The 115,102-nt window shown below is 59.1% G+C and carries 108 protein-coding genes and 2 tRNA genes (2 of these 110 cut by a window edge); 74 read left to right on the top strand and 36 right to left on the bottom strand.

Features of this window, described 5'->3' with window-relative positions; translation table 11 throughout:
• Positions 1-499: the final stretch of a YifB family Mg chelatase-like AAA ATPase gene (locus tag FS804_RS08260; protein WP_144576104.1), read on the top strand. 1,034 nt of this gene lie to the left of the window's left edge; the window shows 499 of its 1,533 coding nt (coding positions 1,035-1,533); its start codon lies beyond the left edge, outside the window; the stop codon is at positions 497-499.
• Positions 500-806: 307 nt separating this feature from the next.
• Here FS804_RS08260 and cysK read toward each other — a convergent pair whose 3' ends face one another.
• From cysK to dut, 3 genes are all read right to left on the bottom strand, one after another.
• The gene (cysK, locus tag FS804_RS08255; protein WP_144576102.1) at positions 807-1,775 is read right to left on the bottom strand and encodes a cysteine synthase A; all 969 of its coding nucleotides are present in this window, start codon (positions 1,773-1,775) and stop codon (positions 807-809) included.
• A gap of 155 nt (positions 1,776-1,930) precedes the next feature.
• Positions 1,931-2,548, bottom strand: coding sequence for a LysE family translocator (locus FS804_RS08250; protein WP_144576100.1), 618 nt, complete (start codon positions 2,546-2,548; stop codon positions 1,931-1,933).
• A 178-nt stretch (positions 2,549-2,726) separates the two neighbouring features.
• Positions 2,727-3,197 (bottom strand): dUTP diphosphatase, encoded by a 471-nt coding sequence (dut, locus tag FS804_RS08245; RefSeq protein WP_144576098.1) that lies wholly within the window; start codon positions 3,195-3,197, stop codon positions 2,727-2,729.
• Positions 3,198-3,287: 90 nt separating this feature from the next.
• Here dut and FS804_RS08240 point away from each other — a divergent pair, with 90 nt between their 5' ends.
• The 3 genes from FS804_RS08240 (at position 3,288) to FS804_RS08230 (ending at position 6,514) form a co-directional block, all read left to right on the top strand.
• Positions 3,288-4,871, top strand: coding sequence for a peptide chain release factor 3 (locus FS804_RS08240; protein ID WP_063949514.1), 1,584 nt, complete (start codon positions 3,288-3,290; stop codon positions 4,869-4,871).
• Between the two features lie 69 nt (positions 4,872-4,940).
• Positions 4,941-6,146 (top strand): bifunctional phosphopantothenoylcysteine decarboxylase/phosphopantothenate--cysteine ligase CoaBC, encoded by a 1,206-nt coding sequence (coaBC, locus tag FS804_RS08235; RefSeq protein ID WP_144576096.1) that lies wholly within the window; start codon positions 4,941-4,943, stop codon positions 6,144-6,146.
• Positions 6,143-6,514, top strand: a complete 372-nt coding sequence (locus FS804_RS08230; RefSeq protein WP_063949516.1) for an MmcQ/YjbR family DNA-binding protein — start codon at positions 6,143-6,145, stop codon at positions 6,512-6,514. The genes coaBC and FS804_RS08230 overlap by 4 nt, the downstream gene beginning before the upstream one ends.
• Before the next feature lie 5 nt (positions 6,515-6,519).
• On the opposite strand, the gene FS804_RS08225 is transcribed toward FS804_RS08230, so the two are convergent.
• The 3 genes from FS804_RS08225 to ubiE form a co-directional block, all read right to left on the bottom strand.
• Positions 6,520-7,434 (bottom strand): sterol desaturase family protein, encoded by a 915-nt coding sequence (locus FS804_RS08225; RefSeq protein ID WP_063949517.1) that lies wholly within the window; start codon positions 7,432-7,434, stop codon positions 6,520-6,522.
• Between the two features lie 163 nt (positions 7,435-7,597).
• Entirely contained in the window at positions 7,598-9,172 is a 1,575-nt protein-coding gene (gene ubiB / locus FS804_RS08220) for a 2-polyprenylphenol 6-hydroxylase (protein ID WP_144576094.1), read from the bottom strand.
• Between the two features lie 36 nt (positions 9,173-9,208).
• Positions 9,209-9,985, bottom strand: coding sequence for a bifunctional demethylmenaquinone methyltransferase/2-methoxy-6-polyprenyl-1,4-benzoquinol methylase UbiE (gene ubiE, locus FS804_RS08215; protein ID WP_144576092.1), 777 nt, complete (start codon positions 9,983-9,985; stop codon positions 9,209-9,211).
• Positions 9,986-10,128: 143 nt separating this feature from the next.
• On the opposite strand from ubiE, the gene mutM reads away from it, so the two are divergent.
• From mutM to dnaA, 4 genes are all read left to right on the top strand, one after another.
• The gene (gene mutM / locus FS804_RS08210) at positions 10,129-11,025 is read left to right on the top strand and encodes a bifunctional DNA-formamidopyrimidine glycosylase/DNA-(apurinic or apyrimidinic site) lyase (RefSeq protein ID WP_063949520.1); all 897 of its coding nucleotides are present in this window, start codon (positions 10,129-10,131) and stop codon (positions 11,023-11,025) included.
• Between the two features lie 32 nt (positions 11,026-11,057).
• On the top strand, positions 11,058-11,831 hold the full coding sequence (locus FS804_RS08205) for an enoyl-CoA hydratase (protein ID WP_063949805.1): 774 nt from the start codon (positions 11,058-11,060) through the stop codon (positions 11,829-11,831).
• A 195-nt stretch (positions 11,832-12,026) separates the two neighbouring features.
• The gene (gene rpsT / locus FS804_RS08200; RefSeq protein ID WP_006310170.1) at positions 12,027-12,293 is read left to right on the top strand and encodes a 30S ribosomal protein S20; all 267 of its coding nucleotides are present in this window, start codon (positions 12,027-12,029) and stop codon (positions 12,291-12,293) included.
• A 743-nt stretch (positions 12,294-13,036) separates the two neighbouring features.
• On the top strand, positions 13,037-14,626 hold the full coding sequence (gene dnaA, locus FS804_RS08195) for a chromosomal replication initiator protein DnaA (RefSeq protein ID WP_371417828.1): 1,590 nt from the start codon (positions 13,037-13,039) through the stop codon (positions 14,624-14,626).
• A gap of 68 nt (positions 14,627-14,694) precedes the next feature.
• On the opposite strand, the gene hemW is transcribed toward dnaA, so the two are convergent.
• Genes hemW through rph form a run of 3 tightly spaced genes read right to left on the bottom strand, consistent with a single transcriptional unit; the run spans position 14,695 to position 17,278 of the window.
• Positions 14,695-15,894: a radical SAM family heme chaperone HemW gene (gene hemW, locus FS804_RS08190; RefSeq protein ID WP_144576372.1), complete on the bottom strand. Its 1,200-nt coding sequence runs from the start codon at positions 15,892-15,894 to the stop codon at positions 14,695-14,697.
• A 5-nt stretch (positions 15,895-15,899) separates the two neighbouring features.
• Positions 15,900-16,544, bottom strand: a complete 645-nt coding sequence (gene rdgB, locus FS804_RS08185) for an RdgB/HAM1 family non-canonical purine NTP pyrophosphatase (RefSeq protein ID WP_144576088.1) — start codon at positions 16,542-16,544, stop codon at positions 15,900-15,902.
• 17 nt (positions 16,545-16,561) lie between these two features.
• The gene (rph, locus tag FS804_RS08180) at positions 16,562-17,278 is read right to left on the bottom strand and encodes a ribonuclease PH (protein ID WP_063949523.1); all 717 of its coding nucleotides are present in this window, start codon (positions 17,276-17,278) and stop codon (positions 16,562-16,564) included.
• Positions 17,279-17,414: 136 nt separating this feature from the next.
• On the opposite strand from rph, the gene hrcA reads away from it, so the two are divergent.
• Together hrcA and grpE are read left to right on the top strand one after the other, a co-directional pair.
• Positions 17,415-18,506 carry a heat-inducible transcriptional repressor HrcA gene (gene hrcA / locus FS804_RS08175; protein ID WP_063949524.1) on the top strand — a complete coding sequence of 364 codons (1,092 nt, stop codon included), beginning with the start codon at positions 17,415-17,417 and terminating at the stop codon, positions 18,504-18,506.
• Between the two features lie 116 nt (positions 18,507-18,622).
• A complete protein-coding gene (grpE, locus tag FS804_RS08170) occupies positions 18,623-19,258 on the top strand; it encodes a nucleotide exchange factor GrpE (RefSeq protein WP_063949525.1) in 636 nt (211 codons plus the stop codon).
• Positions 19,259-19,339: 81 nt separating this feature from the next.
• Here grpE and ptsN read toward each other — a convergent pair whose 3' ends face one another.
• The 6 genes from ptsN to lptC form a co-directional block, all read right to left on the bottom strand.
• On the bottom strand, positions 19,340-19,801 hold the full coding sequence (gene ptsN / locus FS804_RS08165) for a PTS IIA-like nitrogen regulatory protein PtsN (RefSeq protein WP_004439537.1): 462 nt from the start codon (positions 19,799-19,801) through the stop codon (positions 19,340-19,342).
• Between the two features lie 81 nt (positions 19,802-19,882).
• Positions 19,883-20,455 (bottom strand): ribosome hibernation-promoting factor, HPF/YfiA family, encoded by a 573-nt coding sequence (gene hpf / locus FS804_RS08160; RefSeq protein ID WP_003520085.1) that lies wholly within the window; start codon positions 20,453-20,455, stop codon positions 19,883-19,885.
• Between the two features lie 234 nt (positions 20,456-20,689).
• On the bottom strand, positions 20,690-22,240 hold the full coding sequence (gene rpoN, locus FS804_RS08155; protein ID WP_144576086.1) for an RNA polymerase factor sigma-54: 1,551 nt from the start codon (positions 22,238-22,240) through the stop codon (positions 20,690-20,692).
• 153 nt (positions 22,241-22,393) lie between these two features.
• Complete coding sequence (lptB, locus tag FS804_RS08150; RefSeq protein ID WP_144576084.1) at positions 22,394-23,203, bottom strand: LPS export ABC transporter ATP-binding protein; 810 nt, start codon at positions 23,201-23,203, stop codon at positions 22,394-22,396.
• 6 nt (positions 23,204-23,209) lie between these two features.
• Positions 23,210-23,770 carry an LptA/OstA family protein gene (locus FS804_RS08145; protein WP_371417845.1) on the bottom strand — a complete coding sequence of 187 codons (561 nt, stop codon included), beginning with the start codon at positions 23,768-23,770 and terminating at the stop codon, positions 23,210-23,212.
• Between the two features lie 16 nt (positions 23,771-23,786).
• Positions 23,787-24,452 (bottom strand): LPS export ABC transporter periplasmic protein LptC, encoded by a 666-nt coding sequence (lptC, locus tag FS804_RS08140; RefSeq protein ID WP_144576371.1) that lies wholly within the window; start codon positions 24,450-24,452, stop codon positions 23,787-23,789.
• A 232-nt stretch (positions 24,453-24,684) separates the two neighbouring features.
• Here lptC and sppA point away from each other — a divergent pair, with 232 nt between their 5' ends.
• The 27 genes from sppA to trmB all read left to right on the top strand — a co-directional run bounded on the left by sppA (position 24,685) and on the right by trmB (position 53,920).
• Entirely contained in the window at positions 24,685-25,638 is a 954-nt protein-coding gene (sppA, locus tag FS804_RS08135) for a signal peptide peptidase SppA (protein WP_144576080.1), read from the top strand.
• Positions 25,639-25,640: 2 nt separating this feature from the next.
• On the top strand, positions 25,641-25,967 hold the full coding sequence (locus FS804_RS08130) for an integration host factor subunit beta (protein WP_219256707.1): 327 nt from the start codon (positions 25,641-25,643) through the stop codon (positions 25,965-25,967).
• A 66-nt stretch (positions 25,968-26,033) separates the two neighbouring features.
• The gene (locus FS804_RS08125; RefSeq protein WP_186376702.1) at positions 26,034-26,375 is read left to right on the top strand and encodes a LapA family protein; all 342 of its coding nucleotides are present in this window, start codon (positions 26,034-26,036) and stop codon (positions 26,373-26,375) included.
• Between the two features lie 91 nt (positions 26,376-26,466).
• Positions 26,467-27,600 (top strand): class I SAM-dependent methyltransferase, encoded by a 1,134-nt coding sequence (locus FS804_RS08120; RefSeq protein WP_144576078.1) that lies wholly within the window; start codon positions 26,467-26,469, stop codon positions 27,598-27,600.
• Entirely contained in the window at positions 27,597-28,457 is an 861-nt protein-coding gene (locus FS804_RS08115) for an RNA methyltransferase (protein ID WP_144576076.1), read from the top strand. Before FS804_RS08120 ends, FS804_RS08115 begins: the two co-directional genes overlap by 4 nt.
• Positions 28,457-28,945 carry a signal peptidase II gene (gene lspA, locus FS804_RS08110; RefSeq protein WP_063949533.1) on the top strand — a complete coding sequence of 163 codons (489 nt, stop codon included), beginning with the start codon at positions 28,457-28,459 and terminating at the stop codon, positions 28,943-28,945. The genes FS804_RS08115 and lspA overlap by 1 nt, the downstream gene beginning before the upstream one ends.
• A 55-nt stretch (positions 28,946-29,000) precedes the next feature.
• Complete coding sequence (locus FS804_RS08105) at positions 29,001-31,250, top strand: hybrid sensor histidine kinase/response regulator (protein ID WP_144576074.1); 2,250 nt, start codon at positions 29,001-29,003, stop codon at positions 31,248-31,250.
• A gap of 94 nt (positions 31,251-31,344) precedes the next feature.
• Entirely contained in the window at positions 31,345-32,226 is an 882-nt protein-coding gene (locus FS804_RS08100; protein ID WP_063949535.1) for a GNAT family N-acetyltransferase, read from the top strand.
• 127 nt (positions 32,227-32,353) lie between these two features.
• Positions 32,354-35,068, top strand: coding sequence for a DNA mismatch repair protein MutS (mutS, locus tag FS804_RS08095; RefSeq protein WP_186376701.1), 2,715 nt, complete (start codon positions 32,354-32,356; stop codon positions 35,066-35,068).
• A 96-nt stretch (positions 35,069-35,164) separates the two neighbouring features.
• Entirely contained in the window at positions 35,165-37,993 is a 2,829-nt protein-coding gene (locus tag FS804_RS08090; RefSeq protein ID WP_144576072.1) for a [protein-PII] uridylyltransferase, read from the top strand.
• 7 nt (positions 37,994-38,000) lie between these two features.
• On the top strand, positions 38,001-39,590 hold the full coding sequence (gene murJ / locus FS804_RS08085; protein ID WP_144576070.1) for a murein biosynthesis integral membrane protein MurJ: 1,590 nt from the start codon (positions 38,001-38,003) through the stop codon (positions 39,588-39,590).
• Positions 39,590-39,997 (top strand): VOC family protein, encoded by a 408-nt coding sequence (locus tag FS804_RS08080; RefSeq protein ID WP_144576068.1) that lies wholly within the window; start codon positions 39,590-39,592, stop codon positions 39,995-39,997. The genes murJ and FS804_RS08080 overlap by 1 nt, the downstream gene beginning before the upstream one ends.
• 100 nt (positions 39,998-40,097) lie before the next feature.
• Positions 40,098-41,162 carry a tryptophan--tRNA ligase gene (gene trpS / locus FS804_RS08075; protein WP_063949540.1) on the top strand — a complete coding sequence of 355 codons (1,065 nt, stop codon included), beginning with the start codon at positions 40,098-40,100 and terminating at the stop codon, positions 41,160-41,162.
• A 114-nt stretch (positions 41,163-41,276) separates the two neighbouring features.
• Positions 41,277-41,768, top strand: coding sequence for a universal stress protein (locus tag FS804_RS08070; protein WP_063949541.1), 492 nt, complete (start codon positions 41,277-41,279; stop codon positions 41,766-41,768).
• A gap of 142 nt (positions 41,769-41,910) precedes the next feature.
• On the top strand, positions 41,911-42,474 hold the full coding sequence (locus FS804_RS08065) for a NifU family protein (RefSeq protein ID WP_063949542.1): 564 nt from the start codon (positions 41,911-41,913) through the stop codon (positions 42,472-42,474).
• A gap of 21 nt (positions 42,475-42,495) precedes the next feature.
• Positions 42,496-43,164 carry a tRNA (adenosine(37)-N6)-threonylcarbamoyltransferase complex dimerization subunit type 1 TsaB gene (gene tsaB, locus FS804_RS08060; RefSeq protein ID WP_144576066.1) on the top strand — a complete coding sequence of 223 codons (669 nt, stop codon included), beginning with the start codon at positions 42,496-42,498 and terminating at the stop codon, positions 43,162-43,164.
• 43 nt (positions 43,165-43,207) lie between these two features.
• Positions 43,208-43,702: a GNAT family N-acetyltransferase gene (locus FS804_RS08055; RefSeq protein ID WP_144576064.1), complete on the top strand. Its 495-nt coding sequence runs from the start codon at positions 43,208-43,210 to the stop codon at positions 43,700-43,702.
• 64 nt (positions 43,703-43,766) lie between these two features.
• Complete coding sequence (locus tag FS804_RS08050; RefSeq protein ID WP_063949545.1) at positions 43,767-44,195, top strand: Fur family transcriptional regulator; 429 nt, start codon at positions 43,767-43,769, stop codon at positions 44,193-44,195.
• A 30-nt stretch (positions 44,196-44,225) separates the two neighbouring features.
• Complete coding sequence (locus FS804_RS08045) at positions 44,226-45,020, top strand: 1-acyl-sn-glycerol-3-phosphate acyltransferase (protein ID WP_144576062.1); 795 nt, start codon at positions 44,226-44,228, stop codon at positions 45,018-45,020.
• A gap of 66 nt (positions 45,021-45,086) precedes the next feature.
• Positions 45,087-46,490, top strand: a complete 1,404-nt coding sequence (miaB, locus tag FS804_RS08040) for a tRNA (N6-isopentenyl adenosine(37)-C2)-methylthiotransferase MiaB (RefSeq protein ID WP_186376700.1) — start codon at positions 45,087-45,089, stop codon at positions 46,488-46,490.
• A gap of 40 nt (positions 46,491-46,530) precedes the next feature.
• Positions 46,531-47,586, top strand: a complete 1,056-nt coding sequence (locus FS804_RS08035) for a PhoH family protein (protein WP_063949548.1) — start codon at positions 46,531-46,533, stop codon at positions 47,584-47,586.
• Positions 47,587-47,596: 10 nt separating this feature from the next.
• Positions 47,597-48,103: an rRNA maturation RNase YbeY gene (ybeY, locus tag FS804_RS08030; protein WP_144576060.1), complete on the top strand. Its 507-nt coding sequence runs from the start codon at positions 47,597-47,599 to the stop codon at positions 48,101-48,103.
• A gap of 15 nt (positions 48,104-48,118) precedes the next feature.
• Positions 48,119-49,258, top strand: a complete 1,140-nt coding sequence (locus FS804_RS08025; RefSeq protein ID WP_144576058.1) for a hemolysin family protein — start codon at positions 48,119-48,121, stop codon at positions 49,256-49,258.
• A 201-nt stretch (positions 49,259-49,459) separates the two neighbouring features.
• Positions 49,460-51,049, top strand: coding sequence for an apolipoprotein N-acyltransferase (gene lnt, locus FS804_RS08020; RefSeq protein WP_144576056.1), 1,590 nt, complete (start codon positions 49,460-49,462; stop codon positions 51,047-51,049).
• Between the two features lie 134 nt (positions 51,050-51,183).
• Positions 51,184-51,603: a helix-turn-helix domain-containing protein gene (locus FS804_RS08015; RefSeq protein WP_063949808.1), complete on the top strand. Its 420-nt coding sequence runs from the start codon at positions 51,184-51,186 to the stop codon at positions 51,601-51,603.
• Positions 51,604-51,789: 186 nt separating this feature from the next.
• Positions 51,790-53,052, top strand: a complete 1,263-nt coding sequence (gene metK / locus FS804_RS08010; protein WP_063949552.1) for a methionine adenosyltransferase — start codon at positions 51,790-51,792, stop codon at positions 53,050-53,052.
• Positions 53,053-53,221: 169 nt separating this feature from the next.
• On the top strand, positions 53,222-53,920 hold the full coding sequence (gene trmB / locus FS804_RS08005; protein ID WP_144576054.1) for a tRNA (guanosine(46)-N7)-methyltransferase TrmB: 699 nt from the start codon (positions 53,222-53,224) through the stop codon (positions 53,918-53,920).
• 61 nt (positions 53,921-53,981) lie between these two features.
• Here trmB and FS804_RS08000 read toward each other — a convergent pair whose 3' ends face one another.
• Both FS804_RS08000 and FS804_RS07995 read right to left on the bottom strand, forming a co-directional pair.
• Positions 53,982-54,881: a ribokinase gene (locus tag FS804_RS08000; RefSeq protein ID WP_144576052.1), complete on the bottom strand. Its 900-nt coding sequence runs from the start codon at positions 54,879-54,881 to the stop codon at positions 53,982-53,984.
• A gap of 54 nt (positions 54,882-54,935) precedes the next feature.
• Complete coding sequence (locus tag FS804_RS07995) at positions 54,936-56,129, bottom strand: DNA recombination protein RmuC (protein ID WP_063949555.1); 1,194 nt, start codon at positions 56,127-56,129, stop codon at positions 54,936-54,938.
• Positions 56,130-56,278: 149 nt separating this feature from the next.
• Between FS804_RS07995 and def the strand changes: the two genes are divergently transcribed.
• From def to truA, 3 genes are read left to right on the top strand one after another with little or no spacing between them, the layout of a single operon-like run.
• Positions 56,279-56,791 (top strand): peptide deformylase, encoded by a 513-nt coding sequence (gene def, locus FS804_RS07990; RefSeq protein ID WP_144576050.1) that lies wholly within the window; start codon positions 56,279-56,281, stop codon positions 56,789-56,791.
• A 45-nt stretch (positions 56,792-56,836) separates the two neighbouring features.
• Positions 56,837-57,772, top strand: a complete 936-nt coding sequence (fmt, locus tag FS804_RS07985) for a methionyl-tRNA formyltransferase (RefSeq protein ID WP_144576048.1) — start codon at positions 56,837-56,839, stop codon at positions 57,770-57,772.
• Entirely contained in the window at positions 57,772-58,572 is an 801-nt protein-coding gene (gene truA, locus FS804_RS07980; RefSeq protein ID WP_144576046.1) for a tRNA pseudouridine(38-40) synthase TruA, read from the top strand. The genes fmt and truA overlap by 1 nt, the downstream gene beginning before the upstream one ends.
• A 17-nt stretch (positions 58,573-58,589) precedes the next feature.
• Here the strand turns inward: truA and FS804_RS07975 are convergent, their stop codons facing one another.
• The 3 genes from FS804_RS07975 to dapD are packed head-to-tail and all read right to left on the bottom strand — an operon-like array spanning position 58,590 to position 61,235.
• Entirely contained in the window at positions 58,590-59,186 is a 597-nt protein-coding gene (locus FS804_RS07975; protein WP_063949559.1) for a hypothetical protein, read from the bottom strand.
• On the bottom strand, positions 59,170-60,366 hold the full coding sequence (dapE, locus tag FS804_RS07970) for a succinyl-diaminopimelate desuccinylase (RefSeq protein ID WP_144576044.1): 1,197 nt from the start codon (positions 60,364-60,366) through the stop codon (positions 59,170-59,172). Before dapE ends, FS804_RS07975 begins: the two co-directional genes overlap by 17 nt.
• Before the next feature lie 14 nt (positions 60,367-60,380).
• On the bottom strand, positions 60,381-61,235 hold the full coding sequence (gene dapD / locus FS804_RS07965; protein ID WP_063949809.1) for a 2,3,4,5-tetrahydropyridine-2,6-dicarboxylate N-succinyltransferase: 855 nt from the start codon (positions 61,233-61,235) through the stop codon (positions 60,381-60,383).
• 142 nt (positions 61,236-61,377) lie between these two features.
• On the opposite strand from dapD, the gene FS804_RS07960 reads away from it, so the two are divergent.
• Entirely contained in the window at positions 61,378-62,238 is an 861-nt protein-coding gene (locus tag FS804_RS07960; RefSeq protein ID WP_063949810.1) for an LOG family protein, read from the top strand.
• Between the two features lie 167 nt (positions 62,239-62,405).
• Positions 62,406-64,736, top strand: a complete 2,331-nt coding sequence (locus FS804_RS07955; protein WP_144576042.1) for a methyl-accepting chemotaxis protein — start codon at positions 62,406-62,408, stop codon at positions 64,734-64,736.
• Between the two features lie 63 nt (positions 64,737-64,799).
• On the opposite strand, the gene FS804_RS07950 is transcribed toward FS804_RS07955, so the two are convergent.
• On the bottom strand, positions 64,800-65,744 hold the full coding sequence (locus FS804_RS07950) for a nucleoside hydrolase (RefSeq protein ID WP_144576040.1): 945 nt from the start codon (positions 65,742-65,744) through the stop codon (positions 64,800-64,802).
• Positions 65,745-65,949: 205 nt separating this feature from the next.
• Between FS804_RS07950 and FS804_RS07945 the strand changes: the two genes are divergently transcribed.
• Together FS804_RS07945 and FS804_RS07940 are read left to right on the top strand one after the other, a co-directional pair.
• On the top strand, positions 65,950-66,375 hold the full coding sequence (locus FS804_RS07945) for an Hsp20 family protein (protein WP_063949562.1): 426 nt from the start codon (positions 65,950-65,952) through the stop codon (positions 66,373-66,375).
• Positions 66,376-66,431: 56 nt separating this feature from the next.
• The gene (locus FS804_RS07940) at positions 66,432-66,689 is read left to right on the top strand and encodes a DUF1150 family protein (protein ID WP_003503706.1); all 258 of its coding nucleotides are present in this window, start codon (positions 66,432-66,434) and stop codon (positions 66,687-66,689) included.
• 41 nt (positions 66,690-66,730) lie between these two features.
• Here FS804_RS07940 and FS804_RS07935 read toward each other — a convergent pair whose 3' ends face one another.
• Positions 66,731-67,327, bottom strand: coding sequence for an EF-hand domain-containing protein (locus FS804_RS07935; protein WP_144576038.1), 597 nt, complete (start codon positions 67,325-67,327; stop codon positions 66,731-66,733).
• A 100-nt stretch (positions 67,328-67,427) separates the two neighbouring features.
• Complete coding sequence (locus FS804_RS07930; RefSeq protein ID WP_144576036.1) at positions 67,428-68,141, bottom strand: pyrimidine 5'-nucleotidase; 714 nt, start codon at positions 68,139-68,141, stop codon at positions 67,428-67,430.
• Between the two features lie 107 nt (positions 68,142-68,248).
• Here FS804_RS07930 and FS804_RS07925 point away from each other — a divergent pair, with 107 nt between their 5' ends.
• Positions 68,249-69,166, top strand: coding sequence for a DMT family transporter (locus tag FS804_RS07925; RefSeq protein WP_144576034.1), 918 nt, complete (start codon positions 68,249-68,251; stop codon positions 69,164-69,166).
• Between the two features lie 45 nt (positions 69,167-69,211).
• Here FS804_RS07925 and argB read toward each other — a convergent pair whose 3' ends face one another.
• Positions 69,212-70,096 carry an acetylglutamate kinase gene (gene argB, locus FS804_RS07920; RefSeq protein ID WP_004439672.1) on the bottom strand — a complete coding sequence of 295 codons (885 nt, stop codon included), beginning with the start codon at positions 70,094-70,096 and terminating at the stop codon, positions 69,212-69,214.
• Between the two features lie 250 nt (positions 70,097-70,346).
• Here argB and FS804_RS07915 point away from each other — a divergent pair, with 250 nt between their 5' ends.
• On the top strand, positions 70,347-70,724 hold the full coding sequence (locus FS804_RS07915) for a hypothetical protein (RefSeq protein WP_144576032.1): 378 nt from the start codon (positions 70,347-70,349) through the stop codon (positions 70,722-70,724).
• 12 nt (positions 70,725-70,736) lie between these two features.
• On the opposite strand, the gene yihA is transcribed toward FS804_RS07915, so the two are convergent.
• The 4 genes from yihA to rpmH are packed head-to-tail and all read right to left on the bottom strand — an operon-like array spanning position 70,737 to position 73,751.
• Entirely contained in the window at positions 70,737-71,390 is a 654-nt protein-coding gene (gene yihA / locus FS804_RS07910) for a ribosome biogenesis GTP-binding protein YihA/YsxC (RefSeq protein ID WP_063949566.1), read from the bottom strand.
• Positions 71,387-73,195 (bottom strand): membrane protein insertase YidC, encoded by a 1,809-nt coding sequence (yidC, locus tag FS804_RS07905; protein WP_144576030.1) that lies wholly within the window; start codon positions 73,193-73,195, stop codon positions 71,387-71,389. The genes yihA and yidC overlap by 4 nt, the downstream gene beginning before the upstream one ends.
• The gene (gene rnpA / locus FS804_RS07900; protein WP_063949568.1) at positions 73,195-73,578 is read right to left on the bottom strand and encodes a ribonuclease P protein component; all 384 of its coding nucleotides are present in this window, start codon (positions 73,576-73,578) and stop codon (positions 73,195-73,197) included. The genes yidC and rnpA overlap by 1 nt, the downstream gene beginning before the upstream one ends.
• Positions 73,579-73,613: 35 nt before the next feature.
• The gene (gene rpmH / locus FS804_RS07895; protein ID WP_003493611.1) at positions 73,614-73,751 is read right to left on the bottom strand and encodes a 50S ribosomal protein L34; all 138 of its coding nucleotides are present in this window, start codon (positions 73,749-73,751) and stop codon (positions 73,614-73,616) included.
• Positions 73,752-74,100: 349 nt separating this feature from the next.
• Between rpmH and FS804_RS07885 the strand changes: the two genes are divergently transcribed.
• The 16 genes from FS804_RS07885 (at position 74,101) to FS804_RS07805 (ending at position 93,018) form a co-directional block, all read left to right on the top strand.
• Entirely contained in the window at positions 74,101-76,140 is a 2,040-nt protein-coding gene (locus FS804_RS07885; protein ID WP_144576028.1) for a methyl-accepting chemotaxis protein, read from the top strand.
• A 235-nt stretch (positions 76,141-76,375) separates the two neighbouring features.
• On the top strand, positions 76,376-77,794 hold the full coding sequence (locus FS804_RS07880) for an ATP-binding protein (RefSeq protein WP_063949569.1): 1,419 nt from the start codon (positions 76,376-76,378) through the stop codon (positions 77,792-77,794).
• Between the two features lie 217 nt (positions 77,795-78,011).
• Positions 78,012-78,088, top strand: a tRNA-Arg gene (locus tag FS804_RS07870).
• Positions 78,089-78,622: 534 nt separating this feature from the next.
• On the top strand, positions 78,623-79,768 hold the full coding sequence (locus tag FS804_RS07865) for an ABC transporter ATP-binding protein (protein ID WP_186376699.1): 1,146 nt from the start codon (positions 78,623-78,625) through the stop codon (positions 79,766-79,768).
• On the top strand, positions 79,765-80,691 hold the full coding sequence (locus FS804_RS07860) for a carbohydrate ABC transporter permease (RefSeq protein ID WP_144576026.1): 927 nt from the start codon (positions 79,765-79,767) through the stop codon (positions 80,689-80,691). The genes FS804_RS07865 and FS804_RS07860 overlap by 4 nt, the downstream gene beginning before the upstream one ends.
• Positions 80,691-81,512, top strand: a complete 822-nt coding sequence (locus FS804_RS07855; protein ID WP_144576024.1) for a carbohydrate ABC transporter permease — start codon at positions 80,691-80,693, stop codon at positions 81,510-81,512. Before FS804_RS07860 ends, FS804_RS07855 begins: the two co-directional genes overlap by 1 nt.
• A 42-nt stretch (positions 81,513-81,554) precedes the next feature.
• A complete protein-coding gene (locus FS804_RS07850) occupies positions 81,555-82,847 on the top strand; it encodes an ABC transporter substrate-binding protein (RefSeq protein WP_144576022.1) in 1,293 nt (430 codons plus the stop codon).
• 67 nt (positions 82,848-82,914) lie between these two features.
• Positions 82,915-83,715 (top strand): phosphodiesterase, encoded by an 801-nt coding sequence (locus tag FS804_RS07845; protein WP_144576020.1) that lies wholly within the window; start codon positions 82,915-82,917, stop codon positions 83,713-83,715.
• A 297-nt stretch (positions 83,716-84,012) separates the two neighbouring features.
• On the top strand, positions 84,013-85,509 hold the full coding sequence (locus FS804_RS07840) for an acetyl-CoA hydrolase/transferase family protein (protein WP_144576018.1): 1,497 nt from the start codon (positions 84,013-84,015) through the stop codon (positions 85,507-85,509).
• 183 nt (positions 85,510-85,692) lie between these two features.
• Positions 85,693-87,015 (top strand): alpha/beta hydrolase, encoded by a 1,323-nt coding sequence (locus FS804_RS07835; protein WP_144576016.1) that lies wholly within the window; start codon positions 85,693-85,695, stop codon positions 87,013-87,015.
• A 129-nt stretch (positions 87,016-87,144) separates the two neighbouring features.
• Positions 87,145-88,182, top strand: a complete 1,038-nt coding sequence (locus FS804_RS07830; protein ID WP_003520015.1) for a 4-hydroxyproline epimerase — start codon at positions 87,145-87,147, stop codon at positions 88,180-88,182.
• A gap of 112 nt (positions 88,183-88,294) precedes the next feature.
• Complete coding sequence (gene pyrC, locus FS804_RS07825) at positions 88,295-89,332, top strand: dihydroorotase (RefSeq protein ID WP_144576014.1); 1,038 nt, start codon at positions 88,295-88,297, stop codon at positions 89,330-89,332.
• A gap of 147 nt (positions 89,333-89,479) precedes the next feature.
• Positions 89,480-90,178: an orotate phosphoribosyltransferase gene (locus FS804_RS07820; protein WP_144576012.1), complete on the top strand. Its 699-nt coding sequence runs from the start codon at positions 89,480-89,482 to the stop codon at positions 90,176-90,178.
• 98 nt (positions 90,179-90,276) lie between these two features.
• Positions 90,277-91,203: a carbohydrate kinase gene (locus FS804_RS07815; RefSeq protein ID WP_144576010.1), complete on the top strand. Its 927-nt coding sequence runs from the start codon at positions 90,277-90,279 to the stop codon at positions 91,201-91,203.
• A 124-nt stretch (positions 91,204-91,327) separates the two neighbouring features.
• Positions 91,328-92,293 (top strand): acetylxylan esterase, encoded by a 966-nt coding sequence (locus tag FS804_RS07810; protein ID WP_144576008.1) that lies wholly within the window; start codon positions 91,328-91,330, stop codon positions 92,291-92,293.
• Positions 92,290-93,018, top strand: a complete 729-nt coding sequence (locus FS804_RS07805) for an esterase family protein (protein WP_144576006.1) — start codon at positions 92,290-92,292, stop codon at positions 93,016-93,018. Before FS804_RS07810 ends, FS804_RS07805 begins: the two co-directional genes overlap by 4 nt.
• 61 nt (positions 93,019-93,079) lie before the next feature.
• On the opposite strand, the gene pgi is transcribed toward FS804_RS07805, so the two are convergent.
• On the bottom strand, positions 93,080-94,705 hold the full coding sequence (gene pgi, locus FS804_RS07800) for a glucose-6-phosphate isomerase (RefSeq protein WP_144576004.1): 1,626 nt from the start codon (positions 94,703-94,705) through the stop codon (positions 93,080-93,082).
• Positions 94,706-94,832: 127 nt separating this feature from the next.
• Positions 94,833-96,545 carry a long-chain fatty acid--CoA ligase gene (locus FS804_RS07795; RefSeq protein ID WP_144576002.1) on the bottom strand — a complete coding sequence of 571 codons (1,713 nt, stop codon included), beginning with the start codon at positions 96,543-96,545 and terminating at the stop codon, positions 94,833-94,835.
• A 349-nt stretch (positions 96,546-96,894) separates the two neighbouring features.
• Here FS804_RS07795 and FS804_RS07790 point away from each other — a divergent pair, with 349 nt between their 5' ends.
• From FS804_RS07790 to FS804_RS07765, 6 genes are all read left to right on the top strand, one after another.
• Positions 96,895-97,944 (top strand): ABC transporter ATP-binding protein, encoded by a 1,050-nt coding sequence (locus FS804_RS07790; RefSeq protein ID WP_144576000.1) that lies wholly within the window; start codon positions 96,895-96,897, stop codon positions 97,942-97,944.
• A gap of 153 nt (positions 97,945-98,097) precedes the next feature.
• Complete coding sequence (locus FS804_RS07785) at positions 98,098-99,114, top strand: extracellular solute-binding protein (RefSeq protein ID WP_063949586.1); 1,017 nt, start codon at positions 98,098-98,100, stop codon at positions 99,112-99,114.
• Between the two features lie 71 nt (positions 99,115-99,185).
• Positions 99,186-100,862 (top strand): iron ABC transporter permease, encoded by a 1,677-nt coding sequence (locus tag FS804_RS07780; RefSeq protein WP_144575998.1) that lies wholly within the window; start codon positions 99,186-99,188, stop codon positions 100,860-100,862.
• A gap of 178 nt (positions 100,863-101,040) precedes the next feature.
• A complete protein-coding gene (locus FS804_RS07775; RefSeq protein ID WP_144575996.1) occupies positions 101,041-103,230 on the top strand; it encodes a TonB-dependent siderophore receptor in 2,190 nt (729 codons plus the stop codon).
• A gap of 109 nt (positions 103,231-103,339) precedes the next feature.
• On the top strand, positions 103,340-104,221 hold the full coding sequence (locus FS804_RS07770; protein ID WP_063949589.1) for an AraC family transcriptional regulator: 882 nt from the start codon (positions 103,340-103,342) through the stop codon (positions 104,219-104,221).
• A gap of 125 nt (positions 104,222-104,346) precedes the next feature.
• Positions 104,347-104,739: a PRC-barrel domain-containing protein gene (locus FS804_RS07765; protein WP_186376698.1), complete on the top strand. Its 393-nt coding sequence runs from the start codon at positions 104,347-104,349 to the stop codon at positions 104,737-104,739.
• 83 nt (positions 104,740-104,822) lie between these two features.
• On the opposite strand, the gene FS804_RS07760 is transcribed toward FS804_RS07765, so the two are convergent.
• The 3 genes from FS804_RS07760 to FS804_RS07755 all read right to left on the bottom strand — a co-directional run bounded on the left by FS804_RS07760 (position 104,823) and on the right by FS804_RS07755 (position 105,535).
• Positions 104,823-105,065: a DUF982 domain-containing protein gene (locus FS804_RS07760; protein WP_144575992.1), complete on the bottom strand. Its 243-nt coding sequence runs from the start codon at positions 105,063-105,065 to the stop codon at positions 104,823-104,825.
• A 119-nt stretch (positions 105,066-105,184) separates the two neighbouring features.
• Positions 105,185-105,337, bottom strand: a complete 153-nt coding sequence (locus FS804_RS24920; RefSeq protein WP_186376747.1) for a hypothetical protein — start codon at positions 105,335-105,337, stop codon at positions 105,185-105,187.
• 39 nt (positions 105,338-105,376) lie between these two features.
• Complete coding sequence (locus FS804_RS07755) at positions 105,377-105,535, bottom strand: YqaE/Pmp3 family membrane protein (protein ID WP_077224834.1); 159 nt, start codon at positions 105,533-105,535, stop codon at positions 105,377-105,379.
• A 266-nt stretch (positions 105,536-105,801) separates the two neighbouring features.
• On the opposite strand from FS804_RS07755, the gene FS804_RS07750 reads away from it, so the two are divergent.
• Positions 105,802-106,068 carry a hypothetical protein gene (locus tag FS804_RS07750; protein WP_144575990.1) on the top strand — a complete coding sequence of 89 codons (267 nt, stop codon included), beginning with the start codon at positions 105,802-105,804 and terminating at the stop codon, positions 106,066-106,068.
• Between the two features lie 120 nt (positions 106,069-106,188).
• Here the strand turns inward: FS804_RS07750 and FS804_RS07745 are convergent.
• Positions 106,189-106,264: transfer RNA gene (locus FS804_RS07745), tRNA-Thr, on the bottom strand.
• Between the two features lie 136 nt (positions 106,265-106,400).
• A complete protein-coding gene (locus FS804_RS07740) occupies positions 106,401-107,363 on the bottom strand; it encodes a nitronate monooxygenase family protein (RefSeq protein ID WP_144575989.1) in 963 nt (320 codons plus the stop codon).
• Positions 107,364-107,616: 253 nt separating this feature from the next.
• Here FS804_RS07740 and FS804_RS07735 point away from each other — a divergent pair, with 253 nt between their 5' ends.
• Positions 107,617-108,777 carry a hypothetical protein gene (locus tag FS804_RS07735; RefSeq protein ID WP_144575987.1) on the top strand — a complete coding sequence of 387 codons (1,161 nt, stop codon included), beginning with the start codon at positions 107,617-107,619 and terminating at the stop codon, positions 108,775-108,777.
• Between the two features lie 45 nt (positions 108,778-108,822).
• Here FS804_RS07735 and ppk2 read toward each other — a convergent pair whose 3' ends face one another.
• Entirely contained in the window at positions 108,823-109,704 is an 882-nt protein-coding gene (gene ppk2 / locus FS804_RS07730) for a polyphosphate kinase 2 (protein WP_063949629.1), read from the bottom strand.
• Positions 109,705-109,931: 227 nt separating this feature from the next.
• Here ppk2 and phoR point away from each other — a divergent pair, with 227 nt between their 5' ends.
• From phoR to pstA, 4 genes are all read left to right on the top strand, one after another.
• A complete protein-coding gene (gene phoR / locus FS804_RS07725; protein ID WP_144575985.1) occupies positions 109,932-111,200 on the top strand; it encodes a phosphate regulon sensor histidine kinase PhoR in 1,269 nt (422 codons plus the stop codon).
• 194 nt (positions 111,201-111,394) lie between these two features.
• Complete coding sequence (locus FS804_RS07720; RefSeq protein WP_144575983.1) at positions 111,395-112,429, top strand: substrate-binding domain-containing protein; 1,035 nt, start codon at positions 111,395-111,397, stop codon at positions 112,427-112,429.
• 261 nt (positions 112,430-112,690) lie between these two features.
• Entirely contained in the window at positions 112,691-114,175 is a 1,485-nt protein-coding gene (gene pstC / locus FS804_RS07715) for a phosphate ABC transporter permease subunit PstC (RefSeq protein ID WP_144575981.1), read from the top strand.
• Positions 114,172-115,102: the 5' portion of a phosphate ABC transporter permease PstA gene (gene pstA / locus FS804_RS07710; RefSeq protein ID WP_144575979.1), read on the top strand. 392 nt of this gene lie beyond the right edge of the window; only the first 931 of its 1,323 coding nucleotides appear in the window; it begins with the start codon at positions 114,172-114,174; the stop codon falls past the right edge of the window. Before pstC ends, pstA begins: the two co-directional genes overlap by 4 nt.

The following is a 115,102-nucleotide window of genomic DNA, read 5'->3' as shown; positions in this document are numbered from 1 at the left end:
TCCGTGCCGGTGCGGCATGGCGGGCGAGCCAGGCTTTACCTGTGCCCGGGGTCCGCGTTGCGTCACTGATTATCAGGCCCGCATCTCAGGCCCGCTGCTCGATCGCATCGATATTCGCATCGACGTCCCTGCCGTTTCCGCTGCGGATCTCATCCGTCCGGTGGCGTCGGAATCGAGCTCGACAGTTGCCGCGCGCGTCGCGAGGGCGCGCCTTGCGCAGCAGGAGCGATATGCGACCGCTGGCTTTCCGGCCATTCGCACCAATGCGAGGTGCACGACAACGCTCATCGAAAAATATGCGGAGCCCGATGCGTCTGGCCTGCAATTGCTGCGCGATGCCGCTGAACGCCTCAAGTTTTCCGCACGTGGGTATCACCGTGTTCTAAAGGTCGCGCGGACGCTCGCCGATCTGGATGAAAAGCCGACGGTTGGCCGCATCCACGTCGCGGAAGCCGTTTCATACCGCATCGCTGGAGAAAGGTTGACGGTGGCGGCTTAAACACCTTCGGCAAAAGGGCAGGAGGCTCAGCGTCGAGCATTTCCGGCAAGGCTGTGCAGCGGCTTTACGTCCGGATAACATGACAAACCAATGCGACAGGGACGTCAGCCGCTTCCGCTTTAACCGGCGTGATCCATATACCGGCATCGCGGACAGACAGGCGCCTAAAAGGCCACGGCCCGAACCGAACTCGTCCCGGCCTCAGAACGGTGTTGGAACCGCAAAACAGATGTGCCGCCAGGGCGTAAGCGGCACATTGGATTTATCGGATCACTGGGAGCCATCAAAGCCCAATCGAAAGCGAAGTTTAAAGCCCCAGGCCCTCGAAAAGTGCGGTAGAAAGGTAGCGTTCCGCAAAAGAAGGAACGATGACGACGATATTCTTGCCGGCATTTTCTTCCCGCGTGCCGACCTTGATGGCCGCCGCTAGTGCCGCACCTGATGAAATGCCGACGGGAACACCTTCAATCCGCGCGACAAGGCGTGCAATTTCGAAAGCATCGTCATTGGTCACGGTGACGATCTCGTCGTAAATGCCGGTGTCGAGAATGGCGGGCGCAAAACCGGCCCCGATGCCCTGAATCTTGTGCGGGCCGGGATTGCCGCCCGAGAGAACCGGGCTGTCGGCAGGCTCGACTGCTATAACCTTGAGCTCGGGCTTGCGGGCTTTCAGCACCTGGCCGGTGCCGGTAATGGTGCCGCCGGTACCGATGCCGGAAACGAAAATATCAACCGTGCCGTCAGTGTCGTTCCATATCTCTTCTGCTGTCGTCTTGCGGTGAATCTCGGGGTTGGCAGGGTTTTCGAATTGCTGAGGAATGATGGCGTCGGGCAGCGTTTCCGCCAGTTCCTGCGCCTTGGCGATTGCGCCCTTCATGCCCTTCGGGCCTTCGGTCAGAACCAGTTCTGCGCCCAGCAGCGCCAGCATCTTCCGGCGCTCAACCGACATGGTCTCCGGCATGGTCAGGATCAGCTTGTACCCCTTCGCCGCTGCGGCAAAGGCTAGCGCAATCCCCGTATTGCCTGAGGTCGGCTCGACCAGCGTTGTTTTGCCGGGTGTGATCTTGCCCTGTGCTTCCAGGGTTTCGATCATCGCCACGCCAATGCGGTCCTTGACGGAAGCAATCGGATTGAAAAATTCGAGCTTGGCCAGAAGGTTGGCCTTCACGCCCTTCTCCTTGGCCAGCTTATCGAGCCGCACGATCGGCGTATCGCCGATTGTTTCCGTAATCGAGGAATAGACGCGTCCGCGTCCGGGCTTTCTGGCTTCGGTCATGATGCTCTCCTGTATGAAGGCCACGCGGCGGTGACCGCAAGGTTCGAGCGGCAGAATAGGAGCAATCGCTCTTTCAGGCTAGCGAACGTTCATCCTTATGTAGCCGGCGTGCCGGAAAAATTTCGTGATAAATAGTGCAATTGCACGAAATTATTTTACGTGCTGCGGATTGCGATCATGGTCGCGGTTCCCGCCAGAATGCCCGCCGCCGTGCGGTTGAGGATCGTCAGGGCGCTCGGCTTTTTCAGAAGGTTACGCGCCTTGGCCGCAAGCAGGATGTACGGCAGGAGGACAGCCATCAAGACAACGAAGGTGATGGCGAGGAGCGAAGCATATTCGGAAGGCCCGATCATGCGGATATCGATCAGCGTCGGCACCAGCGCCACGTAAAACAGCATGGTTTTCGGGTTGCCGAGGGTGATCAGCAGGCCGGACAGAAAGGACATCGGCATGCTCGTGCTTTTCTTGGCCTTCAGGTCCTGTGGCAGGAGGCCCGCCGTCCAGAGTTTCCAGGCGATGTAGAGGAGGTAGGCCGCGCCCGCGAATTTCAGGATCATGAAAGCTTCCTGAAAGGTTTGCGCGACAAAAGCTAGGCCCAGGATCACAGCGGTCAGGTAGATCATGTCGCCGAGTATGAGCCCAAGGCCCATGAAGAAAGTCTCGCGGAAACCGGAGCCCAGCGCCCGGGCCACGATCGCCGTCATGCCGGGGCCGGGGATGGCAGCCGCAATGAAAAGGGCGGTGGCATAAGCAAGAATGGTCGTTAACGTCATGATCGTTCCTCGAAACTCCGCCAGATCAATAGCGAAAATTCGACGCCAAGACAATTGGATCGCATGTGCCTACGGAGTGGAGCATTTCCAGCCGAAGCGGCTTCGCTTCGGCGTCGGACAATGCGGTAAAACAGAAGGATAGAGCATTTGCGGTGGTCCCGTGATTACCGCAAATATTCTAGACCCCTGTCGAGCCGAAACCACCTGAACCCCGCGCCGTTTCAGAGGTTTCTCTCACCTCAAGCACGGTAACCTGCGTCACCGGCGCGATCACCATCTGCGCGATGCGCATGCCCCGTTCTATGACGAAAGCGTCCTGACCGAGATTGGCGAGGATGACCTTTACTTCGCCGCGATAATCGCTGTCCACCGTGCCGGGGGAATTGAGGCAGGTGATGCCGTTCTTGATAGCGAGGCCGGAGCGGGGGCGGATCTGTGCCTCGTAACCCTGCGGAACCTCGAAGATAAATCCCGTCGGCACCAGCGTCCGCTCGCCTGGCTGCAGGGTCAGCGTTTCGCCGGATGGCACGGCCGCGCGCAGGTCCATGCCTGCGGCGCCGCGGGTTTCATAGGATGGCAATTCGAGATCCGCGCCATGGGCGAGGCGCACAAGGCGCAGAGGGGGGAGATTGTCGTTTTGAACGGTCATGCGGCATTAGTTTGCTGAGATCGCGGCAAGGTCAATTGCAAATGCGGCCCTGAAACGCTAGATACCCCGCAATTCCACAGGATTTGTCAGATGGCCGAAACACTTGCCGAGGCGGTCTCCCGCCGCCGCACCTTTGCTATTATCGCGCACCCGGACGCGGGTAAGACGACGCTTACCGAAAAGCTGCTGCTGTTCGGCGGAGCGATCCAGCTCGCGGGTGAAGTGAAGGCTAAGAAGGATCGCATCCAGACCCGTTCGGACTGGATGAAGATCGAGCGCGAGCGCGGCATTTCGGTCGTCACCTCGGTCATGACCTTCGAATATAACGATCGCGTCTTCAACATTCTCGATACGCCCGGCCACGAAGACTTCGCTGACGACACCTATCGCACGCTGACGGCCGTGGATGCGGCGATCATGGTTATCGACGCCGCCAAGGGTATCGAGCCGCGCACGCTGAAGCTGTTCGAAGTCTGCCGCATGCGCGACATTCCGATTATCACCTTCATCAACAAGATGGACCGCGAAAGCCGCGACCCCTTCGAGATTCTGGATGAGGTGGAAGAGAAGCTTGCGCTCGATACGGCGCCCATCACCTGGCCGGTGGGGCGTGCCAAAACCTTCTGCGGCGCCTATAATCTTGCGGACAGCACGTTCCGCGGTGTCGACACGCAGGTTGAGGCCATGAAGGTCAACGGGCCGCAGGCCGTGGCAGATCGACTTCCGGAAAATGAGCGCGATGCCTTCATCGAAGAAACGGAACTGGCGATGGAAGCCTGCCGTCCCTTTGACCGTCAAGCCTTTCTTGAAGGCCACATGACGCCGGTCTTCTTCGGTTCGGCGTTGCGCAATTTTGGTGTGCGTGATCTCATCAACGCGCTCGGAGAATTCGCGCCGCCGCCGCGCGATCAGGTGGCGGATACCCGCACCGTGCATGCGGCCGAAGAAAAGATGACGGCTTTTGTTTTCAAGATTCAGGCCAATATGGACCCGAACCATCGTGACCGCATCGCCTTCGCCCGCATCTGCTCCGGCAAGCTGGAGCGCGGCATGAAGGCTCGACTTGCTCGCACAGGCAAACAGATGGGCCTCACCGCGCCGCAATTCTTCTTTGCGTCGCAGCGCCAGCTGGCTGACACCGCTTTTGCGGGTGATGTGGTCGGCATTCCCAATCATGGCACGCTCCGCATCGGCGATACGCTGACCGAGGGTGAAAACCTTGTATTCCAAGGTGTGCCAAACTTCTCGCCGGAAATCCTGCGCCGCGTGCGTCTCGAAGATGCGATGAAGGCGAAGAAGCTGAAGGAAGCCCTGCAGCAGATGGCGGAAGAGGGTGTCGTACAGCTCTTTTCGCCGGAAGACGGCTCGCCAGCCATCGTCGGCGTCGTCGGTGCGCTGCAGCTGGACGTGTTGAAGGAACGGCTGATGGGCGAATATGGCCTGCCGGTTTCCTTTGAAATGTCGCGCTTCTCGGTCTGCCGCTGGATTTCGTCCGATCAGCCGGCAGAAATGGACAAGTTCCTCAACGTCAAGCGTGGCGATATCGCCCGCGATCTGGATGGCGATCCGGTATTTCTGGCGCAGGATGCCTTTTCGCTGCGTTATGAATCCGAGCGTTTTCCCGCGATCAAGATGGTCGCGATCAAGGAATATCACGTCGCCAAGGCGGCGTGATATCAGCCGGATTGCACTTTGTATGCCAAGGGCTTAGTTTCCCCGTAAACGGGAAACTGGTCCGGCATCATGACGCTTTCAGGCAAACATATTCTTCTCATTATCTCCGGCGGCATCGCGGCCTATAAGAGCCTTGATCTCATCCGCCGCTTGAAAGAGCGCGGCGCCAGGGTCACGCCGGTCATGACGAAGGGCGCGCAGGAATTTGTCATGCCGCTCGCCGTTGGTGCATTGTCTGCGACCCATGTTTTCACAGAGCTTTTTTCACGGCAGGACGAGCAGGATGTCGGCCATATCAGGCTGGCGCGCGATTGCGATCTCGTGCTGGTGGCGCCCGCCACCGCCGATGTGATGGCGAAGATGGCACATGGTTTGGCTGACGATCTGGCCTCGGCGGTTCTTCTCGCGACCGACCGCAAGGTGCTGGTTGCGCCAGCGATGAACCCCAAAATGTGGTCGGCAAAACCGACAACGCGCAATGTCGATACGCTGAAGAAAGACGGCGTGTTTTTCATCGGGCCGATGGCCGGCGAGATGGCGGAGAAGGGTGAGGCCGGTCTTGGCCGGATGGCGGAGCCTTTGCAGATTGTCGAAGCAGTCGCCGCATTGCTGGATGGAGGGCCAAAGCCCCTGAAGGGTAAAACGGCAATCGTAACCTCCGGCCCGACCCATGAGCCGATCGATCCGGTGCGCTATATCGCCAACCGTTCATCGGGCAAGCAGGGCCATGGGATTGCAGCGGCTCTTGCAGAGCTCGGAGCGGAAGTGACGCTTGTTTCCGGTCCGGTCACCATTGCTGATCCCGCTGGCGTGACGGTAATCCGTGTCGAGCGCGCGGAGGAAATGCGGGACGCGGTGATCTCAAGGCTGCCGGCGGATATTGCCGTCATGGTGGCCGCCGTCGCCGACTGGCGGGTGGCGGGCTCATCAGAACAAAAGATCAAGAAACAGCCGGGTGATGCGCCGCCGGCGCTCCAGCTGACGGAAAACCCCGATATTCTCAGAACCGTTGGCCATCACGTAAACCGCCCGAAGCTTGTGGTGGGCTTCGCTGCCGAGACACAGGACGTTGAAAAAAATGGCCGCGCCAAGCTGGAACGCAAGGGCGCGGATTACATCGTCGCCAATGACGTCTCGGCGCAAACCGGCATCATGGGTGGAGACCGCAACAGCGTGAAGATTATTTCGGCCGAGGGTGTCGAGGCGTGGCCGGACCTCGACAAAGCGGAAGTCGCAAAACGTCTTGCGGCCCTGATCGCCGAGAAATTGGCATGAGCCTGTTCAATCGCAAGACATTTGACAGGCTGCTCGGCGAATGGCCGGGCGTGCGTTTCGTCGACCAATGGGATTCCCATGTTGCAAAAGTCGGCGACAAGGTTTTTGCCGTGCTGGGCGAGCGCGAGGATTGGCGGCTGGTCGTCAAATGCTCCGAGGAGAGTTTCGAGATCCTGACCTCGCTCGAGGGCATAGCGCAGGCACCGTATTTCGCCAAACGCAAATGGGTGTCGATCGGCGATCATTCGCCGCTCGAGGAGGAAGAGTTGCAGCACTATGTGCGCCGCTCCTATGAACTCGTCGCTGCCGGTTTGACGAAAAGACTGCGAGCCGAATTCGGTATCGTGATCGATACCCCCTCCCGCTAAGGGGATCAATTTATCTTTGTATCTTTACCGATGATCTGGCGCACACCATCCTTTGTAAACGGCTGCACAAGCTGCGGCACAAAACCCTTCGCGATCTCACCCTTGATGCCGATATCGGTGGATGAGGGCCGGTCGGGATTATGGTAGGAGCCGAAGATGATGTCGAAGATGACGAGGTTCTCGCCGTAATTGGTATTCCCTTCCGGAAGTTGTTTGGAGTGATGCCAGCGGTGCAGGCGCGGCGTGCTGAAGACGTAATCGAGCAGCCCTGTTTTCATATCGACGTTGCAATGGGTCAAAATACCGATGAAGGCGGTCACGGCACCCAGCCACCAGAAAACCTGAAGCGGTGCGCCCATGAAATAAAGCGGTATCTGGCTGAGCGCGATCTTGAACAGGGAATCGGCCACATGGAACCGCCCCGTATTGACGACCCAGAGACGCACGACGCTGTGGTGCAGGGCATGGAACCGCCAGAAAAAAACAGTTTCATGGGCGATGCGATGGGCCCAGTAGAGGCCGAATTCGGCAACCGTCACCGCAAGCGCGACCTGCACCACCATTGGCAGATGCGCCGGCCACAGGTCAAAGCGCATGGCCGCGAGCGGCTGCAGCACGTTTGCCGCCAGCATCGGGAAAATGGCAGATGCGGCTGCGGCAAGTTGCACGATCCCCTTGGTCAGAAGCGTATGGCCGATGCTGGTCATCGTCTCGCCATCCCCTTCGAGCCATTCGACCTCGTAGGGAATGTAACGCTCGAGAAGAAAGAGAGCGATGACCGCACATGCATAAACACTGAGAAACGCTGCGATCGGATGGCTGCTCGTGAAGGCGAAGTAAGACCCTACGAGGCCGCCACCAAAAACGAGTGGCCAGGACGAATAGGACAGGGTCTGTTTCAGTATCTGCGCTTTTGCCATCACAATAAAATCCCGTACGGCATCATCCGTCTCTCACACCCGCGCACTATCGCGGCTCCAAAGCAGCCCTTTACCCCGCACAACCTGCCCGACCGAATGACAGGCCAGGTCTTTATCACCTCGAGACGTTACACAAACATGGCACGGGAAGGTGCCGAGATGTTCAGCTCACTTTGATGGCAATATAAAGAAGCGTCAGCGCAATAACCCACAGCGCTATCCGCCCCCACCTGGTATGGCGCGCTTCCGCCCTGCCGATGGCTTCTGCGGTCTGGGCATCGAAACGCAAACCGTTCTCGCTCATATACATCAGTTCGGAATGCAGCTTTTCCGTTTTGGCGGCTATCTCCGGCGCTGCCTCGGCGAGCTTGAGGGCAGCCTTCACGCCATCCTTCAGATCCGTGACGATGCGTTTCGGGCCGAGATTGTCCCTGATCCAGCCACTGACAACAGGATCAGCCGCCTTCCACATGTTGAAGCGTGGATTGAGCATGCGCGAGACGCCTTCCACCACCACCATGGTTTTTTGCAGCATCACGAGTTCCGGCCGCGTTTCCATGTCGAAAAGCTCCGTGACTTCAAAGAGAAGGGTCAGGAGCTTACCCATGGAGATCGTCTCGGCCGGTTGGCCGTGAATAGGCTCGCCGATGGCGCGGATCGCCTGTGCGAAACTCGCTATGTCGTGATGGCCCGGCACGTAACCGGCCTCGAAATGCACTTCCGCCACCCGCATGTAATCGCGCGTGATGAAGCCGTAGAGGATTTCGGCGAGAAAACGCCGTTCCTTTTTGCCGAGCCGTCCGGCAATCCCCATATCGACGGCGACTATCATGCCCTGCGGATCGACGAAAAGATTGCCGGGATGCATGTCGGCATGGAAAAAACCGTCGCGCAGGGTGTGGCGCAGGAAGGACTGGATCAGTGTGTCGGCAAGCTTGTTCAGGTCGTGACCGGCGGCCTTCAGGCCCTCGATATCCGACATCTTGACGCCGTCGATCCACTCCATGGTGACGACGTCACGACCGGTGCGTTCCCAGTCGACTTCGGGAACACGAAAGCCGGGGTCTTGCCTGGTGTTTTCCGCAAGCTCGGAAAGGGCGGCGGCCTCAAGCCGCAGATCCATCTCGATCTTGGTCGTCTGCTCCAGCGTGCGCGTCACTTCGACCGGTCGCAGACGACGGGCCGAACGGACAAAGCGCTGTTGCAGGTCGGCGATCAGATACATCGCCTCAAGATCGTTCTGGAAGCGTTGCCGCACGCCGGGGCGGATGACCTTGACGGCCACCTTGCGCGGTCCCTTCGGTGTATCCACAATTGCCGGATGAACCTGGGCAATGGAGGCGGCGGCGATAGGATCGCCAAATTCCCTGTAGAGTTCAGAAACGGGCCGGCCGAGCGAACCTTCAATATTGGCTTTCGCCGCCGCAGGCGGGAAAAAGGCCATGCGGTCCTGAAGGCTTGCCAGATCGTCGGCAAATTCTGCCCCGACCACATCCGGCCGGGTGGCGAGAAACTGGCCCATTTTCACATAGGAAGGCCCCAGCCGCTCGACCGCCACAGCCAATCTGTCGCTGCGTTGCCTCTGTTTTGCCTTGCTGCGGGCAAAGGGCTTCAGCAACGCCTTCAATACCTGCGCGGGCGCAGGCAGATCGTCGGACGGCAGGGCGAGCACGACGCCTTCGCGCACGAGAACCCAACCAACCCTTGCGAGGCGGAAATATGCGCCCAAAGTGCTCATGCTTATGCTTGTCTCCTGCCTTTGCCGGCCATGGTCTTAGAGCTTCCAGCCGGAATGCAGGGCGGCGATGCCGCCGGTGTAATTGGTATAGGTCACACGGGAGAAACCGGCGGTGCGGATCATCGTCGCAAAATCCTCCTGATTGGGAAATTTGCGGATCGATTCGACCAGATACTGATACGGTTCAGCGTCGCCGGTGATCATCTTGCCGAATTGCGGAATGGCGTTGAACGACCAGGCGTCGTAAACGCGGTCAAGCAACGGCATCTCGACTTCGGAAAATTCCAGCACCAGCAGCCGCCCGCCGCGCTTCAGCACACGATGCGCTTCCTTCAGCGCCACGTCGATGCGCGGCACATTGCGAATGCCAAAGGCAATCGTATAGGCGTCGAAGCTGTTCGCCTCAAAGGGTAGCTCCTCGGCATTGGCCTCCACGAAGGTCAGATTGTCCGAAAGCTTCTTTTTAGCCGCGCGCTCTTCGCCAACGGCAAGCATCGAGCCGTTGATATCGAGAACGGTGGCATGCGCCAGACGGTTGGAAGCTTCGATGATCCGGAAGGCGATATCACCTGTACCACCAGCCACGTCCAGAACCTTGTAGGAGGGATCCTTGCGCGGCGAAAGCGAGGAGACCATAGCGTCCTTCCACAGCCGGTGCAGGCCGGCCGACATGACGTCGTTCATGATATCGTAGCGCTTGGCCACCTTGTTGAAGACCTCGTTGACCATCCCCTGCTTCTGGCCTTCGTCCACCTTGTGGAAGCCATAGGACGTTTCCATGCCGCCTTGGGCAGTGGTACGGGCGTCGGTCATCGTCTGTCTCCATATTTATTGCGTGGCGGACCATAGCGGAAACGCCATGGCGACGCTATCTGTTGCCGCATCGCCTGGGCGCGACATTTCGCGTGCACTTTATAGACCACATGGTCCTAACGAAAAACTGCCGGATAAGCCAGATGCCAGAATTGCCAGAAGTCGAAACCGTCAGACGCGGCCTTGCTCCTGCCATGGAGGGGGCAAGGGTTCGCAAGCTCCGCCTCGGCCGCCCCGACCTGCGGTTTCCGTTTCCAGAGGATTTCGCGGAGCTTATCGAGGGGAAGACAATCGTCTCGCTCGGAAGACGGGCGAAATATCTTCTGATCGAGCTGGAGGACGGGCTGACGATCGTGTCCCATCTCGGCATGTCCGGCTCTTTCCGTGTGGAAGCGGAGGCCGATGCAGAAGGCAGCGTACCCGGCGTATTCCACCATCCCCGCTCGAAGGACGGCAAGCATGACCACGTCGTCTTTCATCTCGACAGGGGAGTTGAGCGTGTCTCCGTCATCTATAATGATCCGCGTCGCTTCGGCTTCATGCATCTGGTGGAGCGCAACAAGCTCGATCTTTATCCCGCATTTGCGGAACTTGGCCCGGAGCCAACAGGCAATACGCTGAGCGCCGATTATCTCGCAAGCCGGTTCGACGGTAAAAGCCAACCGCTGAAAAGCACGCTGCTGGATCAGAAGGTCATTGCCGGCCTTGGCAATATCTATGTGTGCGAGGCGCTTTGGCGTGCGCATCTGTCGCCACTGCGGGCGGCAGGAACGCTGGTGACGAAAGCGGGCAAGCCCAAAGCACAACTCGTCGACCTGACGGAGAAAATTCGCGATGTCATCGCCGATGCCATCGCCGCCGGGGGCTCATCATTGCGCGACCACATACAGACGGACGGCACGCTCGGCTATTTCCAGCATTCCTTTTCGGTCTACGATCAGGAAGGTCAGCCTTGCCGGACACCCGGATGCGGGGGTACGGTCGAAAGGATCGTCCAGGCCGGCCGTTCGACATTCTATTGTGCCGCCTGCCAGAAGTGACATTGTTGGAGTACGGAAAAGGGGAGATTGCCGTGGATTATGAAACGATATTGGTTGAGAAACGCGACGAGGTGGGTGTCATCACCCTCAATCGTCCGAAGGCCCTCAACGCCCTCAATTCAGCGCTTCTGAAAGAACTGCGGCACATTCTGTCTTCATTTTCGAACGATGATTCCATCGGAGCGATCATTATTACCGGCTCCGAAAAGGCCTTTGCCGCTGGCGCTGATATCAAGGAAATGCAGGGGCTGGATTTCGTTGACGCCTATGTCGGCGATTTCCTCGGCGGCTGGGACGAGGTGGCCGCGACCCGCAAGCCCGTGATCGCTGCAGTCTCGGGCTTTGCGCTAGGAGGCGGCTGTGAACTGGCAATGATGTGCGATTTCATCATCGCCTCCGAGACCGCAAAGTTCGGCCAACCGGAGATCACCCTCGGCGTTATCCCGGGCATGGGGGGCTCACAGCGGCTGACGCGGGCGGTCGGCAAGGCAAAGGCCATGGATCTGGTTCTGACCGGACGCATGATGGATGCGGCTGAAGCCGAACGCGCCGGTCTCGTCTCTCGCGTCGTGCCCGCTGCAAGTCTGATGGATGAGGCCACGGAGGCTGCAACGCGCATCGCCTCGCTGTCACGCGCCTCCGTGCTCATGGCCAAGGAAAGCGTCAATCGCTCCTTCGAGGTGCCGCTGTCGGAGGGCCTGAGATTTGAAAGGCGCTCCTTCCAGTCGCTGTTTGCCACGGCGGATCAAAAGGAGGGCATGGCGGCCTTTGTCGAAAAGCGCAAACCCGCTTTTCGGAATCGCTAAGGATTCGGAATATCGGCGCTTTTAAGCGTTTTGCGCGTTGACGGGCGTAAGCTTTAGCGGTATATGCCCGCCCACGGTTAAGGAAAGCCATCCGGCTTGTCCGAAATTACTCCCGCATTCTTGGGTTACCTGAGGTCTTCGAACGACCCGATCCTATGGTTGCGGAATTTGGTTTGAATTCGAAGAGAGGCATACATGGCCAATACAACTTCGGCGAAAAAGGCGACCCGCAAGATCGCTCGCCGTACCGCAGTCAACAAGGCTCGCCGTTCGCGCGTTCGCGGCTTCATTCGCAAGGTCGAGGAAGCAATCGCTACCGGTGATCTCGCTGTCGCTACCGAAGCTCTGAAGGCTGCCCAGCCAGAGATCCAGCGCGCAGCCACCCGCGGCGTCCTGCACGGCAACACCGCATCCCGCAAGGTCTCGCGTCTCGCCCAGCGCGTTAAGGCTCTTTCGGCCTAATCCGGCTAATCACAATTAACTATTCAGAAAGCCTGGTCTTTTGACCGGGCTTTTTGTGATTCTAACTGGCCGTTAACCATTGCCGTCGTAACGTGACAAACGCGTGTCAAACAGACGACAGGAAAATAAAAGTAAAATCAATATGTTATCGGAGGTCTTCTCGAGGATGGCAGGCTTTCTCTACGGAAGTCGCATCGAGATTTGAGTCAAGAAGATTTTTATTTTTTCGGTAAAAACGGCTCTTGGAAATTGCCAAAATTGAATCTCATTGATTCATAAGCGATTCTGCTTAGCACCCCTTCGGTGATGCAAAACGGCCTTTGCGAGTCAATGGCCGTTCTCCGTTTTTGCAGAAAAAACGCCATTGATCTCTACCCACGATCCTGCCTAAATGCATTTCAACAAGGGGTGCGGATCTCAGTCCACAGATTATCTCGATGATCGTCATCGGCGATATTCACCTTCTTGCTGGCGGTTCCTTCGGGGTCCGTTTTTTCAAGTCATGGAGCTTTTTGTGCCGTTTCGGTCTCGGAACGGGATGGGTTCTTTTGTCTTCAAGAATGCGCCTTAAGGTTGTAGCGAAAGGAGCGTTTTTAGCGTGTCGCATGCCTCTCTATGAGGGGGAGGAAAAAGGGATAACCGACTCGCAAACGGGTAAGAGCTCTGGTGTTCTTTCGAGGGGGACACTGGGGGCATAAATAAACGAGGGGGATCCCTGACGATCGATCTTTGATCGTCAGGCTATGATTGGCAATTTGAAAGGCGGCAATATGCAATTGAATTTGGCGATGGGTGCGGTGGCTGATGGGGACCGCGCACCAAAGGCATGTGATGCAGCTTGCTCAGACGCGGCAGGGGACAAATCGGCTGTGACGCACGATGCGCTATTTGAACGTTTCAGCGCGCGGCTCAAGGCACAGGTTGGCCCGGAGGTCTATGCAAGCTGGTTCGCACGGCTCAAACTCCATTCCGTTTCGAAAAGCGTCGTCCGTTTTACAGTTCCGACGACTTTTTTGAAGTCCTGGATCAACAACCGTTATATGGATCTGATCACGAACCTCGTTCAAAGCGAGGACCCGGATGTGCTGAAGGTGGAGATTCTGGTCCGCTCGGCCAGCCGCCTGGTGCGCCCGTCCCAGATCGATGACAAGGCGCAGCCCGCTGCGGATGCCGGTGCAGCGCCACGTAACAAGTCCTTTATTCCGTCGCAGCCAGCCGCGGCCCCCGTGGCGCAGCCTGCCGCAGTGCAGTCTACCATGCGCCAGGGCGGGTCAGGGCCGTTGTTCGGTTCGCCGCTCGACACACGCTTCACCTTCGATACCTTTGTCGAAGGCTCGTCCAACCGCGTCGCACTTGCGGCGGCAAAGACGATCGCCGAAGCCGGTGCGGGTGCCGTGCGCTTCAATCCGCTGTTCATTCACGCGGGCGTTGGCCTCGGCAAGACACATCTTCTGCAGGCGATTGCCAATGCGGCGATAGACAGCCCGCGCAATCCGCGCGTGGTCTATCTGACGGCGGAATACTTCATGTGGCGGTTTGCGACCGCAATCCGCGACAATGATGCGCTGACGCTGAAGGACACGCTGCGTAACATCGACCTGCTCGTCATCGATGACATGCAGTTCCTGCAGGGCAAGATGATCCAGCACGAATTCTGCCATCTGCTCAACATGCTGCTCGACAGCGCCAAGCAGGTCGTGGTCGCAGCTGATCGTGCGCCATGGGAGCTGGAATCGCTCGATCCGCGTGTCCGTTCCCGCCTTCAGGGTGGTATGGCCATCGAAATCGAAGGTCCTGACTACGACATGCGCTACGAGATGCTGAACCGCCGTCTCGGCTCGGCCCGTCAGGACGATCCGTCCTTCGAGATTTCGGACGAAATCCTGACCCATGTGGCGAAAAGCGTGACGGCAAGCGGTCGCGAGCTGGAGGGCGCCTTCAACCAGCTGATGTTCCGTCGCTCTTTCGAGCCGAACCTCTCGGTCGACCGTGTCGATGAGCTGCTGTCGCATCTCGTCGGAACGGGTGAGGCCAAGCGTGTCCGTATCGAGGATATCCAGCGCATCGTCGCCAAGCACTATAATGTGTCACGGCAGGAGCTGGTGTCCAACCGCCGCACCCGCGTCATCGTCAAACCGCGCCAGATCGCCATGTATCTCGCCAAGATGCTGACGCCGCGTTCCTTCCCGGAGATTGGTCGCCGGTTCGGCGGGCGCGATCACACCACGGTTCTGCATGCCGTGCGCAAGATCGAGGAACTGATCTCTGGCGACACAAAACTCGGCCATGAGGTCGAGCTGCTGAAGCGTCTGATCAACGAAAACAACGCATGAAAAAAGCGGCCTCAGGGCCGCTTTTTTATTCTCATCTTGCTCTATGGCTCGTACAAGGCGCGCTGATGTCAGCAGGCGAGATCAGCCACCACGGCATCCAGAATAAGCATGCCTGATGGTGTGCAGCGCAGGCGGGAATTGCCGAGCCTCTCCACGAAACCGTGCTGAAGAAGAAACTCTTCCTTTTCCGGGTCAAGGTCGCGGCCGGAAAGGTCGCTCCAGCGGGCGAGGTCGATGCCCTCGCGCAGGCGAAGTCCCATCAATAGCAATTCGTCGGCCTGCTCGTCGACGCCAAGCAGTTCCTGATCGATCATGCCATGGCCCTCCCGTTCGACGGTTTCGAGCCAAGTCTCGGGGTGGCGTTCGGTGGCCGTTGCGAGCTTGGAAACGCCACGCGTCAGGCGTCCATGCGCGCCGGGCCCAATGCCGGCATAGTCGCCATAACGCCAGTAGGTGAGGTTATGGCGACTTTCGGCGCCGGGCTGGGCATGGTTGGAGACCTCATAGGCCGGCATGCCGTAACGTTCGGTAATTTCCTGCGTCGCCTCATAAAGCACGGCCGAATGTTCGCCGTCAGGCACGATGAGCTTGCCGGCCTTGTGCAGGCCATAAAAGGGCGTGCCTTCTTCGATTGTCAGCTGATAGAGCGACAGATGGTCGACGGCGTAGGAGACGGCTTCCTTTAGCTCGGCGTCCCATTCCGCCACCGTCTGGTCCGGCCGGGCATAGATGAGGTCGAAGGACATGCGCGGAAAAATCTCCCGCGCCAGCCGGATGGCTTTCAATGCGTCGGCGACATCGTGCAGCCGTCCGAGAAATTTCAGGTCGCGGTCATTCAGCGCCTGCACGCCGAGGGAGACACGGTTTACTCCCGCCGCGCGATAACCACGAAACCGCTCTGCCTCAACGCTGGAGGGATTAGCCTCCATGGTGATCTCGATACCATCGGGCACATGCCAGAAACGCGCCACGCCATCCAGCAACGCACCAACCGTCTGCGGGTCCATCAGCGATGGCGTACCGCCGCCCATGAAGATGCTGGTGACGACGCGCGGGCCGCTCAGCGACCGCATATGTTCCATTTCCCGCAGGAAGGCAGCCGTAAACCGCTCCTGATCCACCGGGCGGTGGCGGACATGGCTGTTGAAGTCGCAATAGGGGCACTTGGCCGCGCAGAAGGGCCAGTGCAGATAGATCCCGAAACCGGGATCGCCCGTATCCGGCAGAAGCGATGCGCCGGGGGCAGAAAGTTGATGCTCCCCGACCATCGGGTTCATGCCTCCAGGCAGGTTTCTACGAATTTTTTAAAGGCGCGCGCCCGATGCGACAGCGCAAAGCTGTCGCCGTGCTTCCAGCCGTGTTTCTCTTCCGCCGTCATCTCACCGAATGTGGTGTCGTAACCCTCGGGTTTGAAGATCGGATCATAACCAAACCCACTGGTTCCGCGCGGCGGCCATACGACTGTGCCTTCCACCTCTCCACGGAAGTATTCGACATGGCCGTCGGGCCAGGCGAGGCACAGCACGCTGACGAAACGGGCCGTGCGATCTTCCGGCTTTGAGGCGCCGCGTTCGGAAAGCGCATCCTCGACCTTCTGCATCGCCATGGCGAAGTCGCGCGTGCCGTCAGCCGTCTCCGCCCAGTTGGCGGTATAGACACCGGGCGCACCGTCAAGCGCGTCGATGACAAGCCCGGAATCGTCAGACAGGGCCGGCAGGCCGGACGCCTTGGCGGAGGCAAGCGCCTTGATGGCGGCATTTTCCTCGAAGGTGGTCCCGGTTTCGTCAGGCTCGACAAAATTGAGCTCGGCCGCCGATTTGGCGGAGAAACCGAAAGGCCCGATCAGATCGGCGATTTCGGCGATCTTGCCCTTGTTGTGGCTGGCGACGACGATCGTTCTGGTATCGAGCTTGCGCATGGTACTTTCCTGTCGGCTCAGGCGATCGCCTGTTTCTGAAGGGCGACCAGCTCGCTGCAGCCGGCCTTGGCGAGACCGAGCAGCGTCAGGAATTCTTCTTCGGAAAAGGGCGCGCCTTCAGCCGTTCCCTGAACCTCAACGATACCGCCCGAGCCGGTAATGACGAAATTCGCGTCGGTCTCGGCAGAAGAATCCTCGAGATAGTCGAGATCGATCACCGGCTGGCTGGCGAAGATACCGCAGGAGATCGCGGCAATATGGTCCTTCAGAACCTTCTCGACCTTGATCATGTTGCGGGTTTCCATCCACTTCAGGCAATCATGCAATGCAATCCATGCGCCAGTAATGGAGGCGGTGCGGGTGCCGCCATCGGCCTGGATGACATCGCAGTCGATGCTGATCTGGCGCTCGCCAAGTGCCTGCAGGTCAACGACGGCGCGCAGCGAACGGCCTATGAGACGCTGGATTTCCTGTGTGCGTCCGCCCTGCTTGCCAGAGGCAGCCTCGCGCTTCATACGCTCATGGGTGGATCGCGGCAGCATGCCGTATTCGGCGGTGACCCAGCCCTTGCCGCTGTTGCGCAGCCACGGCGGGGTCTTTTCTTCAAGACTGGCGGTAACTAGCACATGCGTGTCGCCAAACTTCACGAGACAGGAGCCCTCGGCATGCTTCGAGAAATTGCGCTCGAAGGAAACCTTGCGCATCTGGTCGGTTTTTCTGCCTGAAGGCCGCATATGATCCACTCTCCATGTTGGTTCCTGCCTTCTAAGACGCGGGCCGTTCTTTTGCAAAGCCAATTTCCATTTTGCCGGAGCCGCGCGACGCATTATATTAGCCACGACAGGACACAGACGACAAAGAACGGACGAGATGGGTTTTTCTGCACCGCTTTCAAAAGATCAGGCATCCCTGCTGGATGAAAGGTCGCGGGAAATTTTCCGGCGCATCGTCGAAGGCTATCTCGATACGGGCGAACCGCTCGGGTCGCGCAGTCTGTCGCGACTTCTGCCGATGTCGCTTTCGCCTGCTTCCGTTCGCAATGTCATGAGCGACCTTGAAGAGCTGGGCCTCATCTATTCGCCGCATATCAGCGCCGGGCGCTTGCCCACGCAGACGGGATTGCGCTTTTTCGTCGATGCCTTCATGCAAGTGGGCGATCTGCCCGCCGAGGAAAGGGCCAATATCGATCGCCAGATCGGGCCCGTCGCTGGCCACGAGCAATCGCTGGACGGATTGCTGACAGAGGCGAGCCGTATGCTCTCGGGCATGTCGCGCGGTGCGGGGCTCGTGCTGACCGCGAAAAACGACGTTATTCTGAAACATGTGGAATTCATCCGCTTGGAGCCGACCAAGGCACTTGCCGTGCTGGTGGGCGACCATAATCAGGTGGAGAACCGCATCATCGAGTTGCCGGCGGGCATTTCCTCGTCGCAACTGACCGAGGCGGCGAATTTCATCAATGCCCACCTGTCGGGCCAGACGCTGCAGGAACTGCGCAGCCAGTTTCAGACGCAGCGGGCGGAACTTCAGTCGGAGCTCGGCACGCTGGCACAGGACCTCGTCGAGCGCGGCCTTGCCATGTGGGCTGGCGACAGCGAGGACGGCAAGCTTGGCCGCCTCATCGTGCGTGGTCGCTCCAACCTGCTGGAGGGACTTGCCGGTGAAGAAGACATCGACCGGGTCCGGCTGCTGTTCGACGATCTCGAGCGCAAGGAAAACCTCATCGAAATCCTCAATCTTGCTGAAAGCGGGTCAGGCGTGAGGATTTTCATCGGTTCGGAAAACAAGCTGTTTTCGCTGTCCGGCTCCTCGCTGATCGTCGCGCCCTATCGCGATGAGGACAATCGAGTCGTGGGTGCGGTCGGCGTCATCGGCCCGACGCGGCTGAATTATGCCCGTATCGTGCCAATGGTGGATTACACCGCACAGATCATGGCGCGCCTTTCCCGCAAGCAGCGATAGGGCGGCCCCCGGGTCCCCCAAGAGATTGCGGCAAGCTTTTCGCCGCAAGCCTTGATTTTTGCCCGTCAAAGCTCGATATCGGGCGCAACCACTAACTGTCTAATCTGGAGAACGTCATGACCGACGATACAAAAAAGCCCGGACCTGACGCGGACGTCGCGGAAGAGTTTGTCGAACCTGCCCAGGCAGGTGAAGAACAGGCCGAAACGGCAGAGCCCGATCCGGTGGAGGTGCTCAAGGCTGAGAACGCCGATCTGCGCGATAAATTCCTGCGCCTTGCCGCCGAGATGGACAATCTTCGCCGCCGCACCGAGCGTGATGTCAAGGATGCCAAGGCCTATTCGATGGCTGCCTTTGCACGCGATATGCTTGCCGTTTCCGATAATCTTCGCCGCGCGCTGGAAGCCATTCCCGATGAGCTCAAGACCAATGGCGAAGCCGGTCTCAACGGCCTGATTGAGGGCGTGGAGATGACCGAGCGGTCAATGCTGTCGACGCTGGAACGCCACGGCGTGAAGAAGATCGATGCCGAGGGCCAGAAGTTCGACCCGAATTTCCACCAGGCCATGTTTGAAATTCCCAACACGGCCGTTCCCAACAACACCGTATTGCAGGTGATTCAGGCCGGTTTCACCATTGGCGACCGCGTTTTGCGCCCCGCTATGGTCGGTGTCTCCAAGGGCGGCCCGAAGGCGGAAGCTGCTGCCTCGGCCGAACCGGGCACCGCGTCCGTGAACGAAAAAGACGCTTGAGGACATCCGTTTGGATGTAACGAAAAACGCGCCTTCTGGGCGCGTTTTTTATTGCCATTAACTGGGAAAGAAGGCCTGCCGTCAGGCAGCCGTCGCCTGTTCCTGATTAAGGAACGCGTATATTGCGGTGTCGGAATCGGTAGCACGCAGCTTGGCCACCAGTTCAGGGTCGCGCAGGGCCCGCGCAATGCGCGAAAGAGCCTTCAGATGATCGGCGCCGGCGCCCTCCGGTGCGAGCAGAAGAAATACGAGATCGACGGGCTGATCGTCCAGTGCCTCGAAATCAACCGGCGTTTCAAGACGCGCGAAAACCCCGGTGATCTGCTGAATGCTGTTAAGCTTGCCATGCGGAATGGCAATGCCGTGGCCGACACCAGTCGAACCGAGCTTTTCACGCTGGAGGATGACGTCGAAAACTTCCCGTTCCGAGACTCCGGTAATTCTGGCTGCCTTTGCGGCCAGCTCCTGAAGCAACTGCTTTTTGGAATTCACCTTGAGGGCGGGAATAATCGCATCTTGTTGCAGCAGATCTGCCAACGCCATTCTCTTTTTCCTTCATGCCATCGAGAGAGGTGGGGGACAGAGGCGCTTTCGCGCTCTGCCTCCCACGTCTTGTCAGACTGTTCAGCTCTTGATCGTTTCCGCGTCGATCCAGCCAATATTGCCGTCATGACGTCGGTAGACGATGTTGAGATATTCCTTGCCCGGGCTGCGGAACAGCAGAACCGGTTCGTCCGTCATGTCGAGCGCCATCACGGCGCTGGCGACAGACATGGTCTTAATCTGTTTCGAACTTTCGGCCACAATGGTGGGTGCGTAATCCTCAGGGACCTCATGGTCCTCATCGGGAATAGCATCCATGACCGTGTAAGCGATTTCCTGCGATACACCGTTCGCACCATTGTGGTGGTCTTTCAGCTTGCGCTTGTAACGACGCAGGCGCTTCTCGATCCGCTCTGCGGCGGCGTCGAAGCTCGCCTGCGGATCATTTGCCTGACCCGCCGCATGCAATACAACACCGGTATCGAGATGCAGCTTGCAATCGGCCGCAAAACGCGATCCGGACTTCTCCACCGTCACCTGGCCTGAATACCCCCCATCGAAGTATTTGGTAACTGCCAGACCTATATTGTCCTCAATCCGCTGACGGAAAGATTCACCGATCTCCATATGTTTACCAGATACACGCACACTCATGGAAATTTTCCTTTTTGTAGTGATTTGCGAGTACCAGCTTACGTCAAGCCGCGCGCGCATCCAAGCGTTTCGAAGACCTTAAAAAGCCCTCATTCGAATTTTACGCCCATGGACGGTGGAGGTGAATCCGTTACAAATGACCTTGCTTACGTGTGCGGCGGGCTTCTAGCCCCTGCCGTTGAAAGAGTCAATGGTGCGGCAAAAAACCGCTGCGAACGTGATCGGGTACCTCGATTAGAAAGCGGAGAGCTTGGCCATAGCCTTCTTCTCCCGGCGCCTCTGCACCGAAGAGGGAATATTCATCGCTTCGCGATATTTCGCAACGGTGCGGCGAGCGATATCGATGCCACCCTTTTTCAGATTGTCGACGATATCATCGTCGGAAAGCACCGCATCGGCTGCTTCGTGGGCGATCATGGCCTTGATGCGGTGACGAACCGCTTCGGCGGAGTGGCTGTCTCCGCCCTCTACTGCGCTGATCGATACGCTGAAGAAATATTTGAGCTCGAACAGCCCACGTGGCGTGAGCATGTACTTCTTGGACGTCACCCGGCTGACGGTGGATTCATGCATCTTGATGGCGTCGGCCACCGTCTTGAGGTTCAGTGGGCGCAAATGATCGACACCGTTGACGAGGAAGGCATCCTGTTGGCGGACGATTTCCGTCGCCACCTTCATGATTGTGCGGGCGCGCTGATCGAGGCTGCGGGTCAGCCAATGGGCCGTCTGCATGCATTCGGAGAGAAAATCCTGATCTTCGCCGGCACGCGCCTTGTGTTTCGACACCTCGGCGAAGTAGCTCTGGTTGATAAGCACGCGCGGCAGGGTCTCGGGATTGATTTCCACCAGCCAGCCGCCGGCGGAGGAGGGACGAACGATGATATCGGGAACAATGGTTTCTGAAACCATCGAGTCATAACCCGCACCGGGACGGGGATTGAGTGTGCGGATTTCGGCCAGCATATCGAGAAGGTCTTCCTCATCGACACCGCAGATTTTCTTCAGGGTCGCGAAGTCCCGTTTCGCAAGCAGTTCCAGATTGTCGATAAAGGCCCGCATCGCCGGGTCCAGCCGATCCTTTTGCGCCAGCTGGATTGCGAGGCACTCGCTGAGAGAGCGGGAAAAGACGCCCGGTGGGTCAAAGCTCTGGAGTGTCCTCAGCACCTCCTCGACTGATGAAGGACTTGTGCCCAGCCGCTCGGCGACATCCTCGACGGCGTCGGCAGCGATGTATCCCGTCTCGTCAAGCTGGCCGATCAGCGCATCGGCAATCATCCGGTCTTCTGCGGCAGCTATGGCGAGGGGCAATTGTTGATTGAGATGGTCGCTGAGGCTCTGCCTGGCAGCAACGAAGTCGTCGAGGTCATAACTTTCCCCGGATTCCTGCCCGGGCATCGACTTCCATTGGCCCGCCAGTTCAGGAGCATCGGCTTTTCTGGGCTCTGCATCGTCAGGAAAGACATTTTCGAAGCTGGTATCCAGCTGCTCTCCGAGATTGGCGGCTCGATCGCCATACCAGTCGTCGCTGTCGGCAGTGACATCAGGTGATCGCTCCGCACCATCGCCATCCGCGTCGCCGAAACTTTCCGCGTCTAGGGGTGCATCGCTGCCCAAATCACTGTCGTTTGCTGCAATTTCCAGCAGCGGATTGCGCTCCACTTCCTGCGCAATGAACTGCGTCAGCTCGAAATGCGTCATCTGAAGCAGCTGGATCGACTGCATCAGTTGCGGTGTCATCACGAGAGACTGGTTTTGACGCAGCAAAAGGCTGGCAGACAATGCCATGGCGGACGCGAAACTCCCTTTACAGCTTCTCCGTCGCCTGAATTTCCAAAAATTTTACTGAGACGACGGAACTTGGCCCAAAAATTGCTTTTTTATTTTGTTTGGTCAAGCGTCAGCGCGGGGCGCGATGAAGAATCTTTCGCGCCCGCCATCCTAAAGGCTGAAATTGTTACCCAGATAGAGCCGTCTTACGTCCGGATTATTCACGATGTCGTCAGGCCGGCCGTGCGTCAGGACCTCACCAGCGTGGATGATGTAAGCGCGGTCGATGAGGCCCAGTGTCTCACGCACATTGTGGTCCGTCACCAGAACGCCGATGCCGCGGGCTGTGAGGTGCCTCACCAGATTCTGAATGTCGCTCACCGAAATCGGATCGACGCCGGCAAAAGGCTCGTCGAGCAGCATGAATGTCGGATCGGTCGCAAGGGCGCGTGCGATTTCCAGGCGGCGGCGTTCACCACCCGAAAGCGCGACGGCAGGCGATTTGCGCAGCTGCGCGATATGAAACTCTTCCAGCAGCTCATCGAGCTTGCGGTTGCGTTTCGCCGCGTCAGGTTCATGCACTTCGAGCACGGCGCGGATGTTTTCCTCAACGGTAAGGCCGCGGAAAATCGATGCTTCCTGCGGTAGGTAACCAACGCCAAGGCGCGCGCGCCGGTACATCGGCATTGTGGTCACATCATTGCCGTTAATGGCGATCTTGCCGGTATCGACGGGAACCAGACCCGTAATCATGTAGAAACAGGTGGTTTTACCGGCGCCGTTGGGACCAAGCAGCCCGACGGCCTCACCGCGACGCACGACAAGCGAAACGCCGTTGACGACGCGACGGGTATTGTACGTCTTGGTCAGGCCATGCGCGATCAGCGTTCCCTCATACGGGGTTTTATCGGCCGTTGAGGCGGCAGCTGCGGCTCGGCTGCGCCCGCCGCCGAATATCTTTGAGATGGAAGCTATGTTCACGAGAAACTACTGTTTTTTCTGCGACTTCGGATCAAGCATGATCCGAACGCGACCGCCGCAAGCATCGAGCTTTGCCTGCCCCGTCTCCATGAAAACCGTCAATTTGCAGCCGGTAAAGACATTGGTACCCTCGGAGAGGACGACCTGCTTGCCGGTGAGGATGAATGTCTGGCTCGCCATGTCGAATTCGCCGTGATCAGCGGTCGCATTCTGCGTGCCTGAGGTCAGGTAAACGTTGTTGTCGACGAAGATCTTTTCGATCTGGGCGTTGCCACCGGTCAGCGACGCGCCTTGACCGGCATAATTGACCGTCATCTTGCCGGCTTGCAGCGTCGTCGTGCCCTGCACAACCTTCACGTTTCCGGTGAAATAGGCCTTGCGCTCCTGGTCTCGAACTTCCGCCTGATCGCTGTCGATCGTGATCGGCTCGTCGCTTGACAGCTTGACGCCCTGCATATTGCTGGTCGTGCTCTGTGCAACTGCGGCGGTAGCAAGACAGGAAAAAATCAGGCCCGCATAAGCGATGCCTGCATATTTGCCAAAGGTAACGGGACGGGACATTTGCATCATCTGGACCGGGCTCTCACTTGCCTTCATTTTTAATATTGGATGCAGCGATACGTGCCCGTACCTGCCCCGAAAATACGATGGTTTTGCCATTATCGGCGATATCAATCGATTGCGCAACAATCGACCCGTCGTTTGTTTTGATTGAAACAGGGTCCTTGCTGCTCATTTTTCCGGCCTTCAGATCGACATCTGCAGACTGGAACTTCGCTTGTATGCCATTGCTGAGATTGATGTCAAAAGGGGCCGTCATCGTCAGCTTGTTCGTGGCCCTGTCAAAAACGCCTTCCTTCGCGATCACCTGCGCAACGCCGTCGTTGACCGGCACCGCCGCAAGAACCTTCTCCAAGGTCATGAGATTGGGGTTCGCAATGTCCTGCAACGCCCGGTCCGCGTTCATGGAGTAATCAATCCCCTTCTCGTTGCGGCCTGCAACGGCAGGTTTTTCCATCACGATCTTGCCGTCTTCGATCCTCGCGCTTTCCAGCGAGACATTTTCAGGCGCCCAGGTTCGAATAACCGAGACCGCGATGAAGACGAGCGAAATAATCACCGAGCTGACCGGAAGAATGATCTTCAGGCGCTTCACGCGCGCAGAATGGCGCAATGCCAAACCGTAGGCGCGGTTCTGGTCGTTCGGCAACGGAAATGCTGGCGCGGCTTCGCGGAGTCTATCAAGCATAAGTGTGGGTCCGGAATGCTTCTCAGGCCTCGGTGTGGCGTACAATCGAAGCTTGTGTCTCAAGTCAATATATTTGGCACGAGTGCTTTGTCCTGCCAATATGGTTTTTGTCGGGAGAGGTGCAAGAGAAATGCGAATTTAATCGTAATTCTGGTTTCCTATTGTTTCCTTGCGGCTTCGCGCTAGAAGTTCCATATGGCCTAAAACGCAAAAGCGGACGATAGAGGTTTTGATGGACAATATGGCGATAGCGGATCGAAGGCGGTTGCGCCGCAAGTTGACTTTCTGGCGTATTGCCGCCGTTCTGCTGCTTGTCGCGGGCGCTTTTGGCCTCTATCGGGTCTTCTGGGAAGGGCCTCCGCAGAGCGCGAGACCGCATATCGCCCGGGTCGAAATCACCGGCCTGATCACCGACAATACCGAACTTCTTGAACGGCTCGACAAGATCGCCGAGAGCGATAACGTCAAAGGCCTGATCGTCTCCATTTCCTCGCCCGGTGGCACGACTTATGGCGGTGAGCGCATATTCAAGGCCATCAGGGCTGTGGCGGAAAAGAAGCCTGTTGTCTCCGATGTCCGCACGCTTGCAGCGTCGGCAGGATACATGATCGCATCGGCGGGTGACGTCATCGTCGCCGGGGACACCTCCATCACCGGCTCGATCGGGGTGATTTTCCAGTATCCGCAACTCGGTCCGTTGCTGGAAAAGCTCGGCGTCTCGCTCCAGGAAATCAAGTCATCGCCGATGAAAGCCGAGCCTTCGCCGTTCCATGATGCGCCGGAGGAAGCCAAGACGATGATCCGCGCCATGGTGATGGATAGCTATGGCTGGTTTGTCGATCTTGTGGCCGATCGCCGCAAGCTGCCGCGCGAGGACGTGTTGAAACTGGCTAATGGATCGATCTACACCGGCCGTCAGGCGCTTGCCAACAAGCTGGTCGACACGCTGGGCGGCGAAAAGGAGATTCGCGCCTATCTCGAAACCCGTGGTGTGGCGAAGGATCTGCCGATCGTCGAATGGCGTGCGCCGTCGTCGAATTCGCCTTTTGCGCTGTTCAGTGTTGCGCAAATAGCGAAGTTTCTGGGATACGACGATTTAATTCCCTTTGCGGGGGCTGGCCAGCTCGGAGCGGACAAGTTGTTTCTTGACGGTCTTGTTTCCGTTTGGCAGGTTGAGCCGCGTTAAAAATCCAATTCTTTCAGGGGGCAACCGTGATCAAGTCTGAACTGGTGCAGATCGTTGCTGCGCGTAACCCGCACCTTTATCACCGCGATGTGGAAAACATCGTCAATGCGGTGCTGGATGAAATCACCGATGCCCTGGCCGCAGGAAACCGCGTCGAGCTTCGTGGTTTCGGCGCATTCTCCGTCAAAAACCGTCCTTCCCGTTCCGGGCGGAACCCGCGCACGGGTGAGTCGGTTTTCGTCGAGGAAAAATGGGTGCCTTTCTTCAAGACGGGCAAGGAACTGCGCGAACGCCTCAATCCCGGTATGGGTGACGAAGAGGACGATTGACCGCCCTTGGAGCCCGGCGATTAAGAATGTGCCGGTCGCGCGTTTGCAGTGATGGAGTATTGTCGGATGTCGAAAAAAATCATCAACCTCATCATTCTGCTGCCCCTGGCGATCATCCTCGTCATCCTCTGCGTCGCCAATCGACAGTCCGTGACGCTGGCCCTTAATCCCTTCCGGCCGGATGACAGCGTTCTGTCCTTCACGGCGCCCTTCTTTGTTTTCCTCTTCCTGGCGGTCATTTTTGGTGTCCTGCTGGGGTCGGCGGCCACATGGGTCGCTCAGGGAAAACACCGCAAACGCGCCCGTATCGAGGCCAGGGAAGCCATTCGCTGGCATGATGAGGCGAACCGTCAAAAGGCGGCAACGGGCGGCGCCGTACCGAACGCGGGACAGCTCCCGGCAAAGTGATGGTGCCGAGAATTGTTGTGGCTCTGGTAGAGCGGCGTTCGGGATGCTATTTGCTGCGCAATAAGACGCGGGCATAAGCGGAAAGATTCCATTGAAGAAAAAAGACAGCCGACCGGGCACGCGCGCGCGGGCCGGGGCCGATAAGAAGCAGATTAACGCCGTGAAGCCGGCACGCAGACCGGATGCAGCGCCGAAAAGGCGTGAGCCCGACGCCGTGCGCAACGCGCCAAAAGCGCCGGCGAAGGAAAAGGTCAGTATAGCATCAGCCGTAGAACAGGTGCCCGCACGTCCCCTCAAGGAGCGCACCGGGATTTTGCCTGCCGAGCAGGTTCCCGTCATTCTCGAATCGAGCGGGGCCGGTGATTTTCACCTGATTGACAGCGGCAACGGCCTGAAGCTTGAACAATATGGTGATTACCGCGTGGTTCGTCCGGAGGCCCAGGCGCTGTGGAAACCCTCCGTTCCGGACCGCGTGTGGCAGAATGCCGATGCCATCTTCACCGGCGATACGGATGAAGACGGGATGGGTCGCTGGCGTTTCCCGAAAGCGGCGCTCGGCGAGACCTGGCCCCTGTCGTTGCTCGGCGTCAATTTTCTCGGCCGGTTCACCGCATTCCGCCATGTCGGCGTTTTCCCCGAACAGATCGTCCACTGGGAATGGCTGAAACATGCGGTCGAGACGGCCGACCGGCCACTGAAGGTTTTGAACCTCTTCGGCTACACCGGTGTCGCCTCGCTGGTTGCGGCGGCGGCCGGGGCTGAAGTGACCCATGTGGACGCGTCGAAGAAAGCAATTGGCTGGGCGAAGGAAAACCAGTCGCTCGCAGGATTGGAAAATGCGCCAATTCGTTGGATATGCGAAGACGCGATGAAGTTCATCCAGCGGGAAGAACGTCGTGGCAACACCTACGACATCATCCTCACCGATCCGCCAAAATTCGGCCGCGGCACCCATGGCGAAGTCTGGCAGCTGTTCGACCATCTGCCGCTGATGCTCGATATCTGCCGGGAAATCCTCTCGCCCAAGGCGCTAGGCCTGGTGCTGACTGCCTACTCCATCCGGGCCAGCTTCTATTCCATGCATGAACTGATGCGCGAAACGATGCGCGGCGCGGGCGGCACTGTTGCGTCTGGAGAACTGGTCATTCGCGAGGCCGGGCTAGACGGCAAAACGCCGGGCCGCGTTCTTTCCACATCGCTGTTCAGCCGCTGGGAGCCGAAATGATGAAGGACATGCGCGAAAACGCCACGCGACGCGTTGGCCAGGTCAAGGAAGTGACGAGTCTTGCCAATCCCATCATCAAGGATATCAAGGCACTGACCCAGAAAAAGGGCAGGGAAGAGACGGGCACCTTCATGGCTGAAGGCCTGAAACTGGTCATCGACGCCCTTGAGCTTGGCTGGACGATCAAGACCCTGGTTTACGCCAAGGCCGCCAAGGGCAAGCCTCTGGTGGAGCAGGCGGCGGTAAAGACCGTGGCCTCGGGCGGTCTCGTACTCGAAGTCAGCGAAAAGGTCATCGCCTCGATCACCCGCCGCGACAATCCGCAGATGGTGGTCGGCATTTTCGAACAGAAATGGAAGCCGCTGAAGGATATCCGACCGGAAAAGGGCGAGACCTATATCGCGCTCGACCGCGTGCGCGATCCCGGAAATCTCGGCACCATCATTCGCACGGCGGATGCGGCGGGCGCTTCTGGCGTCATTCTGGTCGGCGATTGCACCGATCCGTTTTCGCTGGAGACGGTGCGCGCCACAATGGGCTCGGTTTTTGCCACGCCGGTCGCTCGTGCCTCCGTCGATGAATTTCTGGCCTGGAAAAAATCGGCTGGCGTCAGTGTTGTTGCCACGCATCTTGCCGGTTCGGTCGATTATCGAAAGATCGACTATGCCGGCAAACCGGTCGTGATCTTGATGGGTAACGAGCAATCCGGCCTTCCGCCGGAACTCGCCGGCAAGGCGGACCAACTGGCGCGCATTCCCCAGCAGGGCCGTGCCGATAGTCTCAATCTCGCCATCGCAACCGCCGTCATGCTGTTTGAAGCACGGCGACATCTCCTCGAACTGGCACCGGTGACGTAATGGCCAAAGCGGCATTGTTCTCGAAATTCGGTCCTGCTTTTGCGCTGATCGTCGCGGCACTGGTGCTGGACCAGGTCGTCAAGCAGCTGGTTGAGGCCTATCTGCCGCTGCAACAGATGGTGCCCGTCGCTCCGTTCCTTGCGCTCTACCGGACCTACAATCTCGGTGTTGCCTTTTCGATGCTCGAAGACATGCACGGCTGGTTCATCGTCAGCATGCGGCTTGTGATCGTCGTCTTCGTTCTGTGGCTGTGGCGCAAGACGGCAGCGGACCGCACCTTCGCCCATCTCGGCTTTGCCTTCATTATTGCAGGTGCCGCCGGCAATCTTCTCGACCGTTTTTTTTACGGCCACGTCATCGACTACATTCTGTTTTACACTGAGACTTGGTCCTTCGCCGTTTTCAATCTCGCAGACAGTTTCATAACCATTGGCGCAGCTTGCGTTATCCTTGACGAAGTTTTGCACGCCCGGGCAGCCAAAACGTAAAATTTTAGGGTTGCCGCCAAACATATCAAAACCGCTGCCGTGGTAGCGGTTGAGCATGAGCGAACTGGCAAGACTGCGGCAAAAAGTTTCGGATGGGCTTGGCCTGGCCGCCACGGCGGAGCAGGCGGCAGATCGCATCGATACCGCGCCGCGACGAGCGGACGAGGACCATGCGATCCATGTCAGCACTGTAGCGCTCCACATCGCCGCATCCTTATCCGTTGGAGGCTTTGTCGCGGCTCTGGTTGCACTTGCAGTGCCCTATGCGACGACCGTCGGCCTGGCAGTCTTCTTTGGCTTGCTGCTCGTCAGCCTCCTTGTCTACGCGCTCTTTCGCACGCCTCCTCAGCGGCCGGTTACTCAGGTCGCAGAATCCGATCTCAGGCTCCGGCAGACGCAAAACCGATCGTTGATCGCGGAGATGCAGGAATCCATGGGCGACATTCTCGTGATCCGTGACATGAACCGGCGCATCGTCGAGGCGAACCGGATCTTTCGCGACATGACCGGTTGTGCGGCGCCGGAAGGATTAAGCTGCGAGGAAATCGGTATTGCTTTCCGTCCGGGTGAGAAGGTTCACGCCTATGATGTCGAGATCGCGACGCCGTTCGGTCAGCGCATCTTTTCCTGGCATGATGTCGTGACGCGAGATCTTTCAAGTAGCCGACTTATGATCAGCAGCATCGCGAGAGACGTGACCGAGGAGCGGCTTGCGCTCGCCGAGCGGGAAGACGCCCGGTTACGAGCCGAAAAGGCCGATGCCGTGAAGGCAAGGCTGCTTGCCACGGTCAGCCACGAGATCCGGTTGCCACTTTCCGGCATGCTCGGCATGAACCATCTTCTGTCCCAGACCAAACTCAACGAAGAACAGCGCAATTATCTGGATGGCATGCGGCAGTCCGGCCAGTCGCTGGTGCAACTGGTCGAGGATCTCCTGGATTATTCGACACTGGAGGCGGGTCGCTTCAGGCTCAATCCGCGCGCTGAAAATCTGCGCCGGCTGATCGAGAGCGTCGTTGAGATGCTGGCCCACCGCGCGCATGAGAAGGGCATCGAAATCGCCTCCTTCGTAACGCCTGATGTGCCCGATCATCTCGATTTCGATCCGGCAAGGCTCCGGCAGGTTCTCTTCAATCTCATCGGCAATGCCGTCAAATTCACGCGGGAAGGCGGGGTGGTCGTCAGGGCGCACATGGTTGGCGGGGAATTATGCATCGGCGTTGAAGATACCGGTCCTGGCATGAGCGAGGCGGAGCAGAAACGCATCTTTGGCGAGTTCGAGCAGGCCGGGCCTGTATCGCAGCAAAGCGCCGGCACGGGTCTTGGCCTCGCGATTTCCGCCCGCATCGTGCGCGAATTCGGTGGCAGCCTCACGGTTTCCAGCCGAAAAGGAAAGGGGAGCACCTTTAAGCTGACGTTCCGGCCGGCTGGCGCCCCTGCCGAGATGGTGGATGTCGGAAGGCGCCGGTGTCTGCAGCATACGAATGTCCTCCTTATCGCGCCGGAAGGTGTGGCGGCAGGGGTGACCATGGAGGCGATCAAAGCGCTCGGGGGACGATGCCAGCTCATTCACCAGCCAGATGATCTTGAAAGGCTGCGAAACGACGCAACCGTGCAGGCGGAGGGGCTTACCGATATCATTGTCGATCGGCGTATTTCACCGCTGTTCAGGGATGCACTTAAGGATTGGCCACACCAGGATGTTCGCCGCACGCTGCTGGTCAGCCCGGAAGAGCGCCCCTCGACAATGCATGTATCCTTCGACGCCTGGTTGATCCGGCCGCTGCGCGAAAAATCCCTGATCGACGTTCTGTGCGGCCGTCTGCGCGGGATCGAGCGTCGGGATGCGATCAACGACAACCATCCGGATGTGGGATTTTCCTCGCGCGTCATGAAAGACCCGACAGGCGGCATTGAGATCCTCGTTGCCGAAGACGACGCCGTCAACCAGCGCATCGTCCGCGCTGTCCTGGAAAAAAACGGTTATGTCGTTCGTCTTGTCGAAGACTTCGAGGGGCTCCGGCACTCTTTGGAACCCTGCGCGCGCCGTTTGCCTGATCTCATCATATCCGATCTCAATATGCCGGGCGGTGAGGGGATGGACGTGCTTCCCGAGCTTTTGCGGAGCATGGAGGCTGACAGAAGTATTCCCGTCATTGTACTGAGCGGCGATGCGACGACTGCGCCCGCTGAAAAGCTGCTGGAAGCCGGCGCCGGCGCCGTGCTTGCCAAGCCTGCCGATCCAGGCCGGCTGGTTGAGGAAATTCACCGGCTACTGAAGGCAAAACGTCCGTCGCTAATATGAAACGGCGGACTCGCGCTAGTCGCATTTTGTCACTATTCTGTCGTCAAATAGTGATTTATGACAGGAAAATTCTTTGGTGGCGGAGCGATTCCCCATGGTTGCCGAAATCCTCAATCATGACATTTGCGAGAACAATGTCGTCATTCCTGCTCGTCCGGACATAGCTCAGGACAATGAGGGTCTTTTCGGGCGTATCGGCAAGCTGGAAACACGGCTGGCAAGAAACGAACGAGAGATCGATGCCGCGCAATCCGTGCGTTACCGGGTCTTTGTGGACGAGATGAAGGCGCGCCTTCCCGCAGAAGCGATGCGGCGCCAGCGCGACTTCGACGCCTGGGACAGCGTTTGCGATCATCTGCTTGTTCTCGACAAGTCGATCGAAGGCGACAGCGAGGACCAGATCGTCGGTACCTATCGCCTGCTGCGGCAGGATATCGCGATGGCAAATAACGGCTTTTATTCAGCCAGCGAATTCGACATCGCTGGCCTCGTCGCACGTCATCCCGGCAAGCGCTTCATGGAACTTGGCCGCTCCTGCGTGCTGCCGGAATATCGCACCAAACGCACCGTCGAGCTTCTGTGGCAGGGCAACTGGTCTTATGCGGTCAAACACCGCATGGACGCGATGATCGGCTGCGCCTCATTCCCCGGCGTGCAGCCGGAAGCGCACGCGCTCGCCTTGTCCTTCCTGCACCATAATTGCTTGGCAAAGGGAGAGTGGGAAGCGGTCGCGCTCCCCGAACTCTACCACGAAATGGACCTCGTCCCGGCAGAGGCGCTCAACGCCCGCAAGGCGCTGAATGCCATGCCGCCGCTGATCAAGGGTTACATGCGTCTCGGGGCCATGTTTGGCGCTGGCGCGGTCGTTGATCATGCTTTCAACACGACCGATGTCCTGGTGGTTCTGCCGGTATCATCCATCGCCGGCCGTTACATCAGCTATTATGGCGGCGAGGCCGAACGCATCAACGGTTGATCGGTTTTTGATCTGCGCCATCAGGATGTTCCTGTGGGCAGCGCATCCGCGTCTGTTGTCTTGGGGCGGCCATTCCCGCTAGTGTCGGCGCTCATTTTCCGCAACACGATATGACATCGGCAGGCCATTGACGGACGTTCTGACAACCGCTTCCCTGATCTCGGAAGAAAGCCGCGCGACGGCCACTCCGATGATGGAGCAATATATCGAGATCAAGGCGAACAATCCCGGTTCGCTGCTGTTCTACCGCATGGGCGATTTTTACGAATTGTTCTTCGACGATGCGGTGGACGCCTCCCGCGCTCTCGGTATCACCCTGACGAAACGCGGCCAGCATATGGGTCACGATATTCCCATGTGTGGCGTTCCCGTTCACGCGGCGGATGACTATCTCCAGAAGCTTATCATGCGCGGTTATCGCGTGGCTGTCTGCGAACAGGTCGAGGATCCGGCAGAAGCCAAGAAGCGCGGCTCGAAATCCGTGGTCAAGCGCGATGTGGTGCGGCTCGTCACACCAGGCACGCTGACGGAAGAAAAACTGCTGTCGCCGACGGAATCCAACTATCTGATGGCGCTGGCGCGTATTCGCGGCAGTGTAGAAGCACAGTTTGCGCTCGCCTGGATCGATATTTCCACCGGCGTTTTCCGTCTGGCGGAGACGACGCTTACCCGGCTTCTCGCCGATATCTGGCGCATCGATCCGCGCGAGTTGATCGTCGCCGACACCCTGTTCCACGATGATGAACTTCGGCCGGTTTTCGATATGCTGGGCCGGGTGGCGGTGCCGCAGCCGGCCATTCTCTTCGATAGCGCGACAGCGGAAGGGCGCATCGCGCGTTATTTCAACGTCTCGACGCTCGACGGATTCGGCACGTTTTCACGAGTGGAAATGGCCGCTGCCGCTGCTGCGGTTGCCTATGTCGAAAAGACGCAGATTGCCGAGCGCCCGCCACTTGGCGCGCCTGAGCGGGAAAGTGCCGCCTCCACGCTGTTCATCGATCCCGCCACCCGCGCCAATTTGGAGCTCGTAAAAACGCTGTCGGGTGACAGGGACGGCTCGTTGCTGCATGCGCTGAACCGAACGGTCACCGGCGGCGGCGCGCGGCTTCTCGCCGAGCGGCTGATGTCACCCTTGACCGATCCGGAGAGGATCAATGCCCGTCTCGATGCGGTCGCTTATCTCATCGACGATGTCTCTCTCTGCGACGGTCTGCGCGATGCGCTGAAGCAGGTTGCCGATATGCCGCGTGCGCTCTCCCGTCTTGCGCTGGAGCGCGGCGGCCCACGCGATCTCGGCGCGATTAGACAGGGCTTGGCGTCGGCCGAGAGAATTGCCGTCATACTTGATCAGGGGCTGTTGCCGGAGGAGCTTGCTTCGGCCCTTGCCGATCTGAAAGCCTTGCCGCGCGGACTGGAAGCCATGCTCGGCTCGATGCTGGCCGACGATCTGCCGCTTCTGAAACGCGATGGCGGCTTCCTGCGTGAGGGCGCCAATCCCGAACTCGATGAGGTGCGGGCGCTGCGCGATCAGTCGCGCCGGGTGATCGCGGGGTTGCAGCTGCAATATGCGGAGGAAACCGGGATCAAGTCCCTCAAGATCAAGCACAACAACGTACTTGGTTATTTCATCGAGGTGACGGCGGGCAATGCCGATGTGATGACGGCGACCGATGAGGCGAAGGCCCGCTTCATCCACCGCCAGACCATGGCCGGAGCCATGCGCTTCACCACCACAGAGCTTGCCGATCTCGAAAGCCGCATCGCCAATGCCGCGGCTGAAGCTCTGACCATGGAGCTGGAAGCCTTCGAGCGCATGGTTGAGGCAGTGGTAAAGCAGGCGGAGGCGATCAAGGCGGGTGCGCTGGCACTAGCGGTCATCGATGTCGCCTCAAGCCTCGCTTATCTCGCCACCGAACAGGCCTATTGCCGCCCGATCGTCGATGCCTCCATGACCTTCTCGATCAAGGGTGGGCGGCACCCCGTTGTGGAGCAGGCTTTGAGGCGGCAGTCAGCCGGACCCTTCATTGCCAATAACTGCGACCTGTCTGCCGTCAATGGCGGCAAGAACGGCGCGATCTGGCTGCTCACCGGTCCGAACATGGGCGGTAAATCCACGTTCCTGCGCCAGAATGCTCTGATCGCCATCCTCGCGCAGATCGGCTCCTTCGTTCCGGCGGAGGCCGCCCATATCGGCGTCGTTGACCGGCTGTTTTCGCGTGTCGGCGCGTCTGACGATCTGGCGCGTGGCCGCTCGACCTTCATGGTGGAGATGGTGGAAACTGCCGCCATTCTCAATCAGGCGACGGATCGCTCGCTGGTCATCCTGGACGAGATCGGCCGGGGTACGGCGACCTTCGACGGACTTTCTATCGCTTGGGCGTCGGTGGAGCACCTGCACGAGGTCAACCGCTGCCGCGGCCTTTTTGCCACCCATTTCCATGAGCTCACCGTCCTGTCGGAAAAGCTAGGCCGCCTTTCCAATGCCACGATGCGGGTAAAAGAGTGGGAAGGCGATGTCATCTTCCTGCACGAAGTCGGACCGGGCGCTGCGGATCGTTCCTACGGCATTCAGGTGGCGCGGCTCGCGGGCTTGCCGGCCTCGGTAGTGGAGCGGGCCCGCGAGGTACTGACGAAGCTGGAGGATGCCGACCGCAAGAACCCGGCAAGCCAGCTGATCGATGATCTGCCGCTGTTCCAGATCGCGGTTCGCCGCGAGGAAACGCGCAAGGCAGGAGCATCAAAGGTGGAGGAAGCCCTGAAAAGCTTCAACCCGGACGAAATGACCCCGCGTGAGGCATTGGACGCGCTCTATGCGCTAAAGAAAGAACTTGGCAAGGCTTGAAGGGATAGAGTGCCTGTCCATAGCCTCTGAAACTCTTTATAGGACACTCCCAACGCAAGCGGTGGGATCTCCCACAGGACATGGATACCGGCATAGATGGCCATCAAGGACCTGGATTTTTCCGACATTCTCGATGTATCGGCGCTGAAGCGAGACTGCGACGTCATCTTCAGGGAAGACGGCAAGCGCATCGCCGACATCAGGTCCGATCTGCTGCCGATCTTCCGCAAGGCCAGCACGGAAGGTCGGGAGAAGGTGCGGGAGCTTTTGAAGGCGGATGGCAGTGGCATCGATTGCGCCCGACGCATCTCCTGGCTGCAGGACCGGCTGATCGAAACCCTCTACGATCTTACCTGCCAATATGTCTATCCGAAGGATGCGCCGCAGATCGCGGTCGCCGCGGTTGGCGGTTATGGACGCGGCACACTGGCGCCGGGATCGGATATCGACCTCCTGTTCCTGCTTCCTCCGAAGAACACGCCTGACATGCACAAGGCCGTGGAGTTCGTGCTCTATCTCCTCTGGGATCTCGGCTTCAAGGTCGGCCACGCCACCCGCACCGTGGATGAGTGCATTCGGCTTTCAAAATCCGACATGACGATCCGCACCGCCATTCTGGAAGTCCGGGCGATCTGCGGCAAAAAATCCCTGACCGACGATCTCGAAAAACGTTTTGAGTCGGAGGTCGTCACCGGAACCGGCCCGGAATTCATCGCCGCCAAGCTCGCCGAGCGTGACCAGCGCCACCGCAAGGCCGGCGATACGCGCTATCTGGTGGAGCCGAACGTCAAGGAAGGCAAGGGCGGCTTGCGTGACCTGCACACGCTGTTCTGGATCGCCAAATATTATTACCACGTCCGCGACACGGCCGATCTCGTCAAACTCGGCGTTTTGTCACGGTCAGAACTGAAACTGTTTGAAAAGGCCGATGATTTTCTCTGGGCCGTCCGTTGCCAGATGCATTTCATCACCGGCAAGGCGGAAGAACGCCTTTCCTTCGACATCCAGCGAGAAATTGCCGACGCTTTGAATTATCAGCCGCGCCCCGGCCTCTCCGCCGTAGAGCGCTTCATGAAGCACTATTTCCTCGTCGCAAAAGATGTCGGTGATCTCACCCGCATCGTCTGCGCCGGTCTGGAAGACAGGCAGGCCAAGGACGTGCCGGGCCTTTCCGGCGTGCTCAGCCGCTTCGCCCACCGCGTTCGCAAGATTCCGGGTTCCGTGGAGTTCGTGGAAGACCGGGGCCGCATCGCGCTCGCCAAACCCGATGTGTTCAAGAACGATCCGGTCAATCTCATCCGGCTCTTCCATATCGCGGATATCAACAATCTCGAACTGCACCCCGATGCCTTGCGCGTCGTCACTCGTTCGCTTTCGCTCATCAATGACGAGCTGCGGGAAAACGAGGAGGCAAATCGGCTTTTCCTGTCGATCCTCACCTCGCGGCGCGATCCGGCATTGACGTTGCGGCGCATGAATGAAGCCGGCGTGCTCGGCAAATTCATCCCCGAATTTGGCAAGATCGTCGCGATGATGCAGTTCAACATGTATCACCATTACACGGTGGACGAGCATCTGATCCGCTCCGTCGGCGTGCTGTCGGAAGTGGACAAGGGAACAGCGGTCGATGCCCACCCGCTCGCCAATCAGCTGATGCCCGGCGTCGAGGAACGCGAGGCGCTTTATGTGGCGGTACTGCTGCACGATGTCGCCAAGGGCCGGCAGGAAGATCACTCGATTGCCGGCGCGCGTGTGGCGCGCAAGCTCTGCCAGCGCTTCCGTCTCACCGGCAAGCAGACTGAAACGGTTGTCTGGCTGATCGAGCAGCATCTTTTGATGTCCATGGTCGCCCAGACGCGCGACCTGCACGACCGCAAGACCATCACCGATTTTGCCGACAAGGTGCAATCCATGGAGCGGCTGAAGATGCTGCTTATCCTGACGGTCTGCGATATCCGCGCGGTTGGCCCCGGCGTGTGGAACGGCTGGAAGGGGCAGTTGCTACGTTCGCTGTATTATGAGACCGAACTGCTTCTGTCAGGCGGCTTCTCGGAAGTCTCCCGCAAGGAGCGCGCGCAGATTGCCCGCCAAGCGCTCTACGATGCCCTTGACGACTGGGGCCAGAAGGCGCGGCGCAAATATACAAAACTGCATTACGAGCCCTACCTGCTGACTGTGGCGCTGGAAGACCAGGTGCGCCACACCCGCTTCATCCGCGAGGCCGACAAGCAGGAGAAGGCGCTCTCGACCATGGTGCGCACCCATTCCTTCCACGCCATCACGGAAATCACCGTTTTGGCGCCCGACCACCCGCGCCTGCTTTCGATCATAACCGGCGCATGCGCCGCGGCTGGCGCCAACATTGCCGATGCGCAGATTTTCACCACCTCCGACGGGCGGGCGCTCGATACGATCCTTATCAACCGCGAATTTCCGATCGACGAGGACGAGACGCGGCGCGGCAACAATGTCGGCAAGCTCATCGAAGAAGTTCTCTCCGGCAAGCAGCGCCTGCCGGAAATGATCGCCACCCGCACCAAGAGCCGGAAGAAAAAGAGCGCCTTCACCATTCCGCCTTCGGTGACGATCTCGAATGGTCTGTCCAACAAGTTCACCGTGATCGAGGTCGAGTGCCTCGACCGGCCGGGGCTTCTGGCCGACATGACGGCGGTCATCGCCGACCTGTCACTCGACATTCACTCCGCCCGCATCACCACCTTCGGCGAGAAAGTCATCGACACCTTCTACGTGACCGACCTGTTCGGCCAGAAGGTGACGACGGACAACCGGCAGGCCAGCATCGCGCAACGCCTGAAGGCTGTGATGAGCGAGCAGGAGGACGAATTGCGCGACCGCATGCCGAACGGCATCATCGCCCACCCAGACGTGGCGGCCCTGCCGGCCGCGCGCACGGCAAAGGCTTGATAGTCCCATGAGTCTGATCGGCAAGTTCGCCACCGTCGGCACCGCCACGCTCGGCAGCCGCATTTTCGGCTTTCTGCGCGAAACGCTGATGGCAGCCGCCGTCGGCACCGGACCGGTGGCCGATGCCTTCAACGCCGCTTTTCGCTTCCCAAATACCTTCAGGCGACTTTTCGCCGAGGGTGCATTCAACTCTGCCTTCGTGCCGCTTTTCGCCAAGGAAATCGAAGCGAATGGCATGGAGGGTGCAAGGCGCTTTTCCGAAGAGGTCTTCGGCGTCCTGTTCACGGTGCTCCTGGCCCTGACAATTTTGATGGAATTGTCGATGCCGTTCATCGTCCGCACCGTCATCGCGCCGGGCTTCCTCGAAGATCCGGTGAAGTTCGATAACACTGTCCGCCTTGCGACGATCATGTTTCCCTATCTCGCCTGCATGTCGCTCGCGGCGATGATGGGCGGCATGCTGAACTCGCTGCACCGTTATTTTGCGGCGGCAATCGCACCGGTTTTCCTCAATATCATTCTCATCGGCGTGCTGGCGCTGGCCTGGTGGAAAAATTACGATCCGCTTCAAGTCGGTTATGCGCTCTCATGGGGCGTGATGGCGGCAGGTCTTGTGCAGCTCGCCATCGTCTGGATTGCAGTGCGCAATGCCGGCATGCGCATTGGTTTCCGCAGACCACGGCTCACAAAGAATGTGCAGCGCCTTCTGGTCCTTGCTCTGCCGGCAGCAATCACCGGGGGCATCACCCAGATCAATCTGCTCATCAACACCAACATCGCGTCCGGCGGCGAAGGTGTCATATCCTCCCTTGCCTATGCGGACCGCATCTATCAACTGCCGCTCGGTGTCGTCGGCATCGCTGTTGCCACGGTGCTCCTGCCGGAACTGGCGCGCGCGCTGCGCGGCGGCCATATGGTGGAGGCCGGAAGCCTGCAGAACCGCTCGGTCGAGTTCGTGCTCTTCCTGACCCTGCCCGCTGCCGCGGCACTTCTCGTCATGGCCGAACCCATCGTTCGTTTCCTGTACGAGCGCGGCAATTTTGCGCCGTCCGCAACGATCACCGTTTCACAAATCCTCGGCATCTACGGTTTGGGCCTTCCCGCTTTCGTGTTGATCAAGGCCTTCATCCCCGGTTTCTTCGCGCGCGAGGACACCCGCACGCCAATGATCTTCGCGGCGATTTCGGTTGTCGTGAATGTCTCGCTGGCGCTCACGCTTTTCCCGCGCCTCGGCGGTCCCGGCATCGCTATCGCGGAAATCACCGCTGGCTGGGTCAACGCCGCGCTGCTGTTTGGCATGCTCCTGTGGCGTGGTCACTGGCATCTGGATATTCCGCTGCTCACCCGTATCCCGCGCCTGCTCTTGGCCGCGGCGTTAATGGCCGTATTTGTGCATTATGCGCTGACGTGGCTGACCTTCGAGCTGTCTTCCGCCTCGTCCATCTTCGTGCGTGCCGGCACGATCATGGGCCTCGTCTTTGCCGCCATGCTGGTCTATTTCGTGCTGGCTTTCGTGTCTGGAGGTGCCGACATCGGCATGGTGAAGCGGGCCGTCCGCAAGCGCGGGAAAAAGACGGCCGAGACGGAGGCTGGCTGATGTCCTTTGCTGAAAACCGCCGCATCGCCATCGTTACCGTCGTGGTTGATGACTACGATCGGGCGAAGGCGTTTTATTGCGATGTTCTCGGCTTCGAGTGCCTCTCCGATGAGCCACTGGACGACGGCAAAAGGTGGCTGGTGGTCAAGCCGCAGGGCGCTGACGGTGGCGCCCTTCTGCTTGCCGAGGCGGATGGCGAAGAGCAGCGACGCGCCATCGGCAACCAGACCGGCGGCCGTGTTGGATTTTTCCTGCATACCGACGATTTCGCCCGCGACCATGAAACCATGATTGCACGCGGCGTGTGCTTTCTGGAACAGCCGCGCCATGAGGCTTATGGTTCCGTCGCGGTCTTTGCCGACCCTTACGGAAATCGCTGGGACCTTCTTCAGCCGCGCCGTGGATAGCCCTTGAAACCGCTTGATTGCAAGGGGCTGCGGGTGCATAAGCGCGCGTGCAATTGCAAACACGGGGCGGGGCCCTCCACAAGCCTTTTCGAGGACGACAATGAACGCATTCAAGCCGCTGGTTTTCTCGGGCGTCCAGCCGACCGGCAATCTGCATCTCGGCAATTATCTGGGCGCGATCCGCAAATTCGTGGCGTTGCAGGAAGATAATGACTGCATCTATTGCGTCGTTGATATGCACGCCATCACCGCCCAGCTCGTTCACTCGGACCTGAAGGCGCAGACCCGCTCGATCGCGGCCGCCTTCATCGCTTCGGGCATCGATCCGGTGAAGCACATCGTCTTTAACCAGTCGGCCGTGCCGCAGCATGCGGAACTGGCATGGGTGTTCAACTGCGTGGCGCGCATCGGCTGGATGGAGCGCATGACGCAGTTCAAGGACAAGTCCGGCAAGAATACCGAACAGGTCTCGCTTGGCCTGCTCGCCTATCCGAGCCTGATGGCTGCCGACATTCTCGTCTATCGCGCGACCCATGTTCCTGTCGGCGATGATCAGAAACAGCATCTGGAGCTTGCCCGCGACATTGCCCAGAAATTCAATATCGATTTCGGTGACCATATCCGCAAGACGGGTCTTGGGCTCGACATTACGGTTGGCGATGAGCCGGTGCATGCTTATTTCCCAATGGTGGAACCGCTGATCGGCGGGCCGGCACCGCGCGTCATGTCCTTGAAGGACGGCACCAAAAAGATGTCGAAGTCCGATCCTTCCGATCTGTCGCGCATCAACCTTATGGATGACGTCGACGCGATCTCGAAGAAGATCAAGAAGGCAAAGACCGATCCCGACGCGCTGCCGAGCGAACTGGAAGGTCTGAAAGGCCGTCCGGAGGCCGAAAACCTCGTCGGCATCTATGCAGCCCTGTCAGACAAGACCAAGGCGGATGTCCTTGCCGAGTTCGGTGGCCAGCAGTTCTCAACATTCAAGCCGGCCCTCGTCGAGCTTGCCGTCAACGTGCTTGCGCCCGTCAATAACGAGATGCGTCGTCTTCTCGATGACCCGACCCATATCGATGCCATCCTCAGCCAAGGTGGTGAGCGGGCGCGTGCCATCGCGGAAAAGACGATGAACGAGGTGCGCGATATCATCGGCTTCCTGCGCTGACAGGTCGCTGCCACGCGAGTGCGGCGGGCGGTTTGCGCCTGCCGTGATTTGATATAATCTCCGCTCGAACCGTCGGGCGGTTTTTCGGATCACGGCGGATTTTGGGAGTACAGAATGGTTTCAACACGGCTGTCGCGTCTGGAAGGGCATCGCCGCAAGTTTCTCGCTGTAATCGATGACACACCGGAATGCGAAAGGGCCGTGCATTATGCCGGTCGTCGCGCCAAGAATTCCAATGGCGGTCTGGTACTGCTTTACATGATCCCGGAAGGCGATTTCCAGCAATGGCTGGGTGTCGAGCAGATCATGCGGGCCGAAGCGCGTGAGGAAGCGGAAGCCACGCTCGCCAAGATCGCCCAGAAGGTACGCGAAACGATCGGCATCGAGCCGGAATCCGTCATTCGGGAAGGCAGCGCGACGGAGCAGATTCACGGGTTGATCGAGGAAGATCGCGATATCGCCATTCTGGTATTGGCTGCCGGATCAACGAAAGAAGGGCCGGGACCGCTGGTTTCCTCCATCGCCGGACGTGGTGCGGCCTTCCCGATCCCAGTCACCGTTCTACCCGACACCTTGTCGGATGAGGAAATCGACGCACTTTGCTGACCCTCCAAGGGTTGGATTGAAGAGTTGGCGATTTCTTGAATGTAATTATCATGTCAGGGCTTGAAGTGTAGCGTCGCCGGGCGTATTTTTGGAAGAATTCTAAATTGCGGGGCGTGAACGGCGACCTCGAAGGAGACAGACAATGTTCATTCAGACGGAAGCGACGCCGAACCCCGCTACGCTCAAGTTCCTGCCGGGCAAGGTGGTGCTGGAAAGCGGGACCGCTGAGTTTCTCAACCCCTCGCAGGCGCAGGCCTCGCCGCTCGCTGAAAGGCTCTTCACCATTCCGGGTGTGACCGGCGTCTATTTCGGTTTCGACTTCATCACCGTTACCAAGGATGATGCCGAGTGGCAGCATCTGAAGCCTGCCATTCTCGGCTCTATCATGGAACATTTCATGTCCGGCCGGCCAATCATGGGCACGGCGATTGCGGCCGAAGTTTCGGACGAGGAAGGTGAGTTCTTCGAAGAGGGTGACGAAACCATCGTCGCCACCATCAAGGAACTACTGGAAACGCGCGTGCGCCCTGCCGTGGCGCAGGATGGCGGCGACATCACCTTCCGCGGTTTCCGTGATGGCACGGTGTTCCTGAACATGAAGGGCGCCTGCTCGGGTTGCCCATCCTCCACCGCCACGCTGAAGCACGGCGTTCAGAACCTGCTCCGCCATTTCGTGCCGGAAGTGCTCGAAGTCGAAGCGGTATGACGTTCTAAGCCAGGCCCCGCCATGATTGTTCTCGCACTCGACACGTCAGGTGTTGATTGTTCCGCCTGCGTTTATGACAGTGCCTCTGACAAGGTGCTCGGCGACGTGTGCGAAACGATCGGCAAGGGCCATGCCGAAAGGTTGATGGCCGTCATCGACGGTGCCCTGCAGCAGGCGCAATTGCCGCTGCAGCAAATCGAGCGCATTGCTGTGACCATCGGTCCTGGGTCCTTTACGGGCATCCGGGTCGGTGTCGCGGCAGCGCGAGGTTTTGCTCTGTCGCTTGGCGTCGATGCGGTTGGTGTCACCACGCTCGAGACGATCGCTTTGCATCATCTCCTCGAAAACCCGGGCCACCCCGTGGCGGTAGGGCTCGATGCGAAACGTGGCGAGGCCTATCTCCAGACATTTGCAGCCGATGGATCGCCGCTCCGTGAAGCGGTCCTGCTTTCTCTCGATGATGCAAAGGCGGCTCTTTCGGGTTTCGATGGCGCCGTCATCGGCTCGGCCGCACCGCTCTTTGCAGGGCAGGAAAGCGGCTCGGGCCCGGATCATTTTCCGATTGCCGCTGTCGCTCGAGCCGGTGCCCGCAAACCGGCTGGCCAGCCCAAACCCGCGCCGCTTTACCTGCGTGGACCGGATGCCCGGCCACAGACAGGTTTTGCGCTGGCACGCCGGGACGTTGCCTGATACGGCATGCATCAGTGCATGTTTCTGATTCCCGATATTGGCGATGTTTGACGATTACCTGAGCTGGAAACCCTATTTCGAGATCGTGCCGATGCAGCACGAGGATTGCGCTGCCGTGGCGGACTTGCATGCCCTGCGCTTCCCGCGTCCCTGGAATGATGGAGAGTTCTCAGGCCTGCTGACTCAGGGCTCGGTTTTCGGCGCTGTCGCCCGCCAGACTAACGCTTTTTTCAGCAAGCCGCTGGGTGGTTTCGTATTGGCGCGTGAAGTGGCCGGCGAGGCGGAAATCCTCACCGTTGCGGTGTCGGAAAAATTCGCGCGCGCCGGTCTCGGCTGGCGGCTGATGCAGTCGGCCATCCGCGAGGCGATGATGCGTGGCGCCGAAACCATGTTCCTCGAGGTGGATAATAACAACGCCTCTGCCGTCGGACTTTACAGGAAGCTGGGTTTCAAGACGGTTGCGGAACGGAAGGCCTATTATACGGCCAAGGATGGATCGAAGTCGACGGCGCTTGTCATGCGCCGCGATCTTCGCTAGTTCCCTGCGACAGGCATTTTTTCGGCGAAAGCCGCAAACCGGAATTCTCAAAAGGCCAGAAGACGTGACAGACCTTTCGAAAACGCTGGAGGAGCTCTGCGCCGAGCGCGGCATGCGCATGACGGACCAGCGCCGCGTCATCGCCCGTGTTCTTCAGGAATCGGCGGATCATCCCGATGTCGAGGAGCTCTATCGCCGTTCCTCCGCCGTCGATCCGCGCATCTCGATTTCCACGGTCTATCGAACGGTCAAGCTGTTCGAAGATGCGGGGATTATCGAGCGGCACGATTTTCGCGACGGTCGCTCGCGTTACGAGACGGTTCCAGAAGAACATCATGATCATCTGATCGACCTCAAGAACAGCGTCGTGATCGAATTTCACTCGCCCGAAATCGAGGCGCTTCAGGAAAAGATCGCCCGCGAGCATGGCTTCAAGCTGGTGGATCACCGTCTGGAACTTTACGGCGTGCCTCTGAAACCCGAAGAACGCTGAGGCCCATGTGAGCAGGCGGGCGTTCTCATTATGATGTGGTTGCGCACGGCCTATATCGCGGTCGTTCTCCTGGTCGTCACGCTGGTCCTGCTGCCGCTGCAACTCCTGGGGCTTGCGTTCAACTGGCATCTGCGCCGCCGTATCCCACGCATCTGGCACCGCATCGCCTGCCACGTTCTCGGCATTCGTGTCCATGTCCATGGCGATCTCGAGCGCGCAAAGCCGCTCATGCTGGCAGCGAACCACGCCTCGTGGAAAGATATCCTCGTTCTGGGCAGCATCGCCGATGTGGTGTTCATTGCCAAAACCGAGGTGCGGGACTGGCCGGTCTTCGGCTGGCTCGCTCGGTTGCAGAAAAGCATTTTCGTTCAGCGGGAGCAGAAGCGCAGCACCGGCGCCCAGGTCAGCGAGATTGCCAGCCGCATGGCGGACGGGGAAATCGTCGTCCTGTTTCCGGAAGGCACGACGTCGGACGGAAACCGCGTGCTCCCCGTCAAATCGTCGCTGTTCGGCGCAGCTTCCACCGCAGCCGATCAGGTTCCCGGAAAGCTGGTATACGTCCAGCCCGTGGCGATTGCCTATACCCGGGTGCAGGGCATGTCCATGGGACGCTACCACCGCGTCATTGCCGCCTGGCCGGGCAGCATCACGCTCGTGCCGCATCTGCTCGGTATCATCAAGGCGGGCAACATCGATGTCGACGTGACATTCGGCGACAGTATCCCCTTTCACAACACGGATAACCGCAAGCGCCTCACAACCGATATCACGTCTACAATCCGCTCCATGCTGGCATTCAGCCTGCGCGGCGGCTGGCGCGATTAGCAGATGTGTTCGCCTTTCCGGCATTTTTCTGTTTAATCTGGCCGGGAAAAACACTAGATAGCCGCCATGACCCAGGAAACGCTTGGCCTCGAAGCCCCCCCCGTGAACGCCAGTGAAGGCGCAAACAGCCGCAAGGTTTTCATCAAGACCTATGGCTGCCAGATGAACGTCTACGATTCCGTCCGCATGAGCGATGCGTTGGCGAAGGATGGGTACGTTCAGACGGAGGATATGGGCGAGGCGGATCTGGTTCTCTTGAACACCTGTCACATCCGCGAAAAGGCAGCAGAGAAGGTTTACTCCGCGCTCGGCCGTCTGCGAGACATGAAAAAGTCGCGCGAAGAGCAGGGCCGCGAATTCATGATCGGTGTTGCCGGCTGTGTGGCGCAGGCGGAAGGCGAGGAAATTCTGCGCCGTGCCCCCGCCGTCGACGTCGTGATCGGACCGCAGACCTATCACCGCCTGCCGGACGCCTTGAAGCGCGTGCGCGGTGGCGAGCGTGTCATCGAGACGGAATATGCGGTCGAGGATAAGTTCGAGCACCTGCCGGTCGCCGAAAAATCGACATTGCGCACACGCGGCGTCACCGCGTTCCTGACGGTGCAGGAAGGCTGCGACAAATTCTGCACTTTCTGTGTCGTGCCGTACACCCGCGGTTCGGAGGTTTCCCGTCCCGTGCGCCAGATTGTTGATGAGGCGATGAAGCTTGTCGATGCCGGCGTGCGTGAGATCACGCTGCTCGGCCAGAACGTCAACGCCTGGCAGGGCGAAGGCGCGAAGGGCGAAAAATGGGGCCTTGCCGAACTGCTTTACCGTCTGGCGGAGATTCCCGGGCTCGCGCGGCTTCGTTACACCACCAGTCACCCGCGTGACATGGATGATCGCCTGATTGGCGCGCATCGCGATCTGCGCATTCTCATGCCCTATCTGCACCTGCCGGTACAGTCGGGCTCTGACCGCATCCTGAAGGCGATGAACCGCCGTCACACCGGTGAGGAATATATCAGGCTGATCGACAAGATTCGCTCCGCCCGCCCTGATATCGCCATGTCCGGGGATTTTATTGTGGGTTTCCCCGGTGAGACCGCTCGCGATTTCGAAGACACGATGGCGATGGTCGAAACGGTCAAATACGCGCAGGCCTTCTCGTTCAAATATTCGACCCGCCCCGGCACGCCGGGCGCCGATCTGACCGATCAGGTCGATGAGGACGTCAAGGCCGAGCGGTTGGAAAGATTGCAGGCGCTGTTGCTGCGGCAGCAGAAGGAATTTGCGGAGTCGCTCGTCGGAAAAACGATGGATGTGCTGCTGGAAAAGCCCGGTCGCATGCCTGAACAGTTGATAGGTCGCTCTCCGTGGCTGCAATCCGTGAATCTTGATGCAAAGAATTTGAAAATCGGTGACATTGTTAATGTACGAATCACCGCAACGGGTCCAAACAGCTTGTTTGCCGAGGTGGCAGGGAGTTAGAGTGGGGAGCCGACACTGATTGGGACAGGAGCCTGACCGCTTGAACGCACACGAATTGGTATCAAATTCATCGCGCCAGCCACGCCCAGCCGCGACCGACGCCAATCACTTCGTCCTCACGTTCGAGAATAACAGGATAGCGGGAGAGCTATTCGGTCAGTTCGATCAGAACCTGAAGCTCCTGGAGCAGCGCCTCAATATTGACGCCCGCCCCCGCGGCAACTCCGTCGCCATCACCGGCGATGTGGTTTCCACCAACCAGGCCCGTCGCGCGCTTGATTTCCTTTATGAGCGTTTGCTTAAAGGTGGCGCCGTCGAGCTTTCTGACGTGGAGGGGGCAATCCGCATGGCCGTCGCAGCTGACGACCAGCTGACGCTGCCGACCATGGAGCGCAAGGCGAAAATTTCCATGGCGCAGATTTCAACGCGTAAGAAGACCATTTCGGCACGGACGCCCACGCAGGACGTCTATATGCGAGCGTTGGAACAATCAGAACTCGTTTTTGGTGTTGGCCCCGCTGGCACGGGCAAGACCTATCTGGCTGTGGCGCACGCGGCGCAGCTTCTGGAGCGTGGCGCGGTCGATCGCATCATCCTTTCGCGTCCTGCGGTGGAAGCGGGCGAGCGTCTGGGCTTCCTGCCCGGCGACATGAAGGAAAAGGTCGATCCGTATCTCCGCCCGCTTTACGACGCGCTGTATGACATGATGCCGGGTGACAAAGTGGAGCGCGCGATCCAGGCGGGTGTCATCGAAATTGCGCCGCTCGCCTTCATGCGTGGTCGCACACTCGCCAACGCCGCGGTCATTCTGGACGAAGCCCAGAACACGACGACGATGCAGATGAAAATGTTCCTGACACGCCTTGGCGAAAACGGCCGCATGATCGTGACCGGTGACCCGAGCCAGGTGGACTTGCCGCGCGGCGTGAAGTCCGGCCTCGTGGAAGCCCTGCAGATCCTCACGGAGGTGGAAGGCGTGTCCGTCGTGCGGTTCAAGGATGTGGACGTTGTCCGTCACCCGATGGTGGCGCGCATTGTCCGGGCCTATGAATCCCATACGGCCGTGCCGGATGAGAGCCTGCTGAAGGGCGACTGACGAAAAGACAATGACAGCTCTGGATATTCAAATCAGCGTCGAGGCCGAAGGCTGGTCCTCGGAAGAGGACCTGTCTGCCTTTGCGTCAAAGGTGCTGGATGCGGCGGTCGATTTTCTGAAGCGGGAAGAGGATCAACCCTTTCCGAAAATGCCGGTCGAACTCTCGCTGGTCTTCACCGACGATGAAAATATCCGGGAAATCAACGCCGAATGGCGTGACAAGGACAAGGCGACCAACGTCTTGTCTTTCCCTGCTTTTCCGCTGGAACCGGGCGGAATGCCGGGTCCGATGCTGGGCGATATCGTCATCGCACGTGAGACGGTTGAGCGCGAGGCTCTTGAACTTGACAAGAGTTTCGAGGATCATCTGACCCATCTTCTCGTTCATGGGTTCCTGCATTTGTTCGGTTATGACCACATGGACGAGGAAGAGGCGGAAGAAATGGAGTCGCTTGAGACTCGCATTTTGGCGGTGCTTGGCCTATCTGATCCCTACGCGGGTCAAGAACCGCTTTAAATATTGTCTGGAGCCATGAACGAACATTCTGCACGACCTGCCAATGAGGGCAGAGAAAACGGCGAGCAGTCCTCTTCGGAGGAGGGCAGTAGTCACTTACGTCAGGACTACAATGCCAAACCGAGATCGACCATCTGGTCACGCATCGCGCGGTTGCTGAAACCATCCCAGGGCGAACGCCTGCGCGAGGATTTGACTGACGCGCTGATGGACGACACCGAAATCGGTGCGGCCTTCACGCCCGAAGAACGGGCGATGCTGCACAACATCCTCCGTTTCCGGGAAGTCCGCGTTGAAGATATCATGATCCCACGGGTCGATATCGACGGTCTGGACCAGAATATGACGATCGGCGATGCGCTGATCCTCTTCGAGGAAACCGGGCGCTCCCGCATGCCCGTCTATGACGAGACGCTCGATGACCCCAAGGGCATGATCCATATCCGCGACCTCCTGGCCTACGTCGCCAAGCAGGCACGCAACAAGCGTCGGGCCGGATCGCGCAGCGTCACCTACACGGAAGTGAAGTCGCCCCGTTCGCCGCGTCCCAATTTCGATCTGGCGCGGGTTGATCTCGAAAAAACGGTTGCCGATGCGGGTCTCGTGCGCAAGATCCTCTTCGCACCGCCGTCCATGCTTGCCTCTGATCTCCTGAAAACCATGCAGGCGCAGAGAACGCAGCTCGCTCTCGTCATCGATGAGTATGGTGGCACCGACGGTCTCGTCAGCCACGAAGACATCGTTGAGATGGTCATCGGTGACATCGATGACGAGCACGACAAGGATGAGGCGATGTTTTCGCGCCTTTCCGCCGATGTGCTTGTTGCCGATGCCCGCGCGGAGCTTACCGAACTTGCCGATGCCATCGGCCCGGATTTCGACGTGCGGGAACATCTGGAAGAAATCGATACACTGGGCGGGCTCATCTTCTTCGCGCTTGGCCGTATTCCGACCAAGGGTGAGGTCGTCAGGGCCGTCCCGGGCTTCGAGTTCCAGATCCTCGACGCAGACAGCCGGCGCATCAAGGGCGTCCGTATCGTCCGCGATCACGGGTCCGAGGGTGAGGATGATCGAGCTCCGGAAGATGCAAGCGCCGTCATTGCGCTGCCGGCTCCAGATGTGCGTCTGATCACACATCAACAGAACGCGGAATAATGGGGCGACGGGATATCCCGTCACCTTCCGATTGTTCGACATCGGTGGGGTGATGCGCGAAAGGCCTGAGAAAGTGGCTGGCGTCATCCCTTGTGTGGACTGCGAATCTTTTTTCCTTTACGTCGATTCCAGGGGAAATTTTGCGGGCGCAGCAGCCTTGCCGCGAGCGGGCGCTGCCGAATTGGCATTAACGGAGTTGGCATGGAGCGTCTTGCAGGCAGGTTAATGCTGGCCAGCGGCATGAGCCGCGCGTTGATCGCGATCGCTGCCGGCGCGATCGGGGCGCTCGCCCTACCACCATTCGGTTTTTTTGCCGCACTGTTCCTGTCTTTCACACTGCTTGTCTGGCTTATCGATGGTTGCACCGCAAAGCCTGGTGGTGGCCTCTTCAATCGCGCCTTGCCGGCCTTCGGTATAGGCTGGTGTTTCGGCCTTGGTTATTTCGTGGCCGGGCTGTGGTGGCTGGGCAATGCGCTTCTTCTCGAAGCAGATGAATTCGCCTGGGCTCTGCCGCTTGCCATCCTCGGCCTGCCGGCATTTCTGGCGCTGTTTTACGGTTTTGCGGTTGCGGCTGCCAATCTCCTCTGGTCCGATGGCCTGGGACGCATTGCCGCGCTGGCGGCCGCCTTTGGTCTGATGGAATGGTTTCGCAGTTTTCTGGCGACCGGCTTTCCCTGGAACGCCATCGGCTACGGCATCATGCCTATTCCTGTCATGATGCAATCTGTGCACTTGCTGGGGCTTTTCAGCATAACGACGCTTGCCGTCTTCATTTTTGCCTCGCCGGCGTTGATCGCGACGAAAAAAGGCATGGCGCCGGGTCTCGCAATTGCTGGCCTGTTATTGGCGGGTCATGTTGGTTACGGCCTTTACCGCCTACAGACACCGGCCGAGACGCCGGCGGATGCGCTAACCGTCCGCATTGTCCAGCCGTCCATCGATCAATCGCGCAAGATGCTGAATGGTGACCGCGCGGAAATCTTCGCAGAGCACCTGCGACTATCCGCGCTGCCACCGGGAGACGGCAAGAAGCGCCCCGACATCATCGTCTGGCCGGAAACCTCTGTCCCGTTCATCTTGACGCAGAATCCAGACGCGCTGACGGAAATCGCCAAAACGCTTGATGATGGCCAAGTGCTGTTTACCGGCGCCGTCCGAATGGAGGATCAGGGCGCCGGGCGACCGCCGCGCTATTACAATTCGGTCTATGCGATCGATAGTCAGGGGGAGATCATCGGAGCGGCCGACAAGGTACATCTTACCCCCTTTGGTGAATATGTTCCCTTTGAGAATGTGCTGCGCGAATTCGGCATCGATAACGTCATTGCCCTGCCGGGTGGCTTTTCCGCTGCGTCATCCCGCACGTCGCTGACCCTGCCATCTGGCAAGAGGTTCTACCCGCTGATCTGCTACGAGATCATTTTTCCCGGCGAGATGACATCCGAGCTTCAAGGGGCAACAGCGATCCTGAATGTGACCAATGATGGCTGGTTTGGCGATACGCCCGGGCCCTATCAACATTTTCTACAGGCACGCATACGGGCTGTTGAAACGGGCGTCCCGGTGATTCGCGGTGCCAATACGGGCATCTCGGCCGTCATCGACCCCTATGGCCGCATCGTTGCTGGTCTTGACTATGGTCAAGTCGGCACTATTGACGCCACCTTGAGTGGTGGGTCTCGTGATGCTATCGGTTACGACACACATCGGACGTATTTCTGGTTGATTTTTTCTTTGATGATCATTGTTGCGGCGGGCGGTGCGTGGAGTTTTGCGCGCGGCCGGAATTGACCGCGCACCCCCCACAATTGCATAGTGAATAGGTCAGTCGTAAAACAAGTTTGGCCGTTGTCCCAATACCGGCTTATTTCTTAGAATATTAGTGAAGCACTATATCAACCCTTTCCGAGTGTCAGGACCGCATGATGACCGAAAATAAGAAAAAGCCTAACCCCATCGACATTCATGTCGGCAGCCGAATTCGCCTTCGCCGGACCATGCTCGGCATGAGCCAGGAAAAGCTCGGTGAGAGTCTTGGAATTACCTTTCAGCAAATCCAGAAATACGAAAAGGGCACGAACCGTGTTGGCGCCAGCCGCCTGCAGAATATCTCGGCGATCCTGAACGTACCCGTTTCCTTTTTCTTCGAAGATGCACCCGGCGATCAGCCTGGCGGAACGCCCGGAATGGCGGAAGCGTCCAGCTCCAACTACGTGGTAGACTTCCTGTCGTCTGCCGAAGGTCTGCAACTGAACCGGGCTTTCGTGAAGATCGCCGATCCAAAGGTTCGTCGCCGCCTTGTCGATCTTGTCAAGGCGCTCGCCGCCGAGGGTGACGCGGAGTAATCTGCGCTCTCGCCATAATATTTCCGGCACGGGATGCCGGGCACTCAACGGTCCGCAAGGACCGTTTTTTTGTGTCGAATTAGAAAGGAATTCTCACATAAAGATATATTTATGTGGTTGTGTCCTTGTTTTTCGTGGCCGAAATGACTAACAAATCTGGAGACCGTTCTTTGAGGGGAATCCCGCATGCGTGCCAATTACCTGTTCACCAGCGAGTCCGTGGCCGAGGGTCATCCGGACAAGGTTTGTGATCGTATTTCCGATGAAATCGTGGATCTCGTTTATCGTGAAGCGGCCAAGACGGGCGTCGACCCGTGGACCGTGCGCATCGCTTGTGAAACGCTTGCCACGACCAATCGCGTCATTATCGCGGGTGAGGTTCGCGTTCCCGACACGCTGCTGAAGAAGGACAAGGACGGCAAGATCGTCAAGGATGCTTCCGGGCATCCGCTCATCAACCCTTCCAAGTTTAAGTCCGCCGCCCGTAAGGCGATCCGCGACATCGGATATGAACAGGACGGTTTCCACTGGAAGACCGCCAAGATCGACGTTCTCCTGCATCCGCAGTCTGCCGATATCGCACAGGGCGTGGACAACGCTTCCGACAAGCAGGGTGACGAAGGCGCGGGCGACCAGGGCATCATGTTCGGCTACGCCTGCAAGGAAACACCGGATTTGATGCCGGCGCCGATCTATTATTCCCACCGCATCCTGCAACTGCTCGCTACCGCCCGTAAGAGCGGCGAAGGCGAGGCAGCAAAGCTCGGCCCCGATGCCAAGAGCCAGGTAACCGTGCGCTACGTCGACGGCAAGCCTGCCGAAGCGGTGTCCATCGTTCTCTCCACGCAGCATCTCGATGCCAACTGGGATTCGAAGAAGGTTCGTGCCGTCGTCGAGCCCTATATCCGTGAGGCTCTCGGCGACCTGAAGATCGCCGACGATTGCCAGTGGTATATCAACCCGACGGGCAAGTTCGTTATTGGTGGTCCGGACGGTGACGCCGGCCTGACCGGCCGCAAGATCATCGTCGACACCTATGGCGGTGCAGCGCCCCATGGGGGCGGTGCATTCTCCGGCAAGGATACGACCAAGGTCGACCGTTCCGCGGCCTATGCGGCGCGCTACCTCGCAAAGAACGTCGTTGCTGCCGGCTTTGCTGATCGCTGCACGATCCAGATTTCTTACGCCATCGGCATCGCCCAGCCGCTGTCGATCTATGTCGATCTGCACGGAACGGGCAAGGTCAGCGAAGATCAGGTCGAGGCTGCGATCCGCAAGGTCATGGACCTTTCGCCGTCAGGCATTCGCCGCCATCTCGATCTTAACAAGCCAATCTACGCCAAGACGTCTTCCTACGGCCATTTCGGCCGCAAGGCCGGTCGTGATGGCTCCTTCTCCTGGGAGAAGCTCGATCTGGTGAAGCCGCTCAAGGAAGCTTTGAGCGCTTAAGCAGTTCCAGTAAAAGTGCGTAGCGGTTTTACGTTCGGAAAATGCGTCAACTAGATATCGCGCTTGTTATTTGGCGGCGATTGAGAGATACCGTCTGCAACTTTGTAACCCGCACAGTGCCTCATGTGGCGCTGTGCGGGTTAAGTCTATTTGTTCTTGAGAGTATGAGATGACGGAAGAACGGCGTTCGCGCGCAACGGAAGCGTTTTTTGGCAGACGCAAAGGCAAGCCGCTGCGCCATCAGCAGGTCGATACGATTGAGAACCTGCTGCCTTTGCTGAAACTCGATCTGGAAAGCGTGCCCCCGTCAAATCTCCTCACTCTTTTTCCGGCTGACGTCCGATCGGTCCGGCTGGAGATCGGTTTTGGCGGCGGTGAGCATCTCGCCCATCGCGCCGTCGAAAACCCCGAGACGGGTTTTATCGGCGTCGAGCCCTTCGTGAACTCCATGGCCAAGCTGCTTGCCACCGTGCGTGAGCGTGAGCTCATGAACATCAGGCTCTACGACGATGATGCGACGCAATTGCTGGATTGGTTGCCGGAAGGGTCGATCGATCACATCGATCTGCTTTATCCCGATCCCTGGCCGAAGAAGAAGCACTGGAAGCGTCGCTTCGTATCAGACGTCAATCTCGCCCGCTTTCACCGCGTGTTGAAACCCGGCGGCAAGTTCTGCTTTGCCTCTGACATCGACACGTACGTCAACTGGACGCTGCAGCATTGCGCCCGGCATGGCGGCTTTGAATGGACGGCGACAAGCGCTGATGACTGGCGCACGCCCTATGCCAACTGGCCGGGCACGCGTTACGAGAACAAGGCAAAACGAGAAGGCCGCAGCTCGGCCTATCTCACCTTCATCCGTCGCTAAAGCATTTCCAGCAAATGCGCGCCCCGGATTTACCTCCGGAAAATGCGCAAGCGGCAAGACCTCAGAGCGCCGCGTCCACTTCCGCCGCCAGCGGAATGGAAGGCTGGGCGCCGGCGCGTGTGCAGGCGAGTGAGCCTGCGACTGCGGCCCGCTTCAATGCACGTTCGAATTCGATGCCCTGATCAAGGCTGGCGGCAAGGTAACCACAGAAGGTATCACCCGCGCCAACCGTGTCGACCGGCTCGATCTTGAGGCCCGACGCCCTGTAGACCTTGCCGTTACGAATGGCGATCACGCCGTCGGCTCCAAGCGTGACGATCAATGTCTGGCCGGTCGTCTCGTGAAGGGCCTTGAGTTCGGTTTCCCGCCCGTCGCTGGAGAGGCCATTCTTGCCGATCAGCAGCTCGAACTCGGTTTCATTGGCAATGACGATATCGGCAAGAGCGCTAAGGCGCGGTGCGTCTGCGGTCAGCGGCGCGGTGTTGATGATTGTGGTGATGCGTTTCGCCCTGGCAGCCGTCAGCGCCGCCTCGATCGCTGCAGCTGGAATTTCGAACTGCAGCATCAGAATATCGCCCGCAGCCATTTCGGATATGGTTCTTGTAGCATCGGATGCGGAAACCTCGCCATTGGCAGCCGGAATGACCGAGATCATGTTCTCTCCGCCTTCACCGATCAGGATCACCGCCGTACCCGTTGCGCCAGGGGCGGTTTTGACCAATGACAGATCGGTCCCCGCGTCGCGCAGCAAGGTCAGTGCCGGAGCGGCAAAGGTGTCATCGCCCGCAGCGCCCGCCATCTTGACCGTGGCGCCCGCGCGCTGTGCAGCCAGAGCCTGATTGGCTCCCTTGCCGCCGGCGGCCGTGGAGAATGTATCTCCCGTGACTGTTTCACCGGGCTTGGGCAGGCGTTTGGCGGTCGCGACGAGGTCCATGTTGATGGAGCCAAAAACAGTAATCATGGGGCGCTGGGTCCGTATGAAATTTAAGCAAGGCGGCGACTTTGCCCGAGACGATCACTCGTCGTCAACTACCCGCAATTTGGCCGCACCGGCTCGGTTTTCCGCAAAGCGCCGGGCCTGGTCGATTTCTCCATGCGTCGCGTCTTTTTCCGTTGGTGAGAAGTCGAGTCCCTCGATCTTCTGGCCACGGGCCAGTACCTTGTCGGACGAGATGAGCATCATGTCGACGTCCTTCTGCGCCAGGCCGAAATGGGCCTGCAGCTTGCGCGTCCTGTCGTCCAGCCGCCGCACATCGTCCATGAGCAGCGCCACTTCACCCTGAATGAGATGCGCCTGCTCGCGCATGCGCTGGTCTTTCAGAACGGACTGGATGACCTGTACCGAGAGCATCAGCAGCGATGGCGAAACGATGACCACCCGGGCGCGGTGGGCGCGCTGCACCAGATATTCGAAATGCTGGTGAATATCGGCGAAGATCGACTCCGATGGCACGAAGATGAAAGCGGTATCCTGTGTTTCGCCGCGAATAAGATATTTCTCGGCGACATCGCGAATATGCACCTCCATGTCCCGGCGGAACTGCTGCACGGCGGCGCGTTTGGTTTCAGGCGTCTCGTCTGCCTTGATGGCGTTCCAGGCTTCCAGCGGGAACTTCGCGTCGATGACGAGCGGCGGCGCATTGTTCGGCATCTTGATGGTGCAGTCGGGCCGATAACCGTTCGAAAGCGTCGGCTGCAGCTGGAAGGCGCCCGGCGGCAGGGCGTCGGCGATCAGCGTCTCCATCCGTGCCTGTCCGAAGGCTCCGCGTGTCTGCTTGTTGGAAAGGATCGCCTGAAGCCCGACCACGTCCTTGGCCAGATCCTGAATATTGCCCTGCGCGGCATCGATGACCGCGAGGCGCTCCTGCAGGCGGCTTAGATTCTCATGGGTCGACCGGGTCTGCTCCGTCAGCGTTTCGCCAAGACGCTGCGACATGCCATCAAGCCGCTGGTTGAGCGTCTGGCTCATCTCGCTCTGGCGCGTGCCAAGCGTTTCCGCCATAGCCGCGATGCGTCCATGCAATTCGGACTGGGTTTTCAGGAGATCAGAGATTTCACCATCGGCTCCCGCCTTTTTCGATCGGTTTGTGGTCACAAGCCATGTCACCGCGAGGCCGAAAACCACCGCAGCAAGCAGCGCGCCGAAGCTGATATCGACGGAGCCGGCCCGAAGCGCGGGCTCAAGGAGAACGGAGAAGTCTATGCTCATGACTAAATCTAGCAGATTTCCGATGATTCGTAAGATCAAAACAAGAACATTCCTGCGGCGGAAATGAGTCCGGCAGAGCGGATGCCGCCCGCCCTTTTCATCGTCGTGTTTTTTATTTCCTCTGCGCGAGAGATACGTTATGGGAAGCCATGACCATCAAACCGCTTATCATTTTGCCCGATCCCGTGCTGCGCCAGCAATCCAAGCCCATCGAAAAGGTGGATGCCGAGGTGCTGCGTCTTGCCGACGACATGCTTGAAACCATGTATGATGCACCGGGGATCGGGCTTGCTGCTATCCAGATCGGCGTGCCGCGCCGGATGCTGGTGATCGATGTTGCGCGCGAAGGCGAAGAAAAGAACCCGATCGTCTTCATCAATCCGGAAATCCTCAAGGTTTCGGACGATATCTCCACCTATGAGGAAGGCTGTCTCTCGATTCCCGATTATTACGCCGAAGTGGAGCGCCCTGCGTCCCTCACCGTGCAATATGTCGGGCGTGACGGCAAGCAGCAGACGGTCGAGGCGGACGGCCTGCTCGCAACCTGTCTCCAGCACGAGATCGATCACCTGAATGGTGTTCTGTTCATCGACCATATTTCGCGATTGAAGCGTGACATGGTCATCAAGAAATTCACGAAAGCAGCCCGCGCAAAAGTCTGATCCGGCACACAGCTGACGGGGCGGAAGACAGGGCAGGGGGCGATCATGGCTCTTCGCATCATATTCATGGGCACGCCGGAATTTTCCGTTCCGACGTTGCGTGCACTGGTGGAAGCTGGTCATGAGATCACCGCCGTCTACACCCAGCCGCCGCGTCCCGGCGGCCGTCGCGGCCTTGATCTGCAGAAATCGCCGGTGCATCAGGCTGCGGAACTGCTGGGTTTGCCTGTGTTCACACCCGTAAATTTCAAAGCCGATGAGGATCGCGAGCAGTTCCGGGATTTCAACGCCGATGTAGCTGTTGTCGTGGCTTACGGACTGCTGCTACCTGAGGCGATTCTCTCCGGCACGCGTCTTGGCTGCTTCAATGGTCACGCCTCGCTGCTTCCGCGCTGGCGCGGTGCTGCCCCCATCCAGCGGGCGATCATGGCCGGGGACACCGAAACCGGCATGATGGTCATGAAAATGGAAAAGGGGCTCGATACCGGCCCCGTCGCGCTCACCGCAAAGGTGGCGATTGACGAAAATATGACGGCCGGCGAGCTGCATGACAGCCTGATGCTGACAGGCGCTCGGTTGATGCGTCAGGCAATGGACAAGCTGGAAGCAGATGAGCTGCCCCTCGTCGAGCAGGCAGAAGAAGGCGTTCTCTACGCCGCGAAAATCGACAAGGGCGAGACCCGCATCGATTTTTCAAGACCGGCGCAGGATGTGCATAATCATATTCGTGGCCTCTCGCCGTTCCCCGGCGCATGGCTGGAGATGGAGATCGGCGGCAAGCCGGAGCGCGTCAAGGTACTGGCGTCCGAGCTGGCGAGCGGTATGGGCGAGGCAGGCAGCGCATTGGATGACGTACTCACCATTGCCTGCGGCAGCGGCGCCGTGCGGCTCACCCGTTTGCAGAAAGCGGGCGGCAAGCCGATGTCGGCCGCCGATTTCGTGCGCGGCACGCCGGTTCCGGCAACCACGAGGCTCGGCTGATGCCACGCTTCCGCATGACCGTCGAATATGACGGCACGCCCTATTATGGCTGGCAGAGACAGGAAAACGGCCCCTCGGTTCAGGGTGCTCTGGAGGCTGCGGTTCGGTCGCTGACCGGCGAGAGCGTTTCCATTCGCGGCGCTGGCCGCACCGATTCCGGCGTGCATGCCGTTGGCCAGGTCGTTCACGTCGATCTCTCGCGAGACTGGGAGCCCTACAAGCTCCGCAATGCCTTGAACGCGCATCTCGCCATGGCGGGTGAGGCCGTAGCCGTGCTCGATGCTGCCGCTGTGACCGAGGATTTCGACGCCCGTTTCTCCGCCCTTCGTCGGCACTATCTCTACCGCATCATTTGCCGCAAGGCCCGACTGGCGCTGGAGCACAAGCGAGCTTGGTGGGTGTCGAAGGACCTGGACCACGAGCGCATGCATGAGGCCGCGCAGATGCTGGTCGGCCGGCATGATTTCACGACCTTTCGCTCAGTCCATTGTCAGGCGAACAGCCCCGTGCGCACGCTCGACCGGCTGGACGTGACGCGCAACCGCGATCTCATTGAGATTCGTGCCACTGCGCAAAGCTTCCTGCATAACCAGATCCGCTCCTTCGCTGGCACGCTGAAGCTGGCGGGCGAAGGCGGCATGACCCCTGACGACGTGCGTGCTGCACTGGAGGCGCGGGATCGCAAGGCATGCGGCCCGGTGGCGCCGCCTGACGGACTTTATTTCATGCAGGTCGATTATCCCGACGTCATTCCCCCGCGCCGTCGTCTCGACGCTGACGTTGTGGAAGATGAGGGCTGAGGCGAGCGTGTCGCCGCTCAGGCGGGGTAGACGCCTAGAAAACGCTGCAATGCTTCCGAGAGCAGCATGGCGGGCACCAGCAACGTCATGACGATTGCCGAGACGAGCAGCATCTGGTCGCGGATGAAGAATCTGACGATCCGTGAAAAGGCGAAGACCAGCGAGAGAAGCAGCGCCAGCCACAAAATCGCGATCAACCCCTGCAACGGCGGCAGGAAGAACGCAATCAGGATCAGAACGGCGTAAGCGTATGAAAAGGGCAGGGACAACCAGTTCATGGTCGTTACGAGCGGCGCGAATTTCTCGCGTGCACCGAAAACATACAGCAACATGCCCGTCAGAAGCAGCGGCACGATCCAGCAGATCGCTTCGACCATGGCCAGCCGGAAGAAGAAGATGAGGCCAGTTCCGGTTCCCGGCGGGTAGCTCGCGAGAAACGCTGCCCGCAGCCATAGCCAGGAAACCAGCATGGCTGGCAGGCACCAGAGCGCGGAGTAAAAGGATCGCCACATGCCGCGATCGCTGAGGTCGAGATATCGCGCGCCATTGTGGTCGCCGATGAGCAGCAGCCACAGGCCCGTCAGATAAAGCCTGACTTCACTTACCGTCGGCATGGGCGAACCAGCGTTCGATAAAGGTCTGGTAGATGCGCGTCAGCGTTTCGAGATCGGCAACGGCCACGCGCTCATCGACCATATGCATGGTCTGCCCGACGAGACCGAACTCCACGACAGGGCAATAATCCTTGATGAAGCGCGCATCCGAAGTGCCGCCGGTGGTCGAAAGCTTCGGCTCCTTGCCGGTGACGGTTTCAACCGCGCCTGACAGCGATGAGATGAGGGCGTTGTTCCGTGTCAGGAACACATGGCTCGGACGATCTGCCCAGGCGAGTTCGTATTTGACCGGGGCGCGGTCGGGACGGAGCTCGCCTTCCGCTGCGGCGGCATCGAGGCGGCGTATGATTTCCGCCCGAAGGGTCTCTGCGGTCCAGGTGTCGTTAAAACGGATGTTAAAGGCCGCCGTCGCCCGCGCCGGGATGACATTGGTCGCGGCATTGCCGGTGTCAACAGTCGTCACTTCAAGATTGGAAGGCTGGAAATCATCCGTGCCGTGGTCGAAGGGCGGATGCATCAGCGCATGCGTCAACTGCAGAAGACCACGGATGGGGTTGTCGGCAAGATGCGGATAGGCAGCATGGCCCTGCACACCATGGACCGTGATGCGGCCGGAAAGTGAGCCGCGGCGGCCGATCTTGATCATGTCGCCCAACTGGTCGGGGTTGGTTGGTTCGCCCACCACGCAGGCATCCCACGTCTCGCCCCTTGCAGCAGCCCATTCCAGAAGCTTGGACGTGCCGTTGATCGAAGGTCCCTCTTCGTCACCGGTGATCAGGAAGGAAACGGAGCCCCTAGGTTTGCCATGCTTTTCGATATGGCGGGCGATGGCGGCCACGAAACAGGCGATGCCGCCTTTCATGTCTACCGCACCGCGGCCGTACATTTCGCCACTGGCAATTGCCGCCGAGAATGGCGGATGGCTCCATGCGGCCTCGTCGCCCACAGGCACGACATCCGTATGGCCCGCAAACATCAGATGCGGACCTTCAGTGCCGAGCCGGGCATAAAGGTTTTCCACGTCGGGCGTTCCCGCCTCGCTGGCCACCATCCTGTCCACCTTAAAGCCAAGCGGCGAAAGCAAGGAGTCGAGCAAGGAAAGCGCACCGCCTTCCGCAGGCGTCACCGAAGGGCAACGGATAAGGGCGGCGAGATTGGCAACGGGATCGGTCGTGGTCATGGTATCAGCTTTTATCAGTCGCGCAGCAGCTCGTTGATGCCCGTCTTGGAGCGGGTCTTCTCATCGACGCGCTTGACGATCACGGCGCAATAGAGGCTGGGACCCGGCTCGCCATTCGGGAACGGCTTGCCCGGCATGGTGCCGGCAACGACGACGGAATAGGGCGGAACCTCGCCATAGGTGATTTCGCCGGTGGCGCGGTCAACGATCTTGGTGGACTTGCCGATGAAGACGCCCATGCCGAGAACAGCGCCCTCGCGCACGATGCAGCCTTCCACGACTTCCGAACGGGCGCCGATGAAGCAATTGTCCTCGATGATGGTCGGGCCCGCCTGCAGCGGCTCCAGAACGCCGCCGATCCCAACGCCGCCGGAGAGGTGCACATTCTTGCCGATCTGTGCGCAGGAGCCGACCGTTGCCCAGGTATCGACCATGGTGCCTTCATCGACGTAGGCGCCAAGATTGACGAAGGAGGGCATCAGCACGACGTTCTTGGCGACGTAAGCCGAGCGGCGGACGACGGCGTTCGGCACCGCACGGAAGCCGGCGGCGCGGAACTGGTTTTCACCCCAGTTTTCGAACTTCGACGGCACCTTGTCCCACCAGGTGGCTTCGCCCGGCCCACCGGTCACGATTTCCATGTCGTTCAGGCGGAAGGAGAGAAGAACGGCCTTTTTCAGCCACTGGTTCACCTTCCAGCTTCCGTCAGCCTGCTTCTCGGCCACGCGCGCCTCACCGCTGTCGAGAAGTTGAAGAGATGTGTCCACGGCGTCGCGAACCTCGCCCTTCGTCGATACATTCACGCCATCGCGGTTGTCGAAGGCGGTTTCGATGATGGTTTCGAGGGAAGAGAGATCCGTAAGGCTCATGGAAAATTCCTTGAATGTCGCGTGTGGTCTGGTCACGGAAGGCCCGCGCCGCTGGAAGGCTTTGGCCATTTGATCTAAGGGAGTGTTGGAAAGGCGTCAATGTGATTTGGGTGATTTGGCGCTTCAGACGAAAGGCATGGAAATGGCACGACTGAAAAACGGCAAGTTGCGGCGCAAGGACGGGGTCTGGGATCCGTTGAAGCGCAGCGCTGTAGACAAGCAGCAGGCCGAGGTCGTGCCAAAAACACCGCAGTCGGATTCCCCCTCCTATCGCCTCGCTTACGTGGACACGGATTTCCTATGCCGTGAGGAGTTGCGCCCCGTCAGACTGCAGCTTGAGCTTTTGAAGACCGAAATGGCGCTCAGCGAGCGCGGCATCAAATCCACGGTCGTGATGTTCGGCGGCGCGCGCATTCCAGAACCCGGCGGTGCGGCCTGGGCGGCGCGCAACGAAACGCAGAAGCGCAATCTGGAGCAATCCTCGGTCTATTATGATGAGGCGCGCAAATTTGCTCACCTCTGCACGGATTATGCGGCGAAATCCGATCACCTGGAATATGTCGTGGTAACGGGTGGCGGTCCCGGCGTCATGGAGGCGGGCAATCGCGGCGCCATGGATGCAGGTGGCCCCTCCATCGGGCTGAATATCGTTTTGCCGCATGAGCAGGCACCCAACGCCTATGTGACGCCCGAGCTGAGCTTCAACTTCCATTATTTCGCCATCCGGAAAATGCATTTCCTCATGCGGGCAAAGGCCGTTGTGGTGTTCCCCGGCGGGTTCGGCACGCTTGATGAGCTTTTCGAAGCCTTGACGCTGATCCAGACAAAGCGCATGGCGCCCATTCCGCTCATTCTTTTTGGTGAAAAATTCTGGCGTTCCGTCGTCAATTTCGAGTTCCTGGCGGATTTCGGCACCATTGCTCCAGAAGATATGGATCTCCTGCACTTTGCCGAAACAGCGGATGACGCCTGGAAGATCATCGCTGACTACTACGAGCACTGAAGAAAGCGCGGCGCGACGAAGTAATATTAGGTCTTAATTAGCAATCATATTCTAATTTTGCCTCGTCGCGCTGCAGCGCACTGTCCCTTGCGGACGGGCCTCCATGACGGAGATTGTCATCCGTTTACGTCAGCTCTTTCGGGTTGACGATCTCCATTGGGGCCGAAATGTTCAATCTCAAAGTGAAGTCGCTTGCGACCAAACTCATCCTCGTGACCGGCTGTGCCATTACCACGGTTCTCGTTGCATCCAATTCCTTCCTCATCTTCCAGACAAGCGAGCGCGTCCATGCGCTGACCATGGATCAGGCCAATACGGAAGCCCGCGCCATCGCCAATGTCATCGCCGCGGATGTCGGCGAACTCGGCAGCGCGGCGCGCTCCATGGCGGGTGTGATCGGCCGGGCGCATCAGGCAAAATCGATGGATCGCCCGGGCATCGTCAACATCCTCAAGGCCAATGTCGAACAGAACGCCTTCGCCTTCGGTAGCTGGTTCTGCGAGCAGCTCGGCCTTTTCGATGGCCAGTCGACCGAGATTGCGGGCAGGCTGGATCTCGGAACCAATGCGAAAGGCGCGTTTGCCCCTTACTGGTCCAAGACACAGAAGGGCGATATTCAGTACTCGACTTTTGATAATGACTACGCTGCGGAATGGTATGCGCTCGCAGCCAAAACCGGTAAGGGCGCGATCACGCAGCCTTATCTTGCGCAAGGCACGGAAGTCCCGACCACGATGACGTCGCTTGCCTATCCCGTCATGTCTGATGGAAAGATGATCGGCGTGGCAGGTGTCGATATTTCGCTCGCATCGCTTACCCAGAAGCTGCAGGCCCTGCATCCTTTCGAAACCGGTCGGGTGACGCTCGTTTCTCAGGGCGGCCAGTGGCTGGTTCCGCCAACGCCCGAGCAGAATATGAAAGCCTATGATGGAGAAGGCGCAACCACGGTCCAGACCGCGATTGCCTCCGGCAAGCAGGGTCTCATCGAAAATCTCGGGCTCGATACCGACGCGCCTTACAACCGTCTCGTTTACCCATTCGCCGTTCCGGGTCTTAACGCCACCTGGGTCGTTCTTATCGATATTCCCCATCAGGCCTTGAATGCACCGGTCCAGGAGCAGACGTATCTGATGATCATCGGCGCGATCGTCATTCTTGCCGCCGTCATCGCAGCGCTTTATTTTGCCGTCCGCTATTTCGTTCGTAACCCGCTTGCGTCTCTCGTCGCAGACGTCAGGACGCTGAGCGACGGTCGCTACGATGTGCCTGTTTCCGGTCAGGACCGTCAGGATGAAACGGGTTCGGTTGCGACTGCGCTTGAAGGTTTCCGCGCCAAGCTTGCGGGCATTCGTGAGATGGAGGCCGAGGCCGACGCCCAGCGTGGTCACGCCGAGACGGAACGCCAGCGCTCTGAATTCGAGCGCAACGAAAACAGCCGCATGCAGCAGCACATTGTCAGCGTTCTCGGCTCCGGTCTGAATGCTTTGTCGCAGGGCAATCTGACCTACCGCATTCAAGAGGAGTTCCCCGGCGAATATGCAAAGCTGCGGGAGGATTTCAACTCGGCGCTCGCCAGCCTCGAGGAAACGGTTTCCACGGTCAACGCCACCGTCGTCAGCATTGGCAACGGCACGGGCGAAATCACCCGCGCCGCCAGCGATCTTTCTCACCGCACGGAGCAGCAGGCCGCAAGCCTCGAGGAAACCGCCGCCGCACTTAACGAGCTGACCGCACAGGTCAATTCCAGCGCGGAGAATGCCGCAGAGGCAGCCGGCGCCGTCAGCCATGCCTGTGACGATGCGGGCAAGTCTGGGGAGGTCGTGCAGCAGGCCGTGAACTCCATGCAGGGCATTGCCCAATCTTCCGCGGAAATCTCGCGCATTATCGGCGTCATCGACGAGATCGCCTTCCAGACAAACCTTCTCGCGCTGAATGCCGGTGTGGAGGCTGCACGCGCCGGGGATGCCGGCAAAGGCTTTGCGGTCGTGGCGCAGGAAGTGCGTGAACTGGCGCAACGTTCCGCAACTGCCGCCAAGGAGATCAAGGGGCTCATCAACACGTCGGCCACCCAGGTGGGCGAGGGTGTTCAACTGGTCGGCAAGGCCGGTGAGACGATGAAGAGGATCGCCGATCAGGTCCTGCAGATCAACCAGCTGATACGCCAGATCTCCGCCTCCGCCAGCGAGCAGGCTGTCGGTCTGAAGGAGATCAACTCTGCCGTTACCCAGATGGACCAGGTCACACAGCAGAACGCTGCGATGGTGGAAGAAACCACGGCGGCCAGCGTGACGCTGAACAGCGAGGCCGAAACGCTGAAGTCGCTCGTCGCTGGTTTTGTGGTTTCGGGCGGTCAGCCCAGCCAGCAATTGCGCGCCGCCGCTGCAGCGATGCGCGCGCCGACCGCTACCCAGACGTCTGCCCGTCCGGCCGCGCCCCGTGCCCGCCCCAGAACGAGCGGCGCGAATGCACTGGCGCAGGATGACTGGACGGAGTTCTGATCGGCAGTTGCCGCTCAAACTGAAACGGGCCGCTGGTATCGCCAGCGGCCCTTTTTGATTGCGTCAAAGACGGGCGAAACGTTCCGTCAGCAACTCGAAGAAACCGTCTGCATCCACATGGCGCATCACACGGGCATTGGCCGGTCGGTCCGTTACCCGCCACCAGTCCACCACGGTCATCCCCATGGTCAGTTCAGAAAGGACCTCGATCTCGACATTGCACTCGCGGCCCTCAAACAGTTCGGGCTTGAGGAGATAGGCAATGACGCTCGGATCATGCAGCGGGCCGCCATCCGAACCATATTTCTCGATGTCGAAACGCTCGAAAAACTCCAGCATTTCCGCCATGGCGATGGCAGGGCGCGTGCCGATGTCGCGAATGCGGTTGACCCGCGCCTTGGTCGTCAGCAATTGATGTGTGACATCGAGCGGCATCATGACGATGGGCATGCCGGAGCGGAAGACAATATCGGCGGCCTGCGGATCCACATAGATGTTGAATTCCGCCGCGGGCGTGATGTTGCCGCCTTCGAAGAAGCCGCCGCCCATCATCACCAGTTCCTTGACGCGATCAGCGATCTCCGGCGCCTTGAGGAGCGCCAGCGCCACGTTGGTCAAGGCGCCGAGAGTGCAGAGCGTCACGGTGCCCTCGGGCTCCCGCATTACGGTTTCGATGATGAAATCGACCGCATGCTGCTTCTGTGCCTTCATGGTCGGTTCGTCGAGAACCGGCCCATTGAGGCCGGTGCTGCCGTGTACATGTTCGGCGGTGATGGGCTTGCGCACCAGCGGCTTTTCCGCGCCCTCGTAAACGGGAATGTCGGTGCGGCCGCACAATTCGCAGATGATGCGAATGTTACGGCTGGTCAGCTTCAAGGGAACATTGCCGGCAACGGCGCACAATCCGAGAATGTCGATTTCGTCAGGGCTGCCGAAGGCCAGCATGATCGCCGCTGCGTCGTCTTGTCCCGGATCGGTGTCGATGATGATTTTTCTGCGTTCTGCCATGTCTTGCCCGCCGTTGAGATGAGCGCTTTTTTCGAGCGGCGGGTGCTTACTTGTCAAGCCTCATTCCGCCCGCGGGCCGCTGCCGCCCCTTGTGACTTGCGCAACGCGGGGCGGCTTCCCATATTGCTGGAGCCGGTGCGATTGACCGGCGGGCCGCCGGAAGCGGGGCCGCGAAACGTCGCTTGGTTGCAAGGACAGAAGAGATATGAGCCGCATGACGCCATTCACCCACCCGCTTTTGCTGGGTTTTGATGCCATGGAAAAAACGCTGGAGCGCATGGCGAAGGCCAATGACGGTTATCCTCCCTATAACATAGAGCGTCTGCCCGGCAGCGACGATATCCCCGAGCGCCTGCGGATCACCATCGCGGTGGCCGGCTTTTCGCAGGATGATCTTGATGTGACGACGGCGGACAACCAGCTCGTCATCCGGGGTCGTCAGCAGGAACAGGAAAAGCGGGATTTTCTCTATCGCGGCATTGCAGCGCGGCAATTCCAGCGGGTCTTCGTGCTTGCCGACGGCATGCAGGTGCGGGAAGCGCGGCTGCGCAACGGTCTTCTTTCCATCGATCTGGTCCGGCCCGAAATTTCAAACGTGGTAAAGAAAATTAATATTTCCGTCTCAGAGTAGACCATGAACGCCGGAATCGGACACGAATCGCTCGGCGTGAAGAAGGAGGCTGAAATATGCTTTTAAAAGAAGCGCATGCGCGTCTCACGCAGTCCCAGCTCGCTCATATTGGCGAAGGAGAAGTGGGATATATTCGCAAGATCCGTGCAGAAGACGTTAGCCGCTGTTTTCCCGAAGCGCCCGATCTTGATCCGCAACTCGATCTCTGGGCCTTGTTCGGCGCGGATGGGACGCCCATTCTCCTCACAGACAATCGCTCGAGCACCTTTTTCAAGGCGGCGGAAGACGATCTTAAAACAGTCAGTCTGCATTAGGAAAAAGCCCGCCTGTTGAGCGGGCTTTCTGCTCTTTTGGATTAGAGGAAGGGGCGGTCCGGCATGTCATCTATGGAGATGACGCCATCCTTGTTCCGGTCGAGCCGCTCGAACATCTTTTCGCCGGCTGCGGTGAATTCCGCTTTGCTGACCTGACCGTTCTCGTCGGTATCGGCCCAGCGGATCATTCCCAAGCCGCCACCCTTGCCGCCGTGCCGGCCCCAGCCCTGATGACCGGAACGGCCGCCGTGATCGCGCTCGGCGCGTTTGCCCTCGCGGGCGTTGGCCTCATCCGCCTTGGCGTCTTCCCGCTCAGGGCGCGGGTTGGCGGCGCGGAAAGCTTCCATCTTCGCCTTGCGATATTCGCGCATTTCCTTTGGCGTAATCGAGCCATCCTTGTCCTTGTCGATCTCAGCGAAAAGCGCATCCTGGCGGGCGACGAACTCTTCCTTCGTAATCTTGCCGTCCTTATTGGTATCGGCCACCTTCAAGAGGTGCACGAATGCCGCTTCCGGCCGGATCGGCATGCGATCCTTGTGGCCCTTGCCGGGCGCAGCAAAACTGGCCGTTGCGGCAGTGCTCAGCAAAAGGGCTGCGCCAAGAGCAGACAGGGCGATTTTGCGTGTGGTCATCGTCATTACCTTTCTTTGGTGTCCCTGAAGAAAAGATAATGACGTGCGACAGGCCCCACCACTTAAACATCCGTAAGGTGGATGAAGCTTCGGTAATGTTGAAGGTTCAGCGAGCAATCGCCCTCATCAGGAAACCGGTAAGGTCGTCGGTAATGTAGTCGATATGCTCATCCGTCACGGCAGGAATTTCCCAGCGTTCCATGATGACGCCCTCGAGATTGGAGGGTACGAGCAGCACGGTCTTCATGCCGAGCGCCTTAGGAGCCGCCAGATTGCGCGGCAAATCCTCGAACATCGCAGCCTTTTTTGTATCCAGTTTTGTAAGCGCTGCGAATTTCTCATAGGTCGCACTTGCCGGTTTCGGCAGGTAGTCCGCGGCGACGATGTCGAAGATGTCCTCGAAATGGTCGAGAATGCCGAGCGCACCGGCGGCGGCCTGCGCATGTTTGACGCTGCCATTGGTGAGGATGAACTTTCGGCCTGGCAGAGCCTTGATGGCTTCACCCAGTTCCGGATGTGGTTTCAGCGCCGAATAGTCGATGGCATGGGCACGTTCCAGAAACTCGTCGGGGCTGATACCATAATTGATCATCAAGCCCTGCAACGTCGTGCCATGGTCGTGATAATAACGCTTCTGCAGGACGCGGGCTTCTTCGGGGTCGAGCTTCAGGAGCTCGGCCACATAGGCCGTCATGTTGCGGTCGATCTGGGAAAACAGATTGACGTGATGCGGATAGAGCGTGTTGTCGAGATCGAAGACCCATTCGCTGACGTGGGCGAAATCGGCTGCGTCGGGCAGGTTTTTCGGCTTTGTATCCATGCGCTGCTTTATGCCTGTTTCAAATGCCGAAGAAAATCGAAAAAGGCGACGATTGCGCAGATAATCGCACTTGGCTGTGCGCTTCCGCGCATGGTACCGCCAAATCCATGGAACTCTGGATAGGCATTACTTTCGCGAGCGCGTTCCTGCAGAACCTGCGCTCGACATTGCAAAAGCACCTGAAGGCCATGATGGGCACGACGGGCGCGACCTTTGTGCGCTTCGTGTTCGGCATGCCTTTTGCTCTCGCCTATCTAGCATTTCTGCACCTGGGGCTTGGCCGCCCGCTGCCGGCGCCCAACATGTCGTTTGCCCTCTGGGCGACGGTCGGGGCCATGGCGCAGATCGCCGCCACATTCCTGCTGGTGCACCTGTTCTCTTTCCGCAATTTCGCAGTGGGAACGGCTTATTCACGCACGGAGCCGGCACAGGCGGCGCTGTTTGCTCTCATCTTCATCGGCGAAAGCGTCACGGGCGGTACATTGGCGGCGATAGCGATTTCGGTCGCCGGCGTCATGCTGATTTCCGTGGCGCGCACGGAAGTGACGCCAACATCTTTCCTCACCTCGATCTTTAGCCGAACGGCGGGTATTGGTCTTGCCTCGGGTGCCTTCTTCGGCCTGTCATCGGTCGCCTACCGATCGGCATCGCTGGCGCTTGGGCCGAGCCTGCCTGCCCCGGATGCGATGATGCAGGCGGGTTTCACCCTTGTCGTCGTCATCGTCATGCAAACGCTGTCGATGTTTCTCTGGATTCTCTGGCGAGAGCGGGAAGAATTGCGGAGCATCGTTAAGGTGTGGAAACCGTCGCTTGCGGTCGGTTTCGTGGGGGCCACGGCCTCATTCGGCTGGTTCACGGCGATGACCCTGCAGCAGGCTGCCGTGGTGAAGGCCCTGGCGCAGGTGGAGATGCTGTTCGCCTTCGCCTCTACCGTGCTGTTCTTCAAGGAGAAGATCAACCGGCTCGAACTCTCTGGCTGCCTGCTGATCGTGGTCGGGGTGCTTTCGCTTCTGGCATTCGGATGAATGCCTGCGTGGCGGACAGGTCAGCCATCCGCCACCTGAAGCACATCAGGGCACGATGAGCGTGCCGGCACCTTCGGTGAAGATTTCCAGAAGAACGGAGTGGGGCGTCTTGCCGTTCAGGATCACCACACCCTGAACGCCGGCCTTGATGGCGTCGATGCAGGTCTCGACCTTCGGGATCATGCCGCCGGAAATCGTGCCATCCTTGATGAGGGCGCGGGCCTGCGAGACGGTGAGTTCCTTGATGAGTTCCTTGTTCTTGTCGAGAACGCCGGGAACATCCGTGAGAAACAACAGACGCGAGGCGTGAAGCGCACCGGCAATGGCGCCGGCAAATGTATCGGCGTTGATGTTGTAGGTTGCGCCATCGCGGCCGGGCGCGACGGGGGCGATGACCGGAATCATCTCCGATTTTGCAAGCAGATCGAGCAGGGTGCGGTCGACTTCCACAACTTCGCCGACAAAACCGAGGTCGAGCACGCGCTCGATGTTGCTGTCGGGGTCGATAACGGTCTTTTTCGCCTTTTCGGCGAAGACCATGTTGCCATCCTTACCACAGAGACCGATGGCCCATTCGCCGGTCTGGTTGATGAGGGCGACGATTTCCTTGTTGATCGAGCCGGCCAGAACCATTTCAACGATCTCGACCGTCTTGGCGTCGGTAACGCGCAAGCCGCCCTCGAACTTCGATTCAATGCCCATCTTGCTCAGCATCGCACCGATCTGCGGACCGCCGCCATGCACGACGATGGGGTTGATGCCGGATTGCTTCAAAAGGGCGATGTCTTCCGCGAAAGCCTTTCCGAGCGTGGAATCACCCATGGCGTGACCGCCATATTTTACCACGATGGTCTTGTTTTCGTATTTCTGCATGAAAGGCAGAGCCTGTGCGAGCAGCCGCGCCTGAGTTTCGCTTTCGGAAGACGTCATCTAAAAACCTCGGTCTGTGGTTGCGGCCGTTGAAGCCTGTCACCGCTCTAAAGCAAGTTTTCAACGGATGAAATAACCTCCGGGCCTTATTGTGTCGCAGCGATCAAATTTCTTTTTTTAGTCTCCGAAGCATTGTTATGAGATTGACATAAACGGCCAATGGGACCAGCCTTGTAACGGAAGGGGAGGATCAATCAGGCCATGGTGCGTGCTTAACGTGCGGGTCTGAACGCGAGGAGATGTGAGCGACATGCCGGCACCCGATAAAGACAAGCAAAGCGGCTTACAGGACGAGGTTCTTGCCGGGAAATTTGTGTTGGGTGCCCTCCCGCCGGAAAATATGGCGGAACTGACCAAGCGGCTGAAGCGCGACCGGCAGTTCGCGGCAATGGTCAGGCGGTGGCGTGAAAATCTTGCGGAAACCGATCATCGTGAGAAGGCCGCGGTGGCAAGCCTGCTCCAGCGCAACCCGCTGGCCGAAGGTCTTCCCTTCAGGGGGCAGCCGCTGCGCACCGGGTCGCTGTTGGGGGCGATGCTCGTGGAAATCTGGAGTTCCGTTCGCTTCTGGCGACTGCTGGCATTGACGGCGATGGTGTGGACCGCCGCTCTCCTTTTCACCATTGCCTGATCGCGACTGTTTCTAAAGGGAAATCGTTCTGACGATTTCCGCCCGCAGGCTGTCGAGGCCGACGGATTTTTCCGACGATGTGGCCAGAACCTCCGGATAGGCCGCCGGGCGCTTGCGGATTTTCTCCAGTGTCTCGTTGATCAGCCGAGGCACCCCAGCTTCCTTGATCTTGTCCGTCTTCGTCAGCACGATCTGGTAGGATACGGCCGCCTTGTCGAGCAGGGTCAGCACTTCCTCGTCATTTTTTTTCACGCCGTGGCGGGAATCGATCAGCACATAGACGCGCTTCAGTGTCGCCCGCCCGCGCAGATAATCGAAGACGAGCTTGGTCCAGGCATCGACCTGATCCTTGGGAGCCTGCGCGTAACCATAGCCGGGCATGTCGACCAGCGCCATGGGCGGCAGATCACCCGCTTCACCGGAATAACCGTCAGGAACGAAGTAGTTGAGTTCCTGAGTCCGTCCCGGCGTGTTTGAGGTGCGGGCAAGCCCCTTGTGACCCACCAGTGCGTTGATGAGCGAGGACTTGCCGACATTTGAACGACCGGCAAATGCAATCTCCGGCGGCCCCTCGGGCGGCAGGAATTTCATCGCGGGAACGCCGCGAATGAAAATCCAGGGTCGCCCGAACAGGGGCTTTTCGGTTGCTGTGCCGGTATCACTCATTTCGATTGCACCGGCTTTCGCTTGAACAGCCCCTTGAGATTATCGAACAGTTCGATCTTGGCGCCGTGACGCTTCATGATGACGGCCTGCTGGCTGATGGAAAGCGTGTTGTTCCATGCCCAGTAGATGACCAGACCTGCCGGGAAGGAGGCCAGCATGAAGGTGAAGATAAGCGGCATCCAGGTGAAGATCATGGCCTGTGTCGGATCGGGCGGTGTCGGGTTCATGCGCATCTGCAGGAACATCGTGATGCCCATGATCAAAGGCCAGACGCCGATCATCAGGAAGTGCGGCACGTCGTAAGGCAGAAGGCCGAACAGGTTGAACAGCGAGGTCGGATCCGGCGCGGAAAGGTCGTGGATCCAGCCGAAGAACGGTGCATGCCGCATTTCGATGGTGACGTAGATGACCTTGTAAAGCGCAAAGAAGACCGGGATCTGCAGCAGCATTGGCCAGCAGCCGGCAACCGGATTGATCTTCTCTTCCTTGTAGAGCTGCATCATCGCCTGCTGCATGGCCATGCGGTCATCGCCATGCTTGGCCTTCAGCTCTTCCATCTTCGGCTGCACGCGCTTCATGTTGGCCATGGAAGCGTATTGCTTGCTGGCAAGCGGGAAGAACAGCGCCTTGACGACGATGGTGGTGAGCAGGATGGCCACGCCGAAGTTGCCAAAATAACGGAAGAAGAAATCCATCAGTTTGAACATCGGCTTGGTGATGAAGTAGAACCAGCCCCAGTCGATCAGAAGGTCGAACTTCGGAATGGCATAGGCCGTCTCGTAACCGTCAACCAGCGGAACTTCCTTGGCGCCGGCAAAGACGAGGCTTTTCAACTCGATGGACTGGCCCGGTTCAACCGTGAGCGCATCGCTCTTGAAGTCGGCCTGATAGCTCGGCTGATTGCCGGTAATGTGCGAGTAACGCGTCTCGAACGGGGTCGTCTGCGGCGGAACGATGGCTGCGGCCCAGTATTTATCGGTGATGCCGAGCCAGCCGCCGGTGGCCTTCGCAACCGTCACCGGCGCTTCTTCGACGTCCTTGTATTTTTCTTCCGTCAGGCTGCCATCCTTGCCGGCCACGCCAAGGAAACCTTCATGGATGACGAAGACCGGGGGGACGGCAGGTTTGTTGTTGCGTGTCACACGACCGTAGCTGGCAAGCGAGATCGCAGCCTGTCCAGGGTTTTCCACCTTGTCGGCGACCGAGATCATGTAATGCTCGTCGATCGAAACCGTACGGGTGAAGATGACGCCCTTGGAATTGGTGTAGGTAAGCGTGACCGGCGTGGTCTCCGTCAGCTTGTCGCCGCTGGCGAGCGTCCAGACGGTGCTCGGACCGGGAACGCCGCCGACGTCCTGCGCCGCAACGTAACCGAGTTCGGTAAAGTAGCCTTCCTTGCTGTCCGCCGGCGAGAACAGCGTGATGATCGGGCTCGAGTCATCAACGGTCTCGTGGTAATCCTTGAGCCGGATGTCATCGAAACGCGCGCCCGTGAGGTTGATGGAGCCGGCGATGGCATTGGTGTCGATCGCAACACGCTGGGTTCTTGCAATCGCTTCCTCGCGGGTGGCGGTGGCGGCGGCCTGCGGAACGGATGCTGGCGGAGCGCCCTCGACGGTCGCGCCCGGCGCCGGTGCGGCGCCCGAAGCCTGCTGCTGTTGCTGCGTTGTCTGCTGCTGCGCCTGGCGTGCCTCTTCGGCGCGGCGCTGCTGCTCGATACGCGGATTCATGTAAAGGAATTGCCAGGCGAGGACGATGACAACCGAAAGGGCTATCGCGATGAAGTAATTACGGTTTTTTTCCATCATTCTTTCCTGGAGCGGGTCTCCTGGGACCGTTTCGGTTTCGCCGTCCCTTCAATGCGCTCGATGAGGAGAGATTGAAGTCTGGGAAAGGCGGTGTCGAGAACGTCCCGGCGGGCGACAATCACATAGTCATGACCGGGTTTCATTGCGACCCCGGCAGAAAGCCTGACGGCTTCCTTGAGACGGCGGCGCATGCGATTTCGCTCGACCGCGTTGCCTTGTCTTTTTGTTACGGTAAAACCGACACGAGGCTCGGTTTCCGGGGCTTTCCGGTCAAGCACTTCCACAAGAAAGGTGCTTCCCCGCCGTTTTTCCCCCGCCTGAACGGCAAGAAACTCCGACCGGTTTTTAAGCCGGCCGGGGCTTTTTTTAGTCTCGCTCATGTGCCCGCGACTTTCATCGGGCCACAGATCGGCAATTAAGCCGAAAGACGAGCGCGGCCGCGCGCACGGCGGGCAGCGAGAACCTTGCGGCCGCCGGCAGTAGCCATGCGGGCACGGAAACCATGACGACGCTTGCGAACAAGCTTGGACGGTTGGTAAGTACGCTTCGACATTTATTTAATACCGCGGTGTGCGGCCCTTCTTGAATTTGCAATTATTTGCAAGAGCGTTTCGTTTTTTGCACGGCTAACCCCGCCTGGGCGAGCTTTCAATGGCCGAGCGTGCGCGGCTTATAAGGGCATAGGCCGAGCAAAGTCAATTGCCGAAGGGGTTTTCGCCCTTCACCTTTTGCGGAAAAGCGACCGCAATTCCTGTCATCTGCGGCCCACAATGGTTGAATCTGATGGCCAATCGGTAAATTCCGAAATTCTTTCTTAATGCCCCATTGATAAATCTTAGGACGCGAAAGTTATGCCGGCTGCCCATTTCCATAGCGTGGCTGGTTTTGTTGGGGGAACGAAATTGAGAATTCGCGGTCGTATCAATCTTCTCGTCGGACTGATGAGCCTTGTGGCCTGCACCATCGGCGGGCTGTCCATCTATGCGATCAACGAATTCTGGGTTCGGTCGCACCATTTCGAGGAGGCAGCCGAAAGGGCCTACAAGGGCGAAGCCCTGAACCGTCTTGTTACCGCGGTCGTCATGGAGGCGCGCGGCGTCTATGCGGCAGCCGATGTCGCAGCAGCCACCCCCTTTGCCGATGGCATGGTCAAGAACCTCGATGCCATGGAGAAGCTCATTACCAGTTGGGCACCGCTCGTGCCGGCAGAACAACAGGCAAGCTTTGACAAGCTTGTTGGCCGGTCGAAAGAATTCCGGGCCTTCCGTCTCGAGACCGTTCGGCTCGCGAAGGAAAACGGGCCGCAGGCCGCCAGCCAGCAGGGCAATAACGAAGCGAACCGCGCCAACCGTAAAGCTTATCAGGCCGAGATCGACAGTGTCGTGAAAAACGATATTGCCGAACTGGAAGTCGTGAAGGCCGGCGTGGATACGTTCAGCACCTCCATATTCTGGGTGATCGTTGCGGTCACGGTTGCCGGCGTGGGTGCCGGTGCCGCCTTCGGTGTCTACATTGGAACGCGGCAGCTCAGCGCGCCCATCCGTCGGGTTTCGCAGGTGATGAATAAGGTTGCCGACGGAAATCTGGATGTTGACGTTCCCTATCTCGGCCGCAATGACGAAATCGGCGAGATGGCGGCAGCCGTCGAGATCTTCAAGAAGAACGGCCGCGAGGTGCGCCGCATGAATGCGCAGGAGACCGCCATGCGCGCCAAGAGCGACGACCTGCAGGCCGGTATGGCCGTTGTTGTCGACGCCGCCGCTCAGGGCGATTTCAGCCGCCGCATCAATAAGGATTATGGCGATGAAAACCTCAACCGCTTCGCAGCGACCATCAATTCGCTACTCACCGGCGTTCATAATGGCGTGTCCGAAACCAGTCGTGTCATCGAATGTCTGGCGCGCGGCGACCTGACGGAACGCATGGAGGGTGAATTCCGCGGCGTGTTCGGCGAACTTCAGGACAACGTCAACCAGACGATGAACAAGCTGCGCGAGACCATGCGCGAGGTACGTGGCAGCACGGAGGGAATCAGCGGCAATGCCGGCGAATTGCGCTCTGCGGCTGATGATCTGTCGAAGCGCACGGAGCAGCAGGCCGCAGCATTGGAAGAAACCTCTGCCGCACTGGATGAAATCACCGCCGTCGTGCGCAACTCTACCGACCGTGCGCAGGAAGCCAGCGCCATGGTCGCCGAAACCAAACAGAAAACGGAAGAATCTGCCAGCGTCGTGCGCGATGCGGTATCCGCGATGGATCGCATCGAACACGCCTCGCGCGAAATCAGCCAGATCATCAATGTCATTGACGAGATCGCCTTTCAGACCAATCTTCTGGCGTTGAATGCCGGTGTGGAAGCCGCCCGTGCAGGCGAGGCCGGCAAGGGGTTCGCCGTCGTCGCTCAGGAGGTGCGCGAACTGGCGCAACGGTCCGCAACGGCTGCAAAGGATATCAAGGCACTGATCACCAAATCCGGCGAAGAGGTCGGCCGCGGCGTGTCGCTGGTCCAGAGAACCGGTAGCGCCTTGAGTGAGATCGAGACCCGTGTCCTCGCCATCAACGAGCACATCCATTCGATCGCGACAGCCGCCAGAGAACAGTCCACCGGTCTGCACGAAGTCAACACCGCCATCAACCAGATGGATCAGGTGACGCAGCGCAACGCCGCGATGGTGGAGGAAACCTCGGCTGCGACCCATAAGCTGAGCAGCGAGGCGGATCATCTTGTGACGCTTGTGACCCGGTTTAATGTGGGTGCCGAGAATGCGCCACGCAATCAGCGCATGGAGCCGGCTCCAAGGCCGAAGATGGCACCTGCCGGACCGGTCGCAGTTTCCGGGCGGACAGCCGCTGTTGCGTCTCCGGCCCGCAAGCTGATGAACAGCGTCAGCCGCGCGATGAACGCCGCGCCCGCCGCCCAGGGTAACTGGCAGGAGTTCTAAAGACGACTATTTCGTTTGTACTGAAACGCCGCCCCTGCCGGGCGGCGTTTGTTTTTGCGTGTGGGAAACGTTTATTTTGCAGTGCATTGGAAAAAGATGCATTAGGTCCTATTATCATCGCTGCATATAAACCGAGCCGTTTAACGCGAAAGCGGCACGCAGACAGGACCATGGCCCGGTGTTTTCTAAAGGCGTAGACAGCTTGGACCGCACGCAAGACGATCCGGCGCATACGATGCCGGGATTGACCGCCGGTCTTTCCGGACGCCTGCTGCTGCTCACGGTCATTTTCGTGATGATCGCCGAAGTGCTGATCTTTGTGCCTTCCGTCGCCAATATGCGTCTCTCCTGGCTGCGGGACCGGCTGAACACGGCTGCGGCCGCAGGGGCGGTCATTGACGGCCTGCAGGCGGAACTGCCGCGAAGCGTGCAGAACGATACCCTGATGGCAACAGGGGCGAAGCTTATTGCCCTGCGTAAGGACGGCACGTCGCGCCTGCTGGCGGCGGCGGAAACCCCGCCCGCCGTCGATGACCAATACGATCTTTCTGACGTTTCCCAGATCGCAGCCGTACGGGATGCTTTCTCCACGCTGTTGTTCGGCGGCAATCGCGTCATCCGCGTCTTTGACGTGGTGGGCGACAGCGACACCATTATCGAACTCGTGTTGGGCGAAAACAAGCTGCGGGCGGCGATGCTTGCTTACGCCAGGAATGTCTTTCTGATTTCCATCGTCTTGTCGCTCATCACGGCCGGTCTGATCTTCGTCTCCATCAATCGCATCATGATCCGGCCGATACGCCGGTTGACGCTTGGCATGCAGAACTTTTCTGAAGATCCCGGTAATCCCGAGCGGATTTTCGTGCCGGACGAAGGGACTGACGAATTGTCCGTCGCTGGTCGCCATCTCGCCGACATGCAGACCCAGCTGCAAAGGACGCTGCGCCAGCAGAAGAACCTCGCCGATCTTGGTCTTGCCGTATCGAAGATCAACCATGACATGCGCAACATCCTGTCCTCCGCGCAGCTTATGTCTGACCGCCTTGTCGATGCCAAGGACCCCATGGTGAGAAGTTTCGCGCCGAAGCTGTTGCGCACCATTGACCGCGCCGTTGCCTATACCGGTGAGGTTCTGGCTTATGGACAGGCGACCGAGGGCGCGCCGAAACGCAAGATGGTGCAGTTGAGCCTTCTTGTGCGGGACGTGCGCGATATCCTGGCGCTGGACGATGAGAGCGGCATTGAGTTTCATGACAGCGTGCCCGCCGATCTCACGATCGATGCGGACTCCGAACAGCTTTTCCGCGTCATCCACAATCTCTGTCGCAACGCGGTTCAGGCATTGCAATCCGATACGACCAGCACCGCGGCAAGGCATCTCTCCATTTCCGCCCAGCGGGCCGGCGACGTCGTCAGCATCGTCATCGACGACAACGGGCCGGGGATGCCGCGCAAGGCGAGGGAAAACCTGTTTTCCGCTTTCCGGGGTTCGGCCCGATCAGGCGGCACCGGCCTTGGCCTCGTCATTGCCCGCGAGCTGGTGCTTGCCCATGGCGGCACCATTGCGCTCGTTGAAAAGCCGGGTCCAGGCACGCAGTTCCGCATCGAAATCGCCGACCGCACCGCCTCCGTACAGGCTGCCAGAACGGCCTGAAAAACCGGCGCTAAATCAGGTTCGAAAACCCATTATCGCCAACGGAATCCAGGCTCCGTCAGGTTCGCAAAAAATGGTCCGTATGGAATTCTTAACGAAATCAATGTGATACGCGAATTGCTGCGGAAAAATGACAATTTCCAAACGAAATCGCTTGCATTCGCCATGAGGACGTTTTAGAGGATCGCCACGCCACCGGAAACGACCGGAACGGCACGCACCCGTAGCTCAGCTGGATAGAGCACCAGACTACGAATCTGGGGGTCAGGAGTTCGAATCTCTTCGGGTGCGCCATTTCTTTTTCCTTAAAATAAGCTTCCGAGACGACGCCACTGGTTGTCGTGCGCCGACGTGTATCTTCAAATGGTGTTCCGCCCGTATTCGCGGCGAAGCTTCGCAACGCTGAATGAATTTCGAACATAGCGAATATATGTTGAAGTCCTACGCCCATCAGATGGCGCAACGTGAAAGCCATCTTGGCAACGGGCAAGATGTCTAAATGCTCGATTGCTGAAAGCTACGACTGCCTCCGGCCGCTGATCTTGTGTGGCATGGCGAAGGCGAGAGAGCTTGCCAAGGCTTGAGTTCGTGTGACTCTCCCCGCCGGAGAGTTTTAGTTCCGCCGACCCGGTTTTCAGCCGGTGAAAGCGTGCTGAAAAGACATCCGAATACCCCCCTCAATATTAGTGGTTTTAGGCGGAGGTCTATACCGTAACGTTTTCCTATGGCCCGGGATTATCGGGCTTTCGAGTGTCATCGAACTTTCCGCAAACCTTCGTCATCCTGTCACACAACAACAGCATATGCGCTCCAGAATAGGAGCGCAGAATGACGCCACAATCACTTGAGCTTTCGGGAATCGGCAAGGGCTTTGGCGCTGACGATGTTCTGAAAGAGATCGACCTCTCCATCCGTCCGGGAGAGTTTTTGTCCCTCGTCGGCATGTCGGGCTGCGGCAAGTCCACGCTGCTGCGCATCATCGCAGGTCTGGAATCACCGGATCGCGGTTCGATCTCGATCGGTGGACAGGATGTGACCGACATCGATCCCAGCGATCGTAATCTCGCGATGGTGTTCCAGTCCTATGCGCTTTATCCGCATATGAGCGTGCGCCAGAATATTGCGACGCCGTTGCGCATGCGGCGTCTGCCCTTGGCGGCCCGCCTGCCGCTGGTGGGGCGGTTCGCAGCGCCGGCAGAAACATTGAAGCAGATCGATGCGGCCGTTGAGCAGGCGGCCGAGACGCTGCAGATCGCGCATTTGCTGGATCGCAAGCCGGCGCAGCTTTCCGGTGGCCAGCGCCAGCGTGTGGCGCTTGCGCGGGCGCTGGTGCGTTCGCCCGCAGCCTTCCTGATGGATGAGCCGCTTTCCAACCTCGACGCCAAGCTCCGCGCCCACATGCGTGAGGAACTGGCGGGCCTGCATCGCCGGCTCGGGGCAACCTTCATCTATGTCACTCACGACCAGATCGAAGCCATGACCATGTCCGACCGCATCGCCTTGATGTCGGAAGGCCGCATCGAACAGCTGGGCACGCCGGACGAGCTTTATCGCAAGCCCGCCACACTGACCGTCGCCCGCTTCATCGGCACACCATCGATCAACCTGCTACCGGTCGAAATCGATACGCAGGGTAAGGTCACGGCGTTTGGACGCGATCTCGGCCTGGAGGGTGCGGGCCGCGATGCCGGCCCGGCGACGCTCGGCCTTCGCGCCGAAGATTTGCGTCCGGGCACGGAGGGCTTCGCCGTGCGTGTGGTGCGCAGCGAAACGCACGGCGCCGACCGTTACGTGAGCTGCCGCCTGCTGAACGACGAGACTGTCGCCGTCACCTTGCGGCAGGGGGCGGGCGAGGCGTTGGGTGCCGACGCCAATGGCGTTTTGACTCTCGGCTTTGCGCCGGATCGTGCGCATCTTTTCGCAGCCGATGGCCTGCGTCGCAAGGTGATAGTGCGCGAACGGGTGCCGGCATGACGGCGGTTGATTTCTCCTCGGCTGCGCGCACGAAGGCGCGCCCGCGGCAGTCAAAGGCAGACCGGCGGATGATCTGGCGCGGCCTGATGTTTGCCGCACCCGCAAGCCTGCTGCTCTTCGCGATCTATATTGCCCCGATGGTCGTTCTGGCCGCTTTTTCTGTCACCGACTACCAGCTGGGTTCGCTCTCCACCCGCTTTGTCGGTCTGGGCAACTTCATCAAGGCATTTCAGGACCCGGTTTTCCTGCGTGCGCTGGTGAATACCGCCATCTATGCGCTCATCGTCATTCCCTTCGGCGTGTTTCTCGCACTCGGCGCGGCTTTGCTTGTTTATAACCGCAAACGCAGCCGCGCTTTCTGGGAAGTGGCCTATTTCCTTCCCGTCACCGCAACGCTCGTCGCCATGGCAACGGTTTGGCAGTTCCTGCTGCACCCGTCCCTTGGGCCGGTGAACGCGGCAATCAAGTGGTTCGGTTTCGAACCGGTCGCGTTTCTCTCCAACCCCGTTCTCCTAATCCCAACCATGGCGCTGATGGGCGTCTGGCAGGTTCTGGGCTTCAACATGGTGCTGTTCCTTGCCGGCCTCACGGCCATTTCGAAGGATCTGCATGAGGCGGCGCGGCTGGATGGCGCCAGGAACCCGATCGACCGGTTTCTGACCGTCACATGGCCGATGCTGGGGCCGACGACCATGTTTGTGGTCGTTACCACCTCCATCTCCGCCTTCAAGGTGTTCGAGACGGTCGCCGTGCTGACCAAGGGCCGCTCCGGTTCCGAGACCCTGCTCTACGATCTTTATCTTGAAGGTTTCGAATATTCCAACACCGGTTATGCCGCTGCGCTGACGATCATCTTTCTCGCGATCGTGCTGATTCTGTCTATCGGCCAGACGCTGCATATGGACCGGAAGGTGCATTACTGATGGCCGCGTTCCGCAAATATCTCCCGCATCTCGTGCTTGCGCTCGGCGCCCTCGTGATGCTCCTGCCGTTCTATTGGATGGTGCTGACCTCGATCCGCTCGCCTGCGGAAATATTCGACGTCTCCCTCTGGCCGATCCCGCAAAAGTTCGACGCTGTCGATAACTATGCCCGGGCGGCAGGGCAGGTGCCGATGGCGCGCTTCATGCTGAACGGCGTCATCGTCTGCGGCGGTATTCTCGTCGTGCAGATCCTGACCTCGGTTCCCGCTGCCTATGCTTTGGCAAAGCTCCGCTTCCCCGGCCGCAAGCTGCTACTGGGCCTCGTCATTGCAGCACTCTGCGTTCCCATTCAGGCGCTGGCGTTGCCGCTCTTCGTCGGTCTGGCCAAGACGCAGCTTCTCAACACCTACTTTGCGATGATGATGCCGTTCTTCCTGTCGGTTTTCGCCATCTTCCTGTTCAACCAGTCCTTCCGCAGCTACCCCGATGAAATCATCGAGGCTGCCCGCATGGACGGTTTCTCGGAAATGGAGATTTGCTGGGGGCTGGTGCTTCGCGGGTCCCTGCCGTCGCTTGCGGCTTTCTCGATCTTTTCGCTCGTTGCCCATTGGAACGATCTCTACTGGCCGATGATCGTCATTTCCGACACCAATCTCGCCCCGCCGCCGCTCGGCATGATGCTATTCGCCGATGTCGAATCCGGCGCCAATTACGGTGCGCTGATGGCGGGCGCCACACTGATTACCGCGCCGATGGTGCTGTGCTTCCTCCTCGCACGGCGGCACTTTATCGCCGGTATTACCATGACCGGCGTCAAGTGACGCCGTTCAAACTTCCCCCTCCCAACCTCTCTGGAGACTGACATGAAACTCAACCGACGCGCTGTGATGGGCGGTCTGGCTCTCGGCATGGCTTTTGCTGGCCTCGCACAGCCAGTTTTCGCCAACGAAATCACGCTCAATGTTCTCTACAACCTGCCTGGCTTCACGAAATTCCATCAGCCGCTGGCCGATGAATTCATGAAGAAGAACCCGGATGTGAAGATCAACTTCCTCGCTCCAACCGCCGGTTACAACGAAGGCCAGCAGCAGGTTCTGCGCTCTGCCGTCACAGGCAATCTGCCCGACGTTTACTTCTCTGGCTACAATCTGACGGCGGAACTGGTGCACACGCTGGCCCCGCGCAACCAGATCACCGACCTCGGCCCGTTCATTCAGGCTGAAGGCGGTCAGGCTTTCCTCGACAAGAACTACAGCCCCAAGATGGCCGCGCTTGGCCAGATCGATGGCAAGCAGTACGGCCTGCCGGTCAACGCTTCCTCGCCGATCATCTACATCAACTCCGACCTCGTCACCAAGGCTGGCGGCGACCCGGACAAGATGCCGACGACCTTCCCTGAGCTGATCGCGCTCGCCAAGAAGATCAAGGCTCTCGACCCCAAGTTTGCCGGCATGAGCTACGACATCAATGGCTGGCCGGATGACTGGTTGTGGCAGGCGCTCATTGTCGAACAGGGCGGCAAGCTCGTTGACGAGAAGACCAAGACCGTTGCCTTCGACAACGAGATCGGCCTCAACGCCCTGAAGATGACCCGCCAGTTCGTCACCGAAGGTGGCCAGAACCTGCTCGACTGGGATCAGTCGCGCCAGCAGTTCGGTGCAGGCCTCACCGGCTTCATCTTCTCCACGCCCGCTCACGTTCAGACGATCCAGGGCCTGGTCGGCGATCGCTTCAAACTGAAGACGGCGACCTTCCCGCTCGACAACAAGGAGAAGGGCGGCGTGCCGACCGGCGGCAACTCTGCCGTCATTCTGACGCAGGAAAAGGCCAAGCAGGATGCTGCCTGGAAATACCTGAAGTGGATCACCGGTCCGGAAGCACAGAACACCATCGTTCGCATCACCGGTTACCTGCCGACCAACAGGCTGGCCACCGGCCCGGACTTCCTCGCTCCCTATTATGTCGAGAACCCGAATGTGAAGACCGCTTCGCTTCAGGCTGACCGTTCGCTTCCCTGGGCCGGTTATCCGGGCGGCGATTCCGTCCGCATCTGGCGCACCCAGCGTGACATCATCGGCACCGTCATGCGCGGTGAAGTAACGCCGGAAGCGGGTCTCAAGCAGATTGTCGAGCAGACCAACGCCCTGCTGAAATAAGCAGAGCCATGAGAGAGGCTGCGGGGAAATCCGTTCCCGCAGCCATTTTGCGCAGAAAGCCCCCCTTATGAAGATCATCCAGATCACCGACACCCATCTCGTACCCCCCGGCATTGCTGTAAACGGCGTCGACGCGGAAAAGCAGCTGCGCGCGGCAATCGCCGATATTGTCGAAAAACATGCCGACGCCAATCTTCTTGTGGTGACGGGTGATCTTTGCAATTACGGCGAGCCGGAAGCCTATGAGCTGCTTCGCGACATCCTCGCGCCAGTCTCGATTCCCGTGCGGTTGATGCTCGGCAATCATGATCGTCGCCCTGAATTCGTGGCGGCATTTCCGGAGCAGCCGCGCGACGATAATGGCTATATCCAGTCCTTCATCGATACCGAATTTGGCCGCTTGCTGTTTCTCGACAGCCATGAATCCGATGTCATCGGCGGCATCTATGGCGCGGATCGTCTGGCATGGCTGGAGAGTGCGCTGGAAAGCGCGGGCGATTTGCCGGTAACGGTGTTCGTTCATCATCCCCCGATGGATTGCGGCATCCGCCATTTCGAACATATCGGCATGCATGATGACGGCGCCGTCATGCGCCGGCTCGCCGCTCACCCGGCCGGTGTGCGTCACATCATCTTTGGCCATATCCATGTGCCGATGGCAGGCACCACGGCCGAAGGCATCGCATATAGTTCCGGCCAGGCCTGCGCGCATCGCTTCATCACGGATATCGATGTTGTCGATCCGCTGTGGACGGGTGGTAATCCCTGTTACCGGGTCATAAGCCTTGGTGCATTCGGCCTGCGTGCCTTTGACGCGGAAGTTGGGCAGGCCGTTCTGGGCCAGGCACCTGTTTGCGAAGGCCCCTGACAAGCGGTGATTCTTCGGACTGCGATGAGGCGCCTTCGCCTCGTCGCTTGCCCGCGAGGCAGAGGTCTCGCGGAAGTCCTGCGCAACCGGGAGGCTGCGATAGTTTGAAGACCCCACGGCCCGTCGCGCCGATGCACCACTACCGATCTGTTGAACGGGATTTGCTGCGCCAAAGCCATAGTTCCGTTCAAACTCTTGATCTATGTCAGTTTCACCGATGAAACTGCACGCCATAGTCGCCTGAGAGGTGGCCAACCAAATGCCGTGCCATCGTGATGACAGATCATGGAGAAGTGCATGCTTGAAAAGCGTATCCGCAACGCGTCCCTCTTGAACAGGATCGTCAGCGCCGAAGAGGCCGCCAGTCTCATTCAGGATGGCATGACGGTGGGCATGAGCGGTTTTACGCGCGCCGGTGAAGCCAAGGCCGTGCCGCTGGCGCTGGCCGAGCGCGCCAAGACCAACCCCATGAAAATTACCCTGATGACCGGCGCCTCCCTCGGCAACGATCTCGACAAGACCATGGTCGAGGCCGGCATGCTGGCGCGCCGCATGCCGTTCCAGTCCGATCCGGCTCTGCGCAAGGCGATCAATGACGGCAGGGTGATGTTCATCGATCAGCATCTTTCCGAAACGGTGGAGCAATTGCGCGGCGGCCAGATCCACGGCGTCGATATCGCCATCGTTGAAGCAGTTGCGATTACGGCAGACGGCGGCATCGTGCCCACTACCTCCGTCGGCAATTCCGCAAGCTTCGCGATCCTGGCCGAGAAGGTCATTGTCGAGATCAACCTGTCCCAGCCCGAGGTGCTCGAAGGGTTACATGACATTTTCATTCCCGCCAAACGCCCGACCCGTATGCCCATTCCCGTGGTCGCGACGGATAGCCGTGTCGGCCTGCCCTTTATTCCGGTGCCGCCGGAAAAGATCGCCGCCATCGTGCTGAGCGACAAGAGCGACAGTTTTTCGACGGTGCTGCCGCCTGATGACGAGACAAAGGCGATTGCCGGGCATCTCACGGAGTTCCTGCTGAACGAGGTCCGTCACGGCCGCATGACCCACGAACTCCAGCCGTTGCAGGCAGGCATCGGCACCATCGCCAATGCCGTTATGCATGGCTTCATCGATACGCCGTTTCATGATCTGAAAATGTATTCGGAGGTTCTTCAGGATTCGACCTTCGAACTGTTCGATGCGGGCAAGCTCACCTTCGCCTCCGGTTCGTCGATCACGCTTTCTTCCGCCATGAACCAGCAGGTCATGCCGCGACTGGCCGATTACAAAAGCAGGCTGATCCTGCGTCCTCAGGAGGTGAGCAATCACCCGGAGGTCATTCGTCGCCTCGGCATCATCGGCATCAACACGGCTCTGGAATTCGATATCTACGGGAACGTCAATTCCACCCATGTCGGCGGAACCCATATGATGAACGGCATTGGTGGTTCCGGCGATTTTGCTCGTAATGCCTATATGTCCATTTTTGTTACCAAGTCGATCGCCAAGGGAGGCGCAATCTCAAGCGTGGTGCCCATGGTCAGCCATGTCGATCACACCGAACATGATGTCGATATTCTCGTCACCGAAACGGGCCTCGCAGACCTGCGCGGTCTCGCCCCCCGCGAGCGCGCCGCTGTCATCATCGCCAATTGCGTCCATCCGGATTATCGCGATGCGCTGGCTGACTATTATCACCGGGCGACAGCGCGGGGCGGGCACACGCCGCATCTCATCGAAGAGGCGCTGTCGTGGCATGAGGCGCTGCGGGAAAAGGGCACGATGCGACCTCAGCAATAGGCGTTGAAACAGGTTGCCCACTTGTCGGTTTTTCGACCGGCAATTGGGTCCGTTTGGACACACCGGTGGGGAAAGTGCCCGCCACGCCGCTTAGGTTGCTGGCGCGACAGTTCCGCCTCCGGTAGAAAATCCTCTCCACCCAGCCGCTATCGAGCTGCCTCAGGGTTGCAGGAGAGTGATGTGATGCCCCTTCGCTTCGTCGCCATGATCGCGATTGTCGCCCTGCTTGCCGGTTGCGGCGGGCGGCCGATCGGCGTGATGACGCCAACGGGACAAACTGTGGCTGGCACGACGCCGGTCAATCTCCTCGTTGCGACAACGCGCGCGCCTTCCGAAAATCCCGCGGTTCTTTTCGGCGGCGAGCGGGGAACGGGGCTGAAGGTCGATGCGGTCACGGTCTCCATTCCGCCTGCCGCCAACCGCAAGGTCGGTCAGGTGCAATGGCCGAAAAAACTGCCACCCAATCCGCTGAAGGATTTCACCACGGTTGCGATTGAGCCGATCCGCTCCGAAGCAGAGACCAGAAGCTGGATCACTAAGCATATCGCTAAGGACCGCCGTGTGCTGGTCTTCGTGCATGGTTTCAACAATCGTTACGAAGAATCCGTCTATCGTTTCGCCCAGATCGTCCATGATTCCGGCACGGATGTCGTGCCTGTCGTGTTCACCTGGCCGTCGCGCGCGAGCATCTTCGACTATAATTACGATAAGGAAAGCACCAACTATTCCCGCGATTCGCTGGAAGAGATGCTGACGCGACTGGCGAAAGACAAATCCATTCGCGAAGTCACCGTCATGGCCCATTCCATGGGCACCTGGCTTGCGGTGGAGGCGCTGCGCCAGATGGCCATCCGCAACGGCCGTGTTGATCACAAGATCAGCAATGTCATTCTGGCGGCACCTGATCTCGATGTGGACGTCTTCAGTCGGCAATTCACCAGCCTCGGCAAGATGCCGCCGAAATTCACACTCTTCGTCTCGCAGGATGACCGCGCGCTCAGCCTGTCGCGCCGCATTTCCGGCAATGTCGATCGCCTCGGCCAGATCGATCCTTCCGTCGAGCCCTATCGCAGCCAGCTGGAAAAGGCCGGCATCACGGTTCTCGATCTCACCAAGCTGCAATCCGGCGATCGTCTGAACCATGGAAAATTTGCCGAAAGCCCGGAGGTCGTTCGCCTGATCGGCGACCGCCTCATCGCAGGCCAGACGGTGACGGATTCGGATGTCGGCCTGGGAGAAGCGCTGGGCGCGGTCAGCATCGGTGCCGCGCAAACCGTCGGAACGGCAGCCAGCGTGGTGGTCAGCGCGCCGATTGCGGTCTTCGATCCACGCACGCGGGAGAATTACGGCAGGCAGGTGGAGCGGCTTGGCCGATCCGTCGAAAACACCGTCGGATCGGTGGGCGATACGGCCGGTTCCGTGGTGGACGATCAGGCGCTTCAGTCTTCCAGGGTCAACTGCGATGCTGCCGCCAATCGAAACCGGGCGGAGTGCCGCAGTCGCTAAAGCCCCGTTGCGGCCAGAGCGTGGCGAGAACGTCAGGCGTTTTTGTCATCACGCCTCCGCAGATTTGTATACAGCTTGTATTTTTATCTGTATGGTTGGGCTAACAACCCACTTCCGGAGTAGACCCCCATGCGTTGGAAACGCACCCTCCAGCTTCTCGATGTCCATTGCGAAGGCGAAATCGGCCGTGTCGTGACCGGCGGCGCACCGAAAATTCCCGGCAATACCGTCGCTGAGCAGCTTCATTGGATGAATACCGATCCGCAGGGGGAGGCGCTTCGCCGATTCCTGACGCTGGAGCCGCGCGGCACGCCGATGGGCTCGGTCAATCTTCTCCTGCCGCCAAAGCATCCGGATGCGCATGCCGCCTTCGTAATTCTCCAGCCGGATCAGGCGCATGCCAGTTCGGGGTCCAATTCCATTTGCGCGACGACGGCGCTTCTGGAAAGCGGCATGGTGGAGATGCAGGAGCCGGAAACTGTTATCATTCTCGAAACGGCCGCTGGTCTCGTCAAAGCAACGGCCACCTGCCGCGACGGGCGCTGCGAAAAGGTCAAGCTGACCATGGTGCCGTCCTTCGTGCATGAGCTCGATGTCAGCATCGACACGCCCGAATGGGGCAGGGTGACGATGGACATTTCCTACGGTGGCATTTTTTATGCGCTGGTCGATGTCCGCCAGATCGGCCTGACGATCGAAAAGGCCAATGCCGCGAAGCTGGTCTCTGCGGGCATGATCCTGAAGGACCTGGTCAACCGCGAAATGACCGTTGTGCATCCGGAAATCCCGGCCATATCAGGCGTTGCCTATGTGATGTTCCGTGATGTGGATGCGGATGGCTCCATCCGCACCTGCACCACCATGTGGCCGGGCCGGGCGGATCGCTCGCCCTGTGGCACCGGCAACTCCGCCAATCTCGCCACGCTATATGCGCGCGGCAAGGTGAAGGTGGGAGACGAGTATAAATCCCGCTCGATCATCGGTTCGGAATTCGATGTCGGCCTTTCCGCCGTGACCGAAGTGGCGGGCCGTCCGGCCGTCATTCCCACCATTGCCGGGCGCGGCTTTACCTTCGGTCTGCATCAGGTCGGCCTCGATCCCTTCGACCCGTTGGCCGATGGTTTCGCCATGACCGATGTCTGGGGTCCGGAAGCGGGCAACATCTGAAGCGCTTTCCAAAAAAATGACATTTACAGCTGCCCGAAGGTCTCTGGCGGCTGTTTTCCCGCGACAAAAGATGCTAAGCGGGCGCAATTCCATCATGCTCCGAGGTATCCCGATGAAGTCGCTCACCCTGCGCCGCCCTGATGACTGGCACCTGCATCTTCGTGATGGCGCCATGCTGGAAGGGGTGATCGGGGATACGAGCCGCCATTTCGCACGCGCCATCATCATGCCGAACCTGGTGCCACCCGTTGTCACCACGGCCGATGCCCGCGCCTATCGCGACCGCATCGTCAAGGCGATCCCGGCGGGTGACCGTTTTGAGCCCCTGATGACCCTCTATCTCACAGAGGATACCGACGCCGACGACGTGGAAGAGGGCAAAAAAAGCGGCCTCATCACTGCCGTGAAGCTCTATCCCGCGGGTGCGACGACCAATTCTCACGGCGGTGTCCGCGATTTTAACAAGGCGATGCCGGTGCTGGAGCGCATGGCGAAGATCGGTCTGCCGCTCTGCGTGCATGGCGAAGTGACATCGCCGGAAGTCGATATTTTTGACCGCGAGAAGGTCTTCATCGAGACGGTTCTGGAGCCGCTGCGCCAGCGCCTGCCGGAACTGAAGGTGACGATGGAGCACATCACCACCCTAGATGGCGTCGACTATATCAAGTCTTCCAAGGCCAATCTGGCCGGCTCCATCACCACCCATCATCTCATCATCAACCGCAACGCCATTCTGGTTGGCGGCATCAAGCCACATTATTACTGCCTGCCCGTCGCCAAGCGCGAGGAGCACAGGCTGGCGCTGCGGGCTGCCGCGACATCGGGTGACGCTCGCTTCTTCCTCGGTACGGATTCCGCCCCGCATGTGGATCCGCTCAAGGAATGCGCCTGCGGCTGCGCCGGCATCTACACGTCCATCAATACGATGAGCTGCCTTGCCCACGTCTTTGAGGACGAAAACGCCCTCGACAAGCTGGAGGCCTTCGCCTCGCTGAATGGTCCCGCCTGGTATGGGCTCACGCCGAATGAGGAGACGATCACGCTGGTCAAGCGTGACGAGCCAGTGTCATTCCCGGCCAAGATTGAAACGGGCGCCGGGCCGGTGACCGTATTCGACCCGATGTTCCCGCTTCACTGGGACGTGAACTGATTTTATGACCGCCGGCACTGCCGGCGGTTTTGTTATGGTCTGCCGGCACCTCGGCGGGCGACGACATGCCGAACAATGATGCGTAATTTCCCGAGCGCCCAACCGGGCTTTCGGAGCGAGAAACCAGGGCCTAAAAGGAGAACGCCTATGAACCATTTCACATTCACGGACCGCACCGTCGTCGCGGAACTGGTTGCGAAGATGTTGTGGGAAATCAAGGCGGTCCATTTTAATTCAGAAAGCCCCTATACCTTCGCGTCGGGCATGAAGAGCCCGGTGTACATCGACATGCGCAAGCTCATCTCCTTCCCGCGCATCCGCTCGGCGGCGATGGATTTCGCCGCGGCGGCTGTCATGCGGGAGGCCGGTTTCGAGAAATTCGACTGTGTCGCCGGCGGTGAAACGGCGGGCATTCCTTTTGCCGCTTTCCTTGCCGAGCGCCTCGGCCTGCCGATGATCTATTGCCGCAAGAAGCCGAAAGGTCACGGTCGCAACGCCCAGATCGAAGGCCATATGCCGGAAGGCGCTCGGGTTCTGGTCATCGAGGATCTGACGACGGCCGGCGGCTCGATGTTCACCTTCATCGACGCCATCCGTGCGGTGGGCGGCATTGTCGATCACGGTATCGCGCTGTTTTATTACGGCATCTTCGAAGAGGCCGAAGCGCGCTTCGCCAACGGCAATGTCAAGCTGCATTACCTGACCACCTGGCGCGATGTTCTGGCGGTCGCCCGCACCGAAAAACTGTTCGACGAAAAGACCCTGTCGGAGGTCGAAGCCTTCCTTGATAACCCCTTGCCATGGTCGGCAAAGCACGGCGGCGTCAGCGAATTGCCGCAATCTTAATTTCGGATGCGGGCGGCCAGCTTGTGGCTGGCCTTCCGATCCATCTTCGTCTAAATCGATTTAAGTCCATTTGATTTGCTGTTTTGAGGAGGACCGTAATGATCCTGTGTTGTGGTGAAGCCCTGATCGACATGCTGCCCCGGCAGACAACGCTGGGTGAGGCGGGTTTTGCACCCTATGCAGGCGGTGCGGTCTTCAACACGGCCATCGCGCTTGGGCGTCTGGGCGTCCCATCGGCGTTTTTCACCGGTCTTTCCGATGATATGATGGGCGACATCCTGCGGGAGACACTGCGCGCCAGCAAGGTGGATTTCAGCTATTGCGCCACTCTTTCGCGCCCCACCACGATTGCCTTCGTCAAGCTGGTGGATGGCCACGCGACCTACGCTTTTTACGATGAAAACACCGCCGGCCGGATGATCACCGAGGCCGAACTTCCGGCACTGGGCGGCGATTGCGAAGCGCTGCATTTCGGCGCCATCAGCCTCATTCCCGAACCCTGCGGCAGCACCTATGAAGCGCTGATGACGCGCGAGTACGCAAGCCGTGTCATCTCGCTTGATCCAAATATTCGTCCCGGCTTCATCAAGGACAAGCAGTCCCACATGGCCCGCATCCGCCGCATGGCGGCCATGTCGGATATCGTCAAATTCTCGGATGAGGACCTTGCCTGGTTCGGTCTGGAAGGCGATGAGGATACGCTTGCCCGCCATTGGCTGCACCATGGTGCGAAACTGGTCGTCGTTACCCGTGGCGCCAAGGGTGCCGTGGGCTACACCTCGGGTCTGAAGGTCGAAGTCGCCTCTGAACGCGTCGAGGTCGTGGACACCGTTGGCGCGGGTGACACATTTGACGCCGGCATTCTGGCTTCGCTGAAAATGCAGGGGCTTCTCACCAAGGCGCAGGTGGCGTCACTGACGGAAGAACAGATCAGAAAGGTGCTTGCGCTCGGTGCAAAGGCGGCGGCAGTCACCGTTTCGCGGGCCGGGGCAAATCCGCCCTTTGCGCATGAAATTGGTCTCTAACCGGCGTGGTTGAGCCTTTTTGACAAGGTGGTTCAAAACTCTACCCGGCCTTAAAGCCATAAAAAGTCGTTTTCGCAGGATTATCGCGCTTGTCTCAGCGGTTTTTTCGCGAAACAAGCGTCGTATGAGTGTACCGAAGACCCACCCTTTCGATTTCGACCCGACCTATGGCATGCAGCGCGAGCAGTTGCTCGCCATCACGCCCCCTAAAGCAGCACCCGGTTTCGATGACTTTTGGGAGAAGCGCTACCGCCGCGCGCTCGCAACTGATCCGCGCCCGGTGCTGCGCCGGAGCAAGCTGAGCGATCGCCGTTGGCAGGTCCTCGATCTGACCTACACCTCCACCGACGGTTTCCGTATCGGTGGGTGGCTGCTGCTGCCGCGCGAAGGACAGGTCCGCCGCGGCCTGGTCGTGGGCCACGGTTATGGCGGGCGTGGCGAGCCGGATTTCGATGTGCCGGTGGAAGAGACGGCCGTGCTGTTTCCCTGTTTTCGGGGCATTTCGCTGAGTGCCTGTCCGCCGATTTCACCTGATCCGGCGCGTCACGTTCTCTATAACATCGAGCGGAAAGACGATTATATCATCGGAGGCTGTGTCGATGACCTCTGGATCGGGGTGTCGACGCTCGTCAGCCTCTATCCCTGGCTGGAAGGGCAGGTGGGCTATAGCGGCATCAGCTTCGGCGGCGGTATAGGCGCTCTGGCGATCCCTTATGATAAGCGCATCGACCGTGGCCATCTCGTCGTGCCGACCTTCGGCCACCGGCCGTTCTGGCTGACCCTGCCTACCGTCGGCAGCGCGGATGCGGTCCAGACCTACCAGAAGACCCATGCCGATGTGCTCGAAACCCTGCGCCTGTTCGATGCCGCCTGTGCCGCAACTCGAATAAAGGTCCCGATGCTGGTGGCGCCCGCGCTCTTCGATCCGGCCGTGGCGCCTCCCTGCCAGTTTGCAGTGGCCAATGCGCTGCCAGAATCGAAATTTAATGAAATCTTCATCCTCGACGCCGGACATTTCGATTACCCTGACGTCGCATCGCAAGATGCGGTCCATAAGGACAAGGTCAGACGGTTTTTCAAGGTGTCATGAAACGCGAATATCTCCGCTGGTATAGTCACAGGCTCCATCGCGACATGGAGCTCCTGATATTCGGTCATGCCGGCGCGAAGGTGCTGATGTTCCCGACCCGCGACGGGCGCTTTTTCGAATATGAGGAATTGGGCATCGTTGACAGTCTTTCCGACAAGCTGGAGGCAGGCCACCTCCAGCTTTATTGTATCGAGGGTCTGGCAAGGGAAAGTTTTTACGCGGACCATAACCATCCCGCCGACCGTGTGCGCCGTCACGCCGCACTTGAGGCCTATATTCTCAACGAAGTGCTGCCGCTGATGGCCGGGAAAAATCCTGATGGCAGCACCATTGTGCAGGGTTGCAGCCTCGGCGCCTTTCAGGCCGCCAGCCTCGTCTTCCGCCACCCGCATCTTTTCACCAAGCTCGTCGCCTTTTCCGGCCGTTATGATCTGACGATGAGGGTGGAATCCTTCGGCGATCTGTTCGACGGTTATTATGACGACGACGTCTATTTCCACATGCCGAGCCACTTTCTTCCCGGGCTAAACTGCCCGTGGCGGCTCGATCACCTGCGCCGCATCGACATGGTCTTCACCATCGGTGATGCCGATCCGTTTCTGGACAACAACCATCATCTGAGCCGCCTGCTTTCAGACAAGCAGGTGGGGCACCGGATGCATGTCTGGGAAGGCCGCGCCCATCGGGCGGGCGCGTGGCGCAAGATGGCAGCGCTTTATATTTGAAGACGCAACATTAAAAAGCCGGAGGTGTCTCCGGCTTTTTAGATCGCGGTCGTAACGACTCTCAGCTGGCAAGTCCTGCCAGCGCCTTCACCAGCCCCTGCGTCGAGCTGTCATGGCCGGCAGCACTTTCCTTGCCTTCGACCACTGGAAGCAGGCCGGTTGCCAGTTCCTTGCCAAGCTCCACGCCCCATTGGTCGAAGGAGTTGATGCGGAACAGTACGCCTTCAACGAAGACTCGGTGTTCATAGAGCGCGATGAGGCGGCCAAGCGCAAAAGGCGTCAGCTTGTCGTAAACGAAGGTGATGGAGGGCCGATTGCCGGTGAAGACGCGGTGCGGGGCGATGAAATCGGCTTGGCTGTCTTCCATGCCTTTGGAGGTGAGCTGGGCTTTCGCCTCTGCGAGCGTGCGGCCCTTCATCAGCGCTTCCGACTGCGCCAGGCAATTGGCAATAAGAAGCTGATGCTGGTGGCGCAGTTCCGGCTCAAAACCATTGGCGGCGATCATGAATTCCGCCGGGATAACGCTCGTGCCCTGATGGATCAGCTGGTAGAAGGCGTGCTGACCATTCGTGCCGGGCTCGCCCCAGACCACCGGGCCGGACTGGCCTGCTACTGGTGTGCCGTCAATGGTAACGCCCTTGCCATTGGATTCCATGTCCAGCTGCTGGAGATAGGCCGGGAAGCGGGATAGGCGCTGGTCATAGGGCAGGATCGCGCGCGTCGGATAGTCCAGCACGTTGCGGTTATAAAAGCCGATGAGACCGAGCAGCATCGGCAGGTTTTCGCGGATCGGCGCCTCTTGGAAGTGGCGATCCATGGCGTGGGCGCCATCCAGGAACTTGCCGAAATTGTCCGGCCCGATGGCGATCATCAGCGGCAGGCCGATTGCCGACCAGATCGAATAACGTCCGCCCACCCAGTCCCAGAAACCGAAGATCCGGTCGCTTTCGATACCGAAGGCGGCAACCTTGTCCAGCGCGGTGGAGACGGCGGCGAAGTGATGCCTGACGGCACCCTCACCCAGCTTTTCGGCGATGAAACGGCGCGCGGTGGCGGCATTCGTCATCGTTTCGATGGTGGTGAAGGTCTTCGACGCCACGATGAAGAGCGAGGTCTCCGGGTCGATGAGCTTCAGCGTATCGGCAATATGCGCTCCATCGATATTCGAGACGAAATGCGCCCGCGGGCCGTCATGGAAAGGCGCCAGCGCAAGCGTCGCCATGACCGGGCCGAGATCGGAACCGCCAATGCCGATATTGATGACGTCTGTGATTTTTTTGCCCGTCGCGCCTTTGAGTGAACCGGAACGGATCGCGTCGGCAAACTTGCCCATGGCCGCCAGCACGGCGTTCACATCGGGCATCACGTCCTTGCCGTCAACGAAAACGGGCGTGTTGGAGCGATTGCGTAGCGCCGTATGCAACACGGCGCGGTCTTCGGTGAAGTTGATGGCCTTGCCGGAGAACATCTCCTCGCGTTTGGCCTCGACACCGCCCTCACGGCCAAGCTGCTCGAGAAGCGCGACGATCTCCTCGTTAACGGCGCACTTGGAGTAGTCCATCAGCAGGTCATCGAATCTAACGCTGAAACGGCTGAATCTCTTGTCGTCGGCCGCAAAAGCGGCGCGCAGATCGGTTGCGGCTGTGCTGCTCGCCGTTGCTTTCAATTTTTCGATGGTGGCCTGCATCTTATGCTCCTCGGCTTCCGTGGAAGGATGAGGAAACTATTCTTTTTCAAGCGGCCAAATCAAGGCGACTTCGACAAAGAAAGGCGCCTGCACAAAAGAAAGGAGCCGGCTTCCCGGCTCCGTAGGCTTAATTCAGATTGCGCAATTCGCGCCGCAAAATCTTGCCGACATTCGATTTCGGCAGCTCGGTGCGGAACTCGATGATTTTCGGCCGTTTGTAATTCGTCAGGTTCTTGGCGCAGTAAGCCTTGAGCTCTGCTTCCGTCAGCGACTGGTCCTTCTTGACGACGAAGAGCTTGACGGTTTCACCGGAATGCTCATCCGGAACGCCGATCGCGGCGCATTCCAGCACACCCGGATGGCCAGCGGCCACTTCTTCCACCTCATTCGGATAGACGTTGAAGCCCGAGACAAGGATCATGTCCTTCTTGCGATCAACGATCTTGGTGTAACCGCGCTCGTCCATAAACCCCATGTCGCCGGAGCGGAAGAAGCCATCCGGCGTCATCGCTTTTGCGGTTTCGTCCGGGCGCTGCCAATAGCCAGCCATGACCTGCGGTCCGCGGATGCAAATCTCGCCAACGTCGCCCGCGGGCAGGCTATTGCCATCCTCGTCGCGAATATCGATCTCGGTGGAGGAGATAGGCAAGCCGATTGTGCCGCTGAACTCCGTTGTATCCAGCCGGTTGACGGTGGCAACGGGTGAGGTTTCCGAGAGCCCGTAACCCTCGGCGATCGGGCAGCCCACAACGGAAAGCCAGCGTTCGGCAACCGGTCTTTGCACTGCCATTCCGCCACCGAGAACCAGAATCAGTGACGACAGGTCCAGCTTGCGGAAATCCTCATTGTTCATGAGCGCGTTGAAAAGCGTGTTGATGCCCGGGAAGATATGCGGTTGATAATGCGACAATTCTTTCACGAAGCCGGGAATATCGCGCGGATTGGCGATCAGCAGATTATGGCCGCCAAGCGCAATGCCCATCAGCGAGTTCACCGTCAGCGCAAAGATGTGGCAGAGCGGCAGCGCGCAGATGAAATTGAGAACGTCGGGACGATCCTTGCGGCCGTTGAAGGCGGCGTCCAGCCAGAGGCTGATCTGCGCCTTGTTGGCAAGAAGATTGGCGTGGGTTAGGACTGCGCCTTTGGATACACCCGTTGTGCCGCCGGTATATTGCAGGAAGGCGATGTCCTGCGCTGTCAGACTCACCGGCTTCAGCGAATGTCCCTGGCCATCCTTCAGCATGTCCTTGAAGGTCACGCAGCCGGGAATGGCATAGGCGGGAACCAGTTTTTTCACCTTGCGAACTACGAGATTGACGATGTGGCCCTTGAAGCCAAGCAGATCGCCCATCGCTGCAACGACCACATGCCTTACTGCGGTCTTCGGCACGGCCTGTTGTGCCACATGGGCAAAATTCTCAAGCACGAAGAGGGCCTTCGCGCCTGAATCCTTCAGCTGATGCTCCAGCTCGCGGGGCGTATAGAGCGGATTGACGTTCACCACGATCATGCCCGCCCGCAGGACGCCATAGACCGCAACGGGGTTCTGCAGGATGTTTGGCATCATCACTGCAACGCGGTCGCCTTTTTCCAGACCACGCGATTGCAGCCAGGCCGCCACGGCGCGGGTCTGCGTTTCCAGCTCACGGTAGGTCAGTGATTTGCCCATGCTGCTGAAGGCTTTGCGATCAGCGAACTGGGCGCAGCTCTTTTCAAGAAGCTGGACGAGGGAAGCGTTCGGCGATGCGGGAATTTCGGCAGGCACGCCGGGCGGATAAGACGCGAGCCAGCGCTTTTCGATGCCGGCATTTACCGTCTGTCCCAGGGACAATTCACTCATGCTGCTCCTCCCAGAGTCTGTGTCTCGCGGGCATTCCCGAGAATGCATTGTTTCGCGTTTCCGCCGCCTTTACTCACGAGGCGCCGCAACAACCGGTTTTAAGCCGGATCGCGGACGCTTCATGTCGCGCCACCGGATAGACCGCTCCTCTCGCTCTCCGGCAGCAAATGATAGACTCCTAATATCTTGACGTCCATCACATCACGAAACCTATTTAACTCTAACGTAAACGTCAATATTGCTGCCGCACATCTCCCCAACTCGTGAAGCGGGCTGATCGTCAGCACTCTTTGACTTTAATCCTGATTTGAGCGATCAACAAAAAACGCAGAGCAAGGCAGGATTGGAAATGGCAGGCAGCGCAGCGCTCGAACTGAAATCGGTGGGCAAAAGATTTGGCGATACGGAGGTATTGTCCGATATTGATTTCTCCGTCGAAAGTGGTGAGATCATTTGCCTTGTGGGCCGCTCCGGTTGCGGAAAATCGACCCTGCTGCGTATCGTGGCGGGTGTGGAGGCGCCCGATCAGGGCAGCGTATCCCTGAACGGCGCTGTCGTTGCCGGCCCCGGCGTTTTCGCTGAGCCGGAAAAGCGCAATATCGGTTTTGTATTTCAGGATTACGCGCTGTTCCCGCACCTTACCGTCGAGCAGAACGTCATGTTCGGTCTGCGGTCTCTGCCCAAGGCCGAGGCACGGGCGCGCACGGTCGAAATGATCGAGCATGTCCATCTCCAGGATTTGGCGAAACGGTATCCGCATACGCTCTCCGGTGGGGAGCAGCAGCGTGTGGCGCTCGCCCGCGCGCTCGCCCCGCGGCCCGGCCTGTTGTTGATGGACGAGCCCTTTTCCAATCTCGACAGGGGGTTGCGCGACAGTGTCCGCGAGGAAACGCTGGGCCTTCTGCGGAAACTGGGCACGACCGCAATCATGGTCACCCACGATCCGGAGGAGGCGCTTTCGGCCGGTGATCGCGTCGTGCTGATGCAGCGCGGTCGTGTTGTCCAGAGCGGCACCGGTTATGAAATCCATGACAATCCTAGAACCCGCTACGCAGCGGATTTCTTCTGCGCCTTCAACAAGATTGAGGGGCGGGTGAGACAAGGCCGTGTTGAGACGCCACTCGGGCTGCTGGGCGATGCCTCCAATCTGCCTGACGGTCTTGCTGCGATTGCCTATGTGCGCCCGAACGCGATTTCGATCATCGAAGACGAGACGGGTAAAGACGGGATCGCCGGCGAAATATCGAGCCGTGTCTTCCTCGGCGAGATCGAGCAACTGGGCATCGCCGTTCCGGGCCTGTCATCTGCCCTCCGGATGAGGACGATGCAGCGGACGTCGCCCACGACGAAAGCCGTCCGCGTGGGCATCGATCCCAAAGGCGTGCTGATCTTTACTTAAAGTTGAATAAGCCCTTTCGCATGTTTATCGGGGCTCGATTTTCAACTCTTGGTGATGAATTCAGCCTCGGATTTGCTGAAATAAAACTTGATTTAATGCATCATGTATGATGTCTGCTGCTTCCATTGCCGCTATCGGAGAGGGACAAGAAACATGACGACATTGACGAAAATTGCGCTGCTCGCCAGCACGGTTGCCTTTGCGGCCGGAGCGGTGAATGCTGCCGAACTCAATATCTACACGACCCGCGAACCGGGCCTGATCCAGCCGCTGCTCGAATCCTTCACCGCATCCAGCGGCGTCAAGGTCAACACCGTATTCCTGAAGGACGGCCTTGCTGAGCGCGTTCTGAGCGAAGGCGCAAGCTCGCCGGCCGACGTTCTGATGACGGTGGATGCCGGCAACCTCGTTGATCTCGCCGAAAAGGGCGTCACCCAGGCGGTCGAATCCGAAACGCTGACGAAGGCCGTTCCCGCCGAACTGCGCGACGCCAAGGGTCATTGGTTTGCGCTCTCCATGCGTGCCCGCGTTCTCTATGCGGCCAAGGACCTCGATCTTTCTTCCTTCAACTACGAAGACCTTGCCGATGCGAAATGGAAGGGTAAGGTCTGCATTCGTGCTGGTCAGCACCCCTATAACACGGCGCTCTTTGCCGATTATATCGCCCATTACGGTGCTGCTGACACCGAAAAATGGCTTGCCGGCGTCAAGGACAACCTTGCCCGCAAGGCAGGCGGCGGTGACCGCGATGTTGCCAAGGACATCCTCGGGGGGATTTGCGACATCGGCATTGCCAATTCCTATTATGTCGGCCTGATGCGTTCTGGTAAGGGCGGCGAAGAGCAGGTGAAGTGGGGCGAGGCGATCAAGGTTGTCCTGCCGACGTTCAAGAATGGCGGCACGCAGGTAAATATCTCCGGTGCCGCGGTAGCGAAAAACGCACCGAACAAGGCGGAAGCCGTCAAGCTTCTCGAGTATCTCGTATCCGACGAAGCCCAGAAGATCTACGCCGAGGCCAACTTCGAATATCCGGTCCGGCAGGGTGCGGCTCTCAATGAGATCGTCGCTTCCTTCGGCACGCTGAAAATCGACAACAAGCCGCTGACCGAAATCGTCTCGCACCGCAAGCAGGCGAGCGAACTGGTCGACAAGGTTGGCTTCGACAAGTAAGCAAGCCAACGATAACACGGTGGAAGGCGCTCGCAGCCGCGGGCGCCTTTCCGCGCATTTTACAAGAGCAGATGAACCCAGACGCCACCCAGCCCTCGTTGTCTCCCGCCCGAGCCACGCCATCATCGTCCGTGTGGTGGCTGTGCATCTCCGTGCTGGCGGTTTGTGGCGCCATGGTGCCGGTTCTGGCGCTGGTCTCGCAGGCCTTGCAGGGGTCGGAAGGTCTCTGGACGCATCTCGGCTCCACCGTTCTTGCGACGGCCCTGCCGGAGACCGCAATCCTTCTTGCCGGTGTCGGGCTGCTGGCAGGCATCATCGGCACGAGTGCCGCCTGGCTGGTCACTGCCTACGATTTCCCCGGCCGCAGGGTGCTGGAATGGGCGCTGCTTCTGCCGCTCGCCATGCCGACCTATATCGTCGCTTACGCCTATCTGGATATTCTCCATCCCATCGGGCCGGTTCAGGGCGCGGTCCGCTGGCTGCTGGGTTACTCCAGCCCGCGCGAGTTTCGCCTGCCGGATATCAGGTCCATGACGGGCTGCATCCTCCTCTTGGGCTTCGTGCTGTTTCCCTATGTCTATATTCCCGTCCGGGCGATGTTCCTGACGCAGGCGGGCAATCTGATGGAAGCGGCGCGCACACTCGGCGTTTCCAGACGCGCGGCTTTCTTCAAAGTCGCGGTGCCGCTGGCCCGCCCGGCCATTGCGGTCGGTGTCAGTCTGGCGCTGATGGAAGCGCTGAATGATATCGGCGCGTCGGAATTTCTCGGCGTTCGTACGCTCACCGTTTCCGTTTATACCACCTGGGTCACGAAATCAGACCTGCCAGGCGCGGCCCAGATCGCGCTTTCCATGCTCTTTATCGTCGTTGCCCTCGTTGCGCTGGAACGCTGGGCGCGGCGAAAGCAGCGTTATTCGGTGTCCGCCCAGAAGAGCAGGGCGCTCGGGCCATTGCGGCTCTCCGGTTTGAAGGGCTGGATCGCTTTCACACTCGGCAGCATGCCTGTTGTGGTCGGTTTTGCAGGTCCGGCGAGTTATCTCATCATCGAGGCGTGGAAGCGGTTCCGTTTCAGCGGACTGTCTGCCCGTTTTGCCGAAGAGGCTCTGAACACGATCCTCTTTGCCGGGCTGGCGACCGCGATCACCCTTGTCCTCGGGCTTGCGGTTGCCTACGCCATGCGGCTTGCGCCGGGTCGGGTGTCACTCTGGTCTTTTCGGCTGTCGACGGTCGGGTATGCGGCTCCCGGCACCGTCATCGCCATCGGCGTCCTCATCGCACTTGGCAGTTTCGACCGGTTCGTCGATCAGACCATGCGCGAATGGTTCGGCATATCTACAGGCCTCATCTTCATCGGCAGCGGTGCCGCGTTGATCTATGCATACACCGCACGGTTCCTGACCATCGCGGCCGGCAGCGTCGATGCCGGTCTCAGCCGCATTCCGCAATCCTTCGATCATGCTGCGCGAACGCTGGGTCGATCGGCAACGCAGACATTCCGCCAGATCCATCTGCCGCTGTCCAAGGCATCGCTGGCTGCGGCCGCACTGCTGATCTTCGTGGATTGCGTCAAGGAGCTTCCCGCAACGCTTCTCCTGCGTCCGCTCAATTTCGAAACCTTCGCGACCCATCTTTATGGCGAAGCAGCGCGCGGGACCTATGAGGAAGCGTCCATCGCAGCGCTGGCGATTGTCGTCATCGGCGTTCTTCCGGTGGTGCTGCTGGCGAGGATCGGCCGTCGTCAGGGCTGACAGCGCCGTCTCTCATGTCAGTGGAAGCGGGGAAACCGCGTGAGAAGCCAATAAGCTTCAAATCGTCCCGGAAAACGACAAGCGCGTTGCCTTAATCTTGATGTAAGCACTCATCTTAATTGAGGTGTTGCGGCTGGTCGAATATGGTCACCGGCCGCTATCTGTTTCGGGGCGTATCTTGAAAAATCTGCATGAGATGTTTTTGAACCGTCTGGCGCTGGGAACGGCTGTTTTTGTTTTGCTTGGGCCGGCGATGGGCCAAGCGCAGGAAACGACCGTATTGCAGCAAATTACCGTTGACGGGCAGGGCGTGGAGAACGCCACGGGCCCGGTCCGGGGTTATGTCGCAAAGAAGAGCGCGACGGGATCGAAAACTGAAACGGAAACAAAAGACATCCCCCAGTCCGTATCGGTTGTCGGCCGCCAGGAAATGGATGACCGCGGTGCCGTAACAAAGATCGATGAGGTGCTGCGCTATACGCCCGGCGTGACCACCGAACCCTTTGGCTCCGACCCGGACACGGACTGGTTCTACATCCGCGGGTTTCAGGCGACGCAGACGGGCGTGTTTCTCGATGGGTTAAACCTGTTCAGCTACGGTTTCGGTGGTTTCCAGATGGACGCTTATGGTCTGGAGCGTGTCGAAATCCTGAAAGGTCCGGCATCGGTGCTTTATGGCGGCGCCAATCCGGGCGGCATCGTGCAGATGGTTCGCAAGCGCCCGCAGGACCAGCCGATTCGTGAAACCGAGATCGGCATCAACAATTTCGGCAACGCCTTCTTCGGTTTCGATCTCGGCGACAAGGTCGATGAGCAGGGCGTTTGGAAATATAGAGTCACGGGCAAAGTCGCCGGCGGCGACAATTATACCGATTATTCCGAGGATCTGCGCGGTTTCATCATGCCCCAGATCACCCTCGAACCGGATGCGCAGACCAGCGCGACACTGTACGGCTATTTCTCCGCGCTTGATCAGGTCCATGTCGGCAACGGCTTCCTGCCCTATGTCGGTACGGTCGTGGACGCGCCTTTCGGCAAGCTCGACCGCAAGGCATTCTATGGAGAGCCGGATATTGACAATGGCCGGGTCTACCAGTCGATGGTCGGCTACGAGGTCAGCCACGAATTCGACAATGGCTGGAAGGTCAGCCAGAACGCGCGCTACGGCCATCTCTACAAGCACGAGAAAGGTCCGTATACCGGCGGCTGGGCCAACGCGGATGCCAGCGGCCAGCCAATCCTCGACCCCGTGACCAACGACTACATGCTGACCCGTTTCGGTTATGACGGCGTGTCGAAGGTTGATAGCTTCGGCGTCGACAACCGCGTCGAAGGCCAGTTCGATACCGGTGCTGTCAACCATTCGCTGCTCTTTGGCCTGGATTACAAATATTACCGCCTGGATCAGGTGCAGGCTTGCTGCGGATCGAACACCATCGGCGCTCTCAGGCCCTCTTACGGCTCGACGCAGGGAACGAATTTCGTCTATGCCGACAACATCGTGACCCAGCAGCAGGTCGGCATCTATGCGCAGGATCAGCTGCGTTTTGGCAACGGCTGGCTGCTGACCTTGAACGGCCGCTACGACTATGTGGACACGGAGCTCGACAACAGACTGCCGGCAGGCCTCTCGCGTCGCTCCAATGACGACGCGCTGAGTGGCCGCGCCGGTCTGGCTTACGAATTCGACAATGGCCTGACGCCCTATGTTTCGGTCGCCACCTTCTTCAATCCGCTGATCGATACACTCGCAGATGGCAGCTCTGCGGTTCCGGAGGAGGGACATCAGTTCGAGGCGGGCATCAAATACGAGCCGACCTTCTTCGACGGCAGCATCACGGCCTCCGTGTTCAAGCTGGTCAAAGACAACGCCATCGTCTCCTACACGTCCGGCGGCATCACGACGAGCGGCCAGTTCGGACAGGTGGAATCGACCGGCTTCGAGCTGGAAGCGAAAGCCAATCTCACCGAGAACTGGAAGGCGCTCGCCTCCTATTCATACACCGATCTCGACATCACCCGCGACGCCAACCCTGATCTCATCGGCAAATCGCCGTGGATCGTGCCGGCCCACGCCGCATCGATATGGCTCGATTACGCCTTTACCGATGATACGTTCGAAGGCCTCAGCATCGGCGGAGGTCTGCGTTACCAGGGCAAATCCTGGGCAGATGCAGCCAATACGCTGCGGGTGCCGGATGCCGCCGTCTTCGATGCGGCAATCCGTTACGAAAAGAACGACTGGACCGCATCCGTCAACGTCGCCAATGTCTTCGACAAGGAATATGTGAAAAGCTGCGCCGGCGTTTCGGTCTGCGGTTGGGGCGATAGCCGCACCATCACCTTCAAGCTCTCCAAGAAGTGGTGAGACGGAGACGGTTGCCCGCCATTGCGTGATTTGCGGTTTGCCACTATAAACATGAAGTTAATAATCATGTTTATAGTGGCGCCGTGGCGCTTTGCTGGATTGAGAAGCCATGGCCTTCCGTGTGCGGATGGAAAACGAGATCGAGGGTTTCGCCGTTATCGGCGGCCCACGCTCGCGTGTCTGGAACGGCATCGTCGCCGACCTCTGGGATGTGCGTTGCGCCCCGAAGGCAGGCGGCCATTACGTTGGCAAGGACCCACGGTTTGTTTTCCTCCTCGATATGGACGGGAAGGATGACGGCCGGTTCATGATGAACCGGCATCGTCGTGACATGCATGTGGCGTCCAGGGCAAATCGCATATCTTTCGTCCCCGCCGATCTGGATGTTGAGGCCGAACTCAGCAATGTCTCCTTTGTGCGTCATCTCGATTTGCATTTCGACGCGGGACTGCTAGGCGCGCGCCTGGTGCAGGGGTTCGATCCGCACGGGCTGCTGGACCCACATCTGATGTTCGAGGACGAGAAGCTTCTGGCGCTCGCCCGGTTGATTGCCGCGGAATGTGACAATCCTGATCCCCTTCACGATCTCTATGGGGAAAGTCTCGTGCTTGCGCTGCTCACGGATTACCTGAAGGTCAGGCGGGAGCCGGTGAGGAAACGCAGCAAGCTTGCCGCCTGGCAATTGCGCGCCGCGACAGATTATATTCGCGAGAATTGCTTGCGGTCGATCCGGTTGGAGGAGCTGGCGCAGCTCACCAATCTTTCGCAATCCCATTTCAGCCATGCGTTCAAGGCCTCTACCGGCGTTCCACCGCATCAGTGGCAGATGCAGGCGCGCATGGATCGCGTGAAGGAACTGATGGCGAGACCCGACATGCCGCTCACCGATATCGCCATTGCAGCCGGCTTTTCCGACCAGGCGCATTTTTCGCGGGTCTTTCGCAAGATGGTCGGCGTTTCACCGTCGGTCTGGCAGAAGCTGCGCCACTAGCCGAATTTCGTAACCGATGCCCTTCGAATCCCAGCCGGCGCCCGTGACTTCCACCGGGAACGATTTTGGCGTGGAGGCATTTACATGACGTGACACCAACGAAGAAATTCATGGAGGAAACTATCATGTTGCATCAGGAACCCCGTGCCGGTCAGGACCCCTACGTCAAGGACACGCCGAGCCTCATCGCCAGCGACAAGGTAGAGGGCACCCGCGTCTACGGCGCTGACGGCAAACACATCGGTTCGATCCAGCGGATCATCCTCGAAAAACGTGGTGGCCGTGTTGCCTACGCCGTGCTGAGCTTCGGCGGCTTCCTTGGGATTGGCGACGACTATTACCCGCTGCCGTGGGAAAAGCTCCACTATGACGAGGAATTGGACGGCTATCGGATCGACCTCACCAAGGAGCAGATCGAAAACGCGCCCCACTTCAGCAATCTTGATGATGATGACCTGCTTTATGCCAAGGATCGCAAGGTCTATGACTATTACGGCGTTGCGCCCTACTGGATGTAAGGTCGCCGTAAACCGCTTCCGCCCAGCAGGTCGTTGGAAGACGACAAGAGAACGGCTCCCTTTGGGAGCCGTTTCTTAATGCATCAATGAGGGGTTTTCTGCATCTCCGAAACCGCATCAGTGAAACATTTGCGGGCTTCTTCCGGCGATTTTCGTCCATCGACGGCGGCGCGGCAGGCGCTTCTTGCCCTTACGAAACTCAATCCGCCAGTCTTTGGCCAGCCTTCGGTTAAGAGCCTCAATGCTTCGAAGGGGCCATCGATCATGCTCTTGCCGTTGGCATCAAGATTGACCTCGACGGGTTCTGTCCATCTCTCGTTCTTCATCGTGCACCTCCCAGAGCAACGCGATCCCGAAATACACGCGACAGCAGAGTAACCAATGACTGAAGTCGCGTGTTACCTGAACTCAGGATATGCGCAAGCGATCGAATTGACAACGGGGATCAGCGGAAGCCAAAGAACGACAGAATGGCGAGGACGATGACGACGAGGCCGACGATGTAGATGATCTGGTTCATGATTGTCTCCTTGGCTGGTTCATCACCATAACGTGAGGACGCCGGCGAGGTTCCAGCGGCAAACAAGAATTTAATCACGTACTAAAATATTGTGGGCGTTCGATCCTTACTGCGCGCTTATCGGCGCAGGATCACCCAGATTGCGTGGATGATTCCCGGCACATAACCACAAAGCGTCAGCAGAATGTTCAGCCAGAAATGCAGGCCTAGACCGACCTGAAGGAAGACGCCGACAGGCGGCAAGAGAATAGCGATGAGGATACGGATAACGTCCACGATAATTGTTCCAGTTGACCAAACTGAATAATCAACGTCGACGGCGTGCGGTTTGTTTCAATGCTATACACAAGGAAAGCCGATAACCGGAAGAAAGTTATCTCTCATGACCCCCTCGAAGGGGTATGGTACTCCCGCTTTATCAGCGGGACGCCACGACGATTGCGGGAGCCTTCGTTCAGTGCCGGTTCAGGCGCCCATCATCACTTTGTCCGAGGAACTGGGGACGTAGACAAACGTTGAACCGGGTCATTGGAGACTGGATCATGAAGCTTTTAACCGCAGCAATCTGCCTTCTATCCGTTGGCATCCTGAGTGGGTGCGTTGAGGATGGCGGCTATCGCACGGGTGGATACTACTCGTCAGGCGTCTATTATCGATCTTACGATCGCGACAGATATTACCGGGATTACGATCGGCGAAACTGGCGACACCATAGGGAGTGGCGGCATCGCGACCACTGGCGCGGCGATTATCGTCACGGCCCGGGCTATCGATCAGGCACCCAGGTTTATGGCGTGATCGTCCGTTGAAGACCAGCGTCTACATGGTCGGCCGGTAAATCCGGCCATGTATCTGGTTCAACTCTGCCAATAGCCCATGGCTCGTTGACCGGGCGCCAATACCTGAACACAAGATAGAAAATAAGGAAATGGTGCCGCTTACGTGACTCGAACACGTGACCCCGTCATTACGAATGACGTGCTCTACCAACTGAGCTAAAGCGGCACGATTGTGACCCGCATGTCGCGGATCAGCTTCATGGCGGGCTGATACAGGCAATGCCGACGGATTTCAAGCCTTGAATGTGGTGGTTTTAAAATTTCCGCAAAAAGCTTTGCCTGTGCGTCGATTGAGTTCAACATCAAGCGCTGGCGCAGAGCCGCTTTTTCGCCGTTTCATATTCTATTGCGAGACGGTCAACGAGATCGGCGACTGGTTCAACGGCCTTGACGGCGCCGATGCCCTGTCCAGCACCCCATATATCCTTCCAAGCCTTGGCGCCGCCGGTTGCGGTTTCAAAATCCATTTTCGAGGGATCGGCCTCGGGAAGATTGTCTGGATCCATGCCGGCGGCGATGACGGAGCTTTTCAAATAATTCCCGTGTATGCCCGTGAAATAGTTGGAATAAACGATGTCCTTGGCCTGCGCTTCGACGATCGCTTTCTTGTAGGCGTCAGAAGCACGGGCTTCCTCCGTGGCGATGAAGGGGGAGCCGATATAGGCCATGTCAGCGCCCATGGCCTGTGCCGCCAGAATGGAGCCGCCATTGGCGATCGCCCCTGCCAGCAGAAGCGGGCCGTCGAACCACTCCCGGATTTCCTGAACGAGCGCGAAGGGCGAAAGCGTGCCCGCATGACCGCCGGCGCCGGTCGCAACTGCGATCAACCCGTCCGCGCCCTTGCGTATGGCCGAGCGGGCATGACGATCATTGATCACGTCATGCAGCACGATGCCACCATAGGAATGCACGGCGGCGTTAACCTCCGGCACGGCGCCCAGGGACGAGATAACCACTGGCACTTTGTATTTCACGCACAATCCAAGATCATGTTCCAGCCGACGATTGGACATGTGCACGATCTGGTTGACCGCAAAGGGCGCTGCCGGGCGTTCGGGATTGGCGCGATTATGCGCGTCCAGCTCCTCGGTGATCATCGCCAGCCATTCGTCAAGCTGGCTTTCGGGCCGAGCGTTGAGTGCCGGGAAAGCGCCGATGACGCCAGCCTTGCACTGCGCCAGCGTCAATTGCGGATGTGAAATGATGAATAGCGGTGATGCTATGACCGGAAGACGCAGATTGTCTCTCAGCACGGACGGTAGCATGTCTCCTCCCACGATTTACGTTTACGCGCACGTAAGCCAATACCGCGTTCGGGCGGGGATTGAAAGCAAAAACAGTGCGGCATTTGCTGCGGCGATCTGCGTTCGTCGCGCCACAATGAACCGATTTTCCTCAAGACAATCCGGTCTTTATCATAAACGATGCTTGCGGAGGGGGCTCATAGCCGTTACCGAATCGTGAACCCATGGCGCAGCGCCGCATGTTTTGCACAGCGTAATAGAACAAGGATCGGTCGTGAGCGGACTGGAAACGGCAATCAGAAATGCTCTGGAAAAATCGGACAGATCGAACGCCGAAGTTCGTGCACGGATTTACCAATCATCGCGTCAGGCGCTGGAAGCAGGTTTGCGCAAGCAGGGCATTGACGATCCACAGGTTGTCGCGCAGCAACGTCAGCGGCTCGAAGGACTGATCCACCAGATCGAGAATGAAGAGCGAAACCGTCTCCTCGACAGGGTGGAGCAACAATTGCGCCCGCCAGCGGAAACCCTGACGCCGGAGAGCCTGAGGCAGGACGATCATTCGGTCGATCCGGTGTCGGAGACCGCCTCCCACGATCATATGGCGGTTGAGCCTGAGTTGCGCGGGGAAACCCGCGATGTTCGCCCGGGCACTGCGACCGTTGCTTCTGCGCCCATCAAAACAGGACGGCGTGGTGACAAGGCGGCAAAACGCGGCTCAAGTGCTGCCGATTCATCGCTGGCTTTTCGCCCGGAAGGCGCTGTCGGCCGGCGCAAGCGGCGCGGTTTGTTTGCCCGTCTCTTCATCTACGTCACGATTTTGGCCTTCATCGGGTTTGGTGCGTGGTGGGTTTATTCTTCAGGGCTTCTGCTGTCGCCTGAACAGCGCGATACGAGCGTGCCCAATCCACCCGCCCAGGTGGAGGCGGAGGATTTTAACGGCACGGAGCCCGCGCCGAGCCTGTCCGCCGGTCGTGGTTTTTCCGATGACTGGGTCGAGGTCTTTAATGCCGAACGTGGAAGTTCCGGCGTTTCCGCCGGTCCGCGCGCAACCGTTGAAAATATCGCCACACCGGCTGGTAAAGCGCTCCGCGTGACCTCGAAAAGCGTGGCGCAGGACGGCGCTGTCAGTATAGAAGTTCCTGTCGAAGTCATGCGGGATATGGCCGGCAAATCCTCGACCATCTCGCTCACGCTGCAATCCTCCAGCGACCGACAGACCCAGGTTTCCGTTTCCTGTGATTTCTCGACGTTGGGCGATTGCTCGCGCCACCGATTCACGGCCACTGCCGAGCGGGCGGATATGCTGCTCAATGCGACGTTCGAGCGGTCAATCGCTCCCAATGCACCGGGAAAAGTCTTCATCAACAGCGACATTGACGGCAGCGGACGCCCGGTCAATCTCTATTCGGTCCGTATCTTGCCGGGCCAATAAAAGACTGGCGCCCGGACGTCGCGCCGCCTCTCGGTCTCGCTGGACTTATTTGAGAAAATCGGGACCGGACCCCAATATTTTGTCGTCGATCTCGCCGATGGCATTCTTATCCTTGCCGTCATAATCCAGCGACAGGAGAATGTGGCGAATGAGGTTCACCCGCGCGCGGCGTTTATCGTTGGCGCGCACGACGGTCCACGGGGCGGCGTCGGTGTGGGTCCTGTCCAGCATCTCATCGCGCTTTTCCGTGTAATCGTCCCACTTCGTCAGCGCGGCAATGTCCATATCCGAGAGCTTCCAGCACTTCAGCGGGCTGTGACGGCGATCGTGAAAGCGCTCGATCTGCGTTTCGCGGCCGATATCGAGCCAGAACTTGAAAAGATGGATGTCGTCGTGAACCAGCATCTTTTCCAGACGCGGTGTTTCCTTCAGGAACCGCTTATGTTCCTCCGGGGTGCAGAAGCCCATGACAGGCTCTACGCCGGCGCGGTTGTACCAGGAGCGATCAAAAAGAACGAATTCGCCGGCTGTCGGAAAGTGTGAGATGTAGCGCTGGAAATACCATTGGCCCCGTTCGGTCTCCGTTGGCTTCGTCAGCGCCACGACGCGCGCATAGCGCGGGTTCAAATAAGCGTGGGTCGCGAATATTGCGCCTCCCTTGCCCGCCGCGTCACGGCCCTCGAACACCGCCATGACTTTTTTGCCGGTCGCCTGCAGCCAGAATTGCACTTTGACAAGTTCTATCTGCAGCGCTTCGAGCGTGGCGTCGTAGTCTTCCCTCTTCATTTTCTTGTCGTAGGGAAAGTTGCCGGCAGAGAGTTTCTTTTCCTCCACCCAGTCTGGAAGTACCGGATCATCGATGTCGAAGCTGCGCAGCTTGCCGCCAATAGTCATCTCGACTGTCCGCTTCTTCGTCTCTTCGACCATGCTTTTCCTCCTGATGTTGTTGTGTAAAAGCAACTCGGCGCCAATGAGTTCACATCCCCCGGCGGATTTCAAGTTAAAGACGATCAGCGGGTTGGTGCGTCAGCCGGCCGGCGATTGCAGCGCGAATTTCGCGCATATACGATGTGTAAGGTTCAAAACGATGAATCTCTGTCATAAAGCTGGCCTAAGAGGATTCGATGCGCGGATGAGAGTGAAAGCAGGCTGATATGGCAGTCATGGAGGGGGATGGCAGATTGAGGCGTTTGGGGAGGCAGTTTGCCGCAAACCGGCTACCGCTTTTTATCGTCTCCATGCTTGCCATTGTTGCGATCGCAGAGCTCAGTTCGCCCTATTTGCCGGCAGCACTTTGGCTTTGCGCCACCATCGCGATCCTTTCCGCTGGCGAGAAACGGCCCCTGGACGATGACGACGAGGAAGCGCCGATCATAGTCGACGAGCCGGCCGTGCCCGGCGAAAACGTCATCTCGGGCCTGCGGGCCGGTCTTGCCGTTCTCGATACTCCCATCTTCATTCTCGACGGAAACGCCGGCGTGATGTTCCAGAACGTGGCCGCCGAACGCGCTTTCGGGCAATTGCCTGCTGGTGCACATATTTCCGCCCGCCTGCGCTCGCCGGGTTTGCTCGACGTCATTCGCGAAACGATCGCCACCGGTCAGCCCAATCAGGTCGAACATTCAGAACGCTTCCCGTCTGAGAGGGTCTTTATCGTCCGCATCAGCCGTGCGGATGTGGGCGAGGGGGCTGGTCCGCCCTTCTACATCCTGTCCTTCCGCGACGTCTCCGAACTTCGCCGCATTGACCGGATGCGCAGTGACTTCGTTGCGAATGCCAGCCACGAATTGCGCACCCCGCTTGCGTCTCTGCGCGGCTTCATTGAAACCATGCAGGGCCCCGCGCGCAATGATCCGAAAGCGCAGGAACGATTCCTCGCCATCATGCTCGATCAGGCAACCCGCATGAGCCGTCTGGTAGACGACCTCATGTCTCTTTCGCGCCTCGAATTGCGGGCAAATATCGCACCGGATCAGAGGGTCGATCTTGTCCCCGTCATCGGTCATGTGCGTGATACGCTGCTGCCGCTCGCAAGCGAGCTCAATGTAACGATTGCGCTCCATTTGCCCGACCACCCGGCCGAGGTGCAGGGGGATCGCGACGAATTGGTGCAGGTCTTCCAGAACCTGGTTGAGAATGCCTGCAAATATGGTCAGGAAGGCAAGCTTGTGGATGTCTGGCTGCGGGCCGAGCCGGGCAGTCCCGTGGAGGTCAGCGTCATCGACAAGGGGCCCGGCATTCCGGCAGAACATGTGCCGCGCCTCACCGAACGCTTTTATCGCGTCAGTGTGGCCGATAGTCGTTCCAAAAAAGGGACCGGTCTCGGGCTCGCCATCGTCAAGCACATCCTCACGCGCCATCGGGCCCGGCTTATCATTAAATCGGAACTGGGGATTGGCACGGAGTTCACCGTCCGATTTTGACATAGAGGACGGCGATTTTTCAAATATACGAAAATAGATATTCGCAATCAATTACTTAGGCTGTCACAATTCTTTCGTCAAAGTGACATAAAAGGATGTGGCTACGGTGGTTATGAAGAGGTCGCCGAGCGCAAGCTAAGAGCGAGTGTCGCTATCGGCTGCGTCCACAACAAAGCCCACGACGGGAGAGACAAATGAACTTCGTTAAATTTTCCGCAGCAGCTCTGGTGGCTTCTGTCGCCTTCGCTGGCGCCGCCGCTGCTCGCGACCAGATCCAGGTTGCCGGTTCCTCCACGGTTCTTCCCTACGCCAAGATCGTTGCCGAGACCTTTGCTGAAACCTTCCCGAACTTCAAGGCTCCGGTCGTTGAGTCCGGCGGCACCGGCGGCGGCCTGAAGGCGTTCTGCTCGGGCGTCGGTGAAGGCACCATCGACATTGCCAACGCGTCGCGCAAGATCAAGGCAGACGAACTGGCTGCCTGCAAGGCTGCTGGCGTCACCGACGTCCAGGAAGTGAAGATCGGTTACGACGGCATCGTTTTTGCGATGGACTCGTCCAACAAGGACATCAAGCTCGAGCCGAAGGACCTTTACCTCGCTCTCGCCGCTGAAGTCGTCAAGGACGGCAAGCTCGTTGCCAACCCCTACAAGAAATGGTCTGAAATCAACAAGGAACTGCCCGACGTCGCGATCGCCGCCTACATCCCGGGCTCCAAGCACGGCACGCGCGAAGTCTTCGAAGAGAAGATCATGGCCGACGGCTGCAAGGAAGCCGGCGCCACCGACGTTATCAAGACGCTCATCACCGATGCCAAGCAGGCTGCTGCCAAGTGCGTTGCAGTCCGTAAGGACGGCGCCGCTGTCGACATCGACGGCGATTACACTGAAACGCTTGCCCGTATCGATGCCAACAAGACCGGCCTCGGCGTGTTTGGTCTCGCTTTCTACGAAAACAACGCCGACCGCCTGAAGGTCGCGACTGTTTCGGGCGTCGTGCCGTCCACTGAAACGGTTGCCAGCGGCAAGTACCCGGTTTCCCGTCCGCTGTTCTTCTACGTGAAGAAGGCTCACCTGGGCGTGATCCCGGGCTTGAAGGAATATGTTGAGTTCTTCACGTCCGACGACATGATCGGTCCTGACTCTCCGCTTGCCAACTACGGTCTCGTTGCTGCTCCCGACGCAGAGCGCGAAGAAATCCGCTCGGCCTTCGCAGCCGGCACCACGATGTAATAAAAAAGGGGCACGGTTCTGCCGTGCCCCTTTTGCTCCCGCTGCCGCCGCGCCTGGCCGCGGTTGACAGTTCCTAGTCATCACCATCCACATGATTGTCGATGGACTGCAGATGGATAGGATGTATCAACCTTGACGCTTGCCAGACGATGATACAGTCAGACGGCAAGCATCCTGGGGTGGTCCAGCGGTCTCGTTTTGATGACTTTTTGATTTGCCCGCTATCGCACCGTGCTTCTGAGGCACGCCGAGGGAACTCTAATGAACACATCGATCCTTTTGCTGATACTGGCGCTCATCGGCATCGGCAGCTATCTGCTGGGCAGCCGCAGAGCCGCTGTCCTGTCTGGAGGCCGCCCCTCCAACATGCATTCACGGGCCGGCTACCACGGTTCCTATGCCGTTATCTGGACGGTTCTGCCGGCGGCGCTCATTCTCTGCGCCTGGCTCATCGTCAGCCCGCTTGTCGTGACCTCGGCAGTCCGTGGCAATTTCCCGGAAGACGTTCGTGCCCAGTCCGAAGCGCAGCAGAGCCTGACCTATGGCATGGTGACCTCGATCGCCCGTGGCCTACAACGCCTGACGCCCGAGGAAATGGCGCAGATTGACGCCGACGTGGCCGCCGCCCGCCCGCTTCTGGCGTCCAAGGGCGTGGCGATCGCCGGTGACCCGCAGCGGTTCATGATCGATGCCGCCCAGACACTGAATACCATGACCTCCACAAGCCGCGTCGCGATGATCGCCGTTGTGCTGCTGGCTGCGGTCGGTGGTGCGATCTATGCGCTGCGGGCGATTGCTCCGCGCTTTCGGGCGCGCAATCAGGTCGAGAAGGTCATTCTTGCGGCGCTCATCGTAGCCTCCTCCATCGCTATCCTCACGACCATCGGCATTGTCCTGTCGATGCTCACGGAGGCGATCCAGTTCTTCACCATGGTTCCGGCGCACCAGTTCTTCTTCGGGACCGTATGGGATCCACGTTTTGCCGCTGCGGGCGCCACGGACTCATCAGGGCAGTTCGGCCTGATCCCGTTGCTCGCTGGCACGCTCTACATCGGCTTCGTCGCCATGCTCGTTGCGGTTCCCGTGGGTCTGTTTTCGGCAATCTACATGTCGGAATATGCCTCGCCTCGCCTCCGCTCGGTTGCCAAGCCGTTGCTGGAGGTGCTCGCCGGCATTCCCACCATCGTCTACGGCTTCTTCGCACTCACGACGGTTGGCCCGTTCCTCAGAGACATTTCCACGCAGATCAATGGTCTGGCGACTGGCAATTACGCCAACTTCATTCAGGCCCAGAGCGTCATCACCGCCGGCTTTGTCATGGGCATCATGCTTATTCCGTACGTGTCGTCGCTGTCGGATGATATCATCACCGCCGTTCCACGTTCGCTGCGCGACGGTTCGCTCGGCCTTGGCGCCACGCGCTCCGAGACCATCAAGAGGGTCATCGTTCCCGCCGCTCTTCCAGGCATCGTCGGGGCCGTGCTGATGACGGCATCGCGCGCCATCGGCGAGACCATGATCGTGGTTCTTGCTGCCGGCGTGGCAGCCCGTCTTCAGCTCAACCCCTTCGAGCCGATGACCACCGTCACCGTCAAGATTGTCAGCCAGCTCACCGGCGACCTCGAATTCACCTCGCCGCAGACGCTGGTCGCTTTCGCGCTCGGCATCACGCTTTTTGCCATCACGCTTTGCCTGAATATCTACGCGCTTTACATCGTGCGCAAATACCGGGAGCAATATGAATGACCGACATCGTTTCTCCCGCAACAGGCGCCCCCGCAGTCACCAGAGCCACGCGTCGCGATATCGGCATCAAGCGCCGTTATGCCGCCGAACGCCGTTTCCGCGCCTACGGCATGGCTGCGATTTCCTTCGGCCTCATCTTTCTCTTCCTGCTGCTTTTCTCGGTGATCTCCAAGGGTTACACCGCGTTCCAGCAGACGATGATTACCGTTCCGGTTGAGTTTTCGGAAAAGATCATCGACCCGAAGAATGAGCGTGCCACCAATTCTGCGAAGCTGATGACGGCCAATTATCCCATCATCGCTCGCGATGCGGTCGCCAAGGTTCTCGGCGTCGCGCCGACGGACAAGGCCGGCCTTCGCGCCGTCAACCTCCTGATCTCCGACAGCGTGCGCACGCAGTTGCGCGACATCGTCGTCGCCGATCCCGCCGTCATCGGCACCACGCGCACCGTCACGCTTCTGGCGTCGGGCGATGTCGACAGCGCCTTCAAGGGCCAGGTCGATATGAGTGCCGATGAAGCTAACAGGCGTATCTCCAACCAGCAGCTCGGGTGGATGAACCAGCTCGCCGAAAGCGGCCAGCTTGCCAAACACTTCAACACCGGCATTTTCGTCAACGGCAATTCGAGCCGTCCGGAAGCAGCTGGTGTCGGCGTGGCGCTGATCGGTTCCTTCTACATGATGATGATCGTGCTGGTGCTGTCGCTGCCGATCGGCGTCGCGGCCTCGATCTATCTCGAAGAGTTCGCCCCGAAGAACCGTCTGACCGACCTCATCGAGGTAAACATCAACAATCTCGCGGCTGTGCCCTCCATTGTTTACGGTCTGCTTGGTCTCTCCGTCTTCATCAACTTCATGGGCTTTCCGCGCTCGGCTTCGCTAGTCGGCGGGCTTGTGCTCACGCTGATGACGCTGCCGACCATTATCA

The sequence above is a fragment of the Agrobacterium sp. DE0009 genome, assembly GCF_007680755.1.
Classification (GTDB): domain Bacteria; phylum Pseudomonadota; class Alphaproteobacteria; order Rhizobiales; family Rhizobiaceae; genus Agrobacterium; species Agrobacterium tumefaciens_B.
This window is presented reverse-complemented; position numbering and strand designations above follow the sequence as displayed.

Coding starts and splice junctions, on each gene's coding strand:
- FS804_RS07835 (WP_144576016.1), top strand. CDS start 85,693: ATGCCCCTTCGCTTCGTCGCCATGATCGCGATTGTCGCCCTGCTTGCC.
- FS804_RS08145 (WP_371417845.1), bottom strand. CDS start 23,770: ATGCAAATGTCCCGTCCCGTTACCTTTGGCAAATATGCAGGCATCGCT.
- FS804_RS08045 (WP_144576062.1), top strand. CDS start 44,226: ATGATGTGGTTGCGCACGGCCTATATCGCGGTCGTTCTCCTGGTCGTC.
- FS804_RS08115 (WP_144576076.1), top strand. CDS start 27,597: ATGATGAAGGACATGCGCGAAAACGCCACGCGACGCGTTGGCCAGGTC.
- cysK (WP_144576102.1), bottom strand. CDS start 1,775: ATGACCGAAGCCAGAAAGCCCGGACGCGGACGCGTCTATTCCTCGATT.
- fmt (WP_144576048.1), top strand. CDS start 56,837: ATGGCTCTTCGCATCATATTCATGGGCACGCCGGAATTTTCCGTTCCG.
- FS804_RS07940 (WP_003503706.1), top strand. CDS start 66,432: ATGCTTTTAAAAGAAGCGCATGCGCGTCTCACGCAGTCCCAGCTCGCT.
- FS804_RS07760 (WP_144575992.1), bottom strand. CDS start 105,065: ATGAAGAACGAGAGATGGACAGAACCCGTCGAGGTCAATCTTGATGCC.
- FS804_RS07945 (WP_063949562.1), top strand. CDS start 65,950: ATGAGCCGCATGACGCCATTCACCCACCCGCTTTTGCTGGGTTTTGAT.
- FS804_RS08230 (WP_063949516.1), top strand. CDS start 6,143: ATGAGCCTGTTCAATCGCAAGACATTTGACAGGCTGCTCGGCGAATGG.
- FS804_RS07780 (WP_144575998.1), top strand. CDS start 99,186: ATGAACCCAGACGCCACCCAGCCCTCGTTGTCTCCCGCCCGAGCCACG.
- FS804_RS08070 (WP_063949541.1), top strand. CDS start 41,277: ATGGTTTCAACACGGCTGTCGCGTCTGGAAGGGCATCGCCGCAAGTTT.
- miaB (WP_186376700.1), top strand. CDS start 45,087: ATGACCCAGGAAACGCTTGGCCTCGAAGCCCCCCCCGTGAACGCCAGT.
- rph (WP_063949523.1), bottom strand. CDS start 17,278: ATGCGGCCTTCAGGCAGAAAAACCGACCAGATGCGCAAGGTTTCCTTC.
- pgi (WP_144576004.1), bottom strand. CDS start 94,705: ATGCAGGCCACCATCGAAAAATTGAAAGCAACGGCGAGCAGCACAGCC.
- ppk2 (WP_063949629.1), bottom strand. CDS start 109,704: ATGGTCGAAGAGACGAAGAAGCGGACAGTCGAGATGACTATTGGCGGC.
- FS804_RS08250 (WP_144576100.1), bottom strand. CDS start 2,548: ATGACGTTAACGACCATTCTTGCTTATGCCACCGCCCTTTTCATTGCG.
- FS804_RS08065 (WP_063949542.1), top strand. CDS start 41,911: ATGTTCATTCAGACGGAAGCGACGCCGAACCCCGCTACGCTCAAGTTC.
- trmB (WP_144576054.1), top strand. CDS start 53,222: ATGACGGAAGAACGGCGTTCGCGCGCAACGGAAGCGTTTTTTGGCAGA.
- FS804_RS07950 (WP_144576040.1), bottom strand. CDS start 65,744: ATGGCAGAACGCAGAAAAATCATCATCGACACCGATCCGGGACAAGAC.
- murJ (WP_144576070.1), top strand. CDS start 38,001: ATGAGTCTGATCGGCAAGTTCGCCACCGTCGGCACCGCCACGCTCGGC.
- grpE (WP_063949525.1), top strand. CDS start 18,623: ATGACCGACGATACAAAAAAGCCCGGACCTGACGCGGACGTCGCGGAA.
- FS804_RS07805 (WP_144576006.1), top strand. CDS start 92,290: ATGAAACGCGAATATCTCCGCTGGTATAGTCACAGGCTCCATCGCGAC.
- FS804_RS08080 (WP_144576068.1), top strand. CDS start 39,590: ATGTCCTTTGCTGAAAACCGCCGCATCGCCATCGTTACCGTCGTGGTT.
- pyrC (WP_144576014.1), top strand. CDS start 88,295: ATGAAGTCGCTCACCCTGCGCCGCCCTGATGACTGGCACCTGCATCTT.
- coaBC (WP_144576096.1), top strand. CDS start 4,941: ATGACGCTTTCAGGCAAACATATTCTTCTCATTATCTCCGGCGGCATC.
- argB (WP_004439672.1), bottom strand. CDS start 70,096: ATGACGTCTTCCGAAAGCGAAACTCAGGCGCGGCTGCTCGCACAGGCT.
- hrcA (WP_063949524.1), top strand. CDS start 17,415: ATGGGTTTTTCTGCACCGCTTTCAAAAGATCAGGCATCCCTGCTGGAT.
- FS804_RS08090 (WP_144576072.1), top strand. CDS start 35,165: ATGGCCATCAAGGACCTGGATTTTTCCGACATTCTCGATGTATCGGCG.
- FS804_RS07785 (WP_063949586.1), top strand. CDS start 98,098: ATGACGACATTGACGAAAATTGCGCTGCTCGCCAGCACGGTTGCCTTT.
- lspA (WP_063949533.1), top strand. CDS start 28,457: ATGGCCAAAGCGGCATTGTTCTCGAAATTCGGTCCTGCTTTTGCGCTG.
- FS804_RS07995 (WP_063949555.1), bottom strand. CDS start 56,129: ATGAGCATAGACTTCTCCGTTCTCCTTGAGCCCGCGCTTCGGGCCGGC.
- ubiE (WP_144576092.1), bottom strand. CDS start 9,985: ATGACCGACGCCCGTACCACTGCCCAAGGCGGCATGGAAACGTCCTAT.
- dapE (WP_144576044.1), bottom strand. CDS start 60,366: ATGACCACGACCGATCCCGTTGCCAATCTCGCCGCCCTTATCCGTTGC.
- FS804_RS07820 (WP_144576012.1), top strand. CDS start 89,480: ATGAACCATTTCACATTCACGGACCGCACCGTCGTCGCGGAACTGGTT.
- FS804_RS08100 (WP_063949535.1), top strand. CDS start 31,345: ATGGTTGCCGAAATCCTCAATCATGACATTTGCGAGAACAATGTCGTC.
- pstC (WP_144575981.1), top strand. CDS start 112,691: ATGAACACATCGATCCTTTTGCTGATACTGGCGCTCATCGGCATCGGC.
- FS804_RS07830 (WP_003520015.1), top strand. CDS start 87,145: ATGCGTTGGAAACGCACCCTCCAGCTTCTCGATGTCCATTGCGAAGGC.
- rpoN (WP_144576086.1), bottom strand. CDS start 22,240: ATGGCATTGTCTGCCAGCCTTTTGCTGCGTCAAAACCAGTCTCTCGTG.
- phoR (WP_144575985.1), top strand. CDS start 109,932: ATGGCAGTCATGGAGGGGGATGGCAGATTGAGGCGTTTGGGGAGGCAG.
- FS804_RS07855 (WP_144576024.1), top strand. CDS start 80,691: ATGGCCGCGTTCCGCAAATATCTCCCGCATCTCGTGCTTGCGCTCGGC.
- FS804_RS07960 (WP_063949810.1), top strand. CDS start 61,378: ATGGCACGACTGAAAAACGGCAAGTTGCGGCGCAAGGACGGGGTCTGG.
- hpf (WP_003520085.1), bottom strand. CDS start 20,455: ATGAGTGTGCGTGTATCTGGTAAACATATGGAGATCGGTGAATCTTTC.
- FS804_RS07930 (WP_144576036.1), bottom strand. CDS start 68,141: ATGGATACAAAGCCGAAAAACCTGCCCGACGCAGCCGATTTCGCCCAC.
- FS804_RS07740 (WP_144575989.1), bottom strand. CDS start 107,363: ATGCTACCGTCCGTGCTGAGAGACAATCTGCGTCTTCCGGTCATAGCA.
- yidC (WP_144576030.1), bottom strand. CDS start 73,195: ATGGAAAAAAACCGTAATTACTTCATCGCGATAGCCCTTTCGGTTGTC.
- ptsN (WP_004439537.1), bottom strand. CDS start 19,801: ATGGCGTTGGCAGATCTGCTGCAACAAGATGCGATTATTCCCGCCCTC.
- FS804_RS08125 (WP_186376702.1), top strand. CDS start 26,034: ATGTCGAAAAAAATCATCAACCTCATCATTCTGCTGCCCCTGGCGATC.
- def (WP_144576050.1), top strand. CDS start 56,279: ATGACCATCAAACCGCTTATCATTTTGCCCGATCCCGTGCTGCGCCAG.
- FS804_RS07795 (WP_144576002.1), bottom strand. CDS start 96,545: ATGAGTGAATTGTCCCTGGGACAGACGGTAAATGCCGGCATCGAAAAG.
- truA (WP_144576046.1), top strand. CDS start 57,772: ATGCCACGCTTCCGCATGACCGTCGAATATGACGGCACGCCCTATTAT.
- FS804_RS07750 (WP_144575990.1), top strand. CDS start 105,802: ATGAAGCTTTTAACCGCAGCAATCTGCCTTCTATCCGTTGGCATCCTG.
- mutM (WP_063949520.1), top strand. CDS start 10,129: ATGCCAGAATTGCCAGAAGTCGAAACCGTCAGACGCGGCCTTGCTCCT.
- lptC (WP_144576371.1), bottom strand. CDS start 24,452: ATGCTTGATAGACTCCGCGAAGCCGCGCCAGCATTTCCGTTGCCGAAC.
- FS804_RS07810 (WP_144576008.1), top strand. CDS start 91,328: ATGAGTGTACCGAAGACCCACCCTTTCGATTTCGACCCGACCTATGGC.
- rpmH (WP_003493611.1), bottom strand. CDS start 73,751: ATGTCGAAGCGTACTTACCAACCGTCCAAGCTTGTTCGCAAGCGTCGT.
- dnaA (WP_371417828.1), top strand. CDS start 13,037: ATGATTGGCAATTTGAAAGGCGGCAATATGCAATTGAATTTGGCGATG.
- FS804_RS07925 (WP_144576034.1), top strand. CDS start 68,249: ATGGAACTCTGGATAGGCATTACTTTCGCGAGCGCGTTCCTGCAGAAC.
- FS804_RS08225 (WP_063949517.1), bottom strand. CDS start 7,434: ATGGCAAAAGCGCAGATACTGAAACAGACCCTGTCCTATTCGTCCTGG.
- metK (WP_063949552.1), top strand. CDS start 51,790: ATGCGTGCCAATTACCTGTTCACCAGCGAGTCCGTGGCCGAGGGTCAT.
- dapD (WP_063949809.1), bottom strand. CDS start 61,235: ATGAGCCTTACGGATCTCTCTTCCCTCGAAACCATCATCGAAACCGCC.
- FS804_RS07865 (WP_186376699.1), top strand. CDS start 78,623: ATGACGCCACAATCACTTGAGCTTTCGGGAATCGGCAAGGGCTTTGGC.
- yihA (WP_063949566.1), bottom strand. CDS start 71,390: ATGAGTGATACCGGCACAGCAACCGAAAAGCCCCTGTTCGGGCGACCC.
- FS804_RS08105 (WP_144576074.1), top strand. CDS start 29,001: ATGAGCGAACTGGCAAGACTGCGGCAAAAAGTTTCGGATGGGCTTGGC.
- FS804_RS07975 (WP_063949559.1), bottom strand. CDS start 59,186: ATGCCGACGGTAAGTGAAGTCAGGCTTTATCTGACGGGCCTGTGGCTG.
- FS804_RS07815 (WP_144576010.1), top strand. CDS start 90,277: ATGATCCTGTGTTGTGGTGAAGCCCTGATCGACATGCTGCCCCGGCAG.
- FS804_RS07845 (WP_144576020.1), top strand. CDS start 82,915: ATGAAGATCATCCAGATCACCGACACCCATCTCGTACCCCCCGGCATT.
- FS804_RS07770 (WP_063949589.1), top strand. CDS start 103,340: ATGGCCTTCCGTGTGCGGATGGAAAACGAGATCGAGGGTTTCGCCGTT.
- FS804_RS08240 (WP_063949514.1), top strand. CDS start 3,288: ATGGCCGAAACACTTGCCGAGGCGGTCTCCCGCCGCCGCACCTTTGCT.
- FS804_RS07860 (WP_144576026.1), top strand. CDS start 79,765: ATGACGGCGGTTGATTTCTCCTCGGCTGCGCGCACGAAGGCGCGCCCG.
- FS804_RS07840 (WP_144576018.1), top strand. CDS start 84,013: ATGCTTGAAAAGCGTATCCGCAACGCGTCCCTCTTGAACAGGATCGTC.
- lnt (WP_144576056.1), top strand. CDS start 49,460: ATGGAGCGTCTTGCAGGCAGGTTAATGCTGGCCAGCGGCATGAGCCGC.
- FS804_RS07720 (WP_144575983.1), top strand. CDS start 111,395: ATGAACTTCGTTAAATTTTCCGCAGCAGCTCTGGTGGCTTCTGTCGCC.
- sppA (WP_144576080.1), top strand. CDS start 24,685: ATGGACAATATGGCGATAGCGGATCGAAGGCGGTTGCGCCGCAAGTTG.
- rnpA (WP_063949568.1), bottom strand. CDS start 73,578: ATGAGCGAGACTAAAAAAAGCCCCGGCCGGCTTAAAAACCGGTCGGAG.
- tsaB (WP_144576066.1), top strand. CDS start 42,496: ATGATTGTTCTCGCACTCGACACGTCAGGTGTTGATTGTTCCGCCTGC.
- hemW (WP_144576372.1), bottom strand. CDS start 15,894: ATGGTCGGGGAGCATCAACTTTCTGCCCCCGGCGCATCGCTTCTGCCG.
- rpsT (WP_006310170.1), top strand. CDS start 12,027: ATGGCCAATACAACTTCGGCGAAAAAGGCGACCCGCAAGATCGCTCGC.
- FS804_RS07850 (WP_144576022.1), top strand. CDS start 81,555: ATGAAACTCAACCGACGCGCTGTGATGGGCGGTCTGGCTCTCGGCATG.
- FS804_RS08000 (WP_144576052.1), bottom strand. CDS start 54,881: ATGATTACTGTTTTTGGCTCCATCAACATGGACCTCGTCGCGACCGCC.
- trpS (WP_063949540.1), top strand. CDS start 40,098: ATGAACGCATTCAAGCCGCTGGTTTTCTCGGGCGTCCAGCCGACCGGC.
- ubiB (WP_144576094.1), bottom strand. CDS start 9,172: ATGAGCACTTTGGGCGCATATTTCCGCCTCGCAAGGGTTGGTTGGGTT.
- FS804_RS07935 (WP_144576038.1), bottom strand. CDS start 67,327: ATGACGATGACCACACGCAAAATCGCCCTGTCTGCTCTTGGCGCAGCC.
- ybeY (WP_144576060.1), top strand. CDS start 47,597: ATGACAGCTCTGGATATTCAAATCAGCGTCGAGGCCGAAGGCTGGTCC.
- FS804_RS07955 (WP_144576042.1), top strand. CDS start 62,406: ATGTTCAATCTCAAAGTGAAGTCGCTTGCGACCAAACTCATCCTCGTG.
- FS804_RS07765 (WP_186376698.1), top strand. CDS start 104,347: ATGTTGCATCAGGAACCCCGTGCCGGTCAGGACCCCTACGTCAAGGAC.
- FS804_RS08015 (WP_063949808.1), top strand. CDS start 51,184: ATGACCGAAAATAAGAAAAAGCCTAACCCCATCGACATTCATGTCGGC.
- FS804_RS07915 (WP_144576032.1), top strand. CDS start 70,347: ATGCCGGCACCCGATAAAGACAAGCAAAGCGGCTTACAGGACGAGGTT.
- dut (WP_144576098.1), bottom strand. CDS start 3,197: ATGACCGTTCAAAACGACAATCTCCCCCCTCTGCGCCTTGTGCGCCTC.
- FS804_RS07880 (WP_063949569.1), top strand. CDS start 76,376: ATGCCGGGATTGACCGCCGGTCTTTCCGGACGCCTGCTGCTGCTCACG.
- FS804_RS08055 (WP_144576064.1), top strand. CDS start 43,208: ATGTTTGACGATTACCTGAGCTGGAAACCCTATTTCGAGATCGTGCCG.
- FS804_RS07790 (WP_144576000.1), top strand. CDS start 96,895: ATGGCAGGCAGCGCAGCGCTCGAACTGAAATCGGTGGGCAAAAGATTT.
- FS804_RS08025 (WP_144576058.1), top strand. CDS start 48,119: ATGAACGAACATTCTGCACGACCTGCCAATGAGGGCAGAGAAAACGGC.
- rdgB (WP_144576088.1), bottom strand. CDS start 16,544: ATGCGCAAGCTCGATACCAGAACGATCGTCGTCGCCAGCCACAACAAG.